The 96,866-nt window shown below is 66.9% G+C and carries 97 protein-coding genes (1 of these 97 running past the window's edge); 54 read left to right on the top strand and 43 right to left on the bottom strand.

The genetic code is table 11. The annotated features are described in order from the left end of the window. The first annotated feature begins 247 nt into the window (after nucleotides 1-247). Entirely contained in the window at nucleotides 248-1,618 is a 1,371-nt protein-coding gene (locus VXD91_RS10495) for an NAD(P)/FAD-dependent oxidoreductase (RefSeq protein ID WP_346415337.1), read from the top strand. Here VXD91_RS10495 and VXD91_RS10490 read toward each other — a convergent pair. From VXD91_RS10490 to VXD91_RS10480, 3 genes are read right to left on the bottom strand one after another with little or no spacing between them, the layout of a single operon-like run. Further along, nucleotides 1,615-2,979 (bottom strand): AarF/ABC1/UbiB kinase family protein, encoded by a 1,365-nt coding sequence (locus VXD91_RS10490; RefSeq protein ID WP_346415336.1) that lies wholly within the window; start codon nucleotides 2,977-2,979, stop codon nucleotides 1,615-1,617. The genes VXD91_RS10495 and VXD91_RS10490 overlap by 4 nt on opposite strands. A gap of 50 nt (nucleotides 2,980-3,029) precedes the next feature. Beyond that, nucleotides 3,030-3,926 carry a hypothetical protein gene (locus VXD91_RS10485; protein WP_346415335.1) on the bottom strand — a complete coding sequence of 299 codons (897 nt, stop codon included), beginning with the start codon at nucleotides 3,924-3,926 and terminating at the stop codon, nucleotides 3,030-3,032. Nucleotides 3,927-3,930: 4 nt separating this feature from the next. After that, nucleotides 3,931-4,161, bottom strand: a complete 231-nt coding sequence (locus VXD91_RS10480; protein ID WP_346415334.1) for a hypothetical protein — start codon at nucleotides 4,159-4,161, stop codon at nucleotides 3,931-3,933. 135 nt (nucleotides 4,162-4,296) lie between these two features. On the opposite strand from VXD91_RS10480, the gene VXD91_RS10475 reads away from it, so the two are divergent. Beyond that, nucleotides 4,297-4,920, top strand: a complete 624-nt coding sequence (locus tag VXD91_RS10475; RefSeq protein WP_029104817.1) for a TetR family transcriptional regulator — start codon at nucleotides 4,297-4,299, stop codon at nucleotides 4,918-4,920. Nucleotides 4,921-4,927: 7 nt separating this feature from the next. Here the strand turns inward: VXD91_RS10475 and VXD91_RS10470 are convergent, their stop codons facing one another. Together VXD91_RS10470 and VXD91_RS10465 are read right to left on the bottom strand one after the other, a co-directional pair. Continuing rightward, on the bottom strand, nucleotides 4,928-5,491 hold the full coding sequence (locus VXD91_RS10470) for a peroxiredoxin-like family protein (protein WP_346415333.1): 564 nt from the start codon (nucleotides 5,489-5,491) through the stop codon (nucleotides 4,928-4,930). Beyond that, nucleotides 5,488-6,588 (bottom strand): oxygenase MpaB family protein, encoded by a 1,101-nt coding sequence (locus VXD91_RS10465; RefSeq protein WP_346415332.1) that lies wholly within the window; start codon nucleotides 6,586-6,588, stop codon nucleotides 5,488-5,490. The genes VXD91_RS10470 and VXD91_RS10465 overlap by 4 nt, the downstream gene beginning before the upstream one ends. Nucleotides 6,589-6,712: 124 nt before the next feature. On the opposite strand from VXD91_RS10465, the gene VXD91_RS10460 reads away from it, so the two are divergent. Beyond that, the gene (locus VXD91_RS10460) at nucleotides 6,713-7,174 is read left to right on the top strand and encodes a nuclear transport factor 2 family protein (RefSeq protein WP_346415331.1); all 462 of its coding nucleotides are present in this window, start codon (nucleotides 6,713-6,715) and stop codon (nucleotides 7,172-7,174) included. A 5-nt stretch (nucleotides 7,175-7,179) separates the two neighbouring features. Here VXD91_RS10460 and VXD91_RS10455 read toward each other — a convergent pair whose 3' ends face one another. Continuing rightward, complete coding sequence (locus VXD91_RS10455) at nucleotides 7,180-8,202, bottom strand: fused (3R)-hydroxyacyl-ACP dehydratase subunits HadA/HadB (protein ID WP_346415330.1); 1,023 nt, start codon at nucleotides 8,200-8,202, stop codon at nucleotides 7,180-7,182. 193 nt (nucleotides 8,203-8,395) lie between these two features. On the opposite strand from VXD91_RS10455, the gene VXD91_RS10450 reads away from it, so the two are divergent. Further along, entirely contained in the window at nucleotides 8,396-9,283 is an 888-nt protein-coding gene (locus VXD91_RS10450; protein ID WP_346415329.1) for a hypothetical protein, read from the top strand. On the opposite strand, the gene VXD91_RS10445 is transcribed toward VXD91_RS10450, so the two are convergent. From VXD91_RS10445 to VXD91_RS10430, 4 genes are read right to left on the bottom strand one after another with little or no spacing between them, the layout of a single operon-like run. Next, a complete protein-coding gene (locus tag VXD91_RS10445; RefSeq protein WP_318984088.1) occupies nucleotides 9,280-10,377 on the bottom strand; it encodes an LLM class flavin-dependent oxidoreductase in 1,098 nt (365 codons plus the stop codon). The two genes, VXD91_RS10450 and VXD91_RS10445, sit on opposite strands and share 4 nt — an antisense overlap. Nucleotides 10,378-10,387: 10 nt before the next feature. Next, on the bottom strand, nucleotides 10,388-11,413 hold the full coding sequence (locus tag VXD91_RS10440) for an ABC transporter substrate-binding protein (protein WP_346415328.1): 1,026 nt from the start codon (nucleotides 11,411-11,413) through the stop codon (nucleotides 10,388-10,390). Between the two features lie 12 nt (nucleotides 11,414-11,425). After that, on the bottom strand, nucleotides 11,426-12,154 hold the full coding sequence (locus tag VXD91_RS10435; RefSeq protein WP_346415327.1) for an ABC transporter ATP-binding protein: 729 nt from the start codon (nucleotides 12,152-12,154) through the stop codon (nucleotides 11,426-11,428). Nucleotides 12,155-12,188: 34 nt separating this feature from the next. Continuing rightward, nucleotides 12,189-13,025: an ABC transporter permease gene (locus VXD91_RS10430; RefSeq protein ID WP_346415326.1), complete on the bottom strand. Its 837-nt coding sequence runs from the start codon at nucleotides 13,023-13,025 to the stop codon at nucleotides 12,189-12,191. Between the two features lie 229 nt (nucleotides 13,026-13,254). Between VXD91_RS10430 and VXD91_RS10425 the strand changes: the two genes are divergently transcribed. Both VXD91_RS10425 and VXD91_RS10420 read left to right on the top strand, forming a co-directional pair. Further along, nucleotides 13,255-14,004, top strand: coding sequence for an SDR family oxidoreductase (locus VXD91_RS10425; RefSeq protein WP_346415325.1), 750 nt, complete (start codon nucleotides 13,255-13,257; stop codon nucleotides 14,002-14,004). 35 nt (nucleotides 14,005-14,039) lie between these two features. After that, nucleotides 14,040-14,951 carry an AraC family transcriptional regulator gene (locus VXD91_RS10420; protein ID WP_346415324.1) on the top strand — a complete coding sequence of 304 codons (912 nt, stop codon included), beginning with the start codon at nucleotides 14,040-14,042 and terminating at the stop codon, nucleotides 14,949-14,951. 13 nt (nucleotides 14,952-14,964) lie between these two features. On the opposite strand, the gene VXD91_RS10415 is transcribed toward VXD91_RS10420, so the two are convergent. Then, nucleotides 14,965-15,174 (bottom strand): hypothetical protein, encoded by a 210-nt coding sequence (locus tag VXD91_RS10415; protein ID WP_131810201.1) that lies wholly within the window; start codon nucleotides 15,172-15,174, stop codon nucleotides 14,965-14,967. A 101-nt stretch (nucleotides 15,175-15,275) separates the two neighbouring features. After that, complete coding sequence (locus VXD91_RS10410) at nucleotides 15,276-15,914, bottom strand: TetR/AcrR family transcriptional regulator (RefSeq protein WP_346415323.1); 639 nt, start codon at nucleotides 15,912-15,914, stop codon at nucleotides 15,276-15,278. A 181-nt stretch (nucleotides 15,915-16,095) separates the two neighbouring features. Between VXD91_RS10410 and VXD91_RS10405 the strand changes: the two genes are divergently transcribed. The 5 genes from VXD91_RS10405 to VXD91_RS10385 are packed head-to-tail and all read left to right on the top strand — an operon-like array spanning nucleotide 16,096 to nucleotide 22,175. Continuing rightward, on the top strand, nucleotides 16,096-16,746 hold the full coding sequence (locus tag VXD91_RS10405) for a hypothetical protein (RefSeq protein WP_346415322.1): 651 nt from the start codon (nucleotides 16,096-16,098) through the stop codon (nucleotides 16,744-16,746). 57 nt (nucleotides 16,747-16,803) lie between these two features. Then, nucleotides 16,804-18,612: a peroxidase family protein gene (locus VXD91_RS10400; protein WP_318984076.1), complete on the top strand. Its 1,809-nt coding sequence runs from the start codon at nucleotides 16,804-16,806 to the stop codon at nucleotides 18,610-18,612. Nucleotides 18,613-18,618: 6 nt separating this feature from the next. Further along, on the top strand, nucleotides 18,619-19,929 hold the full coding sequence (locus VXD91_RS10395; RefSeq protein WP_346415321.1) for a cytochrome P450: 1,311 nt from the start codon (nucleotides 18,619-18,621) through the stop codon (nucleotides 19,927-19,929). Between the two features lie 48 nt (nucleotides 19,930-19,977). Beyond that, entirely contained in the window at nucleotides 19,978-21,900 is a 1,923-nt protein-coding gene (locus VXD91_RS10390; protein ID WP_346415320.1) for an acyl-CoA dehydrogenase, read from the top strand. Next, nucleotides 21,897-22,175 carry a hypothetical protein gene (locus VXD91_RS10385; protein WP_346415319.1) on the top strand — a complete coding sequence of 93 codons (279 nt, stop codon included), beginning with the start codon at nucleotides 21,897-21,899 and terminating at the stop codon, nucleotides 22,173-22,175. Before VXD91_RS10390 ends, VXD91_RS10385 begins: the two co-directional genes overlap by 4 nt. Nucleotides 22,176-22,228: 53 nt before the next feature. Here the strand turns inward: VXD91_RS10385 and VXD91_RS10380 are convergent, their stop codons facing one another. After that, on the bottom strand, nucleotides 22,229-22,750 hold the full coding sequence (locus tag VXD91_RS10380) for a DUF302 domain-containing protein (RefSeq protein WP_346415318.1): 522 nt from the start codon (nucleotides 22,748-22,750) through the stop codon (nucleotides 22,229-22,231). A 214-nt stretch (nucleotides 22,751-22,964) separates the two neighbouring features. Here VXD91_RS10380 and VXD91_RS10375 point away from each other — a divergent pair, with 214 nt between their 5' ends. The 3 genes from VXD91_RS10375 to VXD91_RS10365 are packed head-to-tail and all read left to right on the top strand — an operon-like array spanning nucleotide 22,965 to nucleotide 26,134. Next, a complete protein-coding gene (locus tag VXD91_RS10375) occupies nucleotides 22,965-23,984 on the top strand; it encodes a glycoside hydrolase family 6 protein (RefSeq protein ID WP_346415316.1) in 1,020 nt (339 codons plus the stop codon). A 51-nt stretch (nucleotides 23,985-24,035) separates the two neighbouring features. Next, nucleotides 24,036-25,139 (top strand): MBL fold metallo-hydrolase, encoded by a 1,104-nt coding sequence (locus VXD91_RS10370; protein ID WP_346415315.1) that lies wholly within the window; start codon nucleotides 24,036-24,038, stop codon nucleotides 25,137-25,139. 14 nt (nucleotides 25,140-25,153) lie between these two features. After that, a complete protein-coding gene (locus VXD91_RS10365; RefSeq protein ID WP_346415314.1) occupies nucleotides 25,154-26,134 on the top strand; it encodes an amidohydrolase family protein in 981 nt (326 codons plus the stop codon). On the opposite strand, the gene VXD91_RS10360 is transcribed toward VXD91_RS10365, so the two are convergent. From VXD91_RS10360 to VXD91_RS10345, 4 genes are all read right to left on the bottom strand, one after another. Next, nucleotides 26,131-26,964: a hypothetical protein gene (locus VXD91_RS10360; RefSeq protein WP_346415312.1), complete on the bottom strand. Its 834-nt coding sequence runs from the start codon at nucleotides 26,962-26,964 to the stop codon at nucleotides 26,131-26,133. The genes VXD91_RS10365 and VXD91_RS10360 overlap by 4 nt on opposite strands. 15 nt (nucleotides 26,965-26,979) lie before the next feature. Further along, entirely contained in the window at nucleotides 26,980-28,095 is a 1,116-nt protein-coding gene (locus VXD91_RS10355; RefSeq protein ID WP_346415311.1) for an abhydrolase domain-containing 18, read from the bottom strand. 119 nt (nucleotides 28,096-28,214) lie between these two features. After that, nucleotides 28,215-28,988, bottom strand: a complete 774-nt coding sequence (locus tag VXD91_RS10350) for a glucose 1-dehydrogenase (protein ID WP_064858901.1) — start codon at nucleotides 28,986-28,988, stop codon at nucleotides 28,215-28,217. A gap of 74 nt (nucleotides 28,989-29,062) precedes the next feature. Beyond that, nucleotides 29,063-30,541, bottom strand: coding sequence for a wax ester/triacylglycerol synthase family O-acyltransferase (locus VXD91_RS10345; RefSeq protein WP_346415310.1), 1,479 nt, complete (start codon nucleotides 30,539-30,541; stop codon nucleotides 29,063-29,065). Nucleotides 30,542-31,092: 551 nt separating this feature from the next. Here VXD91_RS10345 and VXD91_RS10340 point away from each other — a divergent pair. Continuing rightward, nucleotides 31,093-31,890 (top strand): L,D-transpeptidase, encoded by a 798-nt coding sequence (locus tag VXD91_RS10340; RefSeq protein WP_346415309.1) that lies wholly within the window; start codon nucleotides 31,093-31,095, stop codon nucleotides 31,888-31,890. A 263-nt stretch (nucleotides 31,891-32,153) separates the two neighbouring features. On the opposite strand, the gene VXD91_RS10335 is transcribed toward VXD91_RS10340, so the two are convergent. The 3 genes from VXD91_RS10335 to VXD91_RS10325 all read right to left on the bottom strand — a co-directional run bounded on the left by VXD91_RS10335 (nucleotide 32,154) and on the right by VXD91_RS10325 (nucleotide 33,831). Then, on the bottom strand, nucleotides 32,154-32,639 hold the full coding sequence (locus VXD91_RS10335) for a hypothetical protein (RefSeq protein ID WP_064858914.1): 486 nt from the start codon (nucleotides 32,637-32,639) through the stop codon (nucleotides 32,154-32,156). Nucleotides 32,640-32,892: 253 nt separating this feature from the next. Further along, nucleotides 32,893-33,108 (bottom strand): hypothetical protein, encoded by a 216-nt coding sequence (locus VXD91_RS10330; RefSeq protein ID WP_064858904.1) that lies wholly within the window; start codon nucleotides 33,106-33,108, stop codon nucleotides 32,893-32,895. Between the two features lie 120 nt (nucleotides 33,109-33,228). Continuing rightward, a complete protein-coding gene (locus VXD91_RS10325) occupies nucleotides 33,229-33,831 on the bottom strand; it encodes a TetR/AcrR family transcriptional regulator (protein WP_064858905.1) in 603 nt (200 codons plus the stop codon). Nucleotides 33,832-33,856: 25 nt separating this feature from the next. Between VXD91_RS10325 and VXD91_RS10320 the strand changes: the two genes are divergently transcribed. Together VXD91_RS10320 and VXD91_RS10315 are read left to right on the top strand one after the other, a co-directional pair. Beyond that, on the top strand, nucleotides 33,857-34,621 hold the full coding sequence (locus tag VXD91_RS10320; protein ID WP_064858906.1) for an SDR family oxidoreductase: 765 nt from the start codon (nucleotides 33,857-33,859) through the stop codon (nucleotides 34,619-34,621). A 191-nt stretch (nucleotides 34,622-34,812) separates the two neighbouring features. Further along, on the top strand, nucleotides 34,813-35,799 hold the full coding sequence (locus VXD91_RS10315) for an alpha/beta hydrolase (protein ID WP_346415351.1): 987 nt from the start codon (nucleotides 34,813-34,815) through the stop codon (nucleotides 35,797-35,799). 12 nt (nucleotides 35,800-35,811) lie between these two features. Here the strand turns inward: VXD91_RS10315 and VXD91_RS10310 are convergent, their stop codons facing one another. Next, complete coding sequence (locus tag VXD91_RS10310; protein ID WP_318984065.1) at nucleotides 35,812-36,951, bottom strand: acyl-CoA dehydrogenase family protein; 1,140 nt, start codon at nucleotides 36,949-36,951, stop codon at nucleotides 35,812-35,814. Nucleotides 36,952-37,044: 93 nt separating this feature from the next. Here VXD91_RS10310 and VXD91_RS10305 point away from each other — a divergent pair, with 93 nt between their 5' ends. Together VXD91_RS10305 and VXD91_RS10300 are read left to right on the top strand one after the other, a co-directional pair. Then, nucleotides 37,045-37,629 carry a TetR/AcrR family transcriptional regulator gene (locus VXD91_RS10305; RefSeq protein ID WP_346415308.1) on the top strand — a complete coding sequence of 195 codons (585 nt, stop codon included), beginning with the start codon at nucleotides 37,045-37,047 and terminating at the stop codon, nucleotides 37,627-37,629. A 92-nt stretch (nucleotides 37,630-37,721) separates the two neighbouring features. Next, complete coding sequence (locus VXD91_RS10300; protein ID WP_318984064.1) at nucleotides 37,722-38,867, top strand: cellulase family glycosylhydrolase; 1,146 nt, start codon at nucleotides 37,722-37,724, stop codon at nucleotides 38,865-38,867. A 9-nt stretch (nucleotides 38,868-38,876) separates the two neighbouring features. Here VXD91_RS10300 and VXD91_RS10295 read toward each other — a convergent pair whose 3' ends face one another. Beyond that, nucleotides 38,877-40,127: a DUF445 domain-containing protein gene (locus tag VXD91_RS10295; RefSeq protein ID WP_318984063.1), complete on the bottom strand. Its 1,251-nt coding sequence runs from the start codon at nucleotides 40,125-40,127 to the stop codon at nucleotides 38,877-38,879. Between the two features lie 213 nt (nucleotides 40,128-40,340). After that, nucleotides 40,341-42,401, bottom strand: a complete 2,061-nt coding sequence (locus tag VXD91_RS10290; RefSeq protein ID WP_318984062.1) for a PecA family PE domain-processing aspartic protease — start codon at nucleotides 42,399-42,401, stop codon at nucleotides 40,341-40,343. A gap of 403 nt (nucleotides 42,402-42,804) precedes the next feature. Between VXD91_RS10290 and VXD91_RS10285 the strand changes: the two genes are divergently transcribed. The 15 genes from VXD91_RS10285 (at nucleotide 42,805) to VXD91_RS10215 (ending at nucleotide 58,797) form a co-directional block, all read left to right on the top strand. Continuing rightward, complete coding sequence (locus VXD91_RS10285) at nucleotides 42,805-44,769, top strand: hypothetical protein (RefSeq protein ID WP_346415307.1); 1,965 nt, start codon at nucleotides 42,805-42,807, stop codon at nucleotides 44,767-44,769. Nucleotides 44,770-44,862: 93 nt separating this feature from the next. Continuing rightward, nucleotides 44,863-45,087 (top strand): hypothetical protein, encoded by a 225-nt coding sequence (locus tag VXD91_RS10280; protein WP_082934678.1) that lies wholly within the window; start codon nucleotides 44,863-44,865, stop codon nucleotides 45,085-45,087. Nucleotides 45,088-45,256: 169 nt separating this feature from the next. Continuing rightward, complete coding sequence (locus VXD91_RS10275; protein ID WP_318984061.1) at nucleotides 45,257-47,338, top strand: alkyl sulfatase dimerization domain-containing protein; 2,082 nt, start codon at nucleotides 45,257-45,259, stop codon at nucleotides 47,336-47,338. A 271-nt stretch (nucleotides 47,339-47,609) separates the two neighbouring features. Beyond that, the gene (locus VXD91_RS10270) at nucleotides 47,610-48,320 is read left to right on the top strand and encodes an ABC transporter permease (protein WP_051128409.1); all 711 of its coding nucleotides are present in this window, start codon (nucleotides 47,610-47,612) and stop codon (nucleotides 48,318-48,320) included. Further along, nucleotides 48,317-49,171, top strand: coding sequence for an ABC transporter permease (locus VXD91_RS10265; RefSeq protein ID WP_318984060.1), 855 nt, complete (start codon nucleotides 48,317-48,319; stop codon nucleotides 49,169-49,171). Before VXD91_RS10270 ends, VXD91_RS10265 begins: the two co-directional genes overlap by 4 nt. 4 nt (nucleotides 49,172-49,175) lie before the next feature. Then, nucleotides 49,176-50,486 carry an MCE family protein gene (locus tag VXD91_RS10260; RefSeq protein ID WP_318984059.1) on the top strand — a complete coding sequence of 437 codons (1,311 nt, stop codon included), beginning with the start codon at nucleotides 49,176-49,178 and terminating at the stop codon, nucleotides 50,484-50,486. After that, the gene (locus VXD91_RS10255) at nucleotides 50,483-51,511 is read left to right on the top strand and encodes an MlaD family protein (RefSeq protein ID WP_318984058.1); all 1,029 of its coding nucleotides are present in this window, start codon (nucleotides 50,483-50,485) and stop codon (nucleotides 51,509-51,511) included. Before VXD91_RS10260 ends, VXD91_RS10255 begins: the two co-directional genes overlap by 4 nt. After that, nucleotides 51,508-52,869: an MCE family protein gene (locus VXD91_RS10250; RefSeq protein WP_318984057.1), complete on the top strand. Its 1,362-nt coding sequence runs from the start codon at nucleotides 51,508-51,510 to the stop codon at nucleotides 52,867-52,869. Before VXD91_RS10255 ends, VXD91_RS10250 begins: the two co-directional genes overlap by 4 nt. A gap of 2 nt (nucleotides 52,870-52,871) precedes the next feature. Next, a complete protein-coding gene (locus VXD91_RS10245; protein ID WP_318984056.1) occupies nucleotides 52,872-54,194 on the top strand; it encodes an MCE family protein in 1,323 nt (440 codons plus the stop codon). Continuing rightward, complete coding sequence (locus tag VXD91_RS10240) at nucleotides 54,191-55,312, top strand: virulence factor Mce family protein (protein ID WP_318984055.1); 1,122 nt, start codon at nucleotides 54,191-54,193, stop codon at nucleotides 55,310-55,312. Before VXD91_RS10245 ends, VXD91_RS10240 begins: the two co-directional genes overlap by 4 nt. Nucleotide 55,313: 1 nt before the next feature. Beyond that, entirely contained in the window at nucleotides 55,314-56,792 is a 1,479-nt protein-coding gene (locus tag VXD91_RS10235; protein WP_318984054.1) for an MlaD family protein, read from the top strand. Beyond that, a complete protein-coding gene (locus VXD91_RS10230; protein WP_318984053.1) occupies nucleotides 56,762-57,352 on the top strand; it encodes a mammalian cell entry protein in 591 nt (196 codons plus the stop codon). Before VXD91_RS10235 ends, VXD91_RS10230 begins: the two co-directional genes overlap by 31 nt. A 37-nt stretch (nucleotides 57,353-57,389) precedes the next feature. Beyond that, the gene (locus tag VXD91_RS10225; RefSeq protein WP_318984052.1) at nucleotides 57,390-57,980 is read left to right on the top strand and encodes a hypothetical protein; all 591 of its coding nucleotides are present in this window, start codon (nucleotides 57,390-57,392) and stop codon (nucleotides 57,978-57,980) included. Next, complete coding sequence (locus VXD91_RS10220) at nucleotides 57,950-58,321, top strand: DUF732 domain-containing protein (protein WP_318984051.1); 372 nt, start codon at nucleotides 57,950-57,952, stop codon at nucleotides 58,319-58,321. The genes VXD91_RS10225 and VXD91_RS10220 overlap by 31 nt, the downstream gene beginning before the upstream one ends. After that, nucleotides 58,318-58,797, top strand: coding sequence for a CAP domain-containing protein (locus VXD91_RS10215; RefSeq protein ID WP_318984050.1), 480 nt, complete (start codon nucleotides 58,318-58,320; stop codon nucleotides 58,795-58,797). The genes VXD91_RS10220 and VXD91_RS10215 overlap by 4 nt, the downstream gene beginning before the upstream one ends. A 14-nt stretch (nucleotides 58,798-58,811) precedes the next feature. On the opposite strand, the gene VXD91_RS10210 is transcribed toward VXD91_RS10215, so the two are convergent. Further along, nucleotides 58,812-59,849, bottom strand: a complete 1,038-nt coding sequence (locus VXD91_RS10210) for an LLM class F420-dependent oxidoreductase (RefSeq protein ID WP_064858336.1) — start codon at nucleotides 59,847-59,849, stop codon at nucleotides 58,812-58,814. Between the two features lie 2 nt (nucleotides 59,850-59,851). Further along, nucleotides 59,852-60,271 (bottom strand): nuclear transport factor 2 family protein, encoded by a 420-nt coding sequence (locus tag VXD91_RS10205; RefSeq protein ID WP_064858337.1) that lies wholly within the window; start codon nucleotides 60,269-60,271, stop codon nucleotides 59,852-59,854. A gap of 111 nt (nucleotides 60,272-60,382) precedes the next feature. On the opposite strand from VXD91_RS10205, the gene VXD91_RS10200 reads away from it, so the two are divergent. Genes VXD91_RS10200 through VXD91_RS10185 form a run of 4 tightly spaced genes read left to right on the top strand, consistent with a single transcriptional unit; the run spans nucleotide 60,383 to nucleotide 63,587 of the window. Further along, the gene (locus VXD91_RS10200; protein WP_064858338.1) at nucleotides 60,383-60,943 is read left to right on the top strand and encodes a PadR family transcriptional regulator; all 561 of its coding nucleotides are present in this window, start codon (nucleotides 60,383-60,385) and stop codon (nucleotides 60,941-60,943) included. Between the two features lie 8 nt (nucleotides 60,944-60,951). Continuing rightward, nucleotides 60,952-61,710: a helix-turn-helix transcriptional regulator gene (locus VXD91_RS10195; RefSeq protein WP_318984049.1), complete on the top strand. Its 759-nt coding sequence runs from the start codon at nucleotides 60,952-60,954 to the stop codon at nucleotides 61,708-61,710. Nucleotides 61,711-61,759: 49 nt separating this feature from the next. Continuing rightward, entirely contained in the window at nucleotides 61,760-62,335 is a 576-nt protein-coding gene (locus VXD91_RS10190; RefSeq protein ID WP_212807678.1) for a class I SAM-dependent methyltransferase, read from the top strand. Nucleotides 62,336-62,375: 40 nt separating this feature from the next. Then, nucleotides 62,376-63,587 (top strand): hypothetical protein, encoded by a 1,212-nt coding sequence (locus VXD91_RS10185; RefSeq protein ID WP_318984048.1) that lies wholly within the window; start codon nucleotides 62,376-62,378, stop codon nucleotides 63,585-63,587. Here VXD91_RS10185 and VXD91_RS10180 read toward each other — a convergent pair. Next, a complete protein-coding gene (locus VXD91_RS10180; RefSeq protein WP_318984047.1) occupies nucleotides 63,577-64,092 on the bottom strand; it encodes a hypothetical protein in 516 nt (171 codons plus the stop codon). The two genes, VXD91_RS10185 and VXD91_RS10180, sit on opposite strands and share 11 nt — an antisense overlap. Nucleotides 64,093-64,173: 81 nt before the next feature. On the opposite strand from VXD91_RS10180, the gene VXD91_RS10175 reads away from it, so the two are divergent. Then, nucleotides 64,174-65,844: an alpha-keto acid decarboxylase family protein gene (locus tag VXD91_RS10175; RefSeq protein WP_318984046.1), complete on the top strand. Its 1,671-nt coding sequence runs from the start codon at nucleotides 64,174-64,176 to the stop codon at nucleotides 65,842-65,844. Between the two features lie 10 nt (nucleotides 65,845-65,854). Here VXD91_RS10175 and VXD91_RS10170 read toward each other — a convergent pair whose 3' ends face one another. Next, nucleotides 65,855-66,631 carry an alpha/beta fold hydrolase gene (locus tag VXD91_RS10170; protein ID WP_053854998.1) on the bottom strand — a complete coding sequence of 259 codons (777 nt, stop codon included), beginning with the start codon at nucleotides 66,629-66,631 and terminating at the stop codon, nucleotides 65,855-65,857. 155 nt (nucleotides 66,632-66,786) lie between these two features. Between VXD91_RS10170 and VXD91_RS10165 the strand changes: the two genes are divergently transcribed. Further along, nucleotides 66,787-67,680: a mycobacterial-type methylenetetrahydrofolate reductase gene (locus VXD91_RS10165; RefSeq protein ID WP_064858343.1), complete on the top strand. Its 894-nt coding sequence runs from the start codon at nucleotides 66,787-66,789 to the stop codon at nucleotides 67,678-67,680. A 35-nt stretch (nucleotides 67,681-67,715) separates the two neighbouring features. Here the strand turns inward: VXD91_RS10165 and VXD91_RS10160 are convergent, their stop codons facing one another. Continuing rightward, nucleotides 67,716-68,171, bottom strand: a complete 456-nt coding sequence (locus VXD91_RS10160) for a hypothetical protein (RefSeq protein WP_064858344.1) — start codon at nucleotides 68,169-68,171, stop codon at nucleotides 67,716-67,718. 125 nt (nucleotides 68,172-68,296) lie between these two features. Here VXD91_RS10160 and VXD91_RS10155 point away from each other — a divergent pair, with 125 nt between their 5' ends. Beyond that, entirely contained in the window at nucleotides 68,297-68,815 is a 519-nt protein-coding gene (locus VXD91_RS10155) for a MarR family winged helix-turn-helix transcriptional regulator (RefSeq protein ID WP_064858345.1), read from the top strand. Nucleotides 68,816-68,934: 119 nt separating this feature from the next. Here VXD91_RS10155 and VXD91_RS10150 read toward each other — a convergent pair whose 3' ends face one another. Further along, a complete protein-coding gene (locus VXD91_RS10150; RefSeq protein WP_318984294.1) occupies nucleotides 68,935-69,528 on the bottom strand; it encodes a TetR/AcrR family transcriptional regulator in 594 nt (197 codons plus the stop codon). A gap of 199 nt (nucleotides 69,529-69,727) precedes the next feature. Here VXD91_RS10150 and VXD91_RS10145 point away from each other — a divergent pair, with 199 nt between their 5' ends. Then, nucleotides 69,728-70,945 carry an oxygenase MpaB family protein gene (locus VXD91_RS10145; protein ID WP_318984293.1) on the top strand — a complete coding sequence of 406 codons (1,218 nt, stop codon included), beginning with the start codon at nucleotides 69,728-69,730 and terminating at the stop codon, nucleotides 70,943-70,945. 93 nt (nucleotides 70,946-71,038) lie between these two features. Further along, nucleotides 71,039-74,935 (top strand): ATP-dependent RNA helicase HrpA, encoded by a 3,897-nt coding sequence (hrpA, locus tag VXD91_RS10140; RefSeq protein ID WP_346415306.1) that lies wholly within the window; start codon nucleotides 71,039-71,041, stop codon nucleotides 74,933-74,935. A 49-nt stretch (nucleotides 74,936-74,984) separates the two neighbouring features. Here the strand turns inward: hrpA and VXD91_RS10135 are convergent, their stop codons facing one another. Continuing rightward, nucleotides 74,985-76,085 (bottom strand): DUF1214 domain-containing protein, encoded by a 1,101-nt coding sequence (locus VXD91_RS10135; protein WP_346415305.1) that lies wholly within the window; start codon nucleotides 76,083-76,085, stop codon nucleotides 74,985-74,987. Next, nucleotides 76,082-76,657, bottom strand: a complete 576-nt coding sequence (locus tag VXD91_RS10130) for a TetR/AcrR family transcriptional regulator (RefSeq protein WP_346415349.1) — start codon at nucleotides 76,655-76,657, stop codon at nucleotides 76,082-76,084. Before VXD91_RS10130 ends, VXD91_RS10135 begins: the two co-directional genes overlap by 4 nt. A 108-nt stretch (nucleotides 76,658-76,765) precedes the next feature. On the opposite strand from VXD91_RS10130, the gene VXD91_RS10125 reads away from it, so the two are divergent. Continuing rightward, complete coding sequence (locus VXD91_RS10125; RefSeq protein ID WP_346415348.1) at nucleotides 76,766-77,929, top strand: sulfotransferase; 1,164 nt, start codon at nucleotides 76,766-76,768, stop codon at nucleotides 77,927-77,929. Nucleotides 77,930-77,939: 10 nt separating this feature from the next. On the opposite strand, the gene VXD91_RS10120 is transcribed toward VXD91_RS10125, so the two are convergent. After that, complete coding sequence (locus tag VXD91_RS10120; protein ID WP_346415347.1) at nucleotides 77,940-79,709, bottom strand: CocE/NonD family hydrolase; 1,770 nt, start codon at nucleotides 79,707-79,709, stop codon at nucleotides 77,940-77,942. Nucleotides 79,710-80,081: 372 nt separating this feature from the next. Between VXD91_RS10120 and VXD91_RS10115 the strand changes: the two genes are divergently transcribed. Further along, entirely contained in the window at nucleotides 80,082-80,777 is a 696-nt protein-coding gene (locus VXD91_RS10115; RefSeq protein ID WP_318984290.1) for an Rv3717 family N-acetylmuramoyl-L-alanine amidase, read from the top strand. Here VXD91_RS10115 and VXD91_RS10110 read toward each other — a convergent pair. After that, nucleotides 80,774-81,661, bottom strand: coding sequence for a hypothetical protein (locus tag VXD91_RS10110; protein WP_212807670.1), 888 nt, complete (start codon nucleotides 81,659-81,661; stop codon nucleotides 80,774-80,776). The genes VXD91_RS10115 and VXD91_RS10110 overlap by 4 nt on opposite strands. A gap of 63 nt (nucleotides 81,662-81,724) precedes the next feature. Between VXD91_RS10110 and VXD91_RS10105 the strand changes: the two genes are divergently transcribed. Together VXD91_RS10105 and VXD91_RS10100 are read left to right on the top strand one after the other, a co-directional pair. Beyond that, nucleotides 81,725-82,516: an SDR family oxidoreductase gene (locus VXD91_RS10105; protein WP_212807669.1), complete on the top strand. Its 792-nt coding sequence runs from the start codon at nucleotides 81,725-81,727 to the stop codon at nucleotides 82,514-82,516. A 1-nt stretch (nucleotide 82,517) separates the two neighbouring features. Beyond that, on the top strand, nucleotides 82,518-83,618 hold the full coding sequence (locus VXD91_RS10100; RefSeq protein ID WP_212807668.1) for an FAD-dependent oxidoreductase: 1,101 nt from the start codon (nucleotides 82,518-82,520) through the stop codon (nucleotides 83,616-83,618). Between the two features lie 6 nt (nucleotides 83,619-83,624). Here the strand turns inward: VXD91_RS10100 and VXD91_RS10095 are convergent, their stop codons facing one another. Continuing rightward, nucleotides 83,625-85,169, bottom strand: a complete 1,545-nt coding sequence (locus VXD91_RS10095; protein WP_346415346.1) for a carboxyl transferase domain-containing protein — start codon at nucleotides 85,167-85,169, stop codon at nucleotides 83,625-83,627. Nucleotides 85,170-85,230: 61 nt separating this feature from the next. Here VXD91_RS10095 and VXD91_RS10090 point away from each other — a divergent pair, with 61 nt between their 5' ends. Next, a complete protein-coding gene (locus VXD91_RS10090) occupies nucleotides 85,231-85,650 on the top strand; it encodes an SRPBCC family protein (protein WP_318984041.1) in 420 nt (139 codons plus the stop codon). A gap of 185 nt (nucleotides 85,651-85,835) precedes the next feature. Here VXD91_RS10090 and lipE read toward each other — a convergent pair whose 3' ends face one another. From lipE to VXD91_RS10070, 4 genes are read right to left on the bottom strand one after another with little or no spacing between them, the layout of a single operon-like run. Further along, entirely contained in the window at nucleotides 85,836-87,080 is a 1,245-nt protein-coding gene (lipE, locus tag VXD91_RS10085) for a lipase LipE (RefSeq protein WP_346415303.1), read from the bottom strand. Next, entirely contained in the window at nucleotides 87,077-87,559 is a 483-nt protein-coding gene (locus VXD91_RS10080) for a peroxynitrite isomerase (protein WP_029119203.1), read from the bottom strand. Before VXD91_RS10080 ends, lipE begins: the two co-directional genes overlap by 4 nt. A 5-nt stretch (nucleotides 87,560-87,564) precedes the next feature. Then, entirely contained in the window at nucleotides 87,565-88,191 is a 627-nt protein-coding gene (locus VXD91_RS10075) for a class I SAM-dependent methyltransferase (protein WP_029119202.1), read from the bottom strand. A gap of 37 nt (nucleotides 88,192-88,228) precedes the next feature. Further along, nucleotides 88,229-89,404 carry a hypothetical protein gene (locus VXD91_RS10070; RefSeq protein ID WP_346415302.1) on the bottom strand — a complete coding sequence of 392 codons (1,176 nt, stop codon included), beginning with the start codon at nucleotides 89,402-89,404 and terminating at the stop codon, nucleotides 88,229-88,231. Between the two features lie 34 nt (nucleotides 89,405-89,438). On the opposite strand from VXD91_RS10070, the gene VXD91_RS10065 reads away from it, so the two are divergent. Next, nucleotides 89,439-90,227: an acyl-CoA thioesterase domain-containing protein gene (locus tag VXD91_RS10065; protein ID WP_346415301.1), complete on the top strand. Its 789-nt coding sequence runs from the start codon at nucleotides 89,439-89,441 to the stop codon at nucleotides 90,225-90,227. Nucleotides 90,228-90,249: 22 nt separating this feature from the next. Then, complete coding sequence (locus VXD91_RS10060; RefSeq protein ID WP_346415300.1) at nucleotides 90,250-91,086, top strand: rhomboid family intramembrane serine protease; 837 nt, start codon at nucleotides 90,250-90,252, stop codon at nucleotides 91,084-91,086. On the opposite strand, the gene rpsR is transcribed toward VXD91_RS10060, so the two are convergent. Genes rpsR through rpmB form a run of 4 tightly spaced genes read right to left on the bottom strand, consistent with a single transcriptional unit; the run spans nucleotide 91,079 to nucleotide 92,042 of the window. Beyond that, nucleotides 91,079-91,333: a 30S ribosomal protein S18 gene (gene rpsR, locus VXD91_RS10055; protein WP_318984036.1), complete on the bottom strand. Its 255-nt coding sequence runs from the start codon at nucleotides 91,331-91,333 to the stop codon at nucleotides 91,079-91,081. The two genes, VXD91_RS10060 and rpsR, sit on opposite strands and share 8 nt — an antisense overlap. Beyond that, entirely contained in the window at nucleotides 91,333-91,638 is a 306-nt protein-coding gene (rpsN, locus tag VXD91_RS10050; protein WP_346415299.1) for a 30S ribosomal protein S14, read from the bottom strand. The genes rpsR and rpsN overlap by 1 nt, the downstream gene beginning before the upstream one ends. Nucleotides 91,639-91,640: 2 nt before the next feature. Continuing rightward, nucleotides 91,641-91,805: a 50S ribosomal protein L33 gene (rpmG, locus tag VXD91_RS10045; protein ID WP_020099644.1), complete on the bottom strand. Its 165-nt coding sequence runs from the start codon at nucleotides 91,803-91,805 to the stop codon at nucleotides 91,641-91,643. Beyond that, entirely contained in the window at nucleotides 91,806-92,042 is a 237-nt protein-coding gene (rpmB, locus tag VXD91_RS10040; protein ID WP_061010101.1) for a 50S ribosomal protein L28, read from the bottom strand. A gap of 104 nt (nucleotides 92,043-92,146) precedes the next feature. Between rpmB and VXD91_RS10035 the strand changes: the two genes are divergently transcribed. The 3 genes from VXD91_RS10035 to VXD91_RS10025 all read left to right on the top strand — a co-directional run bounded on the left by VXD91_RS10035 (nucleotide 92,147) and on the right by VXD91_RS10025 (nucleotide 95,747). Beyond that, entirely contained in the window at nucleotides 92,147-93,334 is a 1,188-nt protein-coding gene (locus tag VXD91_RS10035; RefSeq protein WP_346415345.1) for a GTP-binding protein, read from the top strand. Nucleotides 93,335-93,515: 181 nt separating this feature from the next. Next, a complete protein-coding gene (locus tag VXD91_RS10030) occupies nucleotides 93,516-94,646 on the top strand; it encodes an alpha/beta hydrolase family protein (protein WP_346415344.1) in 1,131 nt (376 codons plus the stop codon). Between the two features lie 51 nt (nucleotides 94,647-94,697). Then, nucleotides 94,698-95,747, top strand: a complete 1,050-nt coding sequence (locus VXD91_RS10025) for a zinc-dependent alcohol dehydrogenase family protein (RefSeq protein WP_318984034.1) — start codon at nucleotides 94,698-94,700, stop codon at nucleotides 95,745-95,747. On the opposite strand, the gene VXD91_RS10020 is transcribed toward VXD91_RS10025, so the two are convergent. After that, on the bottom strand, nucleotides 95,748-96,482 hold the full coding sequence (locus tag VXD91_RS10020) for an SDR family oxidoreductase (RefSeq protein ID WP_318984033.1): 735 nt from the start codon (nucleotides 96,480-96,482) through the stop codon (nucleotides 95,748-95,750). It abuts the gene before it with no gap. A gap of 286 nt (nucleotides 96,483-96,768) precedes the next feature. On the opposite strand from VXD91_RS10020, the gene VXD91_RS10015 reads away from it, so the two are divergent. Next, nucleotides 96,769-96,866 carry the start of a DMT family transporter gene (locus VXD91_RS10015; protein WP_346415298.1) on the top strand. It continues 826 nt past the right edge of the window, so the window shows 98 of its 924 coding nt (coding positions 1-98); it begins with the start codon at nucleotides 96,769-96,771; the stop codon falls past the right edge of the window.

Raw genomic sequence — 96,866 nt, 5'->3', positions numbered from 1 at the left:
TGTGCGATTATGCCAGACGGGTCCGACGCGTGCCACCGCATTTCTGCTGGGAGGCCGAGGCTATCGGCGCCGGACCAAATCCGCATTTACGCGCGCGCATATTTTGTGCGAATCCGGATTCGGCACCACGGTGGCCGGCGTACCTTGAGCTCAGCCCACCCTCGCCGTCGATGAGCTGGCCTGGCCACCGCACCTGATCGCAGGCGTGTGGAACGAGAACGGAACTTCGGAAGCGAAGGGGCGCCTCATGTCGGCCGATGTCGACTTTTGTGTTGTGGGAGCGGGTTTCGCAGGATTGACCGCCGCCCTGCGGCTGAAACAGGCGGGCCGTTCGGTGGCCCTGCTCGAGGCGCGGGACCGGGTCGGGGGCCGTACTTTCACCGAGGTCCTTCCCGACGGGACGTGGATCGACCGCGGTGGCGCATGGGTCGGTCCGGGGCAGGACCGCATCAAGGCCCTGATGGCCGAATACGGTGTGGCCGAATACAAGGAGTACGTCGACGGCGACGCCATGATGATCGTCGACGGCAAGAAGCACCGGTACTCCGGCACCATCCCGTGGGCGATGAGCCCGTGGGCCATCGCCAATCTCGGCGCCGGCCTCCTCGAGATCGGCCAGATGTGCAAGACCATCCCGTTCGACGCCCCGTGGCAGGCCAAGAAGGCCGCCGAGTGGGACCGAATCACGTTGGGGGAGTGGCTGCATCGCAACATCCGCTCGCATCAGGCACGCGAGATGCTCGACATGGCCATGGCCGGGGTGTACACCTCGGCCGCATCGGAGACATCACTGTTGTGGGCGTTGCATCAGATGGGGTCCGGTGGTGGACCCGTGTTCGTCATCTCCAACGCCGGCGGCGCGCAGGACGCCCGGGTGCGCGGCGGCATGGGCGCGATCTACGGCCAGATGGCCGCCGAACTCGGTGACGCGCTGCATCTTTCGTGCCCGGTGGACCTCATCGCGCAGGACGACGACGGGGTCACCGTCCACGCCGAGCGGCTGACGGTCCGGGCCCGGCACGCGATCGTCGCCGTACCCTTGGCCGTCGCCTCCCAAATCGATTACGAGCCAGGGCTTCCCGTCGACCGGATGTTCCTGCATCGGCGCATGCCGAGCGGCGCCGTCTACAAGATCTCGATCGTCTACGAGACGGCGTTTTGGCGTGCGGACGGCCTGTGCGGACAATCGGCCGCACCGGGCAGTCCGGCCACGCTGACCATCGACGCCTGCACCGACACCGGCACGCCGGGCATCATGTGCGTCATCACCGAAGGCCCGGCCGCGCGCGCGCTCGGGCTGCTCGATGCGGCGGAACGCAAGGCCGTCGTCGTCAACGAACTGGTCGACCGGTTCGGGGCGAAGGCGGCGTCGCCGGTGAGCTACCACGAGCAGAACTGGACGGTCGAGCGCTACTCCGGCGGCGGCATGATCAGTCACGCACCGCCCGGCGTGCTCACCGAGTTCGGCCACGCGCTGCGGACCCCGTGCGGGCGGATCCATTGGGCCGGAACGGAAAGTTCGGCCATCATGTGCGGCTGGATCGACGGTGCGGTGCGCTCTGGGGAGCGGGCGGCCGCCGAGGTGCTGGCCGCGGACAGCGTGGCCGTCGTGGGTTAACGGCTCGCTCGCCAGCGCGCGATCTCGCGGCCGATCTCGGTCTCCGCGGGTCGGCCGAAGAACCATTCCTGGCCGATGCGGTACCAGTTGTTGGTGCTCTGCAGATGTCCCAGTGTGCCGAAGGTGAGGAAGTCGGCGCGCCGGGAGAAGACATGCTCGGGCGGCAGCATCTGCCGCTTCATCCCCGCGAACTCGGTCTGCCGCGGATCGATGGCCGAGACGACGGCGCCAGTGGCCAGCTCAGGCGTGATGGTGAGGTCCTCGTCGATCATGTGCCATTCGCTCGCGGCCCAGATGTACTCCAGGCAATCCTGGGCTGTCACACCGGATTCCGTGTCCACGATGCCGCGGCCCAGCATCAGGCGGTACAGGTCGTCGGCACGGCCTTCGATCGCGGCGTGGAAGCAATCGAGCTCGAATGCCACGTTCGCGGGGTCCATCCGGTTGTACAGCCCGAAGTCGACGAAGCCGACGCGACCGTCGGTGGCCAGCATGATGTTGCCGGGGTGGGGATCACCGCAGAATTCGTGGTTGGTGAAGAGCGAGCCGATATAGAAGCGGTAGACCAGTTCTCCGATGCGATTGCGGTCGGTCGCCGGCAGCGTGCGCATGTGTTCGAAGCCTGCGGCATCGAGGTATTCGGTGACCAGCACCCGCGGTGTGCAGAACTCGACGACGCTGTCGGGGACGACGATGAACGGATGTCCCCGGTACTGTTCGGCCACCAAGTGCTGCGTCTCGGCCTCGCGCAGGTAGTCGAGCTCGCTCTCGAAGTTCCGGGTGATCTCGTCGAGCATGGCGGTGTTCGCCGACGGCCACAGCCGCCAGAGCTTCATCAACAGCGCGAGATTGCGCATGTCGGCCTGGATGGCCCGATCCACGCCCGGATACTGAACCTTGACGGCGACGTCGCGACCGTCACGCAACCGGGCTCGGTACACCTGGCCGATTGATGCTGCGGCCGTGGGGGATTCGTCGAAATCGGCGAAGACGTCCGACAGGGGACCGAGGTCGGTTTCCATGACCTCGCGCATGGCGCTGAACGGCGCCTGCGGCGCCTGATCCCGCAGCGCGGCGAGCTTTTCCCGGAACTGTTCGCGGTGCGATTCGGGCACCAGATCCAATTCGATCACCGACAGCATCTGGCCGAGCTTCATCGCGGCGCCCTTCATGGAGCCCAGCACCGTCACGAGATTCTCGGCCATTTGGATGGTGGCACGCTCGGCCAGCAGTTCCTTGGCGCGTTCCGACCGGCCGACCATCGACAGGCGGGTGCGGCCGCCGCGCACGGCTTGCTTCGCGGCGAGGGCGCCCAGCTTGCCGCCCCGCGCAAGACGTCCCTCAGGCAGTCGGCGTGCCACGCTGCCTCCCACGGAATCGGTGCAACGACGCCATCAACGTACCGGCCCGATTACGCAGGTGTCTCGTGTGTCCAGGACTCAGTTTCGCGGGCGATCCGTTGCCAGGCTTCGAGGCTCGCGAGGCGCGTGCGGGCCTCGCCGTCCAGGACAGCCGAGATCTCGATGACCTCGGCGACGACGCCTTCAGTCTGGGCGACCTCGAGTACGTGCACCACGACGGCGACGTCCGGATGGCCGAGCAGTTCGGTGACCGCGGGGCGCGCGAGCTCGGGGTCGATCCGGTTCAGCAGCGACAGCAGCGCTGCCAGCACCTCCGGCTTGCCGGTGGCGGCAGCCCGGGCCATGCGCAACGACCGGTCTGGTCCGGCAGCGCGCATGATGTCGTTCATGACGTGCGTGTCCGACACCAGCACGCCGGTCAGGATGATGCCCTCGTCATCGTCGATGGCCCGCTCGAACGCCACGATGAGTTCGTCGGTGGCGAATTCGACGAACCGCGATGCGGTCAGGTAGTCGCGGCGCCGCAGCAGTTCCATCGCCGCCGGGATCAGCAGCTTGGCGGGCAGTCGCGGGGCGAAGTGCGGGATGACCCGAGGGTCGACGTATGGCGCCGCGTCGGCGAGGTAGCTCGGTTTGAGCCCGGACAGTACGCCGATGGCGCGGTCTCCGTGCGCCAGTCCCACTGCGCCCCCGACGCGCCCCGCGACTTCCGGAGGTACCGCGCGGTGAGCGACGGTGACCACCAAGGCATTTGGGATCAGCGGCGCGAGCTTGCCGACGCGTGCGAAGGCCTCGGCCTGTTCGTCGAACAGCGCGTCGGACAGTGCGCTGCGCAGGGCTTTGAGGTCGTCGGCACCGAGTCGTTCGAGGCGGGCAAGGTCGGCGGCATCGGTCTGCAGCAGCGCGGCCAGCAGCGACAATTGTGCGCGGGTCAGGATGTCGGCCATCACGTCACCGTCCGAACAGGATCTTGCGGGCGGCGGGCCGGATCAGCCGGGGCAGGACTTTGAGCCCGTCGTCGAGTGAGTCGTTCAGGCTGCGCTGGTGTGCCACCTTCGCCTTCCTGAGCAGACCGAGCAGCTGGGCTGATTCCTCGGGGGTGAGCTTCTCGAGTACTTCCCGCGGTTGTCCGAGCTCGTCGAGCAACGGGTTGTCGGTACCCGGGGTAGCGGCTTTGTCCATCCTAAATAACTACCACATTCGGATGGCATAGCTATCTGAAGGCACGCCGAGGACTGGAAAAGGGCCCTTAAGCTGGCCTGTTATCTGGATAGCGATAGTATCGAGGCTCGTCGTGCGGAGGATGTGGAGGACGTGGTGGCGGCTCGGAAGGTGCTGACGCGGGCGGAGAGCCAAGCGCAGACGCGGCAGGAATTGCTGGACGCCGCGGAGCAACTTTTCTATGCCAACGGGTACCACGCCACGTCGCTGGCGGCCATCGCGGCAGAGGCGGGACGCACCATCGGTGCCGTCTACAGCAACTTCGAGGGCAAAGAAGCGCTGTGCCTCGAGGTCATCCGCAACCGCTCCATGGCCGAACTCAATCAACTGCTCGGGCCGCTCGTGGCAGCCGGCGTATCCACCGACGACCGGCTGGCGGCCCTGGCGAGCTGGTGGGCCCGCATCGGCGCGGAGCCCAACCTCGTCGTGCTGACCGCTGAATACGTCACCAGCACCTTCCATAACCCCGAGCAGCTCGCCAAGGCGCGTGAAGCACTGGAACGGTTCAAGGAATCGACGCGGGTGCTGCTCGAAGACGCCGTGCCGGAAGGGGTTCCGGCTGACCACCCGCTCATGGACGACGCCATCGAAGTGGCGGTGGCGACCGGCGCGGGCATCGCCATGGCCCAGGCGCTGGGCACGATCGACGCCGAGCGGGGCGCGGCGCTGATGGTCGCCAACATGCGGTTGTGGTTCGACGCGCTGGTCGTCGGCAAGTAGTGCCGAGTCAGTCCGTCCCCGCGGTCACCCGTTGTGCCACAACGGCGCGGAGCGCTGCGACGACGTCGGCCCCGGCCGCGAGGTCCGCGGCGTACCGCGCGCGGTGTTCCCACGCGACCCGCCGTCCGCCTCGTTCGACGACGAACACGCCACCGAGCCGGCGCGGATCGCCGGTGCGCTGATAGGGGTAGATCCCGGCCCGGACGAAATCGATGAAGGCGCTCACATTCCGGATCGGGTTCAACCATCGCCGCCGGGCGGCCAATCCCATTGTGCGGTACAGGGTGTGGTCCTGGGTGGCCATGACGGGAGTGCGGGAACCGGCCCGCTTCCGGAAGGTGAAGCCCTGGATCGAGGTGCCGATGCCGATCAGGATCACCTGGGCGCCAAGCGCTTCCACTTCATCGAAGTGCGCGGTCAACTCTCTGGCCTGGGCCAGGCCGAAGGCGCTGCCGAACTGCGGCAGGAACACCAGCGCCACCGGCCCGTCGCGCCAGAAGTCCTGAAACTCGTGCAGGTGGTGCCGATCATCCAGCACACGCTCATTGCTGATGACATCGACCCGGCTCAACTGACCGCTCCCACAGCGTCATTCGTGCGGTCGGCCGAATCCGTCGGCGCGAACGGGCACATCGTGCCGCGCTTGCCGTGCTGCAGTGTCAGGCCGGGGTCGTGCGTCATCTCGACGAAGCCGGTGCTGTCGGCATGGCGGATCACGTTGTGCAGATGGCCCCACATTTCGGGGCCGAAGTATGGGATGAAGACGCGGTCGAAGACCGGGTTCTCCAGAGCCTTGACGGTCGCCTTGACCAGTAGTGCGCCCAGCCGTGGCCGCAGCCGGTAGTCATCGAGGCCGCAGATCTGCCGGACGTACGGCGTCAGGAGCGGGATGGCGGCCCAGATCGCCACGCGCATGAGACTTCCGATGACGAGGTTCGGGTTCAGTGGGGTCACCGGGGGGTGGGTCATGAAGTCGGTGAGTTCCTGCGCCGGGCGGGTGAATGCCATGAGCTCCTGCTCGGCCCGCTGCACCCAGGCTTCGACATCCTCGGGGGTGTCCGGCAGCTCGCCTGCCGGCATTCCCATGAGCTGACACACCTTGACCTGCTCGCGGTAGAACTGGCGCTCCTCTTCGTCGGTCGCATTCGGGTCGCCGAAGGCCTTGTACGCGCGCCACAGGTGTGGCCAGCCCACGACGTAGGTGAATTTGAGGGTCTCGACGTGGTTGGCCTGGAACAGCTCGCCGGTCGCGGGTACCTCGCCGGTGATGTGAGAGTGCTTGCGGAACAGGTCAACTCCGACTTTTTCGGCGCTGGCGGTGTCGCCCGCGACGGCGCCGGCGAAGAAGTGCAGGCTGCGCCGGATACGGCCGATCGTGTCGTAGTAGTACGTCGTGTGGTGGCCGACGCCGTACGCCCCGTCGGGGTCCAGCACCGAGATGAAAAGCCCGGACAGAGCGCCCATTCCGGCAACCATGACGTTCTCGTAGACCTTCCAGCTGATCGACTCGGGCCCGAAGTAGCCGTTGTCGATCCGCGGGGCTTCCGCTATCGCCAGGGCCTTCTTGCCGTTCTTGCCGTGCAGCTTGAGCAGGAAGTCGTACCGGCGGTCGATTCTCCGGCGTTCGGCTTTGGGCATCGCGACGTCCTGCAGGCGGACGGACTTCATGGGCTCCTCCGGTACCAGTTGAGATAGCAACATTATTCCAATGGCGACGTTACTCCAACTGGGTGGGACCGACAAGACCTGCTGCCGCCCTAGGATGCGGGGGACGAGCAGGACGGAGAGCTGGATGTCAGACGCCGCAATGCACATCGCCGTGCAGAAGTTGGTGGACGCCGAGGAGTTGCGGACGGGCTTGGGCACGTTCACGCGCGTGGTCGACGGCAAGCGATGGGCGGAGGCGTCGCAGGTCTTCGCCGATGACGTCACGTTCGACTATGGCGACCAAGGGCCGCAGTCAGGCCTGCCCGCGCTGGTGGCGACGTTCCGCCGGTACCTCGAAAAGTGCGGTGGCACACAACATCTCATCGGTTCGATCCAGGTCGAGGTCGGTGACGACGACACGGCCGTGACCCGGGCGTACGTTCAGGCCCGGCACCAGGGCGTCGGCCCGCTTGCGGCCGAAACGTTCGATACCAACGGTGAGTACACCGACACCTGGGCCCGCCGGCCCGAAGGCTGGCGGATCGTCAACCGCATCAGCCGGTGGTCGGCGATGTCGGGTAATCCTGCGGTTCTGTTCCCGCAGTAGCGGGATCAGCGGAAGCGGACGTCCATGGTGGCGAGGCCGAAGATCTTCTTGCCGCCCGACTTGGCGCCGACGATCACGACACCCGTGCGGGTCTCGGGGTCCAGGGATTTGATCTTGCCGCTGAACTCGATATCGCAGCCTTCGGTGGCCGGCACCACCGCGGGCGCCGACAGGCGGACGGTGTAGCGGCTCACGGCACCGGGGTCGCCGGACCAGGACGAGGCGTATCCGGCGCCCAGGCCCATGGTCAGCATGCCGTGGGCGATGACGTCGGGCAGCCCGGCGAGCTGCGCCAGCTCCTTGTCCCAGTGAATCGGGTTGGCGTCGCCGGCCACGCCGGCGTAGTTCACGAGGTCGCCGAGTGACAACCGCAGGTGACTCGCGGGGAGTTCGTCGCCGACGGACACGTCCTCGAACAACGGCGTCCCCGGCGTGCGGGCCGCGTCGCTGGCGATCCGGATCTCGCCCTCGGGCCGCACCGTCTTGCGGTACTCCTCGGAGCCGATGTCCAGGATGTTCATGTCGTGCATCATGGCCTTCTGCACGGCCGTCTTGACGTCGCCGTCGATGTCCTCGGCCGTCACGCCGACGACGGTGGTGTGCAGGGTGTGGACCCGCTCGCCCTTGGTGTCGGTGAAGGTGTTGGTCACGGTGATGAAGTCGCGGCCCGCGGTCCGGCGGACCGCCGTCAGCTCGACGTCGATGACCAGCTCATCGCCCGCCACGATCGGCCGGTGCTGTTCGAAGACCTCTTCGGTCTGCAGGTAGGTGTCGTAACCGACGACGATCGACTCGAACATCCGCCGGTTGCACTTCATGCCGGGTGTCGAGGTGAACGTGATCGGCGCGATGACATCGGCGTAGCCGAGCTCATTGGCGGCAGCGACGTCCCAGTGCGCGGGGTGGTAGTCCTGCACCGCGCGGGCGTACTCGCGCAGCTTCTCGCGGCCCACCAGGTAGGTGCCGTCCATCTGGTAGTGGTGGCCGATCCGCGCTTCGAGCGGCGACGCTTCTGCTGCTGTCGTCATGACTGTGCCCAACTTTTCTATCGACATGTTCGCTGAGGCCGACCAAAGCACCCTACGCGGCGAGGGGGCGGCAACACACGTCGATGCGCCGTCTACCTGCGCCGAGCGGAGGCAAATGTGCCCAAAACCACGCGATCGCGGCGACTGCCGTGGCTGTTCGCGGGTGCCCCGGGGCCCGTGCTTGACTGGCAGCATGGCCCGCACACCCACTTTGGCCCGTCGGTTGTTCGAGCGTTACGAACCCGTGCACGCGATCACGTACTTCGCGCCCGAGGCGCGTGCCGCCGCCGTCGACCTCGGCTATCGCAGCTTCTGGAGCGGCTACTTCGTCACCAGGTCAGCGCCACTGGGGCCGGTGCCGCCGCAAGTCGTGGAGGCGGTTTTCTACAACTTCGCCGCCCATCGCGTCGCGAAGTCGCTGGCCGGCGCGTGGGACATCGCGACACCCCAGCAGGCTCTGGCGGCCCGGGAAGCGGGGGCGGTCGCCGCCTTGCGCCGCTACGGGCTCACCGCGGACGACAACCTGCGTACCGCCACCGATCTGCTCGGCCGCGTCGCGCGCGGTGCCGCCGTCGACGGCCGGCCGTTGTTCGCCGCCCTGTCCGCCGTGCCGTGGCCCGACGAGCCCGTGGCCGCGCTGTGGCACGCGGCAACGTTGTTGCGCGAACAGCGCGGCGACGCCCACGTGGCGGCCCTGGTTGCCGCCGGCATCACCGGCCGCGAGAGCAACGTGCTGCATGTCGCGGCGGGCCGCACGACCAAGGAGAAGGTCGTGTCCACGCGGGACTACGACGACGCCGAGTGGGACGCCGTCACCGCGCGCCTGGCGGCACGGGGTCTGTTGACGGCCGACGGTTCACTGACCGACGCGGGACGCGAACTCAAGACCGACATCGAGCACCGCACCGATGCCGCCGCGCTGCCGACGCTCGACGTGCTGAGCGACGCCGAGGTCGAGACCCTGTTCCAGGCGCTCACCCCGATTGCCCGGATGGTGGTCGCCGGCGGTGATCTCCCGGCGATCACCCCGATGGCGTTGCAGCACAGCGATCTCGACGATCCCGGCGCGAATCTCGGCTAGGCGGCCAGGGCGCCGCGCTTGCGCAGCAGCGGCAGCACGCCTTCGGCGAACCAGTAGGCCTCTTCGAGGTGCGGGTAGCCGGAGAGGATGAACTCGTCGAATCCGAGGTCGTGGTACTCGGAGATCAGCGACGCCACTTCCTCATGGCTGCCGACGAGCGCGGTCCCGGCGCCGCCGCGGACCAGGCCGACACCGGCCCAGAGGTTCGGGTAGACCTCGAGGTGGTCGAGCCGGCCACCGTGCAGCGCCGTCATGCGCCGCTGTCCTTCGGATTCGGAATTGGCATGCAGCGCAGTGGCTTTGGCGATCTGTTCGGGCGTCAGCTCGGCCAGGAGGGAATTGGCGACGGCCCAGGCGGCCTCGGAGGTGTCGCGGCTGATGGTGTGCAGCCGGATGCCGAACCGCAGGGTGCGTCCGCGGGCCTTGGCCAGTTCGCGCACCTGTGCGATCTTGGCCGCGGCGGCAGCCGGCGGCTCGCCCCACGTCAGGTAGACGTCGACGTGCTCGGCCGCGATGGGCAGAGCGGCCGGCGACGATCCGCCGAAATACAACTGCGGCAACGGGTTCGGCGGCTCGGACACGCGCGCGTCGGTGACGGAGTAGTGCCTGCCGCGGTAGTCCACGGGGCCGCCGCGCCAGATATCGCGGACGATCTCGAGGAATTCGCCGGTGCGTTCGTAGCGCTGGTCGTGGCTGAGCCAGTCACCGAACCGGCGTTGTTCGATGTCGTCGCCGCCGCTGACGATGTTGAGCAGCAGGCGTCCTTCGGAGAATCGCTGAAAAGTCGCCGCCTGTTGCGCGGCCAGGGTGGGTGGCACGAGGCCGGGCCGGAAGGCAACCAGGAATTTGAGTCGTTCGGTCTGCTCGAGCAGGGCAGCAGAGGTCAACCAGGCGTCCTCACACCAGGTTCCGGTCGGCGTCAGCACGCCTTCGAACCCGAGGCGGTCGGCAGCGCGGGCGATTTCACCGAGGTAGCGCAGGCTGGGCTTGCGGTATGACGCCGGAACCGTGTGGTGCGATGACGCGTGTGACGCGCCGACGATCGAGCGACTGTCACCGTTTGTGGGCAGGAACCAGAAGAACTTGGCGGCCAAGACGATCCTCCTATTTTGCGGTGGTCCAGAACTGCGACAACTGATCGCCGAACCGGTTGTCGACGAACTGCGAGAAGGTGGTTTTGTGGTCGATCTGTCCGGATTGTGTGAACGCATCGGCGAGCTGTTGCTCAGAGGCGATCACCGCATCGTTGATGGGTATGGCCAGCCGCAGGCTTCGGGACTGTGCGACGCGGGCCACCTGCGGATCGATTCCGATTGCGGCCGCGTACTTTTGGTACCACTCGTCAGGGTGGTCCTTGGCCCAGCGTGAGGCCCGGGCGACCCGCTGGACGAAGTCGGCCAGCGCGCTGTTGCGTTTGGCGTCCTGCAGTGCCGCCACCGAGGCGATGCCGAATCCATAGCCGTTGGTGACGCTCTCGGCGGTGGCGACGGTACGGACCTTCAGCTGGTTCTGGGCCAGGGCCGTGTACGGATCCCAGATCGCCCAGGCGTCGGCCTGTCCCTGGCTCAGGGCGGTGAAGGCGTCGGCCGGTTGCAGGAACACCAGCTGGATGTCCTTGACCGTCAGGCCGGCCTTCTGCAGCTGGAGAAGCAGATGGCCGTGTGCCGAGCTGCCCTTGCCGACGACGACCTTCTTCCCGCGGAGGTCGGCCACGGTATGAACCGCTGAGCCCGTCGGGGTGAGGATCTGATCGCCGGCGGCACTGTTCGAATAGGCCGCGATGACACGGATTTTCGCGCCCGCCGCGGCGCCGAAGATCGGCGGCGTGTTCCCGGTGACCGCGAAGTCGATCTTGCCCGCGGTGGCCGCCTCGACCTGAGGCGGCCCGGAGGTGAAGGTCGAGAACTGCACCTTGTAGGGCACGTTGTCGAGCTCCCCGGCTGCCCGGAGCAGCGACTCGGTACCGCCCTTCTGATCACCGACCTGCAGCGTCAGGCCGGCCAGGTCCGATGCCGGAACTGTCTGGGGCACCGCCACGTCGTGCTTGCTGTCCCGGCTGGAGACGCAGGCGCTGAGCAATGCGCCGGCGGCGAGGATGGATACCAGTCGTACTGCCCGTGAATGTTTCACAGTCTTCTCCCGTCAGACACCGAGTTGCGCGAGCAGCTCGGTGCGGTAGTCGTCGGTGCGCCGGTCGCGCTGGTCGTGCGGCTGGCGCGGGCTCTCGATCGCCAGGGTGTGCGCGACCCGCCCGTGCTCGAGCACCACGATGGTGTCGGCCAATGCGATGGCCTCGTCCACGTCGTGCGTGACCAGGAGCACCCCGAAGTTGTGCTGGCGCCAGAGGTTGAGGAGCAGTCGGTGCATCGAGAGCCGGGTCAGGGCGTCGAGCGCGCCGAATGGCTCGTCGAGCAGCAGCAGTTGAGGCTCCGCCACCAGCGCGCGGGCCAGCGACACGCGCTGTGCCTGCCCACCCGACAGGGTCAGTGGCCAGGACTGCGCCTTGTCGGCGAGGCCCACCTCGTCCAGGGCCTGATCGGCGCGGGAAAGTGCTTCGGCGCGGGACAGTTTGGCGCGGGTCAGGCCGTAGCGCACGTTGTCGCGCACGGATCGCCACGGGAACAGCCGGGGCTCCTGGAACGCGACGGCGGGCGCGCCCTGGACCTCGCGCTCGCCCTGGAAATCACCGGCGAGGCCGGAAAGCACTCGCAGTATGGTCGATTTGCCCGAACCGCTGCGCCCGACGAGCGCGACGATCTCGCCACGCTTCACCCGGAGGCTGACATCGTCGAGCACCCGATTGGCGCCGTACCACTTGGATACCGAGCGCAACTCCGCTGCGGGTGGTTCCGATACCGCGGGCGGTTCCACGGGTACTTCGTAAAGTGCTGTCACAGGGTGCCTTTCAGAGTCGATAGCGCAAGGCACGGCGCTCCAGGATCCGCACGAGCGCGTCGGTGATGATGCCGAGCAGCGCGTAGACGACGAGACCGAAGATGATCACGTCGATGCGGAGGAAGTCGCGCGCGTTGTTGATGAGGTAGCCGACACCGGAGTCGGCATTGATCTGTTCGGCGACGATCAGCGTGAGCCACGAGATGGCCAGCGACTGCCGCAGCCCCACGAGGACCTGCGGTGCGGCGCTGGGGATGACGACGGTCCGCAGCCGCTCAAGCGGCGAAAAGCCGAGTACGGCAGCCGTTTCGAAGAGCTTGGGGTCGACCTGGCGGATTGCCGACGAGGTATTGAGGTAGAGCGGGAACGCGGCGCCCAACGCGACCATGAGCACCTTGGGCAGTTCGCCGATGCCGAACCAGACGATGAACAGCGGGATCAGGCCGAGGTGGGGCAGCGCCCGGATCATCTGCATCGTCGGGTCGACCGTGGCGTCCGCCCACTTCGAGAAGCCCACGAGGGCGCCGAGAGCGGCGCCGATGACGCCGCCGAGGAGGAGTCCTTCAGCCGCGCGGATTCCCGAAACGCGCAGTGCTTCGGCGAGTTGACCGTTGCCGATCAGCTCGATGCCGGCCTCCGCGATGGTCTGCGGTGCCGGCAGGACCTCGGGATCGATGAGGCCCCACGCGCTGCCGGCCTGCCACAGGATGAGTACCGCCAGCGGTGACAGCCAGCGGAGGATTTCCCAGCGCCGAGCGCGGACGCGGCTGATCCAGGAAACCGACTGCACTGCAGCAGGTTCGGTACCCGGTGCCGCGGCGGCCACCGGGGCCTCGCGGGTGGTCATCACGCTCCTCACGTCGACGGCTATCGGTCAGGCGCGCACGCCATCACCCCGAAATTAGGAGGCCGTGCACGGGCTGTGAAGATTTACCGTCGCCCTGATTCCACGGGAACGGGGGCGGTCGACCGCCGGCAGTGCCGTTTGCAGCATGCCAGGTCGCCAAGACGATCACGCATGGATCTCAGACGAAAGCGCATTGATCGTCGCGTTCGGTGACTCTACGTTTTGAGCTATGAAGACAGTGCTGATCACGGGTTGTTCGTCGGGCTACGGGCTGGAGATCGCCCGGCACTTCCATGCGCAAGGCTGGAATGTCGTCGCGACCATGAGAACGCCACGGCCCGAACTACTTCCGGACTCGGACCGAATCAGGGTGCTGGCGCTCGACGTCACGGATCCGCAGAGCATCGCCGGCGCCATCGCAGCCGCCGGTCCGATCGACGTGCTGGTCAACAATGCCGGCGTCGGGGTGGTGGGCGCGTTCGAGGCCACCCCGATGGCGACGACACGGGAGGTATTCGAGACCAACACCTTTGGCGTCATAGCCATGACGCAGGCCGTTGTCCCGCAATTCCGTGAACGGCGGTCCGGTGTCATCGTGAACGTGACCTCCAGTGCGACCTTGGCGCCGATGCCGCTGGCAGCGGTGTACACCGCGAGCAAGGCGGCGATCGAAGGTTTCACCGGCTCGCTGGCATTGGAGCTCGAATTCTTCGGAGTGGCTGCCAAACTCGTCGAGCCGGGCTATGGACCGGGCACCAATTTCGCCGCCAACGGCGCCGACCGGATGGACGGCCTGCTGCCTCCCGAGTACCTGGAGTTCGCGGGACCGGTCATGGCCGCGTTCGGCGACGTCGACGTGTTCACAACGGCGTCCGACGTGGCCGAGGTCGTCTACCAGGCCGCGACCGATACGTCGGGCCGGCTGCGGTTCGCGGCGGGCCCGGACGCGCTGGCCCTCGTCGCCGCGCACAGCGAATAGACACGTACTCGTCCGGTCGCGGGTACCGTGTCGAAATGGCAACGGACCCGCTCGATTTCATCGTCGCGCTGTTGCGGTGCCGGGCGGTGCGGTCGAAGATCGTGGCCGGTGGCGGTCAATGGAGCGTCCGCAAGCCGCGCTATACCGATCCGTCCTTCTGCGTGATGCTCGAAGGCGCATGCTGGTTCTGTCCCGAGGACGGCGACGCGATCGAACTCCGCGCGGGTGACTTTCTGCTGTTGCCGGAGACACCGAGTTTCGTGTTGGCGAGCGATCCGGCGCTGCCGCCCACGGATGCGCCGATCGACATCGAGGGTGACGCCGCCTACGGCGACGGCGCGCCGACGATGCGGATGCTGGGTGGGTACTTCCAGTTCGACCGGGCGAACGCGGAACTGGTTGCCCGGCTGTTGCCCCCGGCGATTCTCATTCGGCGCGGCGAACCGGGCGCGTCCCGCCTCGGCCGCATCGTGGAGCTGATCGCCGAGGAGGCCGGCGAGCACAACAGGTGCCGGGACCTGATCCTCGAGCGCCTGGTCGAGGTGCTGCTCATCGAGGCGTGGCGGTTCGAGACCGACCACGCGTCGGTCGAGCAGGGATTGCTTGGGGGACTGGCTGATCCGGCGTTGTCCGGGGTGCTCCGGGCATTGCACGCAGACCTGGCCGGGCCGTGGACGGTGGAGAAGCTGGCGCGCACGGCGGGCATGTCCCGGGCTGTCTTTGCCGAGCGGTTCTCCCGCACCGTCGGCATCCCGCCGATGCAGTACCTCACGGAATGGCGGGTCGCACGGGCCAAGGAAATGCTGCTGGGCGACCGGCCCGGGCTGTCGGCGATTGCCGGCAAGGTCGGCTACAGCTCGGCAAGCGCCTTCAGCGCGGCATTTGCGCGGGTGGTCGGATGCTCGCCGGCCGAGTTCGCCAAACGCAGCGATCGTGGGCCGGAGTAGCGGTGAAAGCGCTTCAGAGCCGGTACATTTCGCGGGCCATGGCCGCTTCCTCGAAGGACTCGTCGCGCCGCGGCGGGTAGTAGTCGGCCCGGTGTTCGGGCCAATGTGTGCGGCTCTGAATCCACGTGCCGGCCGCGGTGACCGCGTCGGCGAACTGCTGAGCGCTGTGGCGCAGCCAATCCCGCAGCATTTCTGCGGGGGTCGGAACGTGTGCGTGTGTCATGGCATCGACGCTACGAATCCGCACGGTCGCAGACATCGCGCCGAGGGCTGATCTTGATGTCCGACCACGGTAGGGCGTCGCGAGCGACCCCGGGCGGATGCTCAGGCCGGCGGCCCGACGAAATCGTCCAGCGCCGACTCGATTTCATGTGCGAGTCGTTGTGGCGCGTCGGGGTCTCCGGTGATCAGGTCGCGCAAGGCACGGTGGAACAGGCCGTCTGCCGTCGCGTAGACGATGGCGGGCGTGACGATGACGGCGGACTCGGTGAGCTCGGCGTAGGCGATGACGGCCTTCCAGGTGAGCGCGGCAAGGCTGTCGTCGATCTCGTTGATGCTCGCGGCGAAACGGTCGTCGAAGAGCGCCTGGGTGCGCAGGTCGTACCAGAGCCGGTGCATGACGGCCGACTCGCGCAGGGAATTGCTCAGCGCGCTGCTGATGCGGGTCTTGAGCTCCGGCCCGGAGCTGCCGTCGATGACGATGGAGTTGTACCGGTCGATGAAGTGGTCCTTGTACTGCCGCACGCAGCACATGACGAGGTCGTCCTTGTCGTCGAAGTAGTAGTGCAGAACGCCGAGCGATATCTCGCAGTGCTGGGCGAGTTCGCGCATGCTGGCCCGCGCGAAACCCAGTTCAGCAAGCCCGCTGGTGGCCTGGGCGGCCAGTGCCTGGCGGCGCGTAGCGAACTTTTGCCCGCGCGGACCCGACAACCGGCCTGCAACGCGGCTCGAGGCGGTATCCACAGGGCTCCAGTGGCTGATGAGGTGGCAGTGAACTGGCGGGAAATTCTAAGTCTATTCCTCTGATCAGGCACTTCTGCGCGCGCCGGCAAAGTTTGGACGATCGTCTTGAAATGCCCGCGAAGAGTGGCGCAGATCACTATCATGCTCCGCGGGTGCTCGAAATTCAACGGAAATGGTGCCGATGAGCGAACAAGAAACCACCGCAGATTCTGCTGCGGACGACAGGTTGGAATGGTTGCGAAAATCGGCGGCGGAGGGTCAACCGGGCGCGGTCGACTCGGCGTGGAGCTGGATCGTCGAGCTCTCCACCTTGGCCGACAACAATGCCGATGCCGCCGAAGCACAGCTCAACGACCTTTTCCGGCTGGGTACGCCGCCCGTCGATCTGGACGGTCCGACCGAGGGCATCCTGGTCATGACGACGACCAACCCCGCGTTGGACACGGTGACCCGGGCCGTCACCGCTCTCTGGATGCCGTGGCAGGGCAAACGCTTCGACTCGGACAGCGGTACCGGGGACAACCGGCTGACGCGCAGTACCGGCCTGGTCGGCAAATTGTTGTGGCCGCTGTACTCGATGCGTGACGCCGAGTCGGGCAAACTCGCCTTCGATTTCGCCACGTATGTCGAAGCCGGCAAGGACGATCCCGACCGCCAGGTGATGGTCATCGATTACGCCAACGTGGAATCCAATCCGCGGCTGGTGATCCGCAGCATCCGCGACGAGTTGGTGGAGCTGGTACCCGGCGTCTACCTCGGCAAGATTCTGTTCAACACCGGCGCAGACCGGTTCAGCAAGATTGGATACTTCGCGCTGCGCACGCCTCGCTGACGGATCCCAGATCATCCGACGACCACCGACCAACTTCGAAAAAGAAACGGCGACAACATGATTCCGTCACAATGGCACGAATATCCTTCTCTCCTGCTGCAGCTGAACGCGCTGTCCAAGACCCGTGACGAGCTGCGTGAGCACAACCTCTACGAGGCGTACGGCATGCGGCCGTCCGACGACCTGGGCCAGCCCACCGACGAGGTGCGTCGCGCTCGTCAGCCTGATGGCACCTGGAACGATCTCCAAGACCCGCACATGGGCGCCAAGGGCACCGGCTTCGGCCGCAACGTCCCGCTGTCGATGACCGTCACCGACGTCAAGCGACTCCTCAAGCCCGACCCCCGCGTCATCAGCCGCAAGCTGATGGCCCGCGACGACTTCAAGCCCGCCGGCATCATCAACGCACTCGCCGCCGCATGGTTGCAGTTCGAGAACCACAACTGGTTCTTCCACGGCGACGGTGTCGCGGACAAGACCATCGACATCCCGCTCAGTGCCGACGACCACTTCCCCGAGAACCCCATGAAGATCCGGTGCACCATCCCGCTGCGCGGGGAGATCGCCGACGGTTGTCCCGCACCGGTTTTCGCCAATGCGGAGACCCACTGGTGGGACGGCTCGCAGGTCTACGGCAGCGGTAAGGAACGTCAGGCGGAGATTCGCACCTTCGTCGACGGCAAGGTCAAGGTCGACCCGAGCGGCCGCCTGCCCGAGAGTGACATCCCCGGCATCGACCTCACCGGCATGAAAGAGAACTACTGGGTCGGCACCGGCCTGCTGCACACGATGTTCGCGCGTGAGCACAACGCCGTCTGTGACGCACTGAAGAAGGCCTACCCGAGCTTCGACGACCAGCGCCTCTTCGAACTCGGTGTGCTCGTCGTGTCGGCGTTGATCGCCAAGATCCACACCGTCGAGTGGACGCCGTGCGTACTGCGGCACCCCGCGCTGCAGATCGGCATGAACGCGAACTGGTATGGCGCGCTTGGCGAAACGTTCCGCGACAAGATCGGCCGCATCGGCGACAGCGAGGCCCTCTCGGGTGTCGTCGGATCGTCGACCGATCACCACGCCGCGCCCTTCTCTCTGACCGAGGAATTCGTCTCGGTCTACCGCATGCACCCGCTGATCCCCGATGACTGGAACTTCTTCTCGCTGGAGTCCGGCGAGCACCTGGTCAAGGCGGACTTCACCCAGCTGCAGGGCAGCTACACGCGCGGCTTCATGGACAAGCTCCAGATGGGCGACATGTGGTACTCCTTCGGGCTCGCCAGCGCCGGCGCGGTGTGCCTGCACAACTACCCGAACGCGCTGCGCAACCTGACCCGCGTCGACGGCCAGGTCACCGACCTCGCCACCCTCGACATCGTGCGCGACCGGGAGCGAGGTGTGCCGCGCTACAACGACTTCCGCGAAGCACTGCGGATGCCGCGGCGCAAGACCATCGACGACATCACGCCGAACAAGCAGTGGGCGCGGGAGATCAACGAGGTCTACAACGGTGACGTCGACGCCGTCGACCTGCAGATCGGCATGCAGGCCGAGCAGCCGCCGAAGGGATTCGGCTTCTCGGACACCGCCTTCCGGATCTTCATCCTGATGGCGTCGCGCCGGCTCAAGAGCGACCGCTTCTTCACCAACGACTTCAAGCCCGAGGTGTACACGCAGGTCGGGTTCGACTGGGTGAACAACAACACCATGAAAGACGTGATGCTGCGGCACTACCCGGAGCTGGAGCCGGTGATCGGCGACGTCGAGCGGGTGTTCGCACCGTGGCCGAAGCTGGGTGCACCGGTGCCGGGGAAGAAGAACCCGGTGGTGCAGTTGGCCGACTCGGTCCGCGCCTACCTGCCCTGGGGCTGACGGACGATGGCCGAGGATTTCCCGCACGCATCCATCGTCGAAGGGGTTCGGTTCACCGCCCAGATCGGCGTGCCGAATGTCCTTCTGGGACTGTTCAACAAGCGAGAGTTGCCCACGCGCATCGCATCCGGTTTGGGTTCGGACTACTTGGGGTACCAGCTTGTCGAAGGCATGGTCCGCAGTTACGGGCCCGGTCCGTTCTATGTGCGGGTCGTCGCCGACGAGGCATTGCTGGTGCATCACCCCGACGACCTGGAGTTCGTGTTGAGTGGATCGCCCGACCCGTTCGCCTCCGACCCGAAGCCCAAACGCGAGGGCATGGCGGCGTTCCAGCCGGACGCACTGACCATCTCGCGCGGGCAGCCGTGGGAGGACCGCAGGCGGTTCGCCGAGGCGGTGCTGGACACCGGCCACCCGGTGCACCGGCTGGCGCAGGCATTCGTCGAGAAGGTCGCGCGGACCGTCGAAGGCCTGGGCTCCGGAGAGCTGAAGTGGGCGGCGTGGAACGCCGCCTTCCAGCGGTTGACGCGCAGCGTGGTCTTCGGTGACAAGGCCGCGGACGACGCCAGGCTCACCTCACAGCTCAGCGAACTGATGTCGGCGGGCAACGGGATGCCCGGCGAGCCGGCGCCCGGCTACCCGGAGTTCGTGGGGCACATCGAGTCCTACCTGAAGGATCCTGAGCCGGGCAGTCTGGCCGCGCTGATCGCAGAGACGACGCCACCGGAGACGGCGAGTCCCGCGAGTCAGGTGATCCACTGGCTGTTCGCGATGGGGGACACCCTGGCGGCCAACGCTTTCCGGACCCTTGCGGTGTTGTCCACCCACTCGGAGAACCTGCGTGAGGTCCGGGCGGAAATGGGGTCGGCCGACATCAACTCGGGCCAGGGCATCGCCTCGCTGAAGTATCTGGGCGGGTGCCTGCTCGACACCATGCGGTTGTGGCCGACGACGGGGCTGTTCGGTCGAGTCGCGACCCGGGACATCGAATTCCCCAGTGGCGCAGTGCTGCCCGAAGGCAAGCAGGTCCTCATCTACAACGTGTTCAATCACCGGAACCGCGACCGGATCCCTTACGCCGACCGGTTCTCACCGGGTGAGTGGGTCAGCGGGGACGCCGGCAGCGACTGGTCGTACAACTTCTTCAGCCACGGCCCGCAGGGCTGCCCGGGAGCCGGCCTGTCGGTGTTCCTCGGGCAGGCCTTCCTGGCGCACGTACTGAACGAATCCGGTCCGGTGCTGCGCGGCGCTACGCTGAACCCACAGAAGTCGCTGCCGCATAGCATTGATCTGTACGGCATCAGCATTGAACGCTAGATGGACCATGCGGTCGTCACCGCGACCGTGCGATGGAGGGGACTCTTTGTGACGACGACCGCCGAACATCTCCGTTACGCCCTGGACGGGCGTTGGCGCGACGTGAAAGACCGTATTCGCGAAGAGCTTTCCGCGGAGCTGTTCAAGCCGCACTACACCCCGGACACCGCGGTGGCCCGGGCCAAGGTCACCGAGCAGATGAAGTACATGGCGTCGCGCGGGGCCGCCGAGGACGCCTTCGCGAAGGGCCACGGCGGCAACGGTGATGCGGGCGCCACCATCGCCCGTATCGAGATGCTGGCCATGAGCGACCTGTCGCTGATGGTCAAGGCCGGCGTGCAGTGGGGCCTGTTCGGCGGCGCCATCGACAACCTGGGCACGGAACGCCACCATGAGGCGTACGTGCGCAAGGCCATCGACCTGGACCTCGTGGGCTGCTTCGGCATGACCGAGACCGGGCACGGCAGTGACGTGCAGTCCCTGGAGACGACCGCCACGTACGACCCGGCCACCGGCGAGTTCGTCATCGATTCACCGACGCCCACGTCGCGCAAGGACTACATCGGCGGTGCGGCCGAATCAGCCCAGGTGTCAGCGGTTTTCGCGCAGCTGATCACCAAGGGCGAGAACCACGGCGTGCACTGTTTCATCGTGCCGATACGCGATGAGTACGGCAACGACCTACCGGGGATCCGGACCTCGGACTGTCACTACAAGGGCGGACTGCCCGGTGTCGACAACGGGCGCATCCAGTTCGACCATGTCCGCATCCCGCGGGAGAACCTGCTCAACCGCTACGGCGACGTCGCCGAGGACGGGACGTACTCGTCCCCGATCGAAAACCCGAACCGGCGGTTCTTCACGATGCTGGGCACGCTGATCCGGGGCCGCGTGACGGTCGGCGGCAGCGCCGCGGCCGCCGCGCGCGTCGCATTGGACATCGCGACCCGGTATGCGTTGCAGCGCAGGCAGTTCGAGGCGCCGAAGACCGACGACGAAGTCCTCATCATGGACTACCTGGTGCACCAGCGTCGGCTGCTGCCGCTGATCGCGAAGTCGTACGCGCTGCAGTTCGCGCAGAACGAATTGGTGTCGGACCTGCACGATCTGCAGGACGTCGAAGAACCCGACGGCGAGGTGCAGCGGGAACTGGAAGCGCGGGCCGCGGGCCTCAAGGCCACCGCGACGTGGCACGCCACCAAGGCCATCCAGGAATGTCGCGAGGCCTGCGGCGGTGCGGGCTATCTGGCCGAGAACCGCCTCATCGCGCTCAAGGCCGACACCGATGTCTTCACGACCTTCGAAGGCGACAACCACGTCTTGACGCAGCTGGTGGCCAAACACCTGCTCACCGAGTACGCCGACGACATCAAGGGCATGAGCCCGTTCGAGTGGGTGAAGTTCGCGACCAGCACGGCGCGGGAGCGTGTGCGCCGCAGCACCGGCACCGAGACCATCCTGCAGAACCTGCTCGACACCCGGCAGGACAACGAGGAAGAGGGCAGCCTCTTCAACCGCGGCACGCAGGCCAAGATGTTCGAGGACCGGGCCGACTACCTGTTGTCGACCGTGGCCCGCCGACTGCAGGCCAACTCCAAGGAGATGAGTCCCTTCGAGGCGTTCAACTCGGTGCAGGACCACGTGCTGCACGCGGCCTCGGCCCACATCGACCGCATCGTGTTCGAGTCTTTCGCCGCCGGCATCGATGCGTGCACCGATCCCGAGGCCCGCGAGATCTTCGGCCTCCTGTGCGACCTGTATGCGTTGTCGGTGATCGAAGAGGACAAGGCGTGGTACATCGAGCACCGCTTCCTGTCCATGGATCGGGCCAAGGCCGTCACCGCCGGGATCAACGATCGCTGCCGCAAGCTCCGGCCGTACGCCGAGGTGCTGGTCGACGGATTCGGCATCCCCGAGCAGCTGCGCTACGCCGAGATGCTGCATCCGGAGCGCATTCCGGACGTGCGATGACAAGACCCGCCATGGACCTCTCGAAGAAGACGGCACTGTTCGTGGCGGCCGGCGTGGCGGTTGGCGTCCTGGTCGCTCCGGCTGCGCAGGCCGACATCTGCGACCCGTCGGTGACCGTCTGTCAGGGCAGTGAGATCAGCGGCCCGACGTCGGTGCCGGCCGCGTCGCCGCCGGTCATCGCGAGCGATGACGAGTTCCCGTTCGGCGATGACGAGTGGTACCTCTACCCCGGCACGGGCGTCATCAACCGCGGGGGTGGCGGCGGGCACCGTTAGGGCAGCGGCTCCAGATCAACTGTGTTGACGGAGAGCCGACGCGCCGGTCGAGTTCACGCTGCGTCGCCGGTGCTCGAGATCTTCGCGGCCAGGGCGGCGAGTTTGTCGTCCAAGATCAGTGCCGCCGCCAGTAGCGGCGGGTTGTCATCGACAACCATCAGCGACGACGGTTTGACGTAGGTCAAGGCGCTCCGGTTGCCATCAGCTTCCGTCAGAAGGACCTCCACGGGAGCAAAGAGCCCGGCCGCGAGGTCGTGCCGAATCATGGTGATCGCGATGAGCGGATTGCCCAGGATGACGCGCAGGGCCCTGCGCTCTACGCCGGCGGTGCTGAGCCACCGGGTGTGGTCGATCAGGTGCATCAACATGAAATCGCTCGGCCCGGCCTGGCGCTCGACGTCTGCCGCGAACGCGCTCCAGTCGCGATCTGCCAGCGCCTGCAGGTCCGTTATCTGCGCGGGTTCGGTACCGATATCGGCGAGCAAGTCGGCACTCAGTTCATCGAATGTCTTGTCGCTGTCGAACCGCATCCGGACCCCGCTGAACGGAATCGCGTGAGCCTTCACTGTGGTCATCGTCGTTTGTCCTCGCCAAGGAACCGGGTCTACACACCACATTCGGCCAATCGGTGGCCGGGTGGGGAGGCCGAGATGATCCTGGTGTTCGCAGGAACAGGATGGGCATCGGTTCGGACGAGGGCCGAAGTAGCAACTAGCCACATTGATCACTCGCACACCAACTTTGGCCCCCGATTGGCGCTTATTGACCAAGTCGAACTATTTTCCTGAGGTGATCTCTTCGGCTGTTGGCGCTGTCGCCCGCTGGACCGCTCCCCTCCTCGCCGTCGCCGCTGTCGCGAGCGTCGGCCTGACCGTCGACCCGGCGCCGCGCGATGCCGCCGCCCCGTCGATCCGGCTGGTCGACGACAGCAACCCGCTGGCCGGCCGGCCCTTCTACGCCGACCCGATCTCGAAGGCCCGGGCCGCCGCCGCACAGGCCGACCCGCCCAGCCCCGAGCTCACCGCCATCGCCAACACGCCGCAGGCCTACTGGCTGGACCAGGCGTTCCCCGCCTCGACCGTCGGCGGCACCGTCGCCGGGCTGGCCGGAGCCGCGAACGCCGCGGGCGCCACCCCTGTGCTGGTGCTGTACGGCATCCCGCACCGCGACTGCGGTAGCTACGCAGCAGGCGGATTCGGCTCGGCCGACAGCTACCGCGCCTGGATCGACAGCGTCGCGGCGGGCCTCGGTGGCTCGCCGGCGGCGATCATCGTCGAGCCCGACGCGCTCGCGATGGCCGACTGCCTGTCCGCAGGCCAGCGGCAGGAGCGCTTCGATCTGATCCGCTACGCCGTCGACACGCTGACCCGCGACCCGGCGGCGGCGGTCTACATCGACGCCGGGCACTCGCGCTGGGTGAGCGCCGAGACCATGGCCTCGCGGCTTAACGATGTAGGTGTCGCCAAGGCCCGCGGCTTCAGCCTCAACACCACCAACTACTTCACCACCAATGAAGAGATCGGGTACGGCGAGGCGATCTCCGGCCTGACCAACGGCGCGCACTACGTCATCGACACCTCGCGCAACGGTGCCGGGCCCGCCGAAGGCGACCCGATGTACTGGTGCAACCCGGACGGCCGCGCGCTGGGCGTCGCACCCACCACCGACACCGCCGGCGCGCACGCCGATGCGTACCTGTGGGTCAAGCGCGTCGGCGAGTCCGACGGGTCGTGCGGCCGCGGGGAACCCGGTGCGGGCACGTTCGTGAAGTCGTTCGCCATCGACCTGGCGCGCAACGCAGCACGCTGATTCCGCGCGCCGAGACCACGGTTTCGGCGAAAAGGGCGATACGTTGCCGTCATGCACGGGTGTGGCCCTGACTGCGCCGACGGCGTCGATGCGATTTCCCGGCGCACCGCGATTGCCGCGTCGGTGTCCGCGCTGCTCGGCGGCGCCGCGCTGGCGACCGCGGCCGGCAGTTCAGCCGCGCCGGGCGGCGGGGCGCTGCCGCAGAACGCACTGATCACGCTCGGGGTGCAGGCAGGCCCGCCGCCGGTACCGAATCGGACGGGCATCTCGTCGGCGCTCAAGATCGGTGACGACGTCTACCAGATCGACTGCGGCCTGGGCTCTTTGAACGCGTTCACGAACGCGGGGCTGAGGTTCGACCAACTGCGCAGCCTGTTCATCACGCACCTGCACACCGATCACATCGTCGACTACTACAGCTTCTTCCTGTCCGGCGGCTACACCGCGTCACCGGGTAAGGGCGCGGTGTCGGTGTACGGACCCGGCCCCGCCGGGGGGCTGCCGCCGAGCGAGGTCGGCAACCCCAACCCACCGACCGTCGAGCCGGCCGATCCCACACCGGGCATCGCGGCCATGACGGATGCGCTACACCGGGCTTTCGCCTACACCAGCAACATCTTCATCCGGGACATGGGCACCGACGACATCCAGAGCCTGGTCAATGTGCACGAGGTCGTCGTGCCACCCGGCTCGGACTACCAGAACCGGGCGCCGCGCACCGACCCCTTCCCGGTCATGACCGACAACAACGTGCGCGTCACCGCGACCCTGGTGAGCCACTACGACGTGTACCCGGCCTTTGCCTTCCGGTTCGACCTCCTGCGAGCTGGCGTCTCGGTCACGTTCTCGGGCGACACGACCAAGTCCGACAACCTGATCACCCTCGCGCGGGGCACCGACGTCCTGGTGCACGAAGCACAATTCAGCCTCACCGACGGCGGCAACAACAGCAGGTTCCCGCCCGGCTACCTGGTCCGGTCCCATACCTCCGCCGAGCAGGTGGGTGAAGTCGCCGCGGCGGCGGGCGCCAAGCATGTTGTGCTGAGCCACTATTCGCCCACCGATCTGCCCGACTCGACGTGGCGGGATGCGATCGGCAGCCGCTACCGGGGCAAGATCACCGTCGCGCGTGACGGCCAGGTCTTCGCTCTCTGACTTATCCTCGGCCTATGCACCTGATCGCGCTGGAAGAGCACTACGCGTGGAACCCGGCGAGTGACGGCAATGTGGTCGCGACGTGGCTGGAGTCCAACAACCGCCTCGGCTTCGACCGGCTCTATGACCGTGGGCCGCTGCGGCTGGAGCAGATGGATGCCGCCGGCATCGACTTCCAGATCCTGTCCCTCTTCGACCCCGGCGTGCAGGAGTACGACGACGCCGCGCTGGCCGCCGACTATGCGCGCCGCGCCAACGACGATCTCGCCGAGACGGTGCGGCAGTATCCCGACCGGTTCGGCGGCTTCGCCACCCTCGCCACGCAGGACCCGGACGCCGCGGTTGCCGAATTACGCAGGGCCGTCGTCGATCTCGGTCTGGTGGGTGCGCTCATCAACGGCCACACGCATGGCCGGTATCTGGACGACCCCGCCTACGAGCCGTTGTTCGCCACCGCCGAGACGCTGGGGGTTCCGCTCTATCTGCACCCCACCACCCCGCATCCGGCGGTGATGGATGCCTGGTTCGCGCCGTACGTCGACCAGGGTCTGCACCTGGCGTCGTGGGGGTTCGCCGTCGAAGCGGGCACGCACGCGCTGCGATTGATCTACTCGGGCCTGTTCGACCGGCACCCGAACCTGCAGATGATTCTCGGTCATCTCGGAGAGATGCTGCCGTTCACCGCTTTTCGCACCGATCGGTACTACGGCCTGGGCGGGTCTGGTGGCCGGCTGCAGAAACTGCCGTCGGACTACCTGCGGGAGAACTTCTACTTCACCACGAGCGGCAATTTCTCTCCACCGGCCATGGCGTGCACCTTGGCGGTCATGGGCACCGACCGCGTCATGTTCTCGGTGGACTATCCGATGGACGACAACATCGACGGGGCCAACTTCCTGGCGTCGTATCCGATGGACGAGGCCGACCGCCGCAAAGTCGGCTACGAGAATGCGTTGCGGCTCTTCGGCGATCGCATTCCGCGGATCGGCGGCTAGCGGCCGCGCGCCATCCAGCTGAGGTTGAGTGCCTTGCCCACCTGGTTGAGCTGATTGACGGCCTCTTCGATGCGGCGGCGCGGCACCGCTACCCGCCACTCGGGCATCCGTCCGGTCAACTGGAGCGTCTCGGGGCTGAAGCTGATGGACGTCGGCGCGAGTTCACGCTGCAGCTTCGGCAGTTGAATCCGGTAGGCGGGCAACCGGTTCGGCAGGTGCCACCGGGCCCGGCGCAACGAGACCATTCGCGGTTTCACGAACAGCGTCGACCCGTCGATGGTCGCGTCCACCTCGAGATAGCCGATGTCAGGCCTTCTGGCCCAACGGATTTGCGCGACACCACCGGCGTCGATCCGGCCGATCAACTTCGGCGCGGCCCGGCCCGGCAACGACGACGCCCGGTCGATGATCTTGTCGAGCGCCGTGGCGGACATCTCGATGGTCAGATCGAGCGGTGCCGCCACGAGGACCGGGGTACTGGTCGGTTTGATGTGGGTGTTGTGCAGGACAGCGGTGGCCTTGTCGAATTGCCAACCATCCCAGACGATGTCGGACGCCGAGATCGAGACGGTGTTGAGTTGACCGACCGAGAGGCTCCGCATGTCGAGGTCGGCATCGATGGCCGTCACCGTCAGCGTCATCTCTCCCGATTTGAGCTTGACGGTCATGCGGCGACCGACGACCTGCCTGCGCACCGTGTCGAACAGGGACTTGTAGGCGCCGGCCGGGCCGCTGGTGAGTGCGCCACCTGCGGTCGACGCCCAGAACGACGACACCGCGTCCCAGTTGGGGAACGAGTCCCAGGACGGGAACGGTGCGGAGTTCGCCATGATCGGGATGCCGGCCTACGCGGTGCCGAGTGACTCGCGGAACCGACGGCCGAGGATTCCGCGTGCCGCGCGGGTCCAGGTGAACCCGACGTGCCCCGCATTGACCCAGCGCACCTGCTCGGCGTGCCACGAATCAGCAAGGGCCTGCGACTGTTCCACCGGAATCAGCCGGTCCGCCTTGGCGATGAACAGTGTCCGGTCCCGTGGTGCGACGACCGTCGGCAGCGCCAACGGGGACACGACCTGGAAGACGGCCCGCGCGGCGTCGGAGGCGATGACGTCCCGGTATTCCGCGGGCGGGCCGTGGTGCGTCAGCAGCGCGAGTGGATCGGCGAATGGCAGCGCCGCGGCCACCGCGTCGAACCGTTCCAGGCCGGCCAGGACGGTGGACAGGTAGCCACCGAGCGAGACGCCGTAGAGGCCCACCGGGGCATCGGTGGTGCTGCGAATCCAGCTCACCAACCGGCGGACATCCCACACGGCCTGCGTGATGCCATGCAGCATCGAGGCGAGATCGAGGGACAGCAGCTGGCCGTCGGCCGACTCGCGGCGAGGCCCGTGCAATGGCGAAATCGGCAGCGCCACATTGTATCCGAGCTTGTGGTGCAGGTAGTTGGCCCACAGTACGTTCAGGTCGAAGCGCGACGATCCCATGCCGAAACCGTGCAGGGCGACGACCCACGGCGCGGGGGAGTCTGGGCGGCGCAGCAGCCGGACGGTGACGGTGTCGTTGCGGCCATTGCCGGGCCACCGGCCCGCACCCGGCTCGAACGACCGGGCGTCGAATTCCGATGCGAAGGACATCGACTCGTGCCCGAGTGGGCCGCTGTGGGTGCTCCAGCGCAGGACGTCGGCGTCGTTGAGTTTCGGGGGAGTGCGGTGGTACTTCGACGGTTTGGAAATCCAGCCCCGCCTCTTGAACATGGTCGCGGCCTTGTCCAGGTCGGCGGCGAGCCGGTCCGGTGCGGCTTCCGCCGGCAGCTTCGGTTGGCGCAGGCGCATGACGGCGAGCACGGCTTCATCGATCGCGACGTGCGGAGCCACGGCCATGCGCTCGCCGACGTCCATGCAGTCCGGCCGGCTCACCATGGGCGACTCGGGCAACTCATCGTTCCTCAGTGGGGCAGACACCATTGTCTCCTTGCTGGAAGTCGTCCCGCCCGCAGGTGCGCGCCGATGGCCCTCGGCGCGCACCCGCGTTCAGCCCAAATATGTTGAACTGGCGGACGATTGGCTGGTCGCCTATGAAGTTATTGACCCATCACGTACTTGACGGTGGGGCCGGCGGACCAGCCGCCGTCGACCGCGATCTCGGCGCCGGTGACGTATGAGGCGGCGCGTGACAGCAGGTAGGTGACGGCGCCGGCGATCTCGTCGGCCTCGCCGACGCGACCCATCGGGGTGTTGGGGTAGTTGCCCTCGCCCTGCTGGATGCCGATGTTTGCCGTCATCGGCGTGTAGGTCATGCCTGGGTGCACGGAGTTCACCCGGATGCGGTCGGTACCGAGCTCGACGGCGGCGATCTTGGCGAGGCCGCGGACGGCCCACTTGGAGGCGCCGTAGCCGGCGGTCAGTGCCAGCCCCATCAGGCCCGCGGCCGAGGAGATGTTGACGATCGAGCCACCGCCGGCAGCGCGCATCGGCGCGATGACGGACTGGATGCCGTTGAAGACGCCGACCAGGTTGACGTCGAGCACCGTGCGGAAGTGCTCCAGCGGTTCGTGCTCGATGAATTGGCCGGTGGAGATGCCGGCGTTGTTCACCAGGCCGGTGATCTTGCCGAACTCCGCGACCGTCAGTGCGACGGCCGCATCCCACTGGGCGCGATCCGTCACGTCGAGATGCGTGTAGCGCGCAGCGTCTCCGAGTTCGGCTGCCAACTGCTTGCCCTCATCGTCGAGGACGTCAGCAATGACGACCTTGCCGCCGCCGGCGACGATATGCCGTGCCATCGACGCGCCGAGACCGCGTGAACCACCGGTGACAATGGCCACCACGTCCGACAAGCTGTCCGAATCTGCCATTGCAGTTACTTCCTTTCCGTCGTCAGGGCACGGATCGCGCCGTTGCGTCTGCCCTCGTGTGAAGGCAATCACATCTATTCGGCGCTGCCGGCGGAGCTCCCACCCGGTGGGATTGCGGCACCGGTTTTCTTGGCCGCGGGGGAGTTCTTCTTCGCGACAGGCTCTTCCCAGCCGGATGCGGCGAGCAGGCGATCGAGCTCTGCTTTGGCGCCCTCGAGGATCTCCCACGGGTCATCGACGAGGTCCGGATCGGCCTGGATGCCGACGTCGACGTTGCCGCCGTAGCTGAAGACGGTGACGTTGATGCCCATGCCGACGGTCAGCGGGCCGACGGGAACGATGTGCTCGATCTTGGCGCCGGCCATGTAGAGCTGGATCGGCGGGCCGGGCACGTTCGAGACGATGAGGTTGCTGGCCAGGGGCAGTTTGTCCTCGAGTTTGGCGGCGCGAAAGCCCTTGAACGCCAGGTTCAGCAGTACCGGCGGCGCGAAGTCGGTCAGACCGATGGACTGGCCGGCCTGCAGATCCTCGGCGAGTGCCTTGGCGCTGTTCATGCCGTTGTGGATGGCGGACAGCCGCTCGACCGGATCCTCCACATCGGTGCACATGGAGGCGATCATGGTGTGGACGTGGTTGCCGGGGGTCTCGTCGCCCGCGTCGCGCGTGGACATCGGCACGGTCGCCAGCACCGGAGTCTCGGGCAGCGCGTCGCGCTTGGTCAGGTAGGTGCGCAGCGCGCCGGCGACGACGCTCAGGATCACGTCGTTGACCTTGACGCCGAGACCGTTCTTGACGTGTTTGATGTGCGCCATCGGCAGCGACGTGTACGCGAAGCTGCGGTGCGAGCTGAGCGCGCCGTTGAAGCTGGTCTTGGGGGCGCTCATGGGGCGTGGCGGTGGGTCATCGCGCCGCAGATGGCTGATGGTGGTCACCGCGTTGCGGACGGTTTGGCCGAGGTACTGAACGAGTTTCGGCGGCGTGGTCGCGGCCGACAGCGTGCCCTTGGCGAACAGTTCGAGGCTCGAATGACGGGGCTGCTCGCCCTCGTCGGGCAGCTCGACGATCGGGCCCTTGGCATCGGGCGTGACGTCGCACAGCACCGACGAGAGACCGGCGCCGGACACGCCATCGACGATCGAATGGTGGGTCTTGGCGATGAAGGCGACCCGGCCGCCTTCGAGGCCCTCGACGAACCAGCTCTCCCACAGGGGCTGGTTGCGGTTGAGCTGGCGGGCCAGGATTTCGCCGACGACGTCGGCGAGTTCCTTCTCGCCACCGGGAGCGGGTAGTGCCGCGCGGTGAATGTGGTAATCGAGCTTGAACGCCGGATCGTCGACCCACACCGGCCGGTCCAGGCCCAGCGGCACCTCTTGGATACGGCGCCGGAACGACGGCAGGTAGGGCAGCCGGCGGTCGAGGTGATCACGCAGATGCTCGAAGTCGAATCCTGGTGCGTCACTGGGATCCAGAATCATCAACCCCAGCGTGTGCTGTGGCCATTCAGTGCCCTCCATGGACAAGAACATGGCATCCATGCCGGACAAACGCTTCACCGCAATACTCCCCTCGTGGACCACGGATTTGTGGCGGCAATAACGTATCCACGAATGCGAGTTTCACAATTGCTACTTCCCAGTCAGCGAGATCGAAATCCGCGGCCTATCAGCGGTTCTCCCGTTATTCGGAATGCTTCCACTAAGTGCACTCGGTTAGCTGTTTCACTTTTCCCACGACTGGCGAGAAGTTGTTAAGAATGCCCGCGCAGATATACTCTGCCGAAATTGCTTTGGCGCGGCAGCGAATTCATCGATTCCCGGCTCGGTGTCGAGCACTTCGCGATTCAAGATCAACATCTCCGCGACATATCCACATTGAGATGGGGCACGACGATCGCGCCGTAGATCAGCGCCGGCAGCATCGCGGGGTCGTCGATGCGACGATCGGCTCCGGGATTGTTCCTGGTGGTCTGCGTCGTGATGTTGGGTGGCCAATCCGTGACGAATCTTTGACCGAAATATTGACGCGCCGTACGGATTTCGGCGTTTACCGCCCCATACCATGACGGTGTTCAACCATGCGGCCAGCGCACAAAGGGGTCGGATATATGCGGGTGTTTGTACACGGTGTCCTTGCCGTGGTCGTGGTCGCCACCACTACCACCGGCGGTGCGCTCGGTATCGAGACGGCGGGTATTCGCCTGCCGTTGAGCTCGATCATCGAGTCGACGCAGCCGACGCAGGGCGTGCCGGTCGGCGTCGCGCACCCGATCATCGTGACGTTCAAGCGGCCGATCACCAATCGTGCGGCCGCCGAAATGGCCCTGGATGTGACGTCGACGCCGGCGATGACGGGCAAGTACGAATGGCTGGACAACAAAGTGGTGCAATGGAATCCGGACGGATTCTGGCCCGCGCACAGCACCATCAAGTTGACGGTTGGTGGTCAGCCGATGGCAGTCACCACCGGTCCGGCGGTCGTCGGGACCGCGTACGTCGCCGATCACACGTTCACCGTGACCGTGGACGGCCAGACCCAGCCGGATATGCCGGCGCCGCACCACCTTCCGCACCTGGGTGAGTCCGGCACGCTGCTCGCGACCTTGGGTCGTCCGGAGTATGCGACACCGGTCGGTAAGTACACCGTGTTGGCGAAAGACCGCAATGTACTGATGGATTCGAGCAGCGTCGGCATTCCCGTCGATCATCCGGACGGGTACATGACGGAGGTCGAGTTCGCGGTACGGATCAGCCGACGCGGACTGTTCGTGCATTCGGCGCCCTGGGCCGTCGAGTCGATGGGCTTCGAAAACGTCAGCCACGGCTGTATCGGCCTGGCGCCCGCTGGAGCCGAGTGGTACTACAACACCGTCAACGTCGGTGATCCGGTCATCGTCGAGCCTTAGTTAGGCTGCGCCCCAATCTCTTTCGCTGCCAAGGCGGTCCTACTCGGACAAGTGCGCCCTCAGTTCAGGGTCGATCCGGGTTGCGGGCCACGGTGGGTTGATCCTGAAGTCAGGGCGCTGTCTACTCGCACAAATGCGCCCTCAGTACAGCGTCAACAGGATGTGGCTGCCGCGGTCTGCTGACTCTGCGCCCCGAACGCCTGAAGCACCCGAGCCACGAGGGCTCGGGTGCTTCGGTGAAAGCGGTTGTGCAGCTGGCTGGTTCAGTTCTGCGGACCGGGCTGGGTCGGCAGATTGGGGGTCGGGCCGCCGGCGTCGACGGGCCGCAGGGTCCGGGCCTCCTTGCCATCGGCGACGCCACCCATGTCCATCGGGATGGCGGCGGGGGCCGCGGCAATCGGGATGGGCGCCCCGATCGGCAAGCCGGCGGGGATCGGGGGCACGACGGGAGGCACCGCTGCCGGGACAGGCGGGACGACCGCGGGGACCGGCGGGACGGCTGCCGGAACGACCGGCGCGGCCGCCAGCGGGCCGACGATGCCCGAGGATTCGACGGCGGGCGCGGCGCAGGGTGCAGCTGCTGCCGCGGCGGCGGGTGCCCCTGCGGCAGGTGCCACGGCGCTCGCGTCGCACGCGTACCCGCCCGTCTTGAGTGGGACTGCCGCTGCGGTCGGGCTCACGGCCACGGCCGTCGCGCACACACCGGCGCTGGCAACTATTTTCACAGCGATTCGACCAAAGCTGATCATCACCGGCGTCTCCTTGAATGTGCCCTTAAATTACAGCGCCGAAAATTTGCGCAGCTGAACCGTAGGGCACCGCGAGAGGCTGGTTCAAGACATGTTTTCAATCGGATGCGCGCTCGACATGGGACTGAGCCGCGACCGTGACCGCATCGTTTCAATAGCCTCAAAGTCCTCACAGAGAGGTCTCGGCGGGTAACGGATCGGTGCCGGAACCCGTTGTGAGGCTGGCAAACTCGGCGCGGCCGAGTGGATAGGGCTAGATGGCGGAGTCGTCGGCCAGCTGTCGTGCGAGTTCTTCCTCGGCGCGACGTTCGACGAGGAGCGGGACGAAGTCGCGAATCGTGCTGTCGGCGAACTGCCGGCGCGCGACGTCGATGACGGTGGTCACCCGAGCCGGGGGCAGGTCCGCAAACTTGGCCGTGAGGCGGGTCTCGATTTCGGTGAATACCTGCTCTTCGGTCTTGGCGGCCATGCCGCCGATCCTTCTCGGCGGCCTTGACGGCTGTCAACGCAGATGGGGTGACCTGTAGGCGAACTAACAATTACGGGTGCCGTGTGAGCCGGCGAGATCACGCCGGTGCGGTTCGGGTGGCTATCGCTGCCGCAGTGCGCTGATTCCCTCGTCCAGGGCCGCTTCGAGATACGTGAGGTCGCCGGTGGCGAGCATGATGCCGACTCCGCCCTGGATACCGGCCAGCAGCGCGGCTGCTGCCCGCGCGGGGTCGACGCTGTGCGCAATCTTGTCCTGCTGCTGCATCGCCACGATGCCGTCGGCGATGGCGCCGCGCCAGGAGTCGATCAGTTCGGTCGTGACTGCCTGCGCGCCGGTGCTCGTGCGACCGATTTCGGACATCAGCACGGCGATCGGGCAGTTCTGGCCTTGCCGGCGGTAGCGCTCGACCACGACGTCCCGCCAGCGCTGCCAGGCTGCCCATGAGGTGAGCTCGCTGAGGTGAGGCTGCTGGTCGTCGAGTACGCGCTGGGATTCCAGTGTCGCGACGGCGAGTAACAGCTGTTCTTTCCCGCGCGGAAAATAGTGAAATATCTGGCTTTTCGAGGTTCGGGTCCGCGCCATGACGTCTTCGATGGTGGTCAGCGCGACGCCACGCTCCCGGATCTCGGCCGCGGCGCCGTCGATGATCCGGGCTCGGGTCGCCTGCCCCTTGGCCGTCAGTTTTTGGACTTGCAGGTCCATTTTGTGCGGTGCAGCATGTGGACTCATGAGTCCAAAAGATACGCGATTGTCCGGCCGCACAGCACTTGTCACGGGTTCCACCGGAGGCCTGGGAATGGCCATTGCGCGCAGGCTGGCCGACGACGGTGCACACGTCGTGGTGAGTGGGCGCAATGCCGAACGGGGCGGTGCGCTGGTGGCTGCGATCCGGGCGACAGGCGCCGAGGCGTCGTTCGTCGCTGCCGACCTGGCGGGTGGTGACGAGGCGATCCGCGCCCTCGCCGAACATGCCACCGACGCAGTGGGTGGGCGGCTGGACATCCTGGTGAACAACGCGGCCACGCTGCTGATGCCGATGCCGACCGCCGATGTCGCGCCGGAGCGACTGCGGGAAGCCTTCGAGGTCAACGTCTTTGCCCCGTTCCTGCTCACCGGGCTGATTGCGCCGCATATGGTGCGGGGCGGGGGTGGTGCGGTGATCAACATCGGATCGATCAGTGGGTTGCGCGGATCGGGTGGTTCGGCGATCTACAGCTCCAACAAAGCGGCCGTGCACTCGCTGACTGCCTCGTGGGCTGACGAATACGGACCGTTCGGGGTGCGCGTCAACGCGGTGGCGCCGGGACCGATTGCGACCGAACGGCAACAGGAATTCGCCGACCACGTTCAACCCATGCTGGACCGGCTGCCGTCGCGCCGGATGAGCACGCCCGAGGAGGTCGCCGCGGCGGTGGCGTTCCTGGCCGGCGACGAGGCCGCCAACATCCATGGCGTGGTCCTCGGCGTGGACGGTGGGTGGGCAGCCGTCTGACACGGTCGACGGCGCACATCTCTGAAACAGATGCGACCTATCAAAATCTATCGTTGGACACGATGTGCAAGGACGGGTGAGATGGGTGCCGTGCGCCGCGGTGATGCATCGTGGGCAGCGAACTGGCGACACTCTGGAAGGAACGACGGACCGTGGACGGCTTCAGCAGAAGACAGTTCGGTTTGACGGCGATGGCGGCGATCGGTACGGCGTCGTTGGCCGCGTGCGGTTCGTCACCGGAGCCGGCTGCGGCCGAGAAGTCGGCACCGCCGCCCGCCCCGCAGCACAACTTGAACGCGGTCAAGCAGATTCGGGCCGGCGACCTCAATGTCGGTTACGTCGAAGCGGGTCCGGCCGACGGCACGCCCGTCGTGCTGTTGCACGGCTGGCCCTACGACATCCACAGCTACGCAGACGTTTCCGCGCTGCTCGCGGATCAGGGTTTCCGCGTGATCCTGCCGTACCTGCGTGGTTTCGGGTCGACCCGATTCGTCTCCGACACCACGGTCCGGAACGGTCAGCAGTCCGCACTGGCCGCCGACGTCGTGGCTTTCATGGATGCGCTGAACATCCCGCGGGCGATCCTGGGCGGCTTTGACTGGGGTGGACGCTCAGCCAATGCCGTCGCCGCCCTGTGGCCACAGCGGGTTGCCGGTCTCGTTGCGGTCAGCGGGTACATCATCGTGAATCGCGCCGCGAACCTGCAGCCGTTGGATCCGGACGCCGAGCTGGGGTGGTGGTACCAGTACTACTTCGCCACGCCGCGTGGAGAACTCGGCTACCGGAAGAACACCAAGGAGTTCAATCGGCTGATCTGGTCGAAGGCCTCGCCGCTGTGGCACTTCACCGACGCGGCCTACGGGTTGAGTGCCGGCGCGTTCGACAACCCCGACCACGTCGCCATCGTGATCCACAACTACCGGTGGCGCCTCAGCCTGGCCGAAGGTGAAAACCGTTACGAGGCTGACGAACAACGGCTGCAGGCCAAGCCGCTGATCCACGTCCCGACGATCACCATCGGCAGTGACTTCGACGGTGCCGCGAAGGATGGCGCGGGATATCGCTCGATGTACACCGGGGCGTACGAGCACCGCGTCCTCGACGGCATCGGCCACAACGTGCCGCAGGAAGCGCCCGCGCAGTTCGCGAACGCGATCATCGACGTCAGCCGGATGTAGCGTGGCGTCCGGCTACTTGGCCAGGCTGCGGCTGATGACGAGTCGCTGAATCTGGTTGGTGCCCTCGAAGATCTGCATGATCTTGGCTTCGCGCATGAAGCGCTCCACGCGGTAGTCGCGGGTGTAGCCGGCGCCGCCGAACACCTGGACGGCGTCGGTGGTGACCTTCATGGCGGCGTCGGTGGCGACCAGTTTGGCGACTGACGCATTGCGGGAGTAGGGCAACCCGGCGTCGCGTCGGCGGGCGGCATCCAGGTAGGTAGCGCGTGCGGAGTCGACTGCGGCGGCCATGTCGGCGAGCAGGAAACCGAGCCCCTGGTGATCGATGATCTTGCGGCCGAACGTCGTTCGCTCCTGGGCGTATGCCACCGCCTGATCCAGCGCCGACTGGGCCAGGCCGACGGCGACCGCGGCGACACCGAGCCGACCGGCGTCGAGCGCGCTGAACGCGATCGGCAGGCCTTGTCCTTCGGCGCCAATGAGGCGCTCGGCAGGCAGGAACGCGTTGTCGTAGTGCGCCGACGTGGTGGGCACTGCGTGCAGACCCATCTTCTCCTCGGGCCGACCGAAGGACAGCCCCTCGGTGCCGGCGGGCACCAGGAAGCACGAGATGCCTTGCGAGCCTTCGCCGGTGCGCGCGAACAGGGTGTAGAAATCGGCGAGCCCACCGTGCGTGATCCAGGCCTTCGAGCCGGTGACCCGGTACCCGTCGTCGGATGCGACGGCCTTGCAGGCCAGTGCCGCGGCGTCGGAACCGGCTTGCGGTTCGGAGAGGCTGTAGGCGCCGATAAGGTTGCCGCTCAACATCTCCGGCAGCCAGTGCTGCCGCTGGTCGTCGGTGCCGAACGTCATCAGGGGATGGCACGACAGGCTGTGCACGCTGACCGCGATGGCCACCGAGGCCCACCGGGCCGCGAGCTCTTCGAGCACCTGCAGATACACCTCGTAGGGCTGGCCGCCGCCGCCCCACTCCTCGGGGTACGGCAGGCTCAGCAGCCCGGCCTCGCCGAGGGTGGGGAACACCCCGTCGGGGTACGTCTCGTCCTTCTCGTGCTGGTCGACGATGGGGTCCAGCACCTTGTCCGCGATGTCGCGGGTGAGCTCGATGAGCGCGTGGGCTTCATCGTTGGGCAAGAGGCGATCAACAGGCACCGGAGACTCCACTAATACGTCGGACAGTACTGAGTTACCTCACAGAGTACTGTTTGAGTAGTACTGAGTAAAGGGCCGCAGTACTATGCCGATGTGAGCACGCGCACGTCCCCGGCGTTCGGCACCCGCCGCCGCACCGAGCTGTTCGACGCCCTGATCGGGCTGTTCCTCGACGAGGGATTCGCCCACCTCACGCTCGACGACATCGCCGGGCGGCTGCGCTGCTCGAAGTCGACGCTCTACACGCTGGCCGGCAGCAAGGAGCAGTTGGTCCGCGCGGCGACCGTGCAGTTCTTCCGGCAGGCGACCGACGAGGTCGAGCAGCTTGTGGCCGGAGTCGACGGCGCCCGGGCGCGGATCACGGCCTATCTGTCCGCGGTCGGCACGGTGCTCGATGCCGCGTCGGACCAGTTCATGGTGGACCTGGATGCTTTCGCCCCGGCCCGCAGCGTCTACGAGAAGAACACCCAGATCGCGGCCCGGCGGGTCCACGAAATGATCGCCGACGGTGTCGAGAGCGGCGAATTCCGTGATGTGCACGCGTCTTTCGCGGCCGACCTGGCGTCGACCATGATGGTGCGCATCCAGCAGCGCCGGGTCCGCGAGAGTACCGGACTCGACGATGCCAGCGCATATCGCGAGCTTGCGGCGATTCTCACCGCCGGTATCAACGCCTGAGCGCGCCGACCGACGTCACCACCCGACATCGTGTTTGTTGCAACTCGATAAGCACGCCCCACGCACCCTATCAAGATCAGTAGCCTCGTGCGGTGGACCGCAGAACCGCTCTCAAGGTGCCGCTGCTGCTGGCGGCGGGCTCTGCCATGGCCGGATTCTCCGGACCCGCTCCGGCGTCCGCGGCCGGGACGCGCTGGACGCCCGAACGGGCCAACAGCTGGTACCAGGGGCAGGGGTGGCTGGTCGGCGGAAACTACATCACCTCCACCGCGGTCAATCAGCTCGAGATGTTCCAGGCCGGTACTTACGATCCCGGGCGCATCAAGGCCGAACTCGGCGCCGCCCGCTGGTTCGGATTCAACACCGTCCGGGTCTTCCTGCACGATCTGTTGTGGGCCCAGGACCCGCGCGGCTTCTCACAGCGGTTGACGCAGTTCGTCAGCATCGCGGCGAACAACGGCATCAAGCCGCTGTTCGTGTTCTTCGACTCATGCTGGGACCCGCACCCCAAACTCGGCGTGCAACGGGCGCCCACCCCGGGCGTCCACAACTCGGGTTGGGTGCAGAGCCCGGGTGCGGACCGCATTGCCGATCCCAATTACCGTGCCGTACTGCAGAATTACGTCACGGGCGTGATCAACCTGTTCCGCAACGACAACCGCGTGCTCGGCTGGGATCTGTGGAACGAGCCCGACAACCCGGCTGACGTCTATCGCAAGGTCGAGCGCAGCGACAAGATGAAAGTCGTTGCCGACCTGCTCCCGCAGGTGTTCGCGTGGGCACGCGCCGTCGACCCCACGCAGCCGCTGACAAGCGGTGTGTGGCAGGGAAGTTGGGCCAACCCCGCGCAGCGCAGCGCCATCGCGTCGATCCAGCTGGACAACTCGGACATCATCTCGTTCCACAGCTACGCCAAGCCGGCCGACTTCTCGGCCCGGATTGATGAGCTTGCCCCACTGGGCCGGCCGATCATCTGTACCGAGTACCTCGCCCGAAACCAGGGCAGCACCGTCGAAGGCATTCTGCCAATTGCCAAGCAGCGCAACGTCGGTGCGTACAGCTGGGGACTCGTGGCCGGCAAGACTCAGACCTACTTCCCGTGGGATTCGTGGGAGCACCCGTCCCCCGCGGAGCCGAAGGTCTGGTTCAGCGATCTGCTCTACCCCAACGGGCGGGCCTTCCGCGACAGCGAGGTTCTCACCGTCCGGAAGTTGACCGGAACACCCGGCCAGACCTAGAACCCTGCGTCAGTGCGCCAGCAGCAGGATGAGCTGCGCCTGCAGCTCACCGAAGAGGAAACCGAGGGCGGCGCCGAGCACGACGACGATCCATTCGTCATCCTTGAACGCCGGGCGCAGCAGGTTCTCGAACGACAGTGAGTCCAGCACCATCATCTTGCTGACCATGACGTTCTCGAGATCGAGGCGATCGCGCATGTATCCCTCGATGTAGGTGGATGTTTCGGGCAGCTTGTCGATGATGGAGTCGGTGATCTGCTTCTTCATGTCCACGTACTGGCGGCCGCCGACGGACTTGATGATTTTGCCGGTGAAGCCCATCTGCTTGTCGATGGTCGCGCTGATCTCGGTGGAGATCATGTCGAAGAACCGGTCCGACGACGGGCCGTTGAGCATGCTCTCCATGATCGCCTGGGGCGTGAAGATCTCCCGGGCCATGAGTGCCGCGTAGCCTTCGACGACCTGCTTGCGTTCGCGCTGGAACACGCCCTGCCACTTGATGCCGAGGAAGACGTTTTTGCGCTCCAACGGCCGGAAGATCATCTGCAGCGCAACGTAGTCGGTGAGACCACCGGTCAGCAGGCCGAACAGCGGCAGCGACCAGTGCCAGTTGGTGATGCCGAACACCACGGCCTGCACCAGACCGATCAGGAAGCCGAAGAGCAGGCCGGACATGATGAGGAACTTGAACGCCGGCTTGCCGATGTCCTGGAAGACTGTGTTGAGCGTGACCTTGTCGCGCACCAGGTTGGTGACGACCATGTGCTTGATGTCGAAGATCTGGTCGACCTGACCGCGCATCTTGTCGAACATCGCGGCCATCGCGACCGGGATGCGCTTCTCGACGTTCTTGACGACGACGTCCTTGAGCTGGTCCGGTGTGGCGCGCCAGACCTGCGGCTGGAACGACATCATGATGGTGTCGACCATCTCGGCGGAGGTCTGTCGCAGCGGTTCGGCGAGTTCCTTGACCAACTCGTTCGGGTCGATCTTGTCGAACATCTCCTCGGGCTTGAGGATCTCCGACGTCAGCGAATCCACCGCCACCGCAGCCATTTTCGGTGCGCGCTTGGGAATCTGGCCCTGCCAGCCGAGGTAGGGCGGGATGCCCTTGAACTCGACGGGGTAGAACATCATCTTGAGGGCCATGATCTTGGTGACCCAGCCGACGAATGCCGCGCCCAACGGGATGGTGACGTACACCCACCAGGGGTAGGCGAACGCATTGGCCATGAGATTCTCCACCTGGCTGTCTCCCATCAGTCGCGTCCAGTGAATAGCTGGACTACGTTAACCGGCGACCACGTGCGAGAAGACTAACGGGCACGTCAGATCCGCAACGCGGGATCGCGTATTTTGTTAACCCCGCTCGAACCGCCTGATGATTGGGTATTGCGCGCCGGAATTCGACACGAAATCGGCCGCCGTCCCACCACGGAGCGTGGCGGAACAGCGGCCGGTTTCGGGTCGCGGCTACAGGTCGAAGACGGTCGATCCGTTTGCGGTGGAGTAGTCGATGTAGATCCGGTTGTGCAGGAACGGCATTGCCCCGGTGTTCATCAACTCGGCGTTGTAGGCGTCGGAGGTCACCACCGGCGTGTACGACGACGTGGTCGTGTACGTGTAGAGCAGTACGCCGTTGCTGTCGTACACCGAGATGACGGTGCCGACGGGGATGGTGCTGCCCATGATGGTCGACGGCAGGGTGCCGGTGACGCCACCGGAGTCGATGAGCAGGTTGATCGGCGTCTTCGACCCGTTGTTGATGCTGACGGAACCGATCACGTTCGGCGATCCCGACGTGGTGACGCGCGCCGGCAGCGGGTTGGGGCCGAAGGTCAGGGTCTTGCCGGCCTCGTCGATGTAGATGCCGTTCTTCAGCGCGCCGGGCAGGCCGGTCGTGACCAGGCCGGGGCCCGGGCCCACCGCGTTGGTGCCGACACCCAGGACGCCCACGACGCCGTTGTACTTCAGGAAATTGGCGAACGCGGTCTGCTGCGCCGGATCGGTGATGATGTCGACCGGGACAGGCGCCGTGACGATGCCGTTGCCGAAGTTCACCGTGGTGTTGTAGGTGTTGTAGGTGTAGGTCAGCCCGCCGCTGTAGGCGCCGGTGCCGGTGCCCACTGAATTGCCGAGACCGGTCTGGCCGACGTTCTTGGCGTTCACCACCAGGCCGGATGATCCGGTGTCCACCAGCACCTTGATGCTCGGCCCGCCGTTCACCGAGATGGTGACGATCGGTTCCACGCCCGCATACATGGACAGCGGAACCGACGCGTAGATGCGGGCGTTGGTGGTGGCGTCGACGATGATGGCCTTGATGTCGCGATTCGCCGACCAGTAACGCGCGGTCTTCAGCGCGGTCACGGACTTGCCGATCAGCGCCTCGTTCGCCTTGAGCGCGGTCAGGTTCGTCGTGGTCGGGTTGGCCGCGTACGCGTCCATCAGAGTCTGCTGGTTCGCCTGGTACGTCGTGAGATACGTGGCCGCCATCCGCAACTCGTATCGGGAGTACCCGTTCACCCAACTGGTGCCGAGGAGCGTGCGCGCCTGCGCGATCTCAGCCAGCGCGGTGTTGATGTACTCGTCCGCGGTAACGGTCTGGCCCGGCTGCCACGTCTCTGTGGGCGCCGGAGTGAGAGTCGCTGCGGCACTTGTCTTTTCGGTGGTGGTGGCCAGTGCGGGCGTGATGCCCAGCAGCTTGCTCACGGTTTTGGTCGTGCCGACCACGGCCCCGGCCAGGGACTCCTCCGTGGCCAGGGTGGCGGCCCCGAGCGCCTGGCCCACGGCCGCGAGCACCGACAGCAGCCCGGAGATGTTGGCCGGGGCCGTCGGCGACGTGGCGCTGCTCAGCGCCTTCACGGTGGTGTTCGGGACGGAAGTGATTGCGGCCGTGGAGGTCTCGGCGGCGGCGACGGTGACCTGCGGGGTGCTGGCGGCTACCGGTGCCGGTGCGGCGGCCGGCGTCGCGGCGACCGGTGCGGACGCTGAGCTCGGCGCGTCGTTGGTCGCGGTGTCTGTCGCCGGTTTGACCGCGGCGGCGGCCTTCAGTGGATTCTTCGTCGACGGATTCTTGGTCACCGCCTGGGCGGCGGTCGTGGGGAGCTTCGCGACGGTGCCGGCGTTGGGCGCGGACGCGGACCGGCCGTTGTCGTCGCTCTTGGCGCGGCGATTGCGGGTGGGCTTGGCGTCGTTGTCGCTGTCGGTGGCGGCGCCAGCCGAAGAGTCGGTGGCGGATGCGGATTTGGTGTCCGATGCCGGCTTGCTGTCCGACGCTGCTTTGGTGTCCGGCGCGTCCGCAGCGGCGGCCGCGTCCTTCTTCTTGTTCTTGGTGGTCTTCTGCGCAGGTGCCTTCTTGGGCTGAGCCGGCGCGGACGACGAGGCGGACTCGGAATCGGTCGACGGGGCGGCGCTCGCGACTGCGGCGCTACCGAGGAGTGCGGCACTGACGCCGACCGCAGCGACGCCGGTGCCCAGCCACGTCGATACCGCCAAGTTCCGGCGTTGCGGGCGACGGTGTGCACCAGCCATTTCGGGTCCTCCATAGTCACGCCGCGCGGCCATCGGACCCCGGCAGATCGACCGCTACTGCGGCATTACCGCACTGCAGTCTGGCAGACGGGTGTCGCGCCGCAGTACAGACAGAAAATTAACAGTTGTGAACGACTGCCGCAGCGCTTCTGGCAAAGATTTATGCCAGTGTCGTCAATTACTGCGGGCCGGCGAATAACGGGTATCCGCCGCCGGTAGGTGGTACTGCCTCACGCCGCTGACGTGCGGTGGGTGAGCCGACTCCGGCAAATCGCCCACGGGTTACCATCCGCGGACGTAAATTTGCCTTGCTTGGCGATTACGCGTTGCGAGGGCGGCACTTTCAAAGGGGGCGTTGGTGGCTGGACGGATCGGCCCACTCGGCTGCAGGGCAGTGCACCGGGTGATGACCGTATTGATTCCCCTGGCCGTGGTCTGCGCCTACGCGGCACAACTGGTGGAGCCGGTGACCCGGACAGCGGTGACGCCCACCGCCGAGATCGTCTCGGCACCGTCGACGATCGGTATGGCCGACTCCAGCCTGTACGGCATGTCGAAGCAGGACATCGACACCACGCTGGACATGCTGCAGTCCATGGGCGTCCAGGACGTCCGGGTCTACATCCCGTGGGTGTACACGCAGCCGCTGCCGAACCAGTACAACTGGGCGCCGATCGACGACATCATGAATGCGGCGAAGGCTCGCAACATGGGCGTCCTCGCGATGGTCAACAGCACGCCGGTTTGGGCCGGCACGGACGGTAACTTCCCCGGGGCCAAGACGCCCGACCCCGTCGCCTACGCGAATTTCATGACGCAGGTCGCGAGCCGGTACGGCAAGACGATCTCGGCCTACGAGGTGTGGAACGAGGTCAACTGCGTCTGTTTCTACGACCCGATCTCGCCGTCGAGCTACACCGAGTTGTTGAAGGCTGCCTACCCGGCGATCAAGGCGGCCGACCCGACCGCGACTGTCATCGCGGCAGGGCTCGGCAGCGTCTTCACGTTCGGTGGCGTCACCATGAACCCGGTGGATTACGTGAACGGGATGTACGCCGCCGGCGCGAAGGGCTACTTCGACGCGCTGGCGTTCCACCCGTACCAGGAGACGCTGAAGTTCTCGGACGGCGAGAACGTGGTCCTGTCACCCTTTACCCAGATCCAGAAGATCTACGACCTGATGGCGGCCAACGGTGACGGTCTAAAGAAGATCTGGATCACCGAGTACGGGGTGCCGACCAACAACGTCAGCGAGCACACGCAAGCCGAGTTCATCAAGAACCTCATCGAAACCTGGCAGACGATGTCCACGAATGGCCAGTTCTACGGTGGGCCGATCTTCATCTACACCACGCGCGACGATCAGCCCGGCAGCGGCAAGTTCGGCGTCTTCTACGCGGACTGGATTCCGAAGGAAGCCGCGTTCGTCATCGCACAGGAAATCCTGCGGCTCAACGGTGTCGGGGGCGTCGAAGGTATCGCGGCGCGGATCCTGGCCGCGGTGCGGCTGGCGATAGGCGCGGTCGTGGACACCGTCGTCAAGATCGGGCAAGCCGTGGTGAAAGTCGCTGACGCTGCCTGGAATGCGTTCGTCGACGTCACCAAGGCAGTGACGCAAGCCGTGGTCAACACGGTCAAATGGGTGGCGAACGCTGTGGTGCAGGGCGTGAAGTGGGTGGCCAACACCGCGGTCGACGTGACGAAGGCCGTGGTTGCGGGCATCTCGAACGTCATCCAGAAGATCGGTGACATCATCCGGCCGCCGGCATCGGTCGCCGCGGTGAACCCGACGGCGGCGCTGAAGGCAGTGGCCACCATGAAAGATGCTGCGGCGGAACTGGGCTCGCCGAAGGCGACGGCTGCGACGAAACCGGAGCCGACGACCGGCGTGAAGGCCGCCCCGGCCAAGGGCACTGACGTCAAGGACGCCGACGGACCGGACGCCGTGAAGGAACCGGCCAAGGAACCGGCCAAGGAAACCGCGGCCGAGCCCGAGGTGAAGCCGGTGGATGAGAAGGCGACAAACCCGAAGCCCGCGAACGTCGAGCCCGACGTGAAGACGCCCGAGGTCAAGGACACGCCCAAGGCAGAGCCCGACGACAAGAAGTCGGTGAGCCAGAAGGACCCGGCGGGAACCAAGAAGGACTCGGATTCCGATACGCCGAAACAAGCCGATGCGCCGAAGCGCGGCAAGGGCAAGAAGGCCGGGCAGCACCCGACCGGCAGCGGCAAGCCGGCGACCGGCCCGGCTGCCGATGACAGCCCGAAGGCCCAGTCGCCGCGTGGGGAGGCGGCGAAGTCGAAGCCGAAGCCGGTCAAGGCGGCTGCCGTTGGGGCATCGCCGCCGGGTGTCGCACACAACGAGTGAGCAAACGTTAGCCAACAATTCTTGATAGCGGTCCGCAGCACACAGTGGCATCATGGAATACATGACATTTGATGGGCTGACAAGGAGTTGGACATGTCTATCAATAAATTCGCAATTGTTGCCGCAGGCGCCCTGAGCTTTGCTGCTATCGGGCTGGGCGCGGGTCAGGCGAACGCCGACAATACCTGGTGGTGGATACCGGCCCCGTCGCCGGGCCACATCGGCCAGTTCTTCGGTGTTCCTCCAGGTCAGGTGGGTCAGTTGCCGTTTGTCCCGCCTCCGGGCCACTGGGACAAGCCGGGCAAATGGCTGCACTAGACCGCGTCTGACGATGACCGCTTCGCTTTCGGCGAAGCGGTCTTTTTATTCATTGACTCGTAAATATTTTTTGCAAATGGCGTGGGAATCCGAGCTCTCTCAGAGGTCGAATGTTCGTATTCGTAAATTTGCGCTATATCGGCGACGGGCATCGGCATAATCGGGTGCCATGGGGCGAACTTCGAAAGTGCAGACGAACGGCGACAACGGCGAGAATTCGGGGGAGGTATCGCGCCGTAAGCTGCTCGGTGGGCTGGCAGTGGCCGGCGTCGCCACCACGCTGGTGGCTGCCTGCAACGACAGCAGCGGCGCCGGGGGATCCTCGGGCGGCGGCGCCGTCAGCACCGACAACAAGGTCAAGCCGGCGACCGAGGCCACCAAGGCGGCCAACAAGAAGGTTCTCGACTCGCTGCCGTTCAACGAGCGCAGCGACTTCGAGGATGCCAGGCGTGGACTCATCGCACGCCCGGACACACTGACCATCAAGGACGACAAGGGCAACCCGGTCTGGGACCTGGAGGAGTACAAGAAGTACATCTCCGAAGACAAGGCAGCACCGGACACCGTCAACCCGAGCCTGTGGCGCAACGCCCAATTGTGCATGGAGTACGGGCTTTTCGAGGTGCTGCCGGACAAGATCTACCAGGTCCGCGGCTATGACCTGTCGAACATCACCTTCATCAAAGGCAATACCGGCTGGATCGTCTACGACACCCTGATCTCACCCGAAACCGCCAAGGCAGCACTGGATCTGGTGAACCAGAAGCTCGGGCCCCGGCCCATCGTGGCCGTCATCCACAGTCACTCGCACGTCGACCACTACGGCGGTGTCCGCGGCATCATCAACCAGGCCGACGTCGACTCCGGAAAGGTGAAAGTCGTTGCTCCGCAAGCCTTCGTCGAAGACGCGGTGAGCGAGAACGTGATCGCCGGCAACGCCATGTCGCGGCGTGCCGTCTACATGTACGGCGCGCTGCTGCCGCGCAACGCGCAGGGCGGCGTCAACGGCGGCCTGGGTATGACGGTCTCCACCGGCCTACCGACGCTGATCATCCCCACCGACATCATCACCACCACCGGCCAGAAGATGACCATCGACGGGGTCGACCTGGAATTCCAGATGACGCCGGGCACCGAGGCGCCCACCGAGATGAACACCTTCTTCCCGCAGTTCAAGGCCATGTGGATGGCCGAGAACACCACCAACACCATGCACAACCTGCTGACGCTGCGCGGTGCCCAGGTGCGTGACGCCCGCATCTGGGCGAAGTTCCTCGATGACACCATCCGGGTGTACGGCCCCAACACCGAGATCAAGTTCCAGAGCCACCACTGGCCCATGTGGGGTCGCGACAAGATCATCGACTACTGGAAGAAGCAGCGTGACATGTACAAGTACATGCACGACCAGTCGGTGCGGCTGATGAACGAGGGCCTCGTCGGATCTGAGATCGCCGAGGAGATGCAGTTCCCGCCGGAGCTGGGCAACTTCTGGCCCGATCGCGGTTACTACGGCACGCTCAAACACAACACCCGCGCGGTGTACCAGCGCTACATGGGCTGGTACGACGGCAATCCCTCGGACCTCGACGACCTGCCGCCACAGGCTGCCGCCAAGAAGTACGTGGAGTACATGGGCGGCGAGGACGCGATTCTGCATAAGGCCAAGAAGGACTTCGACGAAGGCAACTACCGCTGGACCGCGATGGTGCTCAAGCACGTGGTGTTCGCCAACCCCGACAGCGTCAATGGCAAGAACCTGCTGGCCGACAGCTACGAGCAGATGGGTTATCAGGCCGAATCCGGGCCGTGGCGCTCGGTGTATCTGCAAGGTGCGTATGAACTGCGCAACGGGGTGCCCACCGCCGGCGGCACCGACACCGCGAGTCCCGACACCATCAACGCGATGCCGCCGGAGATGATGTTCGACTACCTGGCGGTGCGGCTGAACGGCCCGAAGGCCGCCGGCAAGAAGATCACACTCAACGTGGACTTCACGGACCTCAAGAAGCAGTACGGCCTCACCGTCGAGAACGGCGTCCTCAACTACGCGGACGGCACCATCCCGAATGCCGACGCCGGGCTGAAACTGACCAAGGCGACAATGAACGAGATTCAGCTCGGCAAAGTCAAACTCGCCGACGCGATAACAGCGAACAATGTCACCGTGGAGGGCAATCGGCAGTCGGTGGACGAGTTCGTCGGACTGCTCGACACCTTCCAGCTCTGGTTCAACATCGTGACGCCGTAACCAGGGCGCATGCAGGTAGGTTTTGGCTCAGCGCGATTCAATCCGGGTGAACCGAAGCAATTGTGTTGAGTCCACCTGCATCTTCGGTAATTGACGATGTCGTACCCCCTTTTGTTGCGTTGACAGCAAACTGGTGCCTTCCTAACGTCCGGGCCAAGCTCGACGACGGAACGACACTGGGAGGCAGCTTGTGGCGCAACCGCTCCAGTCGTCTCCGCGCGCCTCCGCGGCCTGGACGCGCCCCGCTGTGGCGGTCGGCGATTTCATCGTCATGGCCGGCGAGACCTTCGCCGCGATGCTGCGGCCGCCGTACGCTTGGCGCGAGCTGATCGAGCAGATCTGGTTCGTCGCGCGCGTCTCCGTCGTACCGACTGTCGTGCTGTCGATTCCCTACACGGTGTTGATCGTCTTCACGCTCAACATCGTGCTGATCGAGGTCGGCGCCGGTGACCTGTCGGGCGCCGGCGCTGCGCTGGCTTCTGTGACACAGGTCGGACCGGTGGTCACCGCGATCGTCGTGGCCGGTGCCGGTTCGACCGCGATGTGTGCCGACCTCGGCGCGCGAACCATCAGAGAAGAAATCGACGCGATGAAAGTCATTGGCGTCAACCCGATTCCGGCACTCGTCGTGCCCCGCGTCCTCGCCGCGACATTCGTCGCGGCGATGCTCTATTCGATGGTGGCCGTCGTCGGCCTGGCCGGCAGCTACTTCTTCGTCGTCTACATCCAGCACGTGACGCCCGGCGCGTTCATCGCGGGCATGACCCTGTTGACCGGCCTGCCGCAGGTGATCGTGTCCCTCGTCAAGGCGTTGCTGTTCGGGCTGTCGGCCGGACTGATCGCGTGCTACAAGGGCCTTTCGGTCGGTGGCGGCCCGACGGCCGTCGGTAACGCGGTCAACGAGACCGTCGTCTTCGCGTTCATGGCGCTGTTCCTGATCAACATCCTGGCAACCGCGTTCGGCGTGAAAGTGGCGCCATGACAGTCGATGTGGATGTCGACCGCCCGTCAGCGCTCAGCGAACTCGCGGGCCAGGCGATCGCGGCGACCCGCCGGCTGGGCGAGCAGACGGCCTTCTACGGCAGCGCGCTTGCCGCCACCGCGGACGCCGTCCGGCGCTATCCAGGCGAGGTGCTGCGGCTCATCGCGGTCATGGGCATGGGGACCGGCGCACTCGCCGTCATCGGCGGCACCGTGGTCATCGTCGGGTTCCTCACGCTGTCCACCGGTGCGCTGATCGCCGTCCAGGGCTACAACACCCTGTCCAATGTCGGTATCGAAGCGCTGACGGGCTTCCTGGGGGCCTTTCTGAACGTGCGCTTCATCGCTCCCGCGACGGCCGGGGTGGCACTCGCGGCCACGATCGGAGCCGGGGCGACGGCACAGCTCGGCGCCATGCGCATCAACGAGGAGATCGACGCCCTGGAAGTGATGGGCATCCGGGTGATCACGTACCTGGCGGCGACCCGGATCGTCGCCGGCGTGGTGGCCGTCGTCCCGATCTACACCGTCGCGGTGTTGATGTCTTTCCTGGCCACCCGGTTCGGGACCACGATGATCTACGGCCAGTCGCGCGGTGTCTACGACCACTACTTCACGACGTTCCTGCACCCCAATGACCTCGCCTGGTCGTTCTTCGAGGCGCTGGCCATGGCGGCCGCGGTGATGGCGGTGCACACCTACTACGGCTTCACCGCCACCGGTGGACCGGCCGGCGTCGGCGAGGCCGTCGGCCGGGCGGTACGGACCTCGATCACCGCCGGCGTGTTCATCCTGCTCACCATCACGCTGTCCGTCTACGGCCAGTCCGGCAACTTCCACCTGGCTGGCTGAGCGAATGGCAAAGGGCGCGAACAAAACTCGGCGTGAGCAGATCGACCCGATCTGGTGGGCGCCTGTCCTGGTGATCGTGGTCGTCGCCATGACCGCGATGACGTGGCTGTTGTTCTCCGGATCGCTGCGCGGATTCGTGCCCTTGACCCTGATCTCCGACCGCGCCGGTCTGGTCATGGAGGACGGCGCGAAGGTGAAGCTCCGGGGCGTGCAGATCGGCGAGGTGGAATCGATCGGCAGCCGAACAGATACTGCGGGACACGTACTTTCGACGCTGAAACTCCGGATGTACCCCGGGCCGTTCGCGCAACTGCCGGGCAATGTCGAAGCGCAGATCCGATCGAGCACCGCGTTCGGCGCCAAGTATGTCGAACTGAATGTGCCGTCGACCGGTCCGAGCGGCGGCCACCTCCGATCGGGGGCGGTGCTGCAGTCACAGAACGTGACGGTCGAGGTCAACACCGTGTTCGAGAACCTCCAGTCGGTGGTCCAGGTGATCGACCCGACGAAGCTCAACTCGGTGCTCTCGGCGGTGGCCGAATCGTTGCGCGGCAAGGGCGACGTCATCGGCCAGGCGATCACCGATGCGAACCACGTTCTGCTGGAGGTGAATCCGCGCATGGACACGGTGCGCAAGGATTGGCAGCTGTTCGGGCAGACCGCACAGGCCTATTCGGCCGCGGCACACGACATCGTGTCCATCCTGGATTCGTTCTCGACCACCGCCACCACGATCACCGGCCAGTCGAAGGAACTCGACGGCCTGTTGTTGTCGGCGGTCGGCTTCTCGCAGTCGGGCATCGACACCATCGGCGCCAACCAGACTGCCCTGGCGCGGGCGATGGAAGTGCTGCGACCGACCACCGCACTCCTCGAGAAGTACTCGCCGACGTACACCTGCCTGTTCCAGGGCGCGCAATGGTTCCTCGAACACGGCGGCCGATATGCCATGGGCGGCAACGGGAAATCGGTGATCATGGATGTCGGATTGCTGGCCGGTGCCGATCCCTACCGGTTCCCCGACAACCTGCCCGTCGTCAATGCCAGCGGCGGACCCGGCGGCAAGCCGAGTTGCGGTTCGCTGCCCGACGTCAGCAAGAACTTCCCGGTCAAGTACCTGGTGACCGACACCGGTTACGGTGACGGCCTGGATATGCGGCCCAACCCCGGCATCGGTTTCCCCGGTTTCGCAAACTACTTCCCGGTGACCAAGCCGCAGCCCGAACCGCCGCGAATCCGGTACCCGGGTGGTCCGGCTCCCGGGTTGCCCGGTGTCGAGATGGGCGTGCCCCAACCTGAGCCGGGGTCACCATGAGAAGCCGGATTCGTGGGACCGTGACCCGCGTCGTGATCTTCACCGTGGTCAGCCTGCTCTTCATGTTCGGGCTGCTGACGGTGTTCGGGCAGTTCCGTTTCGATTCGCGGGCTTCCTACCAGGCGGTGTTCAGCAACGTGTCGGGGCTGAAGGGCGGCAACTTCGTCCGTATCGCCGGCGTGGAGGTCGGGAAGGTCAAGAGCCTCACGCTGCACAAGGACGGCACCGTCACCATCGACTTCGCGATCGACAGGCAATTGACGCTCACCGAAGGCACCACCGCGACCGTCCGCTATGAGAACCTGATCGGCGACCGCTACCTGGCGCTCGAGGAAGGCCCCGGGTCGGTGCGCAAACTCCTTCCGGGCCAGACGATCCCGTTGTCCCGGACGTCGCCGGCATTGGATGTCGACGCGCTCATCGGCGGCTTCCGGCCACTGTTCCGTGCGCTCGATCCCGATCAGGTCAACGCGTTGAGCGGTGAGCTGCTCCGGGTGTTCCAGGGCCAGGGCGGCACCATCTCGTCGGTGCTGGCCCAGACGTCGGCCCTGACAACAACTTTGGCGGGCCGGGATCAGCTCATCGGTGAGGTCATCACCAACCTCAATACCGTGCTGGGGACGTTCGCGGCCCGTGACACGCAGTTCGCCGACGGACTGGACAAGCTGTCGCAACTCGTCCAGGGTTTGGCCACCCGCAAATCCGACATCGCGACCGGGGTGGCGAACATCAACAGCGCGGCGCGGTCGGTCGCCGACCTGCTGACCGTGGCGCGCGAGCCGATCAAACAGACTGTGCAGCAGACGGATCGGGTGTCCGGCCAGATCGAGGCGGACCACGCCTACGTCGACGAGCTGGTGCGGACGCTGCCGGACGCGTACCAGATTCTCTCCCGCAACGGCCTGTACGGCGACTACTTCAGCTTCTATCTCTGCGACGCACTACTGAAGCTGAACGGAAAGGGCGGCCAACCGGTGTACGTCAAAGTGGCCGGCCAGGAGTCGGGGCGGTGCACACCGAAATGACGCGCATCAAGCTGAACATCAAGCCCCTGGCCGAACGTAACCGGTTGGCGGTCGGCGCGACCGGCATCGGGCTGATCGTCGCGATCGTCGTCGCCGCTTTCAGCTACGACAAGATCCCCTTCATCAAGGGGACCTCCGACCACCAGGCCTACTTCGCCGATGCCGGCGGGATCAAGACGGGCAGTGACGTGCGGGTGTCCGGCCTGGGCGTCGGACGGGTCTCGGGAATTCACTTGGAGGGCGCCAAGGTTCGGGTGGATTTCACGGTGCGTGATGGCGTCGAACTGGGCGACCGCACCGAGGCCGCCATCAAGACCGAGACGGTGCTGGGTACCAAGGTGCTGGAGCTGACGCCGCGCGGTGACGGAAACCTGAACGGCCCCATCCCGATTGAACGCACCACCTCGCCGTACGATCTGCCCGCGGCGCTCGGTGATCTGACGACCACCATCAGCGGTCTGGACACCACCCAGCTGTCTTCGGCACTCAAGACGCTGGCGCAGACGTTTCAGAACACGCCACCCGATCTGAAGTTGGCGCTGGAGAGCGTGGCGCGCTTCTCCGACACCCTCGGTACCCGCGATGCCAAGCTGCGCCAGCTGCTCGCCGATGCCAACAAGGTGACTTCGGTGCTGGCCAAGCGCAGTGACCAGATTGCGCAGTTGGTGGTCAACACCGACGCGCTGCTGGGCGAGATTCTGTCGCAACGCAATTCGGTCGAGACGCTGATGGCCAACATCAGCGCCGCCACCGTGCAGCTTTCCGGTCTGGTGCAGGACAACCGGACGCAACTGAAGCCGGCCGTCGACAAGCTCAACGGCGTTCTCAGCATCCTCGACAACCGGAAGCAGGAGCTGCAGCGCACGCTGTACCTGCTGCGCAGGTATGCCATGTCATTCGGCGAAGTGCTCGGTGCCGGGCCGTTCTTCAAAGCATCGCTCGTGAACCTGTTCCCGGGTCAGTTCGATCAGCCGTTCATCGACGCGGCGTTCTCCGACCTGGGATTGGACCCCAACGTGCTGCTGCCGTCGCAGCTGACCGAGCCCGGCGCCGGTCAGCCGGGTACCCCGCCGCTACCGTCGCCGTATCCGCGCACCGGCCAGGGTGGACCGCCGAATCTCACTCTGCCCGACGCGATCACCGGCAATCCCGGAGATCCGCGCTACCCCTATCGGGAACCGCTGCCCGCGCCGCCACCGGGAGGCCCGGCACCCGGACCGCCGGCCCTGGCTCCGGCCCCTGGCGAGGTGCCGCCGCCGACGGTCCCGCCCCCGACGCCGCTCCCGCCGTCGAACAATTCGCACACCGGTTCGCCCGGTGTGGTGTCAGATCCCGTTTCGCCCGTCGGAGGGAGGTGACCATGACCAGCTCCGAATCCACACCACGCGTGGGCAGCCGCCGGACGTGGCGCATCGCCCTCGCGCTCGGTCTCGTGGTCATCCTGGCGGTGGCCGCCACCGGACTGGCTCGATCCTGGTGGGTCACCGCTGTCCGGAGTACCTACGTCGCGTACTTCGCGAACACCAACGGCCTGTACACCGGCGACGACATCAGGATTCTGGGCGTCACCGTCGGCACGGTCGAGAAGATCGAACCGCAACCGCATGCCGCCAAAGTGACGTTCTCGGTGGACTCGCATTACGCGCTGCCCGCCGACGTCCGTGCCGCCATCTTGTCGCCGTCCCTGGTGAGCGCCCGCGCGATTCAGTTGGTGCCCGCCTACACCAGCGGACCCAAACTCGCCGCGGGCTCCACCATTGCCCTGGAGCGCACCGTGGTGCCGGTGGAATGGGACGACTTCCGTCAGCAACTGGAGAAGCTCACCGACTCGCTGCAGCCGACGAGTCCCGGCGGGCCCAGTGCCGTCGGCGAATTCATCAACAGCGCCGCCGACAACCTGCGCGGCCAGGGCGACACCGCGCGCGACACCGTCATCAAACTGTCCCGCGCGATGTCGGCTCTCGGTGATCACAGCACCGACATCTTCAGCACGGTGCGCAATCTGCAGTTGCTGGTCTCGGCACTGTCGTCCAGCAGCGATCTGCTCGCCGCCTTCAACACCAACATGGCGTCCATCACCACCGCACTGTCGAGCACGCCGAACAACATCGCCGATGCGACACGCAATCTGGACACCGCGGTCAAGGATCTGCGTGGCTTCATCGCGGAGAACCGGGAGGGGTTGGGGACCACCTTCGACCACCTCAACGCGATCACCACGGCGCTCAACGACAGCCGCACGGACCTCAAACAGGTCCTGCACATCGCGCCGACGGTGTTCCAGAACTTCACCAACATCTACGACCCGGCGCAGAGCGCCATCACGGGCATCCTGGCACCCGTCAACTTCGCCGACACCGTGCAGTTCCTCTGCGGCGCAATCCAGTCCGCGGCACGGGAAGGCTTCGAGCAATCCGCCAAGCTGTGCGTGCAGTACCTCGCGCCGATCATCAAGAACCGGCAGTACAACTTCGTGCCGATCGGCGGCAATCCGTTCGTCGGCGCGACGGCCCGGCCCAACGAGGTCACCTACAGCGAGCCGCGACTGCGGCCCGGCGGGGCTCCGCCGCAGGAGAACCCGGCGCCGGCTCCGCTGCCGGCAGAGGCCCCCGTATCGACCCCGACCGACCCCGGCCAGGGGCTGGCCGGCCTCATGGTTCCGCAACAGGGGACGCAGCCATGAAGCGCCTCGTGACCGCAACCCTCGTCCTGCTCGGCGTGCTGACGCTGTCGGGATGCCAATGGCGCGGCCTGAATTCGCTGAGCCTGCCCGGCACCGCCGGCGACGGACCGGGTTCGTATGTGATTCAAGCGCAATTGCCCGACGTCGTGGTGATCCAGCAGAACACCCGCGTGCGCGTCGGTGACGTCAACGTCGGCAACGTCACCAAGATCGAGGTGCAGGACTGGCATGCGCTGGTGACCATGCGGATCGATGGCGACGTCCACCTGCCCGCCAACAGCACCGCCAAGGTCGGGCAGACCAGCCTGCTGGGCTCGATGCACATCGAACTCAGCCCGCCGACCGGCGAAGCACCGCAGGGCCGGCTGACCAACGGCGCGGTGATCCCGCTGTCCAGGGCCGCAACGTATCCCACCACCGAGCAGGCCCTCGCGTCGGCGTCGATCCTCCTGAACGGCGGTGGCCTGGCCCAGCTGCAGGAGATCAACCAGACCTTCGCGAAGGCGTTGGCCGGCCGCGAGAACGACATGCGCAGCCTGCTGACCCAGCTGGATACGTTCATTTCCCGGCTCAACACGCAGACCGACGACATCATCTCCGCCACAGAGAATTTGAATTCTCTGGTGGGCCAGTTCGCGGCGAACCAGCGCACGGTCGACAAGGCGCTCACCACCATCCCGCAGGCCCTGGCGGTACTGGCAGAGCAGCGCGCGAAGCTGGCCGACGCGATCGATGCCGTCGGACGGTTCAGCGCGGTCGCGACGTCGACGATCAAGCAGACCAAGGAGAGCCTCGTCGCGAACCTGCGCAGCATGGTGCCGGTGCTACGGTCGCTGGCCGATTCGGGACCGGCACTGACCAAGGGGCTCGACTTCCTCTCGACCTACCCGTGGGTGAAGAGCAATCTCGGCAAGTGGTTCCGGGGCGACTTCGCCAACATCACGATGATCATCGATCTGACGCTGAGCCGGCTCGACAGCAGCCTGTTCACCGGAACCCGGTGGGAGGGCAACCTCACCGAACTCGAAATGCAGTGGGGCCGCACGATCGGTCAGATGCCCAGCCCGTACACCGCGGGCAACCCGCTGATCGCTCCCTATCACTTCGGGGGGTACTGACATGCTGCGTCTGCGCTTGTCCCGGACAGTCTGGATCCAGCTGGCGATCCTCGGTGCCGTCACCGTGATTGCCTGCAGCGTCATGGCATTCGGCTTCGTCCACGTACCGACGCTGCTCGGGTACGGCCGGTACACCGTGACGGTCGAGTTGCCGGAGTCGGGCGGGCTGTACCCGACCTCGGTGGTCACCTACCGCGGCACCGAGATCGGCCGGGTCAGCGCGGTCGACGTCACCGCGGGTGGGGTGCGGGCCGAGCTGAATCTCGACTCCGCCATCAAGGTGCCTGCGGACGTGTCGGCCGCGGTCCACAGCCGCTCGGCCGTCGGTGAACAGTTCGTCGAATTGATCCCTGCGGCAGGGCAATCCGATACCGGCCCGACCCTGCGCGGTGGAGCGACCATTCCGGTGGCCAAGGTGCGAATTCCGCCGGATATCGGCAACCTGCTCGATGCCACCAACCGGGCGCTCGAGGCCATCCCACAGGACAATCTGCGTACCGTCGTCGACGAAGCCGACAAAGCCGTGAGCGGACTCGGACCTGAGCTGTCCCGCATCGTCAACGGCTCCACGTCACTGGCCATCGAGGCCGGCAAGAACGTCGGCCCGATCACGCAACTGATCGACCAGAGCCCGGCCGTGCTGAATTCGCAAGTGCAGACCGCGGACTCGATCGCGACGTGGGCGCAGCGAGCCGCGTCCATCACCGGCCAGTTCAAGGCCCAGAATGCGGCGTTCGCCGAGCTGCTCAAGCTCGGGCAGCCGACCCTGAACGAGGGCCGCGCCCTGTTCGACAGGTTCGCCCCGGCACTGCCGGTCCTGCTGGCCAACATGGTGAGCCTCGGCGAGATCGCGGTTGTCTATCGGCACGACATCGAACAACTGCTGGTGCTCTTCCCGCAGGGCACCGCATTGATGTCGGCGATCGCGGTCGCCGACGCGGACCTCAAGACGCCCTATCGGGGCATCTACCTCGACTTCAAACTGAACATGAATCTGCCGCCGCCGTGCAACACCGGCTTCCTTCCGGTCAAACAACAACGGGTGCCGACCGAGGTCGACTATCCCGAGCGTCCTGCCGGTGAGCTGTACTGCCGGGTGCCACAGGACTCCGACCTGAATGTCCGTGGCGTGCGGAACATTCCGTGCGAGAACAACCCGGCCAAACGGTCACCGACCGTGGAGCTCTGCGAAAGCAACGAGCAGTACGTGCCCCTCAACGACGGCTACATCTGGAAGGGCGATCCCAACGCCACGCTGACGGGGCAGGGGGTCCCGCAATACGCGCCGGGCACCGATCCCCGGCAGCGCCCCAGTTCCGCACCTGGGCCGGCACCCCCGGCACCCCCGGTGGCCGTGGTGCCCTACGACCCCGCGACCGGCGGTTACGTGGGACCTGATGGCAAGCCGTACACCGACTCCGACCTGGCCGCCACCACGAAAGGCAAGACATGGCAGAGCATGCTGATCCCGAGCAGCTAGACATCGCCGATGCAGCCGATGCGGATGCAGCCGACGAAGATGCGGTCGCGGCGCCGAAACCGTCGCTGCGGCAACGGTTGCCGCGTGTCTCGCCGCTGGTCGCAACCGGACTCGCGCTGGTCGTCGCCGGGGGTGCCCTGGTGGGCTGGCTGGGTTTTCGGGCGCACCAGGCCGAACAGGGACAGGTGCTGCGGAACCTGTACGTGCAGACTGCCCGCCAGGCCGCGCTGAACCTGACCACGATCAGCTACACCGAGGCCGACACCGACATCCGCCGGATACTCGACTCGTCGACCGGCGAATTCCGGGAAGACTTCCAGCGCCGGTCCGAGCCGTTCGTCGCGGTGGTGAAGCAGGCCCGCTCGAAATCCGAGGGCACCGTCACCGAAGCCGGACTCGAGTCGGTGACCGGTGATGGCGCACAGGTGCTTCTCGCGGTGTCGGTGCGGACATCGCTGGCCGAGGCGCCGGCGGGTCCACCACGAAACTGGCGCATGCGGATCAGTGTCGCCAAGGACGGCGCGGGCGCCCGAATCTCCAACGTCCAGTTCGTGTCATGAGCACATCGGACGGTCAGGGCAACATGAAGGACAGGTCATGACAGTGACAGTGGATGTCGAAGAACGTCCCGTCGAACCCGACGAGACCGAGGCCGCCGAGGAGGCGGTTGTCGAAGCCGAACCCGCAGCGGTGCAGAGTGTTTCGCGGAAGCCATGGGCGCGGTGGACGGGTCTGACATTGGCGTTCGCCGCGATGCTGCTTGCCGTCGCCGCGGGGTACTTCAACTGGCAGGACGGGTCGGTGCGGCTCGCGCAAGCCGCGGCCACCGAGTCTGTGCGGGCGGCCAGTGACGGCACCGTCGCCATGCTGTCGTACCGGCCGGAAACGGTTGACACCGAGCTGAAATCGGCCGCCGGCCGGCTGACCGGCGGGTTCCGCGACGAGTACACCAAGTTGGTCGACACCGTCGTGGCGCCCGGGGCCAAACAGAAACACATCTCCGCGGTCGCGACCGTTCCGGATGCCGCTTCGGTGTCGGCGACCGAAAACCACGCTGTGGTGCTGGTTTTCGTGAACCAGACGACCACCATCGGTGCCGACGCGCCCACCGCGTCGACCTCGACGGTGCGGGTGACTCTCGACAAGGTGCACGATCGATGGCTGATCTCACAGTTCGATCCCGTGTGACGCGGGCGCTGGTGATGGTGTTCGCCGCGGGGGCCGCGGCCGGTTGGATGGTGCCGCCGGCCCAGGCCGACCCGGTGACGTACGTGAACAGCGTCAACGTGCGGGGCGGCTTCAACTTCCCGAGCGCCGATGCCGCCATCGCCTACGGGCGCGGCGTGTGCGACAAGATCGCCGCGGGCCGGAGTTACGGGCAGATCATCGGTGACATCAAGGTCGAGGTCACCGGTGGCGACGAAGGCCAGGCCAATTATCTTGTCGGACAGGTGATCAACGAACTGTGCCCCGAGCTGATCGGGCCGCTGCGCAGTTCCGCGGGCAACTACCGACCGGGGGCACAGTGAGTACTCGGTTGGCCGGGGTGATCCTGGCGGTCTTCGCGTGCGGCGCCGCGCTGCCTGCGGTGGCTCACGCCGACAACACGCGCCTCAACAACAGCGTGGTCGCCAACGTCTACACCATTCAGCACCAGGCCGGCTGCACCAATGACGTGGCGGTCAGCCCGCAGCTGCGGCTCGCCGCCGAGTGGCACGCGAACGACGTGCTGAACAACCGCGCCCTCGACGGCGACCTCGGCTCGGACGGGTCGACGGCACAGCGGCGCGCGGAAGCAGCGGGCTTCCGGGGCAAGGTGTTTCAGACGGTGGCGATCAATCAGTCCATCGCCATCAACAACCTGGATGTGCTGAACCAGTGGTACTACGACCCGCCGACCTACGCGATCATGGCCAACTGCGCCAACACCGTCATGGGCGTGTGGTCCGAGAACAGCCCCGACCGTTCGGTCGTCGTCGCGGTGTACGGCCAGCCGGGCGCGTAGCGGTAGCGTCAGCCCTACACCAGCTCGCGCAGCTCCTCGATGAGCTTGACGCGGTCGGCGGTCGTCGCACCCATCGGCACCACGTTGAGCACCGTCACGCCGGCCTCCCGGAATGCGGCGACGCGTTCCTTGACGAACTCGCGGCTGCCGATCAGCGAGATGTCGCGGACCAGTTCGTCGGGAACCACCTTTGCCGCACCGTCCTTGTCACCGGCCAGGTACAGCTCCTGGATGCGGTCGGCCTCGGCGCCGTAGCCGTACTTGGTGGCCACGTTGTGGTAGAAGTTCTTGCCCTTGGCGCCCATGCCGCCGATGTACAGCGCGATGTGCGGCTTGATGAATTCGCGCATCCCCTCGACGTTGTCGCCGATGGCCAGCGCCGGTCCGGCGTAGATGTCCATGGGCGGCAGCGATGCGTCGCGTTTTGCGTACCCGGCTTCCAATGCATCGCCCCAGACGTCCTTGGCCTTCTCCGGCATGTAGAAGATCGGCTGCCAGCCTTCGGCGATCTCCGCGGCCAGCTCGACGTTCTTCGGCCCGAGTGCCGCCAGCAACACCGGAATGCGTTCGCGCACAGGGTGGTTGATGAGCTTGAGTGACTTCCCGAGCCCGGTGCCCTGGCCTTCCGGCAGCGGGATGGTGTAGTGCTTGCCCTGGTAGGCGAGGCGCTCGCGGCGCCACACCTGGCGGCAGATCTCGACGACCTCGCGGGTGCGGCCGATGGGGCTGTCATACGGGACCCCGTGAAAGCCTTCGATCACCTGCGGGCCGGACGCGCCGAGACCCAGGATGTACCGGCCGTCGGACACGTAGTCGAGGCCGGCGGCCGTCATCGCGGTCAGCGTCGGGGTGCGGGTGTAGAGCTGCAGGACGCCGGAGGCCAGTTCCACCCGCTCGGTGGCGGCGGCCAGGTAGCCGAGCGCGCTGATGGCGTCGAAGGAGTACGCCTCGGGGACGAAAACGACGTCCAGGCCGGCCTTTTCGAGGTCGGCGACCTCGGCCACGACCTCCTTGAAACCGCCGGCGTAGTTGATGCCGAGACCGATCTTCATACTCACTGCTCCTTCGCGGCCAGGGCGGCGATGGCTTCGGCGGCCTCGGCCTGGATCTGCGGGAACTGCGCGGCCATGGCCTCCGACAGCGCCTGTGCACCGGACAACGGCCGGACCATGACCATGAAGTCGTCGATCAGGCCCTCGTCGTTGACGTGGATGAAGTCGCAGCCGGTGATCTTCTTGCCGCCGACCGTGGTCTCGAAAACCAGTGCGTGGCTGCCCGTTTCGGGGTCGTTGATCTCCCGGATGTAGCGGAAGTCCTCGAAGACCCGCAGCACGCCGCGCAGGATGGCGGCGGTGATGGGCTTACCCGGGTAGGGCTTGAAGGCGACGGGGCTGGTGAACACCACGTCGTCGGCCAGACAGGCGGCCATGGCTTCGCCGTCGGCGGCCTCGACGGCCTTGCGGAATGCCTGCATCGCAAACCTCGCATAGTCAATTTGTTGATTAGGTACGGGTGACGCTAGCGGGCCAAGCTCGGCATGTCTATATGTGACTAATCACTTTGTTGACTATTAGACTCCCTGGGCATGGCTCTGCGTGACGCCGTGTTGGCGGCCCTGCTCGACAGTGAGGCCTCGGGATATGACCTGGCCAAGGGCTTCGACGCGTCCGTCGCCAACTTCTGGATGGCCACGCCACAGCAGCTGTACCGCGAACTCGACCGGCTCGCGGCCGACGGGCTGATCGAGGCCCGCGTGGTCGAACAGGAGCGACGACCGAACAAGCGGATGTTCACGCTGACCGACGCCGGCCGGGCCGCGGTGCATGCGTTCACGGAGGCGACACCCAAGCCCTTGGCCATGCGCGACGACCTGCTGGTCCAGGTCTCCACTGTCGACAGCGGGAACGCTGCGGCCGTGTGCGCCGGCCTGCGGGACCGAATCCAGTGGTCCACCAAGCAACTCGAGCTCTACGAACGGATTCGCAACCGAATACTGGGCGGGCGCAGCGAGGCTGCGTTCCTTGCCGAAGCCGAACGGGTGGGGCCCTATCTGACGCTGATGCGCGGCATCTCGTTCGAGCAGGAGAACCTGCGGTGGGCGCAGCAGGCCCTGGAGGTCATCGAGCGGCGACAGTCGCGGCGTTAACATCGGGTATGCCCGTCTGGGAGCTGGGTCCGGCGCAGATGATGGTCGTCGGCACCTTCGGCGACCTGGACATTCACCACCATGCCGCGGTGCAGATCGGGGTCGGGCTGACCGGACCGCTGACGGTTCGAACCGCCGGCGAGGCGTCCCGCAGTGGACACGTCGTCGTCATCGCCAGCGGCGCCGGCCACGCGGTACGGTCGGCGCCCACCGATCTGACGTTGGCGCTGTACCTGGCGCCGCACAGCTGGCCCGGGTCAGCGTTGCACGCACTGAGCCAGAGCGAATCCGAGGACGGCATCTGGATGCCCGAGGATGGCCAGGTGCTGGCACGAGCCGTGGCCGACGCGTACGGCGCTGACCCCGAGCTGGCCGCGGCCGCACTGGTCGAGCGCCTCTGTGGCGGCCCGCGAGAGCAACCCGGACTGCATCCGCAGCTGAGGCAGGCGATGGACCTGGTCTACAGCGGCACAACCGAATCCGTGGATCTCGCGTCGATCGCTCACGAGGTCGCGGTGTCGCCGGACTACCTCGGCCGACTGTGCCGGCAGCAGACCGGTGTGTCCTTCTCGGCGGCGGCCCGCTGGGCCAGGCTGCTCTCGGGCTTGAAGCATCTCGCCGACGGCGAGCAGGTCACCGACGCCGCGCATCTGGCCGGATTCGCCGACGGTTCCCATGCCAACCGGGTATGCCGTGAGATGACCGGTGCGGCGCCGTCCGAGATCGCCCGCGCGCTGCGGGATTCGACGGATCCGTCCAAGTGCTGAGGGTGCGGGCGGCTCCATACTCGACGGACACCACGAGGAGGAGACCGCAATGCCGGTGATGTCCAAAGTCGAGCGCGCCTTCTGCTGCGGCGCCATGTGGAGAACCACCACGCGCGCCGTGCTCGACATGCTGCCCACCGACCGGCTGGGTGAGCAGTTACTCGAAATCGGTTCCGGCAGCGGCGCAATCGCGGAAGGTCTGTCGGCCGCGCGTCCCGGACTGGCCATCACCGCGACCGATCTGGATCCGGTGATGGTCGACGCCGCGGCGCACCGCCTGAAGGACAACCCGCACGTCACGGTGCAGAGCGCCGACGCGACCCGCCTGCCGTTCGCCGACGACGCGTTCGATTCGGTGGTCAGCTGCCTGATGATGCACCACGTCATCGAATGGGAGGCCGCGGTCGCCGAGATCGCCCGGGTGCTCAAGTCCGGTGGCGTGTTCGTCGGTTACGACCTGACGCGGACACCGGTGGCCACGGTGGTGCACCGGGTGGACCGGTCGCCGTTCCGACTGCTGAACCCCGATGAACTGGCTGCCGAAGGTCGCCGCAACGGGCTGCGTATCGATACGACTACCAAGGTGTTTGGGCACGTCATGCAGTTCAGTGCCGCGAAGACCTGACACTGAGTAGGTTGGTCTGCAGTCGGCAGGGGAGGGACGCATGCGGGGTCTGGTCAGCTGTGGAGCGGTGGTCGCGGTGGCGCTGTTGGGCGCGGGCTGTGGTGGCGGATCGACACAGTCGAGCCCGGCCACGTCATCCGCGAAGCCGGCCACCTCGACGACGCCGCCGCCACCGGCGATCGTCGCCCCGGCACAGCTGAAGCCGGGGAACTACCCGGTAAAACCGCATGAGCCCTACGGCACCGCGGGTGCCCCGGAGGCCGGTGCGAGGCTCGAGGGGCAACAGCTGGCCGGCTACGTGGTGGGACCCTGGCAGGTCGACAGCACGCTCATCGAGCCTTATCTGTCAACATATTTCGTGCTCGACGAGCCCGGTTTGCTGGCTCAGTTCGGGCCCGAGAGCATCGCGACCGCGGCCGGCAGGCACCACTTCGTCGATGGGTTCGCCTCGGCGCGGGAGTCTGCGGCCAAGACGGTGCTGATCAACGGCGTACTGCGCTTTGCGTCGCCTGCTGATGCCACCGCCGCGGCCGGCGAGATGAATGCGGCTGCGCTCCAGGTCAAGATCCGCGGGGCAGAGCCGAAAGCCGTTGCCGTCCCGGAGCATCCGGATGCGCTGGCGTCGACGTACGACGTCGACTCCCGCGGCACGAAGGTGACCACCGTGCGGTCCTTCACCGCGCACGGCCCCTATGTCCTGACACAATTGGCGCAGTCAACAGCCGGGCCGGATCCGGCCATCGCGTTGGTGGCCAAGGCGACCGGCACCCAGGCCGCCGCGATCGAGCCCTTCAAACCCGCGGCAGAGTTGCCGGCCGTGCCGATCGATCCGACCGGGCTCCTGGCCCTGACGCTGCAGACCGAATCGCCGCGCAATTCGCAGAACGCCGTCTACTCCGGCACCGGGGCCCTGCACTTCCAGAGCGACCCGGTCGCGTCGAGCACGGTGTTCCAAGACAACGGCGTGACAGCGTTCGCCCGCGGGAAGACCAGCGTGTACCGCGCCAAGGACCCGGCGTCGGCGGTCAACGTGGCGAACACCTTCGGTAAGGAGGTGTCGGTGGACGGCACCGAGACCGCCGATCCGGTGCCGGCGCTGACGCTGAGCCGCTGCATCCTGCTGGCCAACCCGAAGCAGTTCTACTGTGTCGCGCCGGCAGGTGACTATGCCATCGAGGCGCGCGGCGCCGAGTTGAAGGACGTGCACGAACAGGTTGCCGCCCAATACATCCTGTTGACGGCTAAGCCTTAGCGGAGCCGTTCAGCGAGAGGCCGGTGGCCGACTGCAACAGGCAGATGACGGTGCTGGGCAGCGGCGTGTGTCCGGTGCGGTCCATGTTCGAGTCGATCAGATAGGTCGAGGTGTACCGGCTGCTCCGGCCGGCGTATTCCGCCAGGCCGGCCGCGCACCGCTGATCGGCGACACCGGCAATGGCGTCGTTGACCGCCACATTGGCGCGCAGGAACACCTCGGCGATGTGCGGGGCCGAGCAGTCCACCAACGTCACCTCGACGACGCTCGGGTCGGTGGGCGGCGGCGTGTTCAGACAGTCGCCCACCTGCAGGTCGACCCACTTGGCCTGCCGCGCATTCGGTTTCACCGGTACGACGGGCACCGGCGGCGGGAGCTGGGCTGCCGTTGTCGTGGGCGCAGTCGATGTTGTCGACGACGGTGCCGCTGACGTATTCGAACCACAGGCCGCGAGCAGCGACACCGCCGCGACCTGCCACACGAGCCGATGTGGGCGAACGGTCATGGCCGTCATGGTAGTGCTTGAAGGGCGGTATTCGGGCTGGGACGGCTACCATCGCGGTACCAGCGACAGCAGGAGGTCGGCATGCCCGAGTACACCGTCGGTGACTATCTGCTGGACCGGCTCGCTGAGCTGGGCGTCACCGAGATTTTCGGTGTGCCAGGTGATTTCAACCTGGAACTGCTCGACCATGTGATCGCGCACCGGAGTATCCGGTGGGTCGGCAGCGCCAATGAACTCAACGCGGGCTACGCCGCCGACGGCTACGGCCGGCTGCGCGGCATGGCGGCGCTCATCACCACGTTCGGCGTCGGCGAGCTGTCCGCGGCCAACGCGATCGCGGGTAGTTACGCCGAGCATGTCCCGGTGGTGCACATCGTCGGCACGCCGTCCATCGACGTGCAAGGCTCCCGCCGGGTGATCCACCACTCGCTCGGTGACGGCGACTTCGACCACTTTCACCGTATCGCCCGTGAAATCACCTGCGCACAAGCCAAACTCGTGCCGGCCACGGCCACCCGCGAGATCGACCGGGTGCTGTCCGAGGTGCACGAGCGCAAGCTGCCCGGCTATCTGATGCTGGCGACCGATGTCGCCCGGTTCCCCGTCGAACCACCGTCCGGGCCGTTGCCGCGGTACACCAGCGGCACGAGTCCGCGGGCACTCTCGCTGTTCACCGCGGCAGCCGCTCGCCTGATCGGCGAGCACCAGCTGACGGTGCTGGCCGACCTGCTGGTGCATCGGCTGGAAGCCGTCCCGCAACTCGAGGCACTGCTGGCGGCCGACGTCGTGCCGCACGCCACGCTGATGTGGGGCAAGAGCCTGGTCGACGAATCCGCGCCGGAGTTCCTCGGCATCTACGCGGGCACCTCCAGCCAGGAGTCGGTTCGCCGGGCCATCGAAGAGGCCCCGGTGCTCGTCACTGCCGGGGTTCAGTTCACCGACATGGTGAGCGCATCGTTCACGCAGCAGATCGACCCCGCGCGGACCATCGACATCGGGCCCAACCAGAGCACCGTGGCCGGCGAAGTCTTTGCGCCACTGGACATGTCGGCCGCGCTCGAGGCGATCACCAGCATCCTGACGGCCCGGCCCACCCGGTCGCCCGCGGTACCGCAGCCGGTGCCCGATGCACCCGACCCGGTGCTCGAACCGGATCAGCCGCTCACCCAGAAGGCGCTGTGGGACAAGGTCTGCGGTGCGCTCACGCCGGGCAATGTGGTCCTGGCCGAGCAGGGGACGTCGTACTACGGCATGGCCCGGCACCGGCTGCCCAGCGGCGTGGCGTTCATCGGCCAGCCGTTGTGGGCGTCCATCGGCTACACGCTGCCGGCCGCTCTCGGTGCGGGTCTGGCGGAGCGGGACCGTCGTCCGGTGTTGCTGATCGGCGACGGTGCCGCGCAGCTCACCATCCAGGAACTCGGCCAGTTCGGCCGCGAGGGGGTGCCCGCGGTGGTGATCCTGGTGAACAACGACGGCTACACCGTCGAACGCGCGATCCACGGTCCGGCCGCGCCGTACAACGACATCGTGACCTGGCGGTGGCGCGACATTCCGGCGGCCCTCGGCATCCCAAACCCGTTGTCCCACCGGGCGACAACCTGCGGCGAGTTGGACGCGGCGCTGGCCGATGCGGCAGCACATCCCGACGACCTCGTCTTCATCGAAGCCGTGGTGACCGAACTGGATGTGCCCCCGCTGCTCGAGGAGCTCGCCGCGGCCATCGCAAAGGCCAACAAGGCGGCCGGGGCCTGAATACGGTTCCTTACCTCGGACGCGCCTTGTCCGGACCCAGGTAGGCGTCGGCCCAGGCGCCGATGATCCGGCCCGCCCGCTTGGCCTGCCCAGGTCCGGTGAGCAGGTGTTCGGTGCCCTCCAGCGAGACGAAGCTGCGCGGGTGGCGGGCGGTCCGGAAGATCTCACTGGCGTTCTCGATGCCCACGGTGTTGTCGGTGGGGGAGTGCAGGATCAGCAGCGGCAGGTGCAGGTCCTTGATCTTGGCGTGCAGCTTGGCCGCGCGGACGTCCTCCACGAAGTCGCGCTTGAGGGTCAGTTCGCGCCCGCCGACCATCCACTGCGCACTGCCGTTCGCGAGCACGCAGTCGAGGATGTCGTCGTACTGCTTCTCGACATGCGACGGGTCGATGGGCGCAGCGACCGTCGCGACCGCGCGGACCCCGGGCGCCTGCCGCGCCGCGGCCAGGACCGACGCCCCGCCGAACGAGTGGCCCACCAACAGAGCCGACGGCGTGCCGCGCTCGGACATGAACTTGCACGCCTCGATGACGTCGTTGGTCTTGTGGGTGAAAGACCCGTCGCCCCAGTGGCCTTCCGAGTCGCCCAGCCCGATGGCGTCGAAGCGGAGCATTCCGATGCCGTCGGACGCGAGTTGCTTGCAGATGCGCGCCGCGGCAGGGGAGTCCTTGCCGAGCGTGAAGCCGTGCGAGAAGACGCCCCAGCCGCGCGGGGTGCCTTCGGGGAGGTCGATGATCCCGGCGAGCATGGGGCCGGTGGAACTCTGGAACTTGACGCGTTCAGCCACGGGACGGGTTTATCACGGCTGGCAAGCTGGACGTGGCCGATTCTTTGCTGGAGGCCATCGGTAGGGTGGAGGTTTCACGGGAAACACGACCTGCGGGTCGTAGCGGTCAGAGACGCCTGCGCCCCGTATGTAGTCCTGAGATCCGGAGCAGAGTCGTGACCCTGAACACCATCGCCTTCGAACTGGTCCCGCCCAATATCGAGCGCGGTCCCCAGTTTGCGGTCGACGAGGCGCACAAGGTGCTGCTCAACGCCGCTGCCGTCGGCCTCGAGGGCCGCATCCGGCACGTGATGATCCCCGGCATGATCGAGGAAGACGGCGACCGGCCCATCGAGATGAAGCCGAAGATGGACGTCCTCGACTTCTGGCAGTTGATGAAGCCAGAGCTCCCGGGAATCCGTGGGCTGTGCACGCAGGTGACGTCGTTCCTGGACGAGGACGCGCTCTCGAAGCGACTGGCGGTGCTGCAGGAGGCGGACTTCGACGGCATCGCTTTCGTCGGCGTCCCGCGCACCATGAGTGACGGTGAAGGCGCCGGCGTGGCACCGACCGACGCGTTGACGATCTACCGCGATCAGGTGCCCAACCGCGGCGTCATCCTGATTCCCACCCGCGACGGCGAGCAGGGGCGGTTCAACTTCAAGATCAACCAGGGCGCCACCTACGGCATGACCCAGTTGCTGTACTCGGACACGATCGTGGGCTTTCTGAAGGAGTTCGCCGCGACCACCGAACACCGGCCCGAGATTCTGCTGTCGTTCGGATTCGTCCCGAAGATGGAGTCGAAGGTCGGCCTGATCAATTGGCTGATCCAGGACCCGGGCAACCCTCTGGTCGCCGCCGAGCAGGAGTTCGTCTCGCGGCTGGCCGGCGAGGAGCCCGCGGCCAAGCGGGCATTGATGCTCGACCTGTACAAGCGCGTCATCGACGGTGTCGGCGAGCTCGGCTTCCCGATCAGCATCCATTTGGAAGCCGCGTACGGCGTCTCCAAGCCGGCGTTCGAGACGTTCGCCGAGATGCTGGACTACTGGGCGCCCGACAAGGGCTAGCCTCTCGCGCTGATACGGCGTTGCGGCGCAATCTGTTACGACACTGCGGCCATTCCTCCGAACAACCGTCCGGCATCGGCGGCGGTCAATCCGCCGGGCATGCTCGGCATGCGGACCTCGGAGCGGCGGGCGGTGTCGGCCGGGTCGTCGGCCGAGCCGGCCGCCTTACGGATCTGATTCGCGGCCGGATCAGCGGCGCCTCCGGTGTACTGCTGTGCGTTGATGGACACCGCCGGCTGAGACCGGGGGATGGCGCCCGGTGCCGCGCGCCCGGCGGGTGTCATCGGTGCGGTCGACGTGCGGCCGGCATTGGTCTGTGCGCTGACGGAACTGGTCGGCTCGGGCCGGTCGATCACCGGGCCCGGGTGGGGACCCTTCGCCGCCGCCGGCGCGGCCAGTGCGATGGACAGCGCCGACAGCCCGATGGCGGTTCCTGCCACGAGGCGTGCGATGGAACGACGAAGCTCGGTACCGGTGCGGGTGGTGATCATGGCGCCGCCTTTCTAGATACTTGCTTGAACAAGTAACTTCTGGCGCCCTATTCCAACTGGGCTTTTCCTGAGTTTGGGCTGCGGTAAGATGGTTAGACAACCAATGGATTTCTGGGGGTGCGCTGATGGCGACGGACAGCGACGACGGCCGAGAGACGTGCGAGGCGATGGCATCGCCCACGGCGGCCCGCAGCGGTCCGGTCACCCATGCGGTCTTTCAACTGACCCGGGTGACGAGAACGATCGTCGCGACGCTGCTGCGGCCGCTGGGGCTCTATCCGGGTCAGGAAGTGGTGATGATGTACCTCTGGGACCGCGGCCCGCTCCGCCAGACCGACCTGGTTCGGCTCACCAGCTCCGATGCGCCGACGATGACCCGCATGATCCAACGGCTGGAGCATGCCGGATTCGTGCGCCGTTTCCCGAGTCCCGAGGACAAGCGCGCGCACCTGGTCGAGGCGACGCCCGCGAGCCGGGGATTGCGGGATCAGATCGAGGGGGTGTGGCGCGACATCGAAGAGTTGACCGTCGGCGGTCTGAGCGAAGCGGAACGGGCCACCGTGCTGCGCGTCGTCCAGGGTCTGGAGCATCGGCTGGCCGGCGCGGTGATGGGCTCGGCCGGCAGCGGTCCGCTCACCCCGTGATGTCGCGGCCGATCGGGTGGCGGGCGATGACCCAATCGCCGGAATGCACTGCGGGGTCCGCATTTAGCGGACTCGAGTGGGCTCGCGGCTTGTCTGACGCCAGCTGATCCGGCCACAAGCTAGCGGGCTTCGGTCGTGATCTCGGACGTACCGTCCGGGCGGCTGCGGATCATGCAGAACGCCACTAGAGCGGTCAGTTCGTCGAGGAATTCGTCGTGGTCGATAGAGGGGCGGTCGAGCACGTATCGAATGGTCAAATGCTCGACGGCGCGGACCACCATCCAGATTCTCGTGTCGGGGTGGTTCGAATTCTGGTCGCGCAGCCGCAGGTGCGCGATCGCAAGCTCACCGACCCGCTGTTCGAAGTCGGCGATCTTGTTTCCCAAGCCGAGTCTGGGAGTGTGTTCGATCAGCGCACGCAGCAGCTCTGGTTGATCCATCATCGCGTCGAGCAGGATCGCGATGACTTCCCGGAGCGAGCGGATGTCTTCGGGTTGGCCGACCTGCTCCACGAGGCGTGTGGTCACGGAGCGCAGGACCTGGTCTGTGTACGCGTCGATGATGGCCGCGACGATGGTGTCCTTGTTGGGAAAGTACTGATAGAGGGAACCGGGACTGATGCCGGCAACCTCCGCGATCCGATTCGTTGTAGCTGCGTCGTATCCGCGGTCGATCAACACTTGCCGACCCGCCTCGAGTATGCGTTCGACCATCAAACGCGAGCGTTCCTGTCGCGGGGTACGTCGCGGGCCCCTCGGTGTGCTGCTCATCGGGCACTCACGAAACGAATTGTATGCGAGTAAAAGCTCGTGTCAGCATTTTGAGCATGGCTTCATCGACCCGAGAACAACGACGTTCTGGCAGCTCCGGTGCCTCGCGGACCTGGCACGCGCACATCGAAGGAGTGCGCCGATGACCGCACCCATTCCCGCTCGTCACCCTGAGGAGCCCCGCGGTGTCCCGGCTTTGGTGCGGATGTTCGTGCTGCTGCTGGGTATTGGCAAGCCGAACGCCGAGCAGTGGGAGCAGCTCGGTCAGCGGCTCACAGTCGGCGACGAGCCCGCCGACCGCCTTGTCGATTGGATGATGACCGCAGGCACGCAGCAGGCCCGGACGTTGTTTGACCGGGCGCTGGCCGAGGGCATCGCCGGAGTGCCCGACGCGCCGGAACCGCTGCGGGAATTCTTCACCCAGATCGAGGAGACCCCGGACTGGGTGGACCAGGCCAAACTGCGTGTCGGTGCGCGCACGCTCCGCCGGGCCGGCGCTGACGGGATGTACGTCGCGCGTGACGTGTCACTTCTGGGGGGCTATCAGTTCTCCGGCTTCAACAAGACGCTGCTGCGCACCGGCGCGCTCGAGAAAGGTTCCAACAAGCGTTTCGCCGAGACCATGCAGTGGGCGCTGGATGTCATTGCCGATGGTGGACTGGAGCCGCTCGGCGTCGGTTACCGGTCCACGGTTCGGGTGCGGTTGATTCACGCTTTCGTGCGTCGCCATGTCGCGGCAATGCCGGACTGGCGGGCAGATGAGTGGGGTGTGCCGGTCAACCAGACCGATATGGCCGCCACGCTTGTCGGTGCACTCATTGCTCCGCCCGCCGCAGCGATCGGGATGGGATTTGTGTTCTCGCCGAACGAACTCGAGGGTGTTGCGCATCTGACCCGCTATGTCGGGTGGCTGATCGGTGTCCACGACGAGTGGCTGCCGCGCAGCTTCCGTGACGGGGTTCGCATTCTGTACCACACGCTCACTGCTTTGGCTGAGCCCGATGAATCAACCAAGCAGTTGGCGGTGCCGATGGCTCAGGATCCACTGGCCTGGCATTACCGCGTCCTGCCGAGCCTGCGACGCCGCGTCGCACAGGTACAGCACCTGTCGGTCACCAGCGGGTTCCTGGGGCCCCGCGCAATGCAAAACCTCGGCCTGACCTACGTGCTGCCGTGGTACCCGGTGCTGCGCATCCCGGTGAACCTGACGCGCAGTGTGGCTGCCCTGGTTCTTCCTGGTGGCATGGATCGAGCTGACGTGTGTGGACAGCGCGAGCAAGAAGCGTTGCTACGCACCATGATCGGCGACACCACGACAACAATCGGCGAATCAGCCGCGCACGTCAGCCGCGTTGCCTGAGCGGGCACGCTGCCGCGAATTCGTCAACTGCTGCGGTCCTCGATCTCTACAGCCGAACGACCGTGCTGCAGGTCACCACCTATCCTGGGACTGGTGTCCGGCCAACAGCAACGCGAACTGCGTGATCGTCTGGATGGTCTGACCATCCGTGACGCCGCGCGGCTGGAGCGTCGGCTGAAGAACCTGCGAGGCGACAACCCGGAGAAGATCGCCGAACAGATCGCGGCCGCGGAAGGCGTGATCGCGAGCCGGCTGGCCGCGGTGCCGACCATCACGTACCCCGATCTGCCGGTCACCGATCGGCGAGATGAGATCGCCAAGGCCATCACGGAGAACCAGGTGGTGATCGTGGCCGGCGAGACCGGCTCGGGCAAGACGACGCAGCTGCCCAAGATCTGCCTGGAGCTCGGCCGGGGTATTCGCGGCACCATCGGCCACACGCAGCCGCGCCGGCTGGCCGCGCGCACGGTGGCGCAACGCATCGCCGACGAAACCGGCACCGCACTGGGCGGGGCGATCGGCTACACGGTCCGGTTCACCGACCAGGCGAGCGACTCGACCCTCGTCAAACTGATGACCGACGGCATTCTGCTCGCCGAGATTCAGAGGGACCGGCGGCTGCTGCGGTACGACACGCTGATCCTCGACGAGGCCCACGAACGCAGCCTCAACATCGACTTCCTGCTCGGGTACCTGCGCGAGTTGCTGCCCCGCCGCCCGGACCTGAAGGTCATCGTGACGTCGGCAACCATCGAGCCGGAGCGGTTCGCAAAGCACTTCTATGACGCCCCGATCGTCGAGGTGTCGGGCCGCACGTACCCGGTCGAAATCCGGTACCGGCCACTGGAAGTCCCCGTCGCGGTGGACGACAGCGACGACCCGGACGACCCGGACCACGAGATCGTCCGCACCGAGCCGCGCGACCAGACCGAGGCCATCGTCGACGCGGTGCGCGAACTGGAATCCGAACCGGCGGGCGATGTGCTCGTCTTCCTGTCCGGTGAACGCGAAATCCGCGACACCGCAGAGGCGTTGCGTGATGCGCTGTCCGGCGACACCTTCCCGACCGAGATCCTGCCGCTGTACGCCCGGCTGCCGACCGCGGACCAGCAGAAGGTCTTCAACGCGAAGCCGGGCGGCCCGCGCCGGATCGTGTTGGCCACCAACGTCGCCGAGACGTCGCTGACCGTGCCGGGTATCCGGTACGTCGTCGACCCGGGCACGGCGCGCATCTCGCGGTACAGCCGGCGCACGAAGGTGCAGCGGCTGCCGATCGAGCCGATCTCGCAGGCGTCGGCGGCGCAGCGGTCCGGCCGGTCCGGACGTACCGCGCCCGGTGTCTGCATCCGGTTGTACTCGGAAGAGGACTTCGCGAGCCGGCCGCGCTACACCGACCCGGAGATTCTGCGCACCAACCTGGGCGCGGTCATCCTGCAGATGGCGGCGCTGGGGCTCGGCGATATCGAGGCATTCCCGTTCCTGGACCCGCCGGATGCGCGCAGCATCCGCGACGGCATCCAATTGCTCCAGGAGCTTGGCGCTTTCGACACGAAGGGCGCCATCACCGACGTCGGTCGCCGGCTGGCCCGGCTGCCGCTGGACCCACGCGTCGGCCGCATGATCCTCCAGGCCGACACCGAAGGCTGTGTGCGCGAGGTGCTGATCCTCGCCGCCGCCCTGTCGATCCCCGACCCACGTGAACGACCGTCCGACCGGGAAGAAGCCGCGCGGCAGAAGCATGCCCGGTTCGCCGACGAACATTCGGACTTCATCTCCTATCTGAACCTGTGGAACTACCTGCGCGAGCAGCGGAATCAGTTGTCCGGCAGCGCGTTCCGCCGAATGTGCCGCGATGAGTTCCTGCACTACCTGCGGATTCGCGAATGGCAGGACCTGGTCGGCCAGTTGCGCAGCATCGCCGGTGATCTCGGCATCCGGGAGTCGGGGGACGATGCCGACCCGCTGCGCATCCACACCGCGTTGACCGCCGGGCTGCTGTCGCACGTCGGCCTGCGGGAAGGTGAGACGCGCGAGTACCAGGGCGCCCGCAACTCGCGGTTCGTGTTGGCCCCGGGCTCGGTGCTGACGAAGAAGCCGCCGCGGTGGATCGTCGTCGCGGATCTGGTGGAGACGAGCCGGCTGTTCGGTCGTATCGCGGCGCGTATCGAACCGGAGACCGTCGAACGGGTCGCCGGAGATCTGTTGCAGCGCACCTTCAGTGAGCCGCATTGGGATGCCCGCCGCGGTGCCGTCATGGCGTTCGAACGGGTGACCCTCTACGGCCTGCCGCTGGTGCCGCGTCGTCGGGTCGGGTACGCGCAGGTGGATCCGGTGGTCGCGCGCGAACTGTTCATCCGGCATGCGCTGGTCGAAGGCGACTGGCAGACCCGGCACCACTTCTTCCGCGACAACACGCGCCTACGGACCGAGCTGGAGGAGTTGGAGGAGCGCGCCCGACGCCGGGATCTGCTGGCCGGTGATGACGAGGTCTACGCCTTCTACGACCAGCGGGTGCCCGAAAATGCGGTATCAGCACGGCATTTCGATGCCTGGTGGAAGAAACAGCGGCATGTGACGCCGGACCTGCTGACCATGACGCGCGACGACCTGCTGCGCACCGACACCGACGCCGACCAGCCCGACACCTGGCAGACCGGCGACCTGTCGCTGCCGTTGAGCTACCGGTTCGAACCCGGCGCCGCCGATGACGGTGTGACGGTCCATGTTCCGGTCGAGGTGCTGGCCCGGCTCGGCGGCGACGGTTTCGCGTGGCAGGTTCCCGCGCTGCGGGAAGAGTTGGTCACGGCGCTGATCAAATCGCTGCCCAAGGACCTGCGGCGCAACTTCGTGCCCGCGCCCGATACCGCGCGGGCGGTGTTGCCGGACCTCAATCCGGGAGACGGCTCGCTGCTGGAGGAGCTGCAGCGCGAATTGCGTCGGCGCAGTGGCATTCTGGTGCCGATCGACGCCTTCGACCTGAGCAAGATTCCGGACCACCTGCGGGTCACCTTCGCTGTCGAGAAAGACGGCACCGAGGTGGCGCGCGGCAAGGACCTGGGTGCGCTGCACGACAAGCTCGCCGGGTCGGTGCGCCAGGCGGTCGCCGGCGCCGTCGCGGGCGATCTGCAACGGACCGGCCTCAAGGCGTGGCCGGACGACCTCGCCGAGCTGCCCCGCACCGTGGAGAGCTCGGCCGGTGGCCACACCGTGCGCGGTTTCCCGGCATTCGTGGATACCGGTGCGGCAGTGGATATCCGGGTGTTCCCGACGGCGGCCGAGCAGGCCGCGGCCATGGGGCCGGGACTGCGGCGGCTGCTGCGACTCGCCGCACCGTCACCGGTCAAGGCTGCCGAGCGCGGCCTCAATCCCCGAGCGCGTCTGTCACTGTCGAGCAATCCCGACGGCAGCCTGGCGGCGCTGCTCGAAGACTGCGCTGACGCCGCGGTGCGGGTGCTGGCGCCCAAGCCGGTGTGGACCGCGGCGGACTTCACGGCGCTGCGCGACACCGTCGCAGCCAAGCTTATCCCGACGACGCTGGACGTCGTCGGCCGCGTCGAGCGCGTGTTGACCGCCGCGCACGCAGCACAGGTTGCGTTGCCCGACAAGCCTTCTGCGCTCCAGGCCGATGCCGTCGCCGACATCCGCGCCCAATTGGCCCGGCTGCTGCCGGTCGGATTCGTCGCGGCGACGGGAGTCACCCACCTGGCCGACCTGACGCGATACCTGACGGCGGTGGGGCGGCGCTTGGAGCGCCTACCGCAAGCGCCGGCGGCAGACCGGGAACGCATGGACCGCGTCCACGCCGTCGAGGATGCGTACAACGAACTGCGGCAGGCGCTTTCGCCCCTGCGCTGCCAAGGCGAAGACGTCCGCGACATCGCCCGGCAGATCGAGGAGCTCCGCGTCAGCCTGTGGGCCCAGCAGCTGGGCACCCCGCGACCGGTCAGCGAGCAGCGGATCTACCGGGCCATCGAGGCCGTCGTCCCGTGATTTGTGCACGATTTTCCGCAGCCGGCGCGGAAAATCGTGCACAAATCCCTCAGGAAGGTGACGTGGGGGCGTCGGCGATCTTGACCAGCTGGACTTCGGGGCGGTCCGGCACCTGATCGGTCAGGAACCAGCGGAACGCCAGGTTGCCCTGCGGATAGTCCAGCGTCGTCAGCGAATTCGGGTGTGCAGTGGTGCCGCGCGACAGGACGACCGTCACCGTGCCGTCGGAGTTGGGCACCGCGCTGTAGCCGTTCAGGGAGCTGCGGGCGTCACTGGCGCCGGGGGTGGCCATGAACTGGTTCCACACCACCAGGTTCCAGAACCGGCAGGCCGGCGGACGGTGGGTGATGACGAGCGCTTCGTCCTCCGCGAGCACGAAGCTGCCGTACGAGTAGCAGGCGTCGCGCGCCGACCAGCCGAAGTTGGCGTCCGGTACCTGGTAGGGCGCGGCGAATTCATTGGCGCGATGGGCGGTTTCGTGTCCGAGGCTGGCTTCGTCGACGGCCCGCGTGCCCACCGGCATCGGCATGATGGCGAACAGCGTGCGGATCCAGGTGGCGCTGGACCGCAGCGCGGCGGCTGTCGCGGCGTCGCTGTGGCGGAACGGCTCCGGAGGATCGAGTGCCTCGATGTTCCAGGTGACCGGACGTCCCGTTGCCGGGTCGGCCTGGTAGTCGCGGGTGAGGAAGACGGCTGCGTCGGGCAGGGGGCCGAGCTCGAACGAGAAGTTGCCGTCGGCGTCGAATTCGATGTCGGTGTCACGGATTATCGCGACGACGCGGTTGGACCAGGCACCGGGCGAGGGCTCGTTGTACGCAGTCAGCGAGAGATAGACGCTGTCGCCCTTGTTGCCGAAGATCCGGTATTTGCGCTCCGGGTCCACCGGGCACATGTGGTAGTAGGCGTCGGTGTTGTCGCCGCCCCAGCGGCGGTCATGCCGGGTGGGGGTGTTGACGGCGACGAACTGCGGCCGCCCCGGCTCGGGGAACAGGTAGCAGTCGAGGGCGACGCCGAGTCCGGTCGCGAGCATGCGGTAACCGTCGGCGATCTGGCGGTCGTCGGTCACGGCGCGCGGACCCTCGAGAAAAGAGGTGTCGAGCTCGCGAAGGGTGTCGAGGAGTTCCCGCCATGCGGCAGCGGATTCGGTCATGCGCCAATACCTTTCAGGATCAGTGTGGTGTTGCGGTCTATCCAGTCGTCATCGGGGGCGGCGCTGCGGGTGAGGGCGGCGAGCAGGGCGATACCCGTGATGACCTCGGTCAGGTCGGTGGCGGTCACGTCGGCGCGGAGTTCACCGCGGGTGGCGGCGGCATCGAGGCGGGCATGCAGTCCGGGTCCGAGTACGTCGGCGAACCGGTCCAGCAGGGCGCTGTGCAGGGTGGCGTCGGCGGTCATCTCGCCGAGCAGTCCCGGGAGCGCGGCGCGGGCCGCGGGAGTGCTGAGGACCGCCACGGTGTCGCGGACCATCGCCCGTACATCGCCCGCGAGGGAGCCGGTATCCGGCAGGTCAGCGGCGATGCCTTCAGGGAATGCCGCCTCGTGGACGAGGTGGGCCTTGCTGGGCCAGCGCCGGTAGATCGCTGGCTTGCTGGTGCCGGCCTGCTTGGCGATGGCGTCCACCGACAGCGCGGCATAGCCGACTTCGCCGAGGAGTTTCACGGTCGCGTCCAGCACGGCGTCGTCGATGCGCCGATCACGAGGTCTACCAAGTTCTTTCGCCATTACGGAACTCATAGTAACATAATTGGTGTGACTGACACCACAGACGTTGTCCGGCTCGATGACCTGGCCCATCCCACCTTCACGGCCGAGGCTCAACAGTTCCGCGACATGATGACGATGATGGCGGCGGACTGTCCGCTCGATGCGGACGCACTGCACGCCAAGGCGAGCGCCGACACCGGGCTCGACGACTTCGGCCCCACCGACTACCGCGAACGCCTCGAGGTGCTGCTGGGCGCGCTCCGGCAGATCGACGGTTTCAACGGCCCGGGCGTGGTCAACTTCTACGGCCAGCTGCTGCAGCTGTTGAAGAACCGGCTGCTGCTGACCGATCTGTTGAAGCGGCACCCTGAGATTCACGACATCGAACTGCTGCCCCCGGTGGTCATCGTCGGCCTGCCGCGTACCGGGACCACACACCTGCACAACCTGCTGGCGGCCGCCGGAACCTTCCGGACCCTGCCCTACTGGGAGTCGATGGAGCCCTTCCCGCTGGCGTCCGAAGCCGGTATCGAGCCGGACCCGCGGCGCACGCGGATGGACGTGGCGGTCAACGTGATGAACATCGTCATGCCGCATTTCCCGCTGATGCACGAGATGACCACCGACCACGTGCACGAGGAAATCCAGTTGCTGGCCAACGACTTTTCCACGATGTACTTCGAGACGCTGGCCGATGTTCCCGCGTGGCGTGACTACTACGAATCCCATGATCAGACGCCGCACTACCGGCACATGGTGACGCAGCTCAAAGCCCTGCAGTACCTGCGCGGCGGCCGGCGCTGGCTGCTCAAGTCGCCGCAGCATCTCGAGCAACTGCCGGTGCTGAACGCCGAATTACCCGGTGTGGTAGGTGTTTTCACGCACCGCGATCCCGTACCGGTGGTGCTGTCGATGATCGCGATGCTCACCTACTCGGCGCGCATGCACCGCAGCCCGGTTCCCGTCGAGCACATCGCTTCGTACTGGGTGCAGCGGCTGGAGCACATGCTTGCCGCGCTGATCCGAGACCGGGAGGTCATCGGCCGGGACCGCTCCATCGACATCCGGTTCGATGATTTCATGGCCGACGATCTCGGCACCGCCGCGAGCGTCTTTGCTCTTGCCGAGGAACAACTTTCGGATACCGAGCGCAACGCGATGGCAGACTACCTGGCCGGTCATCAACGCGGCCGGCTGGGCCGGGTCGAGACGTCGTGCGAGATGTTCGGTCTCGACCCCGACGACCTCAAGGCCCGCTTCGCGCCCTACACGCAGCGCTTCCTGGGCTAGCTTTCCGCCGCTAGGACTGCGCCATCGCCGCCGGGTCGGCCAATGGCACGACCAGGTGCGAAGCGTGGACGCCGCCTTGGGAAATTCGATACGTCCCGCGCGCCAGGGCCGTCCGCTGCGGGCGGGTCGGCACCAGATGAGGGAAGTCGTACGTCGTCAGCGTCAGCCGCAGTCGGTGGCCCGGGGCGAGGAGCGCCGCGGTGGGAAACACCTCGATGTCGTACCGGGTCAGCTCACCGGGCACGACGGGCTCGGCGGCCGCCTTGGTGCTGATGTGTTGCGGCCGTAGCACGGTGCCGTCGGGCAGGAGCCAGCTCGCCTCGGGGTCGAGGGCACGATGCGAACCGAGGAGCGCCCCCTGCGTCAGCGGCCGGCTGACGCCATCGGGGGAGACGTCGTCCAGATGCGCCACCCACAGGGTCTCGGTGCGGTCGGCGGTGGCGAAGATCGTGAGGCCGACCGGACCGGCGAGCAGTTGTTCGGTATCGAACGCTTCGCTGGTGTAGGTCAGCGCGTCGCGCTGCAGCCGGGAGTTGTCCTGGTCGTACCGGACACTGCGGCCAGTCTGCGACACCATGAAGCTGCCCATGCCGAGGCTCCACTGCTCCAGGCTGCGCCCGGAAACCGGTCCGCGAGAAAGGTATTGGAGCGTGGCGATCGACTCGTCGGCCGACGGGGTGGCATGCAGGCCGCCGCCGAGACCCAGGTAGAGCCGCGTCGGGGTGGCCTCCGGGAACGGATAGGCGTTGGTGCGGAACCATTTAGGGCTGCCGATGGCCTGGAAGCGCACCGGCGCACCGGTGACGGCCGCGGTGTCGTCGTCCTTGAGCCAGTGGTTGAACCAGCGCAGCTGCAAGGCCTGCAGATGCTGACCATCGAGATCCGAGACGTGATACCAAGGGCCGGCCATCAACTGGAACTTGTCGGAGACGGGCTGATCGGCGGTCATGGCGGCGCCGGCAGGACGCCCGGCGAAAGTGTTCTGCAGCGCCGCGTAGTTCAAGGGCGCGCCGCGCTGGAAGGCGTCATGCCAGCCGGCCACCAGAAACACCGCGACACCGTTCTCGACGATCTTCGGCACCACATCCGCGGGACGCATGGTGTCCCAGAACGTGCCGTCGAATGCGGTGTCACCGCCGGCGATCGCGTCTTTTATCAGGCTCTTGAAATAGCTGCGCTGGTCGCGACCGCGCTGGCGCACCGCGGAAATACCACCGGCCCTTGGCCTTTCATGCCCACCGCGATGCGCGAACTCCAGCGCCGGGTTGATGACGTTCAGCAGCGAGTAGGTGGCGCCGTAGGCCCGGACCGTGCGCATGTGCGGGACGCCGCCCATGGTGACGACGTCGCGGTAGAAATCGTTGGCGGCCATCGCCGGGAAGATCGCCTTCAGCGGCGAGCCGGGACCCACCGCGGCGGCCGTCATGAGCTGGTTGATGGCCAGGTACGAGATGCCGAACATGCCGACACGGCCGTTCGAATTGGGCAGGGCGGCAGCCCAATTGACCAGGTCGACGCCGTCCTGCACCTGTTCCGGTCCGAGCATCTCGAAGGAGCCGCCCGACACGCCGGTACCCCGCACGTCGGCCATCACCTCGATGTAGCCACGCCGGATCAGGTACGGCGTTGCGCCACCACCGATCTGGGCGGCCGGCGGGGGTGCCTTCTTGCCGTACGGCGTCATCGACAGCAGCACCGGGAAGGGGCCGGAAGCGGGCTCGCCCGTCGTCGGGTCGGTCGGATAGTGGATATCCACCCGCAGCGAGATGCCGTCGCTCATCGGCACCGCCACGTTGTGGTGCACTCCGACGCCGTACTGCGCCGGCGGGGCTTCCCAGGCCGGCAACAGTGGTGATGGGCTGGTCTTGCGGGTGCGCGTGGCGGCCCAACCGGCTATGGCCTTGATTCGGGCCCCCACACCCGCTGTCTCGACATTCGTCTCCACGCCTCGACCGTACGCCGAACCCGAAAGAAGTTATTGCTTCGTGACGGAACCGTGTCAGGGCGCTCGGGGGTGTTCCCAGTCTCGGTCCGTAGCATCCGATCAGTGACCAGTAGTCCGTGTGAAAGAGACGACGCAGGTAAGGGCGTCGGCTGCATCTCGCGCCGACGCATGCTGAGAATGGCTGCCGCGGCGCCGGTTCTGGTCGGTATGCCCGCCGTTGTGTCGTCACTCACCGCGCCCGTGGCCAAAGCCGCTGGTCTGGCCGGCGCAGTCGTGTTCCTCGACCCGGGGCACAACGGGGCCAATGACTCGTCGATCAGCAAGCAGGTGCCCACCGGCCGCGGCGGCACCAAGGACTGCCAGACCAGTGGCACGTCCACGACGGCGGGCTTCCCCGAACACTCGTTCACCTGGAACGTCGTGCTGCTGATGCAGCAGCAGCTGGCGAACGCCGGCGTACAGGTCCACCTGTCGCGCAACAACGACAACGCTCTCGGTCCGTGTGTCGACCAGCGCGCCGAGATGGCGAACGCCCTACGGCCGAACGCGGTCGTGTCCGTCCACGCCGACGGGGGCCCCGCTGGCGGCCACGGGTTCCACGTCAACTACTCGGCGCCGCCGCTGAACCAGGTGCAGGCCGGGCCGTCGGTGCGTTTCGCCCAGATCATGCGCGACAAGATGGTGGCCGCGGGGCTGACGCCGGCGACCTACATCGGCAGCAACGGTCTGTACGGCCGGGCCGACCTGACAGGCCTGAATCTCGCTCAGTACCCGTCGATCCTGGTCGAGTGCGGCAACATGAAGAACCCGCAGGAGGGCGCGGCGATGGCCACCATGCAGGGGTGGCAGACCTACGCCAACGCCATCTGCCAGGGCATCGCGGCGTTCATCCAGGCCAGCTAGAGCTCGGCCAGCGCAACCCCGGTGACACCAGGACCCAGCTGTGTCAGCTCGCGGTCGGTCCCGTCGGCGAGGTTCACGACGCGGATGCCGCCGGTGCGCAGCTCGCTCACGTAGTAGGTCGTGTCATCGGCGGTGGTCAGACCGATCGCCTCCTGATAGCCGCGGGACACGATGTCGTAGGTCCCGACCGTGGGCTGGACCCGGCCGCGGTTGAGCGTGTTGCCGTTCGGTTCGGCGCCGCGGTCGGTCCAGACCAGGTTTCCGGATGCGTCGAGATCGAGGTCGATGGGCTCGGGCAGGTCCTGCCACAGCAACTCGATGTCCGCACGGCCCGCGGCGGTGTGCCCCACCGGGATGTCGGTGCGGCAGCGGAAGATTCGGCCCTGGCCGGCGTCGGATGCGCCCTTCTGCGTCCAGTAGACCAACTGCTGCACCGGGTCGACGGCGATGCCCACGCAGTGGTGCCGCGGGTCTTGCGCATCCGGACCGCTACCCGCCACCACCAGCGTCTCCAGGCTCGAGCCGTCCAGCCGGCAGCGCAGCACCTGCATGCCTTCGCGGTCGCACCAGTAGAGCAACCTCGCGTCGAAGTCGGCCGTCAGCTGCTTACCCGTGGTGAACGCGCCCCGCGGCACGATGGTCCGCCGGTCAGAACCGTCCAGGTTCACACGCTCGAGCGACCCGTTACGGGTGAAGAACGTCCGGCCGGTTTCGGGGTCGGGCGTGCCCATGTTCGTCCAGTAGATGTGGCCCCGGGCCTGATCGACGACGATGCCGTCGGGCGTCTCGTCGACATCGGCGACCAGCGTCCGGACCCGTGAACCGTCGAGGGACACGGCCAGGATCGCCCGCTTGGCGATGTGCAGAACCAATAGTTCGGTCATGCCACGGATTATTCAGCGGGGTCGCTAGCGTTGTGTGACCGGAACATTCATTGGAGGCTGATTGTGCACATTGATCTGACCGGCAAAACCGCCCTGGTAACCGGTTCCACGCAGGGCATCGGGCTGGCCATCGCCGAAGGGCTGGCCGCCAGCGGGGCCCGCGTCGCGGTGAACGGACGCAGCGAAGAACGCGTCCAAGCGGCCGTCGCCGAACTCACCGGCAAGGGATTCGCCGACGTCATCGGCGTCGCCGCCGACGTCACGACCGAGGACGGCGTCGCCCAACTCGTCCAACAACTTCCGGATGTCGACATCCTGGTGAACAACCTCGGCATCTTCGGGTCGACGCCGGCGCAGGAGATCACCGACGACGAATGGCGGCGGTACTTCGAGGTGAACGTGCTGTCTGCTGTGCGGCTCATCCGCACCTACCTCCCGGGGATGACGGAGCGCGGGTGGGGCCGCGCGATCCAGATCGCCAGCGACTCGGCGATCGTCATCCCGGAAGAGATGATCCACTACGGCACGTCCAAGACCGCGCTGCTCGCGGTGACCCGCGGTTTCGCCAAGGATGCGGCGGGTACCGGCGTGACGGTGAACTCGGTGATCGCGGGCCCGACGCATACCGGTGGCGTCGAGGACTTCGTCTATCAGCTGGTCGACAAGAACCTGCCGTGGGACGAGGCGCAGCGCGAGTTCATGATCAAATTCCGTCCACAATCGTTGCTGCGCAGGCTGATTGAGCCCGAGGAGATCGCCAACATGGTCGTGTACCTCAGCTCGGAGCAGTCGTCGGCCACCACCGGCGCCGCGGTGCGCGCCGACGGCGGTTACGTCGACTCGATCCTGCCCTGACGTGCGGGGGCGCGTCGTCATCGCCGGGCTGGGGGACAGCGGCATCCTCGCCGCTGTCCGCCTGGCCCCGCACGCCGACGTGGTCGGTATCTCGGTCAAGGACGGCCTGGTCAGCGGTCAGGAACTCGGCATGCGCGTCGCGCGGCCCGACGCCTGGGCGCGGGACTACTTCATCGGTTTCCGGAGATTCCGTGGCCTGGATTCGGTGCGGATCGTGCACGGGGCGCTGACGGGCGCCGACCTGGATGCCCGCACGGTCACGGTGGAGACGGCTGACGGTACCGAGACGGTCGAGCCGTTCGATGTGCTGGTGATCTCGACCGGAACGACCAACGGGTTCTGGCGCCGCCCGACGCTGCAGACCGCCGACGACGTCGCGGCGGATCTGCATGACACCCACGAACGCCTGGCACGGGCGCAGCGCATCGCCGTCGTGGGTGGCGGCGCCACGGCGGTGAGCAGTGCCGGGAACCTGGCACGCAGCTGGCCCGACAAGGTCGTCGACCTGTATTTCCCTGGCGCACAGATACTTCCGGGTTACCACGTCGGGACCCAGGTGCGGGTCGCGCAACGGTTGGCGGAACTCGGCGTCCGGCTGCATCTCGGGCACCGCGCTGTACTGCCGCCGAATCGCGACGAAATCACCGCTGGACCAATCGAATTCAGCACCGGCCAACCGGACGGGGAGGCCGATGCGGTGTTGTGGGCCGTCGGTCGGGTGCGGCCCAACACGGCGTGGTTGCCTACTGAGATCCTCGACGACGACGGCTTCGTCCGCGTCACCCCGGAGCTGACGGTGCCCGGGTATCCGGGTGTTTTCGCGGTCGGTGATGTCGCGGCCACCGATCCGTTGCGCACCTCGGCCCGTAACGGTGGCGGTGCGCTGGTGGCACGAAACGTCCTCGCCCAGTTGAGGTCCCGCAAGCTGCGCCGCTACCGGCCGCCGGCCGTGCGGTGGGGTTCGGTGCTCGGTCCGCAGCCCGACGGGCTGGAGGTGTTCACGCCGTGGGGACAGGCCGTCCGGTTCCCGGCGTGGACCGTCGACCGGGTGTTGCAGCGGTTCGTCGTGCGTCGTCAGCTGTATCGCGGCGTGCGGGATTGAGACCGTTCACCAGGTGTCGACGAAGCCCCGGCGCGGCGGCAGGCCCGCGGGTTCCGCGGTCGCCAGTGTCGCGGCGATCAGCGACCGGGTCTCGGCGGGGTCGATGACGTCGTCGATCTCGAACATCGAAGCCGAGTTGAGCGCGGCGGCGTTGGCCTGCGCGGCGGCGGTGGCATCCCGTACCGCCTGCTCGCGGGCCTCGTCATCGGCGATGGCCTCGAGCTCCTTGCGCAGCCCGAGCCGCACGGCACCCTCGAGTCCCATCGGTCCGAGGTGTGCGCCCGGCCAGGCCACGGTCAGCAGTGGCTCATGCAGGCTGCCGCCGCACATCGCCTGTGCGCCAAGGCCGTAACCGCGACGCAGAATCACCGCGATCAGCGGGACGCGCAGGGCCGCGCCGGCGACCAGCAGCCGCGATCCGCGCCGAACCAGTGCTTCGGCCTCGGCCGCCGGTCCCACCATGAATCCGGGGCAGTCCACGAGGGACACCACGGGAATCCCGAAGGCATCGCAGAGCTGCAGGAAGCGGGCCGCCTTGTCGGACGCCGCCGCGGTGATGGCACCGGCCATGACCATGGTGTTGTTGGCCAGCACCCCGACCGGCCGGCCCTCGATCCGGGCCAGCGCGGTCACCAACTCCGGGGCGAACTTCTGCCGCAGGAAGGTGACAGAGCCTTCGTCGGCGAGCGTCTCGAAGATCGGCGCGACCTGATACGCGCGGCGGGCGCGCTCGGGAACGATTGTGCGCAAGGCGGTTTGGTCCGGCGCGGTGCCGGGTGTGGTGGGTCCGCGGAAGTAGCCGAGCAGCCGGCGGGCGACCGAGACCGCGGCGGCCTCGTCGGGCACCACCACGTCGACGACGCCGTTGGGCGCCTGCACCGAGATCGGGCCGACGGCATCCGGCGCGATGTCGCCGAGTCCGCCGCCGGCGATCATCGCCGGGCCACCCATGCCGATCGACGTGTCCTCGGTCGCCACGATCAGATCCGAACAGCCCGCGATCACCGCATTGCCCGCGAAGCAGCGGCCCTTGACCACCGCGATCCGCGGTACGACGCCCGACAGGCCGGCCCACAGCGCAAAGGCGCGGACGTCCAGTGACGACACGGTCGGATGATCGGTGTCACCGGGGCGTCCACCGCCACCCTCGGCGAAGAACACCGTGGGCAGCTTCATCCGCTCGATCAGTTCGAACAGCCGGTCCTTCTTGAGGTGCCCGAGGGCGCCCTGGGTACCGGCCAGCACGGTGTAGTCGTACGACAACACCGCACACGGGTGGCCGTCGACGTGGGCCGTGCCGGCGACGAGGCCGTCGGCGGGAGTGCGCGCGATCAGATCGTCGAGCTCCCGGCGAGCCCGTTGGGCGGCGATGGCGAACCGGCCGTACTCGACGAAGCTGCCGTCGTCGACCAGGTCGTGGATGTTCTCGCGGGCCGTCCGTCCGCCGGCGTCATGTCGGCGCTGGACGGCGTCCGGTCGGGCGGCATCCTCGGTGAGCGCGCGGCGGCGCAGGAGCTCGATGTGGTCGTCGCGGAACGGTACTTCGGGCATTGGGCCGGGCATGGGGACAGCCTGCCAGGCGCCCTGCGCGGGGGTGCGGCATGATCGGTCCATGCAATCGACTGCAACCACCACTGTTGCCCGCCCGATCGACGTTGTTTGGGCGACCCTGATCGACCACGAAGGCATGGCCAACTGGGGTCCCGGCATCAGCGTGACCATCGACCAGCCCGGCACCCCCGCACCCAACGGCCTGGGCGCGGTCCGCCGCATCTCGGCCCCCGGGCCGGCGCCGGCGATCGTCGAAGAGGTCGTGACGTTCGACGCCCCCAACGTGTTCGGCTACAAGGCCCGTTCCGGCGTGCCGTTCCCGGGCTACGCGGGCGAGGTGCGGCTGACCCCCGAGGGCACGGGCACGCGCATCGACTACTCGCTGACCTCGACGGCGTCGTTCCCGCCGGTGAAACTGGCGCTGATCGCCATCAACCAGGTGCTGCTGCGCCTGTTCGCGAAGGCCGCGTCGAAGGCGTAGTCGGTACTCCGGATCGCACAGGTCGTCTGGAGAGCTGCCGCGGCGGCGAAAGTACGCGGCTTCAGTGAGAACGTGCTCGTGCCAATGTGGTTGAACTCAGGTACCTTCTGCGGCCGTCAGCGGTCCCTGAGTTCAACAATCACCGGCAGATCGCCATCGCGTATGAGCCCACGTACTTTTCGCCGCTACGCGGACCGGCGAATCTCCCGGGCGATCGTGTCGAGCAGCGCCGGGTACCGGTTGGCCTCGGGATGCCCACCGGGCTTGCCGCTGCTGACCACGGCAGCGGCAAGGTTCCGGGCCGGGTCGGCCCACACCGCGATGTTGGTGAGCCCGGTGTGCCCGAAGGCGGCCGGTGCGTCCCGGCCGAACGGGCCGAATCGCTTGGAGCCCAACATGTATCCGGTGCCCCAGCGCATCGGCTGAAGTCCCACCGCGATGTCGGGCCGCAGGCGGCGGCACGGGGCGGTCGCGGCGCGCAGCGTTTCCGGCCGCAGCACCCTAACCCCGTCGAGTTCCCCACCGCGACACAGCATCTCAGCGAATCGGGAGAGCTCGACGGCGTTGGAGACCGTGCTCGACGACGGCACCACGCTGGTCAGGAAATCCGGGGTGTTGCTGAACGGGATGATCTGGTTCGGGGTGCCGCCGACGGCCTTCTTGAACGCCGCCGCCATGGGCGCCGGCAGCGGCTTGCCGGTCACGTGGCTCGGCGCGACCAGCGGAACGTCTTCGGGCGCAACACCGTAATTGGTCCAGCGGAAGCTAAGCGGCTCGAGGATCTCGGTGGCCAGGATGTCCCGGATGTTGCGACCCGTTGCGGCCGAGACGATTTCGCGGATCAGTGGGCCCCAGGTCAGGCCGTGATACATGTGGACCAGGCCCGGCCGGTAGATCGGCCGCAGCTTGCCCAGCATCTCGCGGGCGTACTCGCTGTCGTTCATCCGCTTGAGGTCCGGCCGCGGCCCGGTGGCCAGCGGCACCCCGGCGCTGTGGGTGACGACGTGCCGCACGGTGGTGCGGTCCTTGCCGTGGCTGGTGTACGTCGGCAGGTAATCACAGACGCGGGCGTCGAGGTCGAGCTCGCCGCGTTCGACGAGCATGTGCACCACGGTCGTGCTGATCGCCTTGGCGGCCGAGTAGACGCAGAACGGGGTGTCGACGCCGACGGGGATCTTGTCGGCGTCAGCCGGGTCGTCGGGCCCGTTGCCCCAGCCGTGGCCGATCGCGCGGTTGAGCACCACCCGACCGTTCTGGCGCAGGCAGACCTGGATGGCCGGGTGCATCCCGGCCGCGTACCAGTGCCGTGCCGCCTGCCAAATGCGTTCCACCGCCAGCGGATCGACGTCGGTGTGGTCTTCTGTGCCGGTGGCCGTGACCGAGTCGAGGTCGGTGGGGACCCGAATCCGGCCGGTCTGTGGTTCCGTCATGCGTCCTTCCGATGCAGCACAGCCGCGAGGTGGTGCCGCAGTGGGATGCCCACGGCGGCCATGCGGACGTTGTAGCTCAAGGTGTCTCCGTCGAGCCGGAACCAACGACGCAGGGCGTCAACCTCTTTCGCGGAGTCGGTGCGCCCGATGTCGGTGGTGGCGAGGTCGAGCACGAACTCACCGTCGGTGCTGATCGTGCCTTGCAGGACCTCGGTGATGCCGGTGGGATGCGCGAGCACCCATTCGATGCGACCGGGCGCGGGCACCCGGAGATAGCCGGTCTCGGCGTGCAGGGGACGTCCGTCATCGGCGGCGCGGGTGCGCTGGCTGTAAGCCAGGAACGGCTTGCCGACATGTCCGAACGTGACCTCTTCGAGGTAGTCGAACGAAGCGATGGTCGGGTATTCACCGGAACCGGTGCCGGCCCAGGTGCCCAGCAGCGGCGCCAGGACCGCGACGTCGGGGTGCAGATCGGGCATGCCGGCTACTTCGTCCCGACGGTCAGCAGGTCGGACACGATGAGCGTCCACGCCGGCCGCTTCACCCGGTGCTGCTCGGACACCGTGAACCCGGCGTCCTCGAAGAGCTTCTTCATCTCCGCGGGGGACGGATTGTGGGCGGGGTTCAGGATGTGCGACGACAGCGCGTGCAGCGGCAGCACCTGCCGCGGGCTGATGGTGGTGACGGCCGCGATACCGCCCGGCTTGAGCACCCGATGGAACTCACGCAACGCGGCGGGCTGATCGAACCAGTGGAACGCCGACGTCGTCACCACCGCGTCCAGGGCGCCATCGTTGAACGGCAGGTCCTCGGCAGGCGCGGTGAGCCAGGTGACGTTCGACGACCGCGCCTTGGCCTGCGCCAGCATGCCCTCGGACATGTCGACACCGGTGACGACGGCATTGAGCTCACGTTGGATCCGGTCGGCGAAAATACCGGTGCCACAGCCGATATCGGCGATGGTCAGGGAGTCGTGTGCCCGCAGCTGTGCCAGGACCTCGTCCTGGGCAGGTTGGTAGACCCAGCGCTGCAGCACCTGGGTGTCGTAGGCGGGAGCGGCGAAGCCCCAGAAACGGGTGACGGCGTCATTGAATCCCCGGCGTTGAACCATGCGCTTCAGCCTAGGCGGCGAATTCCGGCGCGGATCGTCAGCCGGGTGCCAGGCCCAGCGGCAACGCGGCGAATGCGCACACGATCGCCACGAACGCCGCGCGCGACGGCGGTGGTCGGTCGAGTTCCGGACGGCCGCGCAGGTAAAGCAGAAACACGACGGTGACGTTGAAGGCGATCAGCAGCATCCACCGAATCCAGTCGAATGCGGTCACGAATATCGGCAGATACAGCGCCAGCGCAAGGACCGCGGCGGCCCGGCGATCCCGGAATTCGCCCAGGAAGTCGCGGATCGGCACACCGGCGACGAACTGGACCGCCGCGAGGCAGGCCACCAGACCGATCAGGCCGACCGTCAGCGAGGTCGCCATCTGGCCGGCGCCCCGCGCAGCGACCGTGTGAATTTCGTCGAGGACGCTGTGTTGGTACGTGTTGAGGTACGACCGGCAGGCCCAGTCGTGGAAGTCGCGTGTCGGCAATCGGCCGGTCCGGGCGAAGTTCTGGAAATCGTGAAAGCTCGCCATCATGCGCATGGGCCGGTGGGGTGTCGTCGCGCACAGCCGGTCGGCCACCCCGCGCCGGGTGAGTGCCGTGATGAGGCCGGCCACCGCGAGTCCCGGGAGTACCGCCAACGCCGCGCAGCGCCCGCGTCTCGCGGCGGTGAGTCCGTGCGCCGGCGCATAGATCGCGAGGACGGCACCCAGCGCGAATTCGAGGGGAATCGCGTCGTGCATCAACGCCAGGACCGCGGTGAGCAATCCGTACGCCGCGCACGACACCGCCGGGCGGGTGCCCACACCGAGTGCGAGGGCGACCACCGCCGCCGCGCCGAGGAGGTCCGGCCGCGCCGAGAACACCGCGAACGGCACACCGAACGGCAACACGGGCACCAGCAACGCCAGCATGACCCGGCGTTCCGAGCGGCCCGTGCGCACGATTGCGCCGGCAATGGCGGCCAGGGCAGACAGGTACAGCGCGGTGATGGCCCAACGCGCGGCGCCGGCCCGCCCGAAGAATGCCGCGTCGTCGCCCGGACCGAAGAGCTCCCCGGCGAGTCCACGCCGGATGAAACCGAACCGGTAGTCCGCGAGGTAATACGAGACGAGGTAGTGGTCGACGGAATGCAGTGCGACGGCCAGCCAGAGGACGCCTGCGGCCCACACGGCGATGCCAGTGCCGGTGGCCAGATAGAGGGCAGAGCGGCTGGGGCGCACGGCCAGACCCTACTGGCGGATACGCTGCCGCTTTATGAGTTCTACTGCGCTCAGCTGGATTGCCCAGCTCCTGGACTTCGCGCGCGACGGTGACACCTTCATCGCACCGCAGCCCACCGAGGGGCCCGGCCGGTCCCTGTTCGGCGGACTGATCGCCGCTCAGGCGCTCGGTGCGGCGGGCCGCACCGTCGAACCCGACAAGCTGCCGCAGTCGCTGCACCTGTACTTCGTCCGCGGCGGACAGTACGGCGTCGACGTGGAGTTTCACGTGGAACGGACCCGAGACGGCCGGTCCTTCGACACCCGGCGCGTCACCGCGAAGCAGAACGGCAAGACGATCCTCGAGATGATCGCGTCGTTCCATGTGCCCGAACCCGGCGCCGACTGGCAGCGCCCCGAGGTGCGCGGCCTCGAGCTCGACGCCGCGGTGTCCAAGGCGACGAGCCTCACCGCCGCCGACTTCTTCGATATCCGGGTGCGGCCGGAAGACGTGGGTGCGTTCGCCGTGCCGCCGTTCTGGATCCGCACCAAAGACGAGATCGAGGACGATGCACTGATCCGGGCGTGCACGCTGACCTTCATGTCGGACTTCGGGCCGGTGCCCGTCGCGCGGCCCGACGGTGCGAGCCTGCGTGACGGTTTCGCGGCCAGCCTGGATCACGCGGTGTGGTTCCACCGGCCGTTCGTGCCGCGTGACTGGCACCGGTACGAGGTCACCCGACTGAACAACACCGACTCCCGCGGGCTGGTCGCCGGAGCCCTGTATGACACTGGTGGGGTGCTGATCGCCAGCACCAGCCAGGAAGCCCTGTGGCGGCTGTAGTCCCGGAAGATCACGCTCACTGATGACCGTCCCGACGCCGACCTGCTATCGGCATCCCAGCCGCCCGACGTACGTCAGCTGCAGCCGGTGCGGCCGCCCGATCTGCCCGGACTGCATGACCGCAGCCGCCGTGGGCCAGCAGTGCCCGGAGTGCGTCAACGAAGGCAAGCAGTCGGTGCGGCAGGCCCGGACCCACTTCGGCGGCCGCATCTCCAAGGGTTCGCTGGTCACCTACACGCTGATCGCGGTCAACGTGGTGATGTTCGTGCTGCAGCACACCTCGGTGCAGATGCAGCAGGATCTGGTGCTGTGGCCGCCCGCCGTCGCCGACGGCCAGTACTACCGGCTGGCGTCGTCGGCCTTCCTGCACTACGGCCTGGCCCACATCGTGTTCAACATGTGGGCGTTGTGGGCCGTCGGCCCGCAGCTCGAGCAGTGGCTGGGCCGGTTGCGATTCGGCGTGCTGTACGGCCTGAGCGGCCTCGGCGGCTCGGTGCTGGTGTACCTGCTGTCGCCACTGAACTCGGCGACAGCAGGTGCCTCGGGTGCGATCTTCGGTCTCTTCGGCGCGACGTTCGTGTTGTTCCGCCGGCTGCAGCTCGACGTCCGCGGCATCGTCGGCCTGATCGTCATCAACCTCGTGATCACCTTCGTGCTGCCCGCCGTCAGCGCGCAGGCGATCAGTTGGCAGGGGCACGTCGGCGGGTTGGTCACCGGCACCGTGGTGGCGGCGGTCTTCGCGTATGTGCCTGCGCGGCAACGACTCCTGGCGCTGATCGCGGTGACGGCGGTGCTGTTGGTCCTGTTCGCCGGGCTGACGATGTGGCGGACCCAGGCGCTGCTGACGATGTTCAGCTGATCCCGGGGTAGGGGAGCAGCGCCATCTCACGGGCGTTCTTGATCGCGGTGGCGACCTGTCGCTGCTGCTGCACCGTCAGGCCCGTCACGCGGCGGGACCGGATCTTGCCGCGCTCGGAGATGAACAACCGCAGGTTGTTGGTGTCCTTGTAGTCGAGGTGGTCCACGCCGAGCTTGGCCAGCATGTTCTTCACTGGTCGCTTGGCCTCGGCGGCGGGGCGTCGGGTGGGTTTGCGCTTGGTCGCCATCACCAGCTCGCTTTCCGGATGCCGGGCAGCTGTCCTTCGTGGGCCAGCTCGCGCACCCGGACCCGCGACAGGCCGAACTTGCGCAGGTGGCCGCGCGGCCGGCCGTCGACGGCGTCGCGGTTGCGCACCCGCACCGGGCTGGCATCGCGCGGCTGGCGGGCGAGTTCGGCCATGGCGGCCGACTGTTCGTCGGCAGTGCTCGCCGGGGACTTGATGATGGCCTTGAGCTCGGCCCGGCGCTCGGCGTGGCGGGCGACGAGCAGCCGGCGCTGCTCGTTCTTGGCGATCTTGGATTTCTTGGCCATGCTCAGCGCTCCTCTCGGAAGTCGACGTGTTTGCGGATGATGGGGTCATACTTGCGCAGCACCATGCGGTCGGGATCGTTGCGCCGGTTCTTGCGGGTGACGTAGGTGTAGCCGGTGCCCGCGGTGGACTTGAGCTTCACCACGGGGCGGATATCGGTGCGGGACATCTAGATTCGCACCCCGTCCCGGCGCAGCCGCGCCACCACGGCTTCGATGCCGTCGCGGTCGATCACCTTGATGCCCTTGGCGCTGACCTGGAGCCGGATGCGCCGGCCTTCCGAGGGCAAGTAGTAGGTCTTGCTCTGGATGTTGGGGTTCCACCGGCGCGAGGTGCGCCGGTTCGAGTGCGAAACCGTGTTGCCGAAACCGGGCTCGCGCCCGGTGACCTGGCAGTGCGCTGACATGTGTCCGCCCTATCGTTAATGAAAATCGTTTTCGACAAGTGTCGGTTGCCACTGTAGCGTGATGGCCGACGGAACTGAAAATGATTGTCGATAAGGGGTTGGCGATGCGGACGCCGGTGATCATCGTGGCTGGTCAGGGACCGACCGGTTACGTGACCGAAGAACTACTGAAGGCGCCGGGCACGGTGCTGGTCGAGCACCAATTCGACGGTCACGTCGTGCGCCGTCGTACCGTCACCGCGCCGCACGGCATCGTCAACGAAACCGTGGCGGCGCTCGAACTGGCCCACGGCTGCGTGTCCTGCACCGTCCGTAATGACCTGCTGATCTACTTACGCCTGCTGCATCGGCGCGATGACGTCAACCGCATCGTCGTCCACCTGGAGCCGTGGATGGAACCCGAGCCGATCTGCTGGGCCATCAACCATGTTCGAGTTCGGGTGGGTCCGGGATACATCGACGGACCGGCTGCCCGCGACGTCGTGATCGCGGGCGTGGTGACGTGCATCGAAGCCGGCGACTGGCTCACCGACGCGCTGGGTGACGACGAACTGCCCGACGGCCGGACCGTCGCGCAGGTGGCAGTGGGGCAGGCCGAATTCGCCGACGTCCTCGTCGTGACCCACGCCGAACCCGTGCTGCTCGCGGTATGCCGCCGGCTGGCGCCGCGGGCACAGCTCGTCACCGGGCCCGACCTGGTCGAGGACGCGCTGCGCGCGCTGTGGCCCGACGCCCGGCTGGGGCGCGCCGACGAGCCGCACGGGCCGCTGCTCGCGGGACAACCCAGCCTGAAACCTGAAGGGCCCGTTCAGATTGTCGAGTTCAACGCGCGGCGGCCGTTCCACCCCGAGCGTCTGCACGACGCCATCGATCACCTCCTGGACGGCGTGATCCGGACGCGAGGCCGGATGTGGCTCGCGAACCGGCCCGGCCACGTCATGTGGCTGGAGTCGGCCGGCGGTGGCCTGCGCGTCAGCAACGCCGGCCGCTGGATCGCCGCGATGACCGTCAGTGAGGCGGCCTACGTGGACCGCGAACGTCGTGCGCTGGCAGACCTGATGTGGGACAACGAATTCGGTGACCGGCACACCGCGATGACGATCCTGGTGTGCGGCGCCCGTCCTGGCGATGTGACCGCTGCGCTGAACGACGCCCTGCTCACCGACGAGGAATTCGCGGCACGCGACACGTGGGCCGGCTACTCGGACCCGTTCGGGGACTGGCACCAGGAACCGTGCACCCGCGACGACGTCACCGTCGTCAGTGACGGCACCGATCACGGCGCGGCGTGACGGGTTCTGGACTCGATAGCCAAACGCCTTGGTAACGAGGCGATCACGCCGCGCGTTGGTCGAACGGCCCGGCGCGGCGCGGCGTTAGTTTTCACTCGTGTTGGCGACTCTTGGCAAGAATTACGGCGCGAAACTGCGGCGGCTCGCGGTGGCGGCTGTCGCTGCCCTGACGGTTCCGGCAATGGCGATGCCCGCGGTGGCCCCGCAGGCGCATGCGGCCGCGAAAGCGGTTGAGGTGCTGAACATTCCGTCACCCGCGATGGGACGCGACATCAAGGTCCAGTTCCAGGGCGGCGGACCGCACGCGGTGTATCTGCTCGACGGCCTGCGCGCCCAGGACGACGCGAGCGGCTGGGACATCAACACCGCCGCGTTCGAGTGGTACTACCAGTCCGGCGTCTCGATGGTGATGCCGGTCGGCGGGCAGTCCAGCTTCTACAGCGACTGGTACCAGCCGGCCACCAACAACAATGGCGTCATCACCTACAAGTGGGAGACGTTCCTGACCCAGGAGCTGCCGGCCTGGCTGGCCGCCAACCGGGGCGTGCAGCCGACCGGCAACGCCGTCGTCGGCCTGTCGATGTCGGGCGGCTCGGCGCTGACGCTCGCGATCTGGCACCCGGCACAGTTCATCTTCGCGGGCTCGCTCTCGGGCTTCCTCAACCCGTCCCAGGGTCTGTGGCCCACGCTGATCGGCTTCGCCATGAAGGACGCCGGCGGTTTCAACCCGACCCAGATGTGGGGTATCGCCAGCGACCCGGCCTGGAAGCGCAACGACCCGACCGTCAACGTCCGGCAGCTGGTGGCCAACAACACCGCCGTCTGGGTGTACTGCGGCAACGGCACGCCGTCCGACCTCGACACCCCGGGCGACCTGGGCATCCTCTACAGCGCCCAGTTCCTGGAGAACCTGACCATCAGCTCCAACCGGGACTTCCAGAAGGTGTACCAGCAGGCCGGTGGCCGCAACGCGGTCTTCAACTTCCCGAAGGACGGCACCCACAGCTGGGGTTACTGGGGCCAGCAGCTGCAGGCCATGAAGCCGGACCTGCTGCGCGTGCTGGGCGTGGGCGCTCCGGTGCCGCCGCCGGCCCCGGCGCCCGCTCCAGCTCCGGTGCCCGCGCCGGCCGTCGCTCCGGTCGCACTGCCGGCCCCCGCTCCCGTCGCGGCCGCGGTACCCGCAGCGGTTCCGGTGGCCGTGCCCGCGGCGGTTCCGGCAGCGGTGCCCGCCGCGGCACCAGCCGCGGTTCCGGCGCCGGTGGCACCCGCTCCGGCCGCCACCGGCGGACTGGTACTCGCGCCGACGGGCTGATTCGGCAAGACTCAGGGGTCGGATTCGACACCTGAAAGGGGCGGGACAGCCGTGCAGACCACGATCATCCACGGGCCGGGCGATATTCGATTCGAGGAGCGCCCCGATCCGACGATTCAGTCACCGGGCGATGCGGTGGTCCGCGTGGTGCGGACCTGCGTGTGCGGTTCGGACCTCTGGCCGTACCGCGGGGTGCGTCCGACGCCTGCGCCGCATCCGATCGGCCACGAGTTCATCGGGGTCGTGGAAGCTGTCGGCGCCGAGGTCAGGGATGTGCGCGTCGGGGACTTCGTCATCTCGCCGTTCACCGACAGTGACGGCACCTGCGTGCACTGTCGCAACGGCATCACCACCTCGTGCGTCAACTTCGGGGTGTGGGGCGGCACCGCCAAGACCGGTGAGGCGCTCGACGGGGCGCAGGGCCAGTACGTGCGGGTGCCCTTCGCCGACGGCACCCTGGTCAAGGTGCCGGAATCGCCTGACGCAGAACTGCTCCCGCACCTGCTGACCCTGGCCGACGTCATGTCCACCGGCCACCACGCCGCCCGGTCGGGGAACGTGCACGCCGGTGCGACCGTGGTCGTCGTGGGTGACGGCGCCGTCGGGCTGTGTGCGGTGCTGGCCTCGAAACGTCTTGGTGCGGAACGGATCATCGCGATGTCGCGGCACGAAGACCGGCAGAAACTGGCCCGGGCCTTCGGTGCCACGGACATCGTCGCCGAACGCGGTGATGACGGGATCGCGGCCATCGAGGAACTGCTCGGGGGCGTCGGCGCCGACTGCGTGCTCGAGTGCGTCGGCACCAAGGATTCGATGCACCAGGCACTCGGGGCGGTCCGTCCCGGTGGGTCGCTGGGGTTCGTCGGGGTGCCGGCCGGCGCCCCCGAACTGCCGATGCAGCAACTGTTCAGCACCAACATCCACGTCGCCGGCGGTATCGCGCCCGTCCGCCCGTACCTGGATGAACTGCTGCCCGATGTGCTGTCCGGCGCCATCGAACCCGGCCGGGTGTTCGACCTGTCCCTGCCGCTGGCTCAAGTCGCCGACGCCTACACGGCGATGGATCAGCGCACGGCCATCAAAGTGATTCTCGAACCCTGATCACGCCGGCCGGACCAGATGGTCCTCGCCGCCGACGTACACGGTGTCACGCAGGTCGCGTCCGGTGGCGGCGACGGTGATGGCGGACGCGAACTCCTCGATGGTCGGCAGCGGTCCCCGGCTGCGGCGCGCGCCGACCGCTTCGGGATCGCGGCGCTCGTACAACCTGGCGATGATCGTGCCCTCGATCATGTCGCCCGAGACGATGGTGAATCCGATTCGGCACCGGTCGAATTCGGGGCGGAGAGCCCGCAGCGCGTCTTCGCCGGCGCGCTTGCTGGCGGCGATCGGGGCGTAGGCGTCGGGCACCGGCAGGTGCGGGTAGCAGTGGGCCTCGTGGCTGGTGACGAACACGATCTGCGCGCCGGCGGGCATCAGGGGCAGCGCGAGGTCGACGAGCCGCAGCTGGGCGTCGCGGTTGAGGCGCATCGCGTAGTCGGGCGCGGCGCCGAACTCCAGGCCGCCCGACGCGTTGAGCACCAGCATGTCCAGGCGCCCGAACCGGCTGTCGATCCGGTCGATCATGGCCTTGGCCGCGGCAGCGTCGGACACGTCGGCGCCGATCGCGGAGGCCTGGCCGCCGGCGGCCCGGATGCCGTCGACGACGGTGTTGGCGCGTTTGGCCTTCTCGCGGTAGTTCACCAGGACGTGGGTGTCCGGCGCGGCGAGCTGCTGGGCCACGGCGGCGCCGATGCCGCGGGAAGCGCCGGTGACGAGAGCGATCCTGGTGTGCATGGCATCGACCGTACCCCAAGTCTAAGAAAAATAAGAGATGTTTAAGGTTTCGGTAAGTCGACGCGGCGCGTTGCGTGGGTGCTGCGCCGAGCGTGGGGCCTGACGAGGCGACATGCCGGGTTCGGTCGCGCCGCGGCCCACGCTCGACGGAGCGAACCGTCGCCACGCGTCGGTGGGCGCACGGTTCGCGAGTGGGACAGATAGTCCCGCTCGACTACCCTTTGGGCGTGATGTTTCCGGTGAGCCCTGTGGCGCGGTACGCGGCCACGCTGATCGGACGCCTCCGTTGATCCAACACGGACTGGTGGTGCTTTTCGCCCTCTGCGCGGCCGTCTGCGCGGCCGTCGGCATCGTGGTGCGCCAGCGCGCGACCATCGACGTGCC

It is taken from the genome of Mycobacterium sp. SM3041 (assembly GCF_039668335.1).
Taxonomy (GTDB): Bacteria; Actinomycetota; Actinomycetes; order Mycobacteriales; family Mycobacteriaceae; genus Mycobacterium.
The sequence above is the reverse complement of the archived record's forward strand: the minus strand, read 5'-3'. Positions and strand labels throughout refer to the sequence as shown.

Coding starts and splice junctions, on each gene's coding strand:
- VXD91_RS10155 (WP_064858345.1), top strand. CDS start 68,297: ATGGCGACGGACAGCGACGACGGCCGAGAGACGTGCGAGGCGATGGCA.
- VXD91_RS10350 (WP_064858901.1), bottom strand. CDS start 28,988: ATGGCAGATTCGGACAGCTTGTCGGACGTGGTGGCCATTGTCACCGGT.
- VXD91_RS10330 (WP_064858904.1), bottom strand. CDS start 33,108: ATGGCCGCCAAGACCGAAGAGCAGGTATTCACCGAAATCGAGACCCGC.
- VXD91_RS10295 (WP_318984063.1), bottom strand. CDS start 40,127: ATGGGAGACAGCCAGGTGGAGAATCTCATGGCCAATGCGTTCGCCTAC.
- VXD91_RS10270 (WP_051128409.1), top strand. CDS start 47,610: ATGGCCGGCGAGACCTTCGCCGCGATGCTGCGGCCGCCGTACGCTTGG.
- VXD91_RS10240 (WP_318984055.1), top strand. CDS start 54,191: ATGAAGCGCCTCGTGACCGCAACCCTCGTCCTGCTCGGCGTGCTGACG.
- VXD91_RS10225 (WP_318984052.1), top strand. CDS start 57,390: ATGACAGTGACAGTGGATGTCGAAGAACGTCCCGTCGAACCCGACGAG.
- VXD91_RS10060 (WP_346415300.1), top strand. CDS start 90,250: ATGACCGTCCCGACGCCGACCTGCTATCGGCATCCCAGCCGCCCGACG.
- VXD91_RS10485 (WP_346415335.1), bottom strand. CDS start 3,926: ATGGCCGACATCCTGACCCGCGCACAATTGTCGCTGCTGGCCGCGCTG.
- VXD91_RS10180 (WP_318984047.1), bottom strand. CDS start 64,092: ATGACCGTTCGCCCACATCGGCTCGTGTGGCAGGTCGCGGCGGTGTCG.
- VXD91_RS10245 (WP_318984056.1), top strand. CDS start 52,872: ATGACCAGCTCCGAATCCACACCACGCGTGGGCAGCCGCCGGACGTGG.
- VXD91_RS10145 (WP_318984293.1), top strand. CDS start 69,728: ATGACCGCACCCATTCCCGCTCGTCACCCTGAGGAGCCCCGCGGTGTC.
- VXD91_RS10415 (WP_131810201.1), bottom strand. CDS start 15,174: ATGACACACGCACACGTTCCGACCCCCGCAGAAATGCTGCGGGATTGG.
- VXD91_RS10265 (WP_318984060.1), top strand. CDS start 48,317: ATGACAGTCGATGTGGATGTCGACCGCCCGTCAGCGCTCAGCGAACTC.
- VXD91_RS10135 (WP_346415305.1), bottom strand. CDS start 76,085: ATGACCGAATCCGCTGCCGCATGGCGGGAACTCCTCGACACCCTTCGC.
- VXD91_RS10205 (WP_064858337.1), bottom strand. CDS start 60,271: ATGCAGGCATTCCGCAAGGCCGTCGAGGCCGCCGACGGCGAAGCCATG.
- VXD91_RS10340 (WP_346415309.1), top strand. CDS start 31,093: ATGCGGGTGTTTGTACACGGTGTCCTTGCCGTGGTCGTGGTCGCCACC.
- VXD91_RS10230 (WP_318984053.1), top strand. CDS start 56,762: ATGGCAGAGCATGCTGATCCCGAGCAGCTAGACATCGCCGATGCAGCC.
- VXD91_RS10120 (WP_346415347.1), bottom strand. CDS start 79,709: ATGAGCGACGGCATCTCGCTGCGGGTGGATATCCACTATCCGACCGAC.
- VXD91_RS10420 (WP_346415324.1), top strand. CDS start 14,040: ATGGCAACGGACCCGCTCGATTTCATCGTCGCGCTGTTGCGGTGCCGG.
- VXD91_RS10020 (WP_318984033.1), bottom strand. CDS start 96,482: ATGCACACCAGGATCGCTCTCGTCACCGGCGCTTCCCGCGGCATCGGC.
- VXD91_RS10065 (WP_346415301.1), top strand. CDS start 89,439: ATGAGTTCTACTGCGCTCAGCTGGATTGCCCAGCTCCTGGACTTCGCG.
- VXD91_RS10080 (WP_029119203.1), bottom strand. CDS start 87,559: ATGCCCGATCTGCACCCCGACGTCGCGGTCCTGGCGCCGCTGCTGGGC.
- rpsN (WP_346415299.1), bottom strand. CDS start 91,638: ATGGCCAAGAAATCCAAGATCGCCAAGAACGAGCAGCGCCGGCTGCTC.
- VXD91_RS10425 (WP_346415325.1), top strand. CDS start 13,255: ATGAAGACAGTGCTGATCACGGGTTGTTCGTCGGGCTACGGGCTGGAG.
- VXD91_RS10480 (WP_346415334.1), bottom strand. CDS start 4,161: ATGGACAAAGCCGCTACCCCGGGTACCGACAACCCGTTGCTCGACGAG.
- VXD91_RS10465 (WP_346415332.1), bottom strand. CDS start 6,588: ATGAAGTCCGTCCGCCTGCAGGACGTCGCGATGCCCAAAGCCGAACGC.
- VXD91_RS10160 (WP_064858344.1), bottom strand. CDS start 68,171: ATGATCACCACCCGCACCGGTACCGAGCTTCGTCGTTCCATCGCACGC.
- VXD91_RS10260 (WP_318984059.1), top strand. CDS start 49,176: ATGGCAAAGGGCGCGAACAAAACTCGGCGTGAGCAGATCGACCCGATC.
- VXD91_RS10210 (WP_064858336.1), bottom strand. CDS start 59,849: ATGAAGATCGGTCTCGGCATCAACTACGCCGGCGGTTTCAAGGAGGTC.
- VXD91_RS10290 (WP_318984062.1), bottom strand. CDS start 42,401: ATGGCTGGTGCACACCGTCGCCCGCAACGCCGGAACTTGGCGGTATCG.
- VXD91_RS10250 (WP_318984057.1), top strand. CDS start 51,508: ATGACGCGCATCAAGCTGAACATCAAGCCCCTGGCCGAACGTAACCGG.
- VXD91_RS10320 (WP_064858906.1), top strand. CDS start 33,857: ATGAGTCCAAAAGATACGCGATTGTCCGGCCGCACAGCACTTGTCACG.
- VXD91_RS10125 (WP_346415348.1), top strand. CDS start 76,766: ATGATGACGATGATGGCGGCGGACTGTCCGCTCGATGCGGACGCACTG.
- VXD91_RS10235 (WP_318984054.1), top strand. CDS start 55,314: ATGCTGCGTCTGCGCTTGTCCCGGACAGTCTGGATCCAGCTGGCGATC.
- VXD91_RS10495 (WP_346415337.1), top strand. CDS start 248: ATGTCGGCCGATGTCGACTTTTGTGTTGTGGGAGCGGGTTTCGCAGGA.
- VXD91_RS10030 (WP_346415344.1), top strand. CDS start 93,516: ATGGCGATGCCCGCGGTGGCCCCGCAGGCGCATGCGGCCGCGAAAGCG.
- VXD91_RS10275 (WP_318984061.1), top strand. CDS start 45,257: ATGGGGCGAACTTCGAAAGTGCAGACGAACGGCGACAACGGCGAGAAT.
- VXD91_RS10430 (WP_346415326.1), bottom strand. CDS start 13,025: ATGACCACCCGCGAGGCCCCGGTGGCCGCCGCGGCACCGGGTACCGAA.
- rpmG (WP_020099644.1), bottom strand. CDS start 91,805: ATGTCCCGCACCGATATCCGCCCCGTGGTGAAGCTCAAGTCCACCGCG.
- rpmB (WP_061010101.1), bottom strand. CDS start 92,042: ATGTCAGCGCACTGCCAGGTCACCGGGCGCGAGCCCGGTTTCGGCAAC.
- VXD91_RS10095 (WP_346415346.1), bottom strand. CDS start 85,169: ATGCCCGAAGTACCGTTCCGCGACGACCACATCGAGCTCCTGCGCCGC.
- VXD91_RS10190 (WP_212807678.1), top strand. CDS start 61,760: ATGCCGGTGATGTCCAAAGTCGAGCGCGCCTTCTGCTGCGGCGCCATG.
- VXD91_RS10220 (WP_318984051.1), top strand. CDS start 57,950: ATGGCTGATCTCACAGTTCGATCCCGTGTGACGCGGGCGCTGGTGATG.
- VXD91_RS10280 (WP_082934678.1), top strand. CDS start 44,863: ATGTCTATCAATAAATTCGCAATTGTTGCCGCAGGCGCCCTGAGCTTT.
- VXD91_RS10200 (WP_064858338.1), top strand. CDS start 60,383: ATGGCTCTGCGTGACGCCGTGTTGGCGGCCCTGCTCGACAGTGAGGCC.
- VXD91_RS10455 (WP_346415330.1), bottom strand. CDS start 8,202: ATGACGACAGCAGCAGAAGCGTCGCCGCTCGAAGCGCGGATCGGCCAC.
- VXD91_RS10405 (WP_346415322.1), top strand. CDS start 16,096: ATGAGCGAACAAGAAACCACCGCAGATTCTGCTGCGGACGACAGGTTG.
- VXD91_RS10195 (WP_318984049.1), top strand. CDS start 60,952: ATGCCCGTCTGGGAGCTGGGTCCGGCGCAGATGATGGTCGTCGGCACC.
- VXD91_RS10365 (WP_346415314.1), top strand. CDS start 25,154: ATGCACCTGATCGCGCTGGAAGAGCACTACGCGTGGAACCCGGCGAGT.
- VXD91_RS10360 (WP_346415312.1), bottom strand. CDS start 26,964: ATGGCGAACTCCGCACCGTTCCCGTCCTGGGACTCGTTCCCCAACTGG.
- VXD91_RS10395 (WP_346415321.1), top strand. CDS start 18,619: ATGGCCGAGGATTTCCCGCACGCATCCATCGTCGAAGGGGTTCGGTTC.
- VXD91_RS10450 (WP_346415329.1), top strand. CDS start 8,396: ATGGCCCGCACACCCACTTTGGCCCGTCGGTTGTTCGAGCGTTACGAA.
- VXD91_RS10400 (WP_318984076.1), top strand. CDS start 16,804: ATGATTCCGTCACAATGGCACGAATATCCTTCTCTCCTGCTGCAGCTG.
- VXD91_RS10325 (WP_064858905.1), bottom strand. CDS start 33,831: ATGGACCTGCAAGTCCAAAAACTGACGGCCAAGGGGCAGGCGACCCGA.
- VXD91_RS10460 (WP_346415331.1), top strand. CDS start 6,713: ATGTCAGACGCCGCAATGCACATCGCCGTGCAGAAGTTGGTGGACGCC.
- VXD91_RS10035 (WP_346415345.1), top strand. CDS start 92,147: ATGCGGACGCCGGTGATCATCGTGGCTGGTCAGGGACCGACCGGTTAC.
- VXD91_RS10380 (WP_346415318.1), bottom strand. CDS start 22,750: ATGACCACAGTGAAGGCTCACGCGATTCCGTTCAGCGGGGTCCGGATG.
- VXD91_RS10090 (WP_318984041.1), top strand. CDS start 85,231: ATGCAATCGACTGCAACCACCACTGTTGCCCGCCCGATCGACGTTGTT.
- VXD91_RS10150 (WP_318984294.1), bottom strand. CDS start 69,528: ATGGTCGAACGCATACTCGAGGCGGGTCGGCAAGTGTTGATCGACCGC.
- VXD91_RS10370 (WP_346415315.1), top strand. CDS start 24,036: ATGCACGGGTGTGGCCCTGACTGCGCCGACGGCGTCGATGCGATTTCC.
- rpsR (WP_318984036.1), bottom strand. CDS start 91,333: ATGGCGACCAAGCGCAAACCCACCCGACGCCCCGCCGCCGAGGCCAAG.
- lipE (WP_346415303.1), bottom strand. CDS start 87,080: ATGACGGAACCACAGACCGGCCGGATTCGGGTCCCCACCGACCTCGAC.
- VXD91_RS10115 (WP_318984290.1), top strand. CDS start 80,082: ATGCCCGCCGTTGTGTCGTCACTCACCGCGCCCGTGGCCAAAGCCGCT.
- VXD91_RS10110 (WP_212807670.1), bottom strand. CDS start 81,661: ATGACCGAACTATTGGTTCTGCACATCGCCAAGCGGGCGATCCTGGCC.
- VXD91_RS10175 (WP_318984046.1), top strand. CDS start 64,174: ATGCCCGAGTACACCGTCGGTGACTATCTGCTGGACCGGCTCGCTGAG.
- VXD91_RS10255 (WP_318984058.1), top strand. CDS start 50,483: ATGAGAAGCCGGATTCGTGGGACCGTGACCCGCGTCGTGATCTTCACC.
- VXD91_RS10075 (WP_029119202.1), bottom strand. CDS start 88,191: ATGGTTCAACGCCGGGGATTCAATGACGCCGTCACCCGTTTCTGGGGC.
- VXD91_RS10335 (WP_064858914.1), bottom strand. CDS start 32,639: ATGATCAGCTTTGGTCGAATCGCTGTGAAAATAGTTGCCAGCGCCGGT.
- VXD91_RS10315 (WP_346415351.1), top strand. CDS start 34,813: ATGGCGGCGATCGGTACGGCGTCGTTGGCCGCGTGCGGTTCGTCACCG.
- VXD91_RS10130 (WP_346415349.1), bottom strand. CDS start 76,657: ATGGCGAAAGAACTTGGTAGACCTCGTGATCGGCGCATCGACGACGCC.
- VXD91_RS10185 (WP_318984048.1), top strand. CDS start 62,376: ATGCGGGGTCTGGTCAGCTGTGGAGCGGTGGTCGCGGTGGCGCTGTTG.
- VXD91_RS10385 (WP_346415319.1), top strand. CDS start 21,897: ATGACAAGACCCGCCATGGACCTCTCGAAGAAGACGGCACTGTTCGTG.